Below are 101,306 nucleotides of genomic sequence, written 5' to 3'. Positions count from 1 at the left end.
GAGGAGCAAAGCAAACCTGCCACATGCTCAGTCTGCTCCGTTTCGTGCGAAGGCCAGGAATGGCTGGGTTATTAAGAGCAAATCAATATTTAGCAGACACCGCGATTAAGCGCTCTAGGCTCGCTTAAGCCGATAAAGGCAATGCTCCTCCAGCCAGCTCCCCTTCTCTACCGCCGGATGACTGAAGTTCTCATGCGGATTACTCACCATGCCCATCTTCTTCATCACCGCCTGTGAACGCAGATTTGGCAGTGCAGTGAATGCCACAATTTCGCTTAGCCCCAGCTGAGTAAACCCGGCATCCAGCGCGGCGCGGGCGGCTTCGCTGCAATAACCCTGACCCCACGAATCCGCCCGTAAGCGCCAGCCAATTTCGACGCAGGGGGTAAAAGGCAAATCGTAGCCCGGCGTATGCAACCCGACGAAACCGATGAACTCGCCGGTTTCACGCAGCTCAACCGCCCAAATGCCCCATCCGCGCTCTGCTATCAAATCCCGGCAGCGGGTCGCCATTTCATCGCTCTTCTCGCGGGTCAGCACGGATGGGAAAAATTCCATCACTTGTGGATCTGCATTCATTGCCGCAAAGGGGGCGAAATCATTGTCCTTCCATTGCCGGAGGATCAGTCGTGGCGTCTCAATATTGAGTGCCGGGGAAGCGACAGGAACGGTAAATGCATCCATCAATGACTCCTTTACAGGGCTATATTCCAAACAGATAAGTATTCGTTTTAGCACATCAAACATTGAAATATAAATGGATTCCGATTAAAGCTATTCATATCAATGATAAATTAGCCGGAAGCCATCACTATGATTTTTCACCGCTATCACGGGCTGGGTAACGATTACCTGGTCTGCCATCACAGCGTCGCGAGTCAGCTGACCAACAAACAAATCCGACGTATTTGCGATCGCCACTATGGCATCGGTTCCGACGGTTTGCTGATCGATTTCGATGACGCCGACATACCGACATTACGCATCATTAATCCAGACGGTTCTGAAGCCGAGAAAAGCGGCAACGGCTTGCGCATCTACGCCCGTTATCTGTTTGATATTGGCCGCGTCGAACATCAGCCATTTCTGGTCAATACGTCAGGCGGTCAGGTCAGATGCGAAGTGACCGAAGGCGCGCATCAGGTGATCGTCGATATGGGGCAGGCAAAATTTTCGCCGTCGGCGTTACCGGCAAGCGTAGAGGGTGATGAAGCGCTCGCGCTGCCGCTGGTGGTGGGTGGCCACACGCTTAGCGCTACGCTGGTCTCGATGGGTAATCCCCATTGCGTGATAAAGGTGGAAAAGCTGGATTTACATCTCGTGAAGCAACTCGGGGCAGAAATAGAAACGCTCTCGATTTTTCCCAAACGCACCAACGTACAATTCGTCCAGGTGCTGGATCGCCGCAATATCAGTATCGGCATCTGGGAGCGCGGTGCGGGATATACACTGGCATCCGGCAGCAGCAGTTGTGCGGCGGCCAGCGCGATGCACAAACTCGGGCACGTCGATGACAACGTCACGGTGCATATGCCGGGCGGACAGCTGGCGATCCGCTTCAGCGGTGATTTTCAGGTGAATATGCGCGGGCCGGTGCAAAAAATCGCGACCCTCACACTCGATGACGACTGCTTCTGGGATATGCCCGGCTGACTGATTGCTGTAATTTACGCCCTCTGTAATTTTCCTTCTCTCCTAATATTTTCTCCGACGGCAGCTGGTCTGCCGTTCTTTCAGAAAAACCAATATAAACAAAACTCATACCTGCATAATGATTTTATGGCAGACATCGCCGTTTGCAGCCCCTAAGTTGGTAATCTGGAAGTGCAGCAGTGACAAGTCAACTCATTGTTTAATAAATAAAATAATTTTAATAAAACCCCTCGACGGGTCTGCGGTGTGCCCCGCCTGCCGGTGGAATTATTCTCAAAGTTTTAATCCGATCACATATTAATAAAAAAACAGAGAGCGTACCCTATGAGCAACAACACCATCGTGGATGTTAAAACGTGGATAGACGAACGCCCGATATCGAAATATCAATGGGTGGTTCTGTCGCTATGTTTCATCATCATTATGTTCGACGGCTATGATGCCGCGGTGATGGGATTTATCGCCCCGGCGCTGATTGAAGACTGGGGCATCAGCCGTGCGGAAATGGGACCGATCCTCGGTGCCGCCATGTTTGGGGTAGCGATTGGTGCGCTGATCGCCGGGCCGAACGCGGACCGTTTCGGGCGCAAACGCGTGCTGATGTGGTCGATTTTGTGTTTCGCCCTCTTCAGCCTGCTGAGCACCTTTGCCCGTACTCCGGTAGAAATGGCCGTGTTGCGTTTTCTTACCGGCCTGGGATTAGGCGCGGTGATGCCCAATACCGTGACGCTGGTTTCCGAATATATGCCTGAGCGCCGCCGCAGCCTGATGATCACCGTCATGTACAGCGGCTTTAACGTCGGCTCCGGCGCAGGCGGATTTATTGCCGCCGGGCTGTTGCCGGACTACGGCTGGAAAGCGGTAATTTTCGCTGGCGGAATTTTGCCGTTGCTGATGCTGCCTTTGCTGATGTGGATCCTGCCCGAATCGGCCATGTACATGGTGGTACGCAACGTCGCCAAAGAAAAGATTGCCAAAGTTCTGACCCGCGCCGGTGGAATGTTCAGTGCCGACACCAAATTCGTCCTCAAAGCACCGGTTATTCAGAAAAAAGCCAAAGTCTTCCAGCTGTTCACCAATGGCTATGCGAAAGGAACCCTCGTGCTGTGGGTGACCTATTTCATGGGGCTGTTCGTGATTTACCTGCTCAACGGCTGGCTGCCGACCATTATGCGTAACGGCGGATTTTCTCTGGAGCGCGCAGCGATTGTCGCCGGTTTATTCCAGCTCGGTGGTACCTTCGGCGGCCTGATGGTCGGCGGGCTGATGGATAAATTTACTGCAAAACGCGTCATCGCCGGTTTCTACATGATGGGCATGGTGAGTCTGCTGTCGCAGGGCATAGGTAACTTCGGCCCGGACGTTCTCGCCCTGCTGGTCTTCATCAGCGGCGTGTGCATTAACGGCGCACAGACCGGCCTGCAGGCCTTTTCCCCGGCTTTCTATCCGACCGAGATGCGCGCCACCGGCGTCTGCTGGATGCACGGCATTGGCCGCAGCGGCGCGATCATCAGCTCATCGATGGGTGGCATTCTGCTGGGCGTCTTCTCCGGCGAAAACATGATCTTCATTATTTTGGCGCTGCCTGCGTTGCTGGCTGGCCTGAGCATCCTTTTACACCGTGCGGCGCACCCGGCCGAGATGATCAAAGGCGTTGATATTACTGACATCCCGGAGTTGTCGCGCACCATGAATGTCCGCTAATCTCTGGGTTAGCCTACTAATAATTAGACCGAAACATAACTCACGCGGCTTATGCGCCGCGCTTACCCTACATCAGTATTAAGGATTGAAGATGGCTAAGATCATAGGCGGTTTAGCAGTTTCACATACCCCGACCATCGGTTTCGCCGTGGATCATAACAAGCAAGAAGAGAGTGCCTGGGCACCGATTTTTGAGGGTTTTGCCCCGATGCAGGAATGGCTGGAGGAGAAGAAACCCGACGTATTGGTCTACATTTTTAACGACCACGTCACCTCTTTCTTTTTCGATCACTATTCGGCGTTCACGTTAGGCATCGACGATCATTATGAGGTTGCCGATGAAGGCGGCGGTCCGCGTGATTTGCCGCCGGTAAAAGGCCACGCGGCGCTGTCGCAGCACATCGGTGCCAGTCTGATGGCAGACGAATTCGACATGTCGTTCTTCCAGGATAAACCGCTGGATCACGGCTTGTTCTCGCCGCTTTCCGCCCTGTTGCCTCACGATGGCGGCTGGCCGACGCAAATCGTCCCGCTGCAAATCGGCGTGTTGCAGTTCCCAATCCCGACCGCCCGCCGCTGCTATAAACTCGGTCAGGCACTGCGACGTGCCATTGAAAGTTTCCCGGAAGATCTGAACGTGGCGATTGTCGCCACCGGCGGCGTTTCTCATCAGGTTCACGGCGAGCGTTGCGGGTTTAACAACCCGGACTGGGACGAGCAGTTTGTCGATATGATTGTCAACGATCCGCAGCGTCTGACCGAAATGACGCTGGCGGAATTCGCCACGCTCGGCGGGATGGAAGGCGCGGAAGTGATCATGTGGCTGGTGATGCGCGGTGCGTTGTCGGCCAACGTGAAGAAAACCCATCAGGCCTATTACCTGCCGTCAATGACCGGCATCGCGACGCTTATCCTCGAAAATCAGTCCCGTGAAGCGCCGTTTGACGTGCAGCAGCGCCAGCGGGACAAAATCGCGCAGCAGCTGGCGGGCGTCGAAAAACTGCCCGGCACCTACCCGTTCACGCAGGCGCGCAGCCTGAAAGCCCTGCGCATCAACCGGTTCCTGCACCGGCTGATCCAGCCTGCGTGGCGCGAACGTTTCCTTACCGATCAGAACGCCATGTTTGCCGAAAGCAAACTCACCGACGCCGAGCAAAAACTCCTGCGCGAGCTGGACTGGCGCGGCATGATCCATTACGGCGTCAGTTTCTTCCTGCTGGAAAAACTTGGCGCGGTGGTCGGCGTTTCCAACTTACATATCTACTCCGCAATGCGCGGCGAAACGCTGGAAGAATTCCAGAAGACCCGCAATCAGCAAGTTCTCTATTCCGTGGCAGGTAAAGCAAAAGCATGACGATATTCGAGCAACCCAAGATAGACACTCACCATCATGTGTTTGACCCGGCGCGCTTCCCGTACCTTCCGGACACGCCGTACCGTCCGGAAGGGCACGAGATTGGCACCGTCGATTATTATCGCGCGGTGATGCAGGCGTATAACATCCGTCATTCACTGATTGTCGGTCCGACGTCCGGTTATAACACTGACAGCGCCTGCCTGCTGGATGCGCTGGAAGAAGGTAACGGGCGTTTTAAAGGCGTCGCGGTGGTGCCTTTTGATATCACGCAGGACAGGCTCGCGCACCTGAAACAGGCCGGTGTGGTGGGGATTGCGATGAACGTCGCGATGCTCGGCACGGAGCCGTTTTTACACCTCGACCGGCTGATGGGCGACCTCGCTGAACTCGATCTTTTCGCCGCGATTCAGGTGCAGGACGACCAGCTGCTGGCGCTGTTACCGCTGATTAACCGCACGCGAACGCGGTTGTTGATTGACCACTCAGGCCGTCCGGAGGTGTCGAAAGGTCTGCAACAGCCCGCGTTTCAGGCGCTGCTCGGACTCGCCGGACAGCAACGCACCTGGGTAAAACTCTCGGGCTTGTCGAAGTTCAGCCACCAGTCGTTTCCTTATCAGGACGGCCACGCGTATCAGCACGCGCTGCTCGACGCCTTTGGGGCTGAGCATTGCATGTGGGGATCCGACTGGCCGTTTCTGCGCGCCGGACACCGGATGGATCTCGGGACATTACTGATGCTGGTGGAACAGCTGTTCCCCGATGAAAAGACCCGACACCAGATCCTGTGGCAAACGCCGAAAGACCTGTTTGACTTTAAAGATTACGCATAACCAAAAGGGATGATGATGAGCTATAAAATTGCCGTCTTTAACGGCCCGAACCTGAACCTGCTCGGCACCCGCGAGCCAGAAACGTACGGTCACGACACGCTGGCGACTATCGAAAAACGTTGCCACCAGACCGGTGAAAGCTGCGGCGCAACTATCGAATTTTTCCAGACCAATCATGAAGGGGAGCTCATCGACCGTATTCAGGCCTGCCGTGGCAAAGCGGATGCGATTGTCCTCAACGCCGCCGCATGGACACACACCTCCGTCGCCATCCGCGATGCGGTGACCGCCGTCAACCTGCCGTTGTATGAAGTACACATCACCAACGTGCATAAGCGCGATGCGTTCCGCCACCACTCGTTTCTTTCCGACGTTTCCGTCGGCGTGATTTGCGGGTTCGGCATTCAGGGGTATGAATACGCCATCAGGCAGGCGGTGGTGAATTTGAAGAAGTGATGTAGCCGCACACCTTGCGGATCTCCGCCACCAGCGCCCCGGCGGCGGGTGAAAGCAAACTCCCTGCACGGAATGTCAGGCCGATGGCGCGGTGCGTATCGGCCAGATCCAGCGGCAGTTTTACCAGTTCACCGGACTCCAGTTCGTGCTCAAGCTGGCGGGCAGAGACTGCCGCCAGCATGTCGGATCCGAGCAGTAATCCGCGCACAATCCCCAGATCCCCGCTTTCCACCACCGGATCCGGCGGCGGAATATCCATCGCGACAAAACTGTTATCCAGCAACCGTCTTGCCGGAGTTTCCGCTCGTGGCAGCACCCAGCGCGCCTCGCGTAAATCCTCGTGTGCCACCTCTCCTGCCAGCAACGGATGCCCTTTTCTGGCTAAAATCACCATGCTTTCGGTGAACAACGTTTCAGTCACCATATCCGCCGCATAATCGCTTGAGCGCAACGCGCCGAAGATAAAATCCACTTCGCCGGAGCGCAGTTCGGAGGCCAGCGTGCTGAACGCGCTTTCGTTAGTCACCACTTTCACGCCGCCGTAGCGCTGCGTCAGGCCGATAATCGCCTGCGGCAATAATCGCGTGCGCCCGAGCGGCAGCGCGCCCACCTGCACGGTGCCTTCCAGCACCCCACGACGGGCAGCAATGTCCGCCGGAATATGGCGTAACTCGTTCAGCGCACGGCGCAGATTGGGCACAATATCCTGCCCCGCCAGTGACGGCATCATACCGTGCGGCGTGCGTTCGAGCAGTGCCACGCCCGCCCCGTTCTCCAGCACTTTCAGCGCGGCGCTGACCGCAGGCTGGCTGAGCCCAAGCAGCGTCGCGACGGTCTGCATATGGCGTGTTTTGCACAGGGAAATAAAAATTTGCAGGCGGCGGACGTTGAACAGATATAACGGCTCGGTTTCGCTGCGCGTCTGCCCCGTTTTGCCGTGGAGTTTCGCCAGCTGCGCAGGGATCAGATGCAGCTCAGCGATCGCCCGCCGCGCGCGGGGTAATACGCATTTGCCGAAATCGGTCAGCAGCATGCCGTTGGCGTGGCGTTCAAACAGCGGCACATCCAGCGCCTGCTCCAGGTCGCGGATCGCCCTGGTCACCGCCGACTGTGTGCGGTACAGCTCATCGGCCGCACGCGATACGCTACCCTGATCGACCACCTGACAAAAAGCCCGTATTTGCATCAGGTTACTCAACATCTCAGCTTGCGCCATCCCCTTCTCCCGTCAGGTTTTTTTTCGTGACATACCTCTGCAATATAAATAAAACGCATACCCCCTGCAATTAAATGAATTACCCGCCAGATACGCAGACTGACAGCATGGACGAATGCAGAACCTCTTCCGGGATCAGAACAAAAACGAAGGAAACGCCTCATGACTCAGTTCAAGCAAGATGATGTAAAAAACGCCAAAAGTGCTTTAGTGGTCAGCGCCCACTCCGCCGATTTCGTCTGGCGTGCAGGCGGTGCCATCGCCAAACATACGCAGGCCGGTTACGCCGTTCACATCGTTTGTCTGTCTTTTGGTGAACGCGGTGAATCCGCCAAGCTGTGGCGTAAAGGCAATATGAGCGAAGAGATTGTGAAGGCGTCGCGGCGTGAAGAAGCGATGGCGGCGGCGGACATCCTCGGCGCGACCGTCGAATTTTTTGATATGGGCGATTATCCCTTGCGCGGTGACAAAGAATCGCTGTTCCGCCTGGCCGACGTTTACCGCCGCGTGCAGCCACATTTCGTGCTGACGCACTCGCTGAAAGACCCGTACAACTACGATCACCCGATGGCCACCCATCTGGCGCAGGAAGCGCGGATTATCGCGCAGGCTGAGGGTTATAAGCCGGGCGAAACCATCGTCGGCGCGCCGCCGGTCTACTGTTTCGAGCCACATCAGCCGGAACAGTGTGAATGGAAGCCTGACGTTCTGCTCGATATCACCGACGTCTGGGACAAAAAATATCAGGCCATTCAGTGCATGGCCGGACAGGAACATTTGTGGGAATACTACACCCGCGTCGCTCAGCAGCGCGGCGTACAGGCCAAACGTAACGTCGGCATCACCAGCACCAAAAACATCGTGTACGGCGAAGGCTATCAAAGCATCTTCCCGCGCGTGACGGAGGATTTGGCATGAGTCTGATCGGTAAAAAAGGCGTGGTGGTGCGCAATATTCCACGGGCGAACAAAGCGGACGTGAACGCGCTGGCCGCGTTCGGCGTGGCCACGGTTCACGAAGCGCAGGGTCGCAAGGGCCTGCTCGACCCGGCCATCCGCCCGATTCAGCAAGACTGCGCGATTTCCGGCAGCGCCGTCACGGTTCTGACCGCGCCGGGTGATAACTGGATGTTTCATGTGGCGGTAGAACAGTGTCAGCCGGGCGATATTCTGGTGGTCGCCCCAACGTCTCCCTGTTCCGACGGTTTCTTCGGCGATCTGCTGGCAACGTCGCTGAAAGCGCGCGGCGTGGTCGGGCTGGTCGCCGATCTGGGCGTGCGTGACACCAAAACCTTGCGTGAGATGGGCTTTCGCGTCTGGTCACGCGCGGTTTACGCGCAGGGGACGGTGAAGGAAACCCTCGGTTCGGTGAATGTGCCGGTGGTTTGTGCCGGTCAGCTGGTGTATCCGGGGGATGCAATTGTGGCTGACGACGACGGTGTGGCGGTCATTCGTCGTGAAGAGGTCGCGCAGGTTCTCCACGCCAGCCGCGAACGCGAAGCGCTGGAAGAGAGCAAACGTGCGCGCATGGCGGGCGGCGAACTGGGGCTGGATATCTACAGCATGCGTCCGCGTCTGGCCGAAAAAGGGCTGACCTATTTCGATTCCATCGAAGACCTGGAACAGGCCGAAAAACGCTGAGGAGCCGTCATGCCACAGACCCGAATTCCCTGCATGCTGATGCGCGGTGGCACCTCTAAAGGCGCATTCTTTCTGGCTGAGCATTTGCCACGGAGCGAAAAATTGCGCGACCGCGTGCTGCTGGCGGTGATGGGTTCGCCCGATCCGCGCCAGATAGATGGCCTCGGCGGCGCGGATCCCCTGACCAGCAAAGTGGCGATAGTGCGCCCGTCGGCGAGGCCAGATGCCGATGTTGATTACCTGTTTGCACAGGTGAATGTCGACAAAGCGGTGGTGGATTATGGCCAAAACTGCGGCAATATTCTGGCCGCGGTAGGCCCTTTCGCCATCGAACGTCAGCTGATATCCGCCCGCGAAGGCATTACGCCGGTGCGGATTTATATGGAAAACACCGGCCAGATTGCCACCGCCAGTGTGCCGGTGGAAGACGGACAGGTACGCTATCAGGGTGATTTGCGTATTGACGGCGTGCCCGGCACAGCGGCAAAAATCAGCATTGAGTTCGCGGATATTGCCGGTTCCAGCTGCGGCGCACTGTTACCGACTGGTCATGCGCGCGATACCTTTGACGGCATTGAGGTCACCTGCATTGACAACGGCATGCCGGTGGTTCTGCTGCGCGCCGCCGATCTCGGCCGCAGCGGCTATGAAACCCGCGAACAGCTCGATGCCGATGATGAACTCAAACAACGGCTGGAATCCATCCGCTTGCAGGCCGGTGTGAAAATGAATCTCGGCGACGTCGCTCAGCGCACCGTGCCGAAAATGACGCTGATCGCCGAACCGCGCGACGGCGGCACGCTCGCCAGCCGGACGTTTATTCCCCATCGCTGTCACGCGTCGATCGGCGTACTCGGCGCGGTCAGCGTCGCCAGCGCCTGCCTGATCCAAGGCTCCGTCACTGAAGGGCTGGCGCGCACGCCTTCCGGCGACTCGCCACTTGTCAGCGTGGAACACCCGACCGGCGAATTCAGCGTCGAATTACAACTCGATCCGACCGGCACCGGCGCTGAACGCCTGACCGGCTGCGCGTTGTTACGCACCGCCCGGCTGATCTTTGAAGGCCGCATCGCCATTGCGGCCAGCGTCTGGGACGGTCGTCAGGAGAATGAGGATGAATAATGTCACCCGTATCGCCTTAATCGGCTTCGGCGAAGTCGGCACTATTTTGGCCACCGATTTAAAAAAGCAGGATCCGTCACTGGATATCGTGGCGTTCGATAAACAAACCGGTGCCGGGTTTCTCTGTGAACGCGCTCATCTGGCGGGGATCCGTCTGGAAGCAAGCCTGCAAGATGCTGTTAAAGGCAGCCAGATTATTTTCTCTGCCGTCACCGCCGCCGAATCCCTCAACGTCGCCCGCGACGTCGCACGGCATATTACTGCGTATCAAACCTTCCTTGATTTAAATTCGGTTTCGCCAAACACCAAACGCAGCGCGATGGACGCCATCGAACAGGCGAGCGGCGCCTACATTGACGTCGCCGTGATGGCGCCCTACCCGCCGGCACGCCTGAAAACCCCGCTGCTGCTTGGCGGTACACACGCCCACGCGGTCAGCCAATGGCTCAACGGACAAGGTTTTAGCAGTCAGGTACACAGCAACGTGGTCGGCGAAGCCTCGGCAATCAAGATGTGTCGCAGCGTGATGATCAAAGGACTGGAAGCCCTGACCGCCGAATGCCTTACCGCCGCCCGACAATACGGTATCGAACAGGAAGTCGTCGCTTCGCTGCACGCCAGTTTTCCGTCACTGGGCTGGGACGGTGCATTCCCGCATTATCTCATCAGCCGGATAGCGGAACACGGCAAACGCCGCGCGGAGGAGATGCGGGAAGTGGTGAAAACATTGGAAGATGTCGGCGTCGCCGGAGACATGAGCCGCGGGACAGTGCTGTGCCAGCAAGGGCTGGTGGATGCGCTGGCCGTGAAAGGGATCCGATATGGAGATCTTCAGCCGTTTGACTGGACGCAGATGGTAGATTTATTGCATCGTCGGTGAGTGCTCGGGGTGGGGTATTGAACTCAAATGAAAAAGTTGAAGTGTGTTTCAACAAATTTATTGCCCGTTATACCCCCTCCCGGCCTCCCCCTTCGCAGGGGGAGGAGCACAGCAAATCTGCACAAACTAACCATTTATGCCCGCTAAACGACATGTACGCGATGACACCTCGCGACGCCCCCTCCCGCCGCGCGGGCCAGATCCTGCGGCATCTGACATCCGTCTCCCGCCAGCGGGCATCGCTCCCGAAAATAACAGCCTTTCGGCAGGTTCCGGTTACTGGGTAACTCACCTTTTTTATCGACAATGCCGTCATCCAGCGCACGCCCGGCGCGGGGGACGGAATCGAGCAGCAGGCGGGTGTACGGATGTTGGGGATCGGTCAGTACTTTTTCAGCCGCGCCGAGTTCAACGATTTGACCAAGATACATCACCGCCACGCGATCGCTCATGTGACGGACCACCGAGACGTTGTGCGAAATCAGCACAAACGTCAGATTGCGCTGGCGTTGCAGTTCGACCAGCAGATTGAGGATTTGCGCCTGTACGGAAATATCCAGGGCGGAGGTCGGTTCATCGAGCACGATGATATCCGGTTCGGAAGAAAGCGCGCGGGCGATGGAAATGCGCTGACGCTGGCCGCCGGAAAATTCGTGCGGCAGGCGGTCGAGATACTCTGCGCGGATGCCGACCTGCCCGGCCAGCGTGGCAGCTAACTCGCGGCGCTCACGGCTGCTGTTGTGTTTTTGCACGAACACCGGCTCAGTGATAATCCGCCAGATCGGCAGACGCGGATCGAGCGAGGACTGCGGATCCTGAAACACCATCTGCATGCCGGAACCAAACCAGGAGTTATCGTGACGGGCGCGGTGAATCTCACCGCTGCTCGGCTTTTGCAGGCCCATCAGCAACTGCGCCAGCGTACTTTTTCCACAGCCGGATTCGCCGACGATCCCCAGGGTTTCGCCGCGAATGATGTTGAGATCTAAACCGTTCAGCGCATGGACGTAGCCGGTGGGTTTGCCTCGCCAGTTGACGGTCGCGGGGAAACGCACGCGTACATCCTGAAGTTCCACTAAGTGTTCAGCAATCATCAGGATAGCTCCTCAATAGGGGGTAAAGGTGACGGGCTGGCAATACGTTGCGGATGCCAGCAGGCGACAGATTGCTGCGGAAATGCCTTTTGCGCAGCGAGTTCTGGCGTGACGAAACAACGGTCATCGGCGTGCTGACAGCGCCCGCGAAAGGCGCAGCCCTGCGGCAGTTTAGCCAGATTCGGCACCGTGCCGGGAATCGCTTTAAGCAGACTGCGCGGCGTACCGTTTTCCGGCGCGGCCTGCAATAATCCGATGGAATACGGGTGCGACGGCGAGTCGATCACCTCCGCCGTATTGCCGCTTTCAATTACATGCCCGGCGTACATCACGTAAACCCGGTCGCACAGTTGTGAAACCACCGCCATATCGTGCGTGATAAACAACACCGCAGTGCCGCTGGCCCTGGCTTTACGCTGCAACAGCCGTAAGACCTGACGCTGCACCGTGACGTCCAGTGCAGTGGTCGGTTCGTCGGCGATGATCAGTTCCGGTTCGCAGGAAAATGCCATTGCGATCAACACGCGCTGACGCATTCCGCCGGAAAGCTCGAACGGATAGCGCGACATCACCTGTTCCGCGTCGGCAATCTGCATGTCGTCGAGCAGTCCGATAGCCTTTTTCCACGCCTGGGCCCGGCTGACTTTCTGATGCAGGCAGATGACTTCGCACATCTGTCGGCCAATTTTACGCGTCGGGTTCAGCGCGTTCATCGGCTCCTGAAAAATCATCGCCACCCGCGCGCCGCGCAGTGTACGCATTTCCTCTTCGCTGGCGTGTACCACGTCGGTGCCAAGCATGCGAAGTGTGCCGCCGGTGACGGTAAAACCGTCCGGTGGCAGCAGGCGCATCGCCATCATTGCGGTGACCGATTTACCGGAGCCGGATTCCCCTACCACGCCGACGATTTCTCCGGCGTGGACCGCCAGCGAGACCTGATTCAACGCTTTCACTTCGCCGCCGTATACGGGAAACACCAGTTGCAGTTTGTCGATTTCCAGCACCGGTGCGGTGGGTTGTTCTGTCATCTCAGCGCCCTCTGCTTTTGGGATCCAGCAGGTCGCGCAGACCGTCGCCGAACAGGTTGAAACCGGTGGCCGTTATCAGAATGGCCACGCCGGGAAACGCCGAATACCACCACTGATCGAGAATATAGTTGCGGCCATTGGAGACCATCGCGCCCCACTCGGCGGTCGGTTGCTGCGCGCCGAGGCCGATAAAGCCCAGCGTGGCAGCCATCAGAATCGACGTACCGATATCAAGCGACGCTTGCACCACCAGCGGCGGCATCACGTTACGCAAGACGTGCCAGGTGATGAGATGCCAGCGCGACGCGCCAAAGGTGCGCGTCGCCTGCATGTACGCCTGATGGCGCAACATCAGCGTTTGCCCGCGGGCCAGCCGGACGTAAAACGGAATGCGCACCACGGCAATGGCCAGCATCGCGTTGAACAGACTCGGGCCGAGCGCGGCGGCCAGCGCCATGGTCAGCACCAGCGACGGCACCGACAGCATGATGTCCATACAGCGCATGATCAGCGCATCGACAAGGCCGCCCACCACGCCGGAGAAGCAGCCGAGCAGTGAACCGATGCTGCCCGCGATGATGACCACCGCCAGCCCGGCGGCGACCGATTGCTGGCTGCCTGTCAGCACCCGGCTAAATAAATCACGCCCGACTTCATCGGTGCCAAACCAGTGCCCGGCAGAAGGTGCCTGCAGGCGATCGGTCAGGCTGATGGCATTGGGATCGTACGGCACCAGCCACGGCGAGAAAATCATGATAAACAGCACAATGAGCATGATTGCCAGACCCAACATGGTCAGCGGGCTGCGGCTCAGCAGATGAAATGTTCGCCGCCAGCTGGCGAAGCGCGGCCTGACGTCCGGTGCCACGATATCGGCACGGTGATTGTTCACACCCGGTTCAATAACAGACATCGGTCACCCCTCCCGGCCAATGCGTGGATCGATCCACACATACAGTAAATCCACACACAAATTGACGATGACGTAAGCAAACGACACCACCACCGCAAACCCCATCACCGCCGGGAAATCCAGCGCCTGAATCGAGTTGACCACATACGCCCCCATCCCTGGCCAGGCGAACACGGTTTCGGTCAGCACCGCGCCGTACAGTAAATCCCCCATCGCCAGACCGAGCACGGTCACCGACGGGATCAGCGCATTGGGCAACGCATGGCTGAGGATCACCCGCCAGCGCGATAAACCGTTGGCACGCGCGGTGCGGATATAATCTTCGTTAAGCTGTTCGAGCATCGCCGAACGGATCTGCCGCGCCACAATCCCCATATGCACGAACGCCAGCGTCAGCGCAGGCATCGCCAGATGTTGCAGGCTGTTCCAGAAAGTCTCCCAGTTGCCGGTCAGTAAGGAATCAAGAACGTAAAAACCGGTGATATTGGCAGGCGGGTCCAGCCAGTCATCCAGCCTTCCGCCGCCCGGCAGCAGATTCAGATGGCCGTAAAACAGGATAATGACGCCCAACCCCAGCCAGAATGCCGGAGTGGAAATCCCCAGCACGGAAAGTAAACGCACCAGATGATCGGGGAATTTATTCTGATAAACCGCTGACAGCACGCCGAGCGGAATACCCAGCACAATTGCCAGAAACAGCGCGGTAAACGCCAGTTCTAAGGTGGCCGGGAAGAAGGCTTTCAGGTCTTCCAGCACCGGACGACCGGTGCGAATTGACGTGCCAAGATCACCATGCAGCAAATCGCTAACGTAACGGAAAAACTGCACATACAACGGCTGATCCAAACCCAGTTGCTGACGGATATGCGCGACCATTTCATTGCTGGCACGATCGCCTGCCAGCAGACGCGCCGGGTCGCCGGGGATCATATGCGAGATGATAAAAGTAATAACGCATACCCCTATCATCACCAAAACCAGCCCCCAGCATCGCTGGCGGATTAGTGTCCAAGAAGTCATTTCGCCTCCCAAACCCTCCATACTTCGCGTTGCAGATGCGGTGGCGACGCGACGTATGTTGGGTTTATGCGGAATCAATACGGGGATTTACTTTTTGCTCATCTGGCCGACGTTGAACACCTGCTCCAGCATCGGATTGAACACAAAACCTTTGACGTCTTTGTTCATCGCGACCTGATAGTTTTTCTGGAACAGATACACGTAAGCCGCTTCGTCAATGACAATTTTCTGCGCCTGCTGGTAATAATCCGTACGCTGTTTCTGGTCGGTGACCGACACCGCTTTTTTCAGCAACGCATCGACGTCAGGATTGGAATAGAAGGAACGGTTGCCCGGAAGCCCTTTTTTGTCAGACTCGAACCAGTAGTTCATAAACATGTACGGGTCGGCGAAATCCGGGCTCCAGTTGCCGATAGAAATGTCGTAATCACCCTGCCCGATACGGTCGCGCATGGTGGCGTTGGCCAGTTTTTCCAGCTTAACGCTGATCCCGGCCTGACCGAGGCTCGCCTGCACCGCCAGCGCGATAGATTCCCAGTTCGGATCGTTATCCGAATAGAGGAAATCCAGCGTCTGCGGTTTGTCTTTCACTTTGGTGAAATCGGCTTTGGCTTGCGTCATGTCGAAGGTGTACTGCTTCGCCGTCGGGTCGAAACCCCACATGCCCTCCGGGATCGGCCCACGCATCTGTTTAGCGTTCCCGCCCATGATGCCTTTTACCATGCCCTGATAATCCACGGCTGAGGAAATCGCACGGCGTAAATCCACCTGATTAAGCGGCGTTTTGGCGTTATTGAGATACAGATAGGTCACACGTAATGACGGGAATTCTTCGACGGCGACTTTGTCTTCTTTCTTCAGCGCCGCCAGCTGATCCATCGGCAGGGAATCGGCAATATCCAGATCGCCGCGCGACAGTTGCAGGCGGCGGGTGGCACTCTCGCCGATAATTTTTACCGTCACGCGTTTAAAGGCCGGTTTAGCGCCGCTGTAATGCGGGTTTGGCACCAGCATCAGTTGCTGCCCTTTCTGCCAGCGGTCCAGCTTGTAAGGACCGGAACCGGCTGTATGACCGGCCAGCCAGGCTTTTCCTTCATCAGCAGGATTGGCTTTGGCGATGGCCGGATTGACGATGCCCGCGCCGTCATTCGCCAGCGTGTAGAGGAAGGGGGCAAACGGTGATTTCAGCGTAAAGGTGACGGTCATCGGATCAACTACCGTGACGGTCATATCTTTCGGAAAGGCTTCCGACGGGCCCTGACCGATTTTCATCAGGCGCTCGAACGACCATTTCACCGCATCGGCATTCACGTCGGTGCCGTCATCAAATTTTGCGCCGGGCTTGAGTTTGAACGTCCAGATCAGCTGATCGGGTGAAGCAGTCCAGCTGGCGGCCAGATCCCCTTCCACCTGTGTCGATCCTTTGCCCCCCTGCGTTTTATACTGGACGAGCCGCTGATAGGCCGGGTAAGTGATCGTCCAGTCGTTATTGTCGATAGTCACCGCCGGATCCAGCGTTTGCGGGTCCGCGGCCTTACCGATCACCAGCATGTCTTTCGGCACCGCCGCCTGCGCTGAGAGACTTAATCCTGATACCGCGAGTAAAATGGCACCGGCGATCCGCGTTTTTGTGGACATGCGCAATGAACTGATTGCTGTGTTATTCATCGTTGAACTCCTGGCTTGAGGAAAAAGAGAGACGAGGATCAGGCGGCGTCAATTGGCGGATAGCAGCCAAACCGCTCTTCCAACAACGGATACGTTTTGGCATCCGGTAATTCAAAGTGCCACCACTCGCTGGTGATACCCTTGTAGCCACCCGCAGCCATCACGGCATTGAGCAACAGTCGGTTGCGCTGAATGTGCGGCGGTAAATCCGGATAAAACGGGTGCGAGACTTCAGTCATTTCGTCAAAGCCCGCGCCCATATCCAGCACCTCACCACGCTCATCGAGCAGGGTAAGATCCACCGCCACACCGCGGCTGTGGTGGGATCCGAGCTTGATATCCACTACATAATCCGGGTTGGGAAACGCAGCCCACAAACAGGCCTGCGCCGCCTGCGGGCGATAAGCGTCGTAGATTTTCAGCCGCAATCCCGCCAGCTTTGCCACGGCGTCGCAGCGAACCAGCGCGGCAGCGGCGTCCGGATGCAACAGGCAGCGCGACTCACGATAAATCGGCTGACCGGTCAGGTTATCTGCGGTGGCATATTTCAGGTCGATCACCGCATCGGGCAGCGCCTGCGCCAGATCGATCAGGGGTACGTCAGGTGTTTTGGTATTCATCAATAAACTCTGTCCGCTGTTTTTAGAAAATTACGATTCAAACTGGCCGAGCTGTTTCTGCAAAATCCGGTTATTTGCCAGCCGCTCTTCGACGTCGTTTCCGCGCAGTTCCAGCACCGAGGAACACAACAGGTTGAAAAGGCAGCTGAGTGGCGCCATCGAATCCCAGAACTGACCGGTGTCCGTTTTAACCTGCAATAAATCCACCGGATAATCGCGCGCCCAGGGGCAATAAATGTCGGTGATCAGCGCCACGTTCAGCCCGCGCTCGCAGGCCGCTTCACAATAGGTTTGCGCCAGTTTCGAATACGCACGGGTGTCGGTGACCACCAGATACGGACGGGCGAATTCGGAATTCAGGGATTCGACATAGGTGCCGGAAAGGCCGTCGGCGAAATACACTTTCGGGCGCAGATATTCGAGATAGCTCGAGAAATTATTGGCGATCCCACGCACCGACTGAATGCCGAGAATAAACACCGCCTCGGCCTCGGCCAGACGACGGCTTACCTGCGCAAAACTCCCGGTCTGCGCCAGCTGATAGACGTGATGGATGGCGTCGAGTTCGAGCGTCAGTGACTCTTCAAGCTTTTCCTGTCGCGGTTGTTTGCTGCGTTCGCGGTACGCCCCCAGGCGGTCAGTGACCACCCACGGCTGGTAGGAGGTACCACTTTGTTGACGCAGTGTTTGCTTAAAGTCGTCCAGATTGCGATACCCGAGGCTGCGCAAATAACGTCCCACCGAAATCCCGCTGGTCGCCGCGCTTCGCGCGATGCTGTCGGCAGTCTCAAACGGAATTTGTGCAAGATTCGCCAGCAAATAACTGGCAATGCGTTTCCCCGTTGGCGTCTGCCCGGCAAACGAGGCTTCGATTTGTTCAATCACATCCTGCGCTGGCTGCATCGGTTAATCTCATGTTGCTTTATTGTCATAAAGCTAGTGGTTGTTAGTGAGATAACAATGCACGGGGTGTGCCAATTGCGAAAAATGATTGAAATTTGTGCAGCAGCTCTGAATTCGCTGCTCTCTCAGGGCTTAAAGGTGGCAAAAAACGTGCTCAGGATTGGGGATCAGCAACAATGCTCGCAACTGATGCACAACAAACAGGCAGCTTATGAGTGCTTTTAGTGCAACATTGGCTGTCAGCGTGGGAGCGGAAGAACAAAATGGCGGAGGATTTAATCACTTTGTCTTAATAGTCAACAAGTTGGATATTAAGAAAGCAGTCAGACAACTTTTTTCGTTAACCCTTTGACATGCACAGGGGCAGTCGCTATTATTCGCCCCGTTCCAACGATTCCTCTGTAGTTCAGTCGGTAGAACGGCGGACTGTTAATCCGTATGTCACTGGTTCGAGTCCAGTCAGAGGAGCCAAATTAGAAAAGCCCGCTTAAGGAAACTTAAGCGGGCTTTTTGCTGTCTGGAAAACAGTGATATACGGTAAAGCATGAACGTAAACGACGAAGCAGGAATGGGTGCCTGAGGTCCTATACTTCGACAACAACCAAAAAGGTGGGGCGAACCCCACCCTACGGTTAGCGCTTAATTTCGTAGCTTAAGACTGCCGCAATTTCCGTCAAACCCTGTTTAATATGCAGCTCACACAGTGAGTCACGTACCATCCAGGTCCAGGCCAACAGCGTGAAACAAATCACGATGAGTCCATGTAAAACAAGCTTTCGCGACATCTTACCCTCCGTTGCATTTCTGCTTTTAAGAGGCTATTCTCATGCTGTCTAGGTATGGAAAGCCTCGGGTTGATTGAAAAATTAACTCGGGGCTTTTGCCTTATATGTTCTGAACAACAATGCTCAAGCCACATAAGCCTCAAGCACCCGCGCGCATTTTACCCATATTCCCCAGCCTGCTTTTTATTCATTTTGTCCTAATTTTCACCACTTACTCACTGTCGTTACTCCAACCGTTATATCTTTATCCTTATTGCGCATTAGACATCTATACGGCCATGAATTAGGATCGAACTCTCCGGGATAACGGCATGATGCGACAATGAAAATTAGAAATTTACCTCTTGATCAAAATATCAACGGCTGGGCAGCACTTCGGGGGAATACCCCGCGTCATTCCGCTTTGCACGGCAACGTGACGGCAGACTGGCTGGTGATCGGTGCCGGGTTTGCAGGGCTGGCATTTGCAAGGCGGATTGCCGAACTTCGTCCGCATGAGCACGTTGTGGTGCTCGAAGCTTTGGACGTGGCAGATAACGCCTCGGCGCGTAATTCCGGGTTTGTGATAGACCTGCCGCACACGGTGGGCAGTACGTCGGCAGAGCTGGAGCAGGCTCATACCTATCGCCGGCTGTTGCAGTTTGGGCTACAGAGTTTGAAAGAAACTGTTGATCAGCACGCTATTGAATGTGACTGGCAGAATTCGGGTAAATACCATTGCGCGGTCAGCGAGCAGTTTGACGGCGAGATTGCGCACTATCAGCAGGAGCTCAAGACGCTCGGCGAAAGCTTTGAACTGCTGGATAACACAGCACTGAAACAGCGTCTGGGCACCGGTTTTTATCGCAGCGCCGTGTATACGCCGAACTGCATTTTGGTGAATCCGGCAGCGCTTATCAGCGGGCTGGTCGCATCGCTGCCGTCGAATGTGACGGTCTACGCCAACTCCCCTGCCTTGCAGATCGATACCCAGGGCGCTATCCGGGCTGAAACGCCGCATGGTGAAGTGCGGGCGCGTAAACTGATGCTGGCGATCAACGGCGCGGCGCGGGGATTGCCGCTGTTTAAAGGGAACGTGTTTGCGATGTCGACCTTCGCGACGCTGACCGAGCCGCTGACGCCGGAACAGCGCCAGCGCATTGGCGATATTTTACCCTGGGGCTCAACCCCGGTGAATGCACTGGCCGGGGCGACCCTGCGCTACACCGCCGATCACCGTTTTCTGATCCGCGAGCACGTCAACTTTACGCCGGGTCTGGTGACCGGCGCGGTGGAGACTGGCCGCCACGCCCGCCGCCATCAGCAGCTGTTCGCGCGAATTTACCCGCAGCTACAGGACGTCAATATGGCTTACACCTGGTCAGGTCTCATCAGCATTACCCGCAACGGTGCACCGGTCTGGGGAAATCTGTCGGAGAATGTGTACTCATCGGCGGGATGTAACGGCTCAGGAAGTTCCAAGCAAAGCGCATTTGGCCGGTTGCTGGCAGAACATGCGCTGGGGGAAGACAATCCGCTGCTGGCGGATATGCAAACCGTCGGACGCGCCAATTATCTGCCGCCGCGCCCGTTCCTGGATGTCGGTGTGAAGAGTTTTATGGCCCGTGAGCGCTGGCGTTCGCGCAGTGAGCTGTAACGCGAAAGCCGGTCAACTTGAAAAAGATGACCGGCTTGTTTAATCAGCGAGGGCTAATGACGTTTATCGACGCGGGCGACGATGCGGTCGCCCAGCCACTGAATACCGCACACCATGACAATCAGCACGACAATCACTTCAATCATGACTACCGTTTCAAACCTCTGGTAGCCGTAGCGGATTGCCAGATCACCTAACCCGCCCGCGCCAATCGCACCGGCCATCGCCGATGCACCAATGAGCGCCACCAGCGTCACAACGAATCCGGACAAAATGCCTGGCAAGGCTTCCGGGATAAGTACGTCCCAGACAATGCGCAGTTTGCTCGCACCCATCGCCCGCACAGCGTCGATCAGCCCGCGATCAACATCTCGCAGGGAGACTTCAGCCACGCGCGCAAAGTAAGGCGTCGCAGTAATGGAAAGCGGAACGATCGCCGCCCACGTCCCGAGTGATGTGCCCACCAAAAAGCGTGTGACCGGAATTAACGCCACCAGCAAAATGATGAACGGCAACGAGCGAAAACCGTTGATGACAAGCCCGAGCGACCGGTTCACCCAGCGGTTTTCAGCGATGCCGCCGGGGCTGCTCATCACCAAAATCAGCCCTAAAGGCAGACCGGCAATCAGGGAAAACAGCCCGGAGATGGCGGTCATCAGCAACGTTTCTTCGACGGCATTAATCAATAAATCAAGCATTACTGGAGACATAGCCTGTCAGCTCCACGGTTGCCTGGTGCTGTTCCAACCAGTGTAAAACGGCCTGCTCTGAGGCGGCATTATCGACCGGCACAGAGAAGAAAAAGCGCACGATGGCGTAATGCTGAATATGATCGACCCCGCCCTGGATCAGGCGAAATTGTCCCGGCAGTTCGGCAGCCATCAGCGTAAGGATTTCGCCCTGTCTGCCCTGCCCGGCGTAATGGACGCTGTAAATCGCCTCGCCCTGACGTACCGGCGTCAGCCGTTCGGCCAGCGCCTCCGGCAGTTGCGGCAGCAAGCCCTGTAAAAGGGTGCGTGTCAGCTGCGACTGAGGATGGGCAAACACCTGCCAAACGGGGCCTTCTTCGATAATTTCCCCGCCGTTAATGACCGCCACCCGATGAGCGATCTTTTTGATCACTTCCATCTCATGAGTGATGAGCAAAATAGTGATGCCGAGTGTCTGATTCAGCGACTGCAACAGCGCCAGAATAGAGCGGGTGGTTTCAGGGTCAAGCGCCGAAGTGGCTTCATCGCACAGTAACAATGCCGGACTGGCAGCCAGCGCGCGCGCAATGCCGACGCGCTGCTTTTGCCCGCCAGACAACGCTGCCGGATAGTTTTTGGCTTTGTCTTCCAGCCCGACCAGCGCCAGCAATTCGGCCACACGCGCCTGACGGCGAGCCTTGTCATATCCGGCGATTTTCAGCGGCAGCGCGACGTTCTGTTCGACGGTTTTGGCCGACAGCAAATTAAAATGCTGAAATACCATGCCGACGCGGCTGCGCACCGATTGCAACGCTTTCTCACTCAGGCCGGTTATCGCGTGGCCTTCGATTTCGATCACACCGTCGTCGGGTTGCTCCAGTCCGTTAAGACAGCGGATCAGGGTGGATTTCCCTGCCCCGCTGCGGCCGATAAGGCCGAGGATTTCTCCCCGCCTTACCGTTAACGACACATCCTTGAGTGCCTGCGTGGTGCCGAACCGGCGGCTAACGCGGTGCAATCGCACCACGTCTTCGGCATCATCTGCCGCGCTTGTTCGCTCAGCTCTTACGAACGCGTTTACTCCCGCTGCGGCGGCTTTTTTGTCATCCGCAGAGGTAGCGGTAAAATGCGCGTCGATCTCAGAGATTATCGTCATGCTTTACATCCTTACCAGGCCGTGACGCCGGTGCCTTTATAAACCTTATCAAACACTTTTTTCACGTCGTCGTTCTGGTAGGAGGAAACGAGTGTTTTCACCCACGGCGCATTGGCGTTTTCTGTTTTCACTGCAATGAAGTTATTGTACGGGTTGCCTTTGACCGGCTCCTGCGCAATGCGATCGGCTGGCGTCAGGCCACTTTTCAGCGCCCAGTCAGTGTTGACGATTGCTGCATCCAGATCAGGCACGGAACGGCCAATAATGCCGGAGTCCAGCTCTTTGATGACGACGTGGCGCGGGTTTTCTGTGATGTCTGCGGTGGTCGCGAAAATGCCTGCGCCCGGTTTAAGTTTAATCACACCGGATTGTTCGAGCAGGATCAGGCCGCGCGCTTCGTTGGCCGGATCGTTAGGCACGCCAATGACCGCACCGTCTTTCAGCTCGTCAGCTTTTTTCACTTTTTTAGAATACAAACCGATTGGCCACACGGCGGTATAACCGACGCGCACGATGTCGTAATGATTCACTTTGATCTGATTATCGAGGAACGGCTGATGCTGGAAGGCGTTGGCATCGACTTCGCCATTTTGCAACGCTTCGTTAGGCTGGTTGTAATCATTAAACACCACCGGCTTAACGGTCAGCCCTTTCGCCGCTGCCTGCTTCACCACTTCGCGCCAGACATCTTCGTCTTCGCCGCTGATGATACCGACTTTGATGGTTGTTTTATCTGCTGCATGAGCAGCCGTCAGCGGAGCCAAAATGCCGCTGGAAATCATGACAGCGGACGTCGCTGCCAGTAAAAAAGCACGGTTAACACGGGTCTTAGTTTTGTTAAATTTTGTACGCATCGAGTATCCCCAAAAGTGTGTATGAGCTGCCTGCACAGGGCTGTGATTCTGTGCAGGAATTTGGCGAGTATACCCATCGGCTTATTTCTTTATAATATTGTTTCAGAGATACATATTCCTGAAATGAATATGTGAAATGGTAAAGTAAAGCGATAAAAAAGATAAGGGCTATCCGCGCAGGGATTTGGGTGAAACACCAAACTTTTTGCGAAAAACAACGGAGAAATGAGCGGGCGTATAGCCCACGTGATATGCGGCAGTCGAAACGCTCACACGCGACGCCGACCAGATTCTGGTGTTTGAAGAAGGCAGACTGGCACTCGGTGGCTGGCTGACGGGCGGATCCGCTAAACCTGCGCGGGGTGGAACTTCAGCTAATAAAAAACCCGCCGCAGCGGGTTTTTTTCTCATTCTTACACGTCGGTCTCAGGACTGGGGTTCCACCGGCTGCACCTCCAGTGAAACCATGCCGATGCCGAGCTTACGCGGCTGGAAACCGCCGCTGGTGCCTTCGGTTGGTTCGGTCGGTGACGGCGGCGTGATGACAATGCTTTGCGCCGCACCAGGATTGGTGAACTGAACTTTCACCGTGCCGTCTTTATCACCAAAGGAGACGAATTGCTCCTGATCGCCAACGCGGACTGACACCGGTTTATCGATGTTACTGCCGTAGGCTCTGGCGCGGATCACCACGTCGAAAGTGGTTGGCAACGGTTTGACGTAATCGATTTTCACCGACGGCGCGAGATTCGCATCAGACCAGCGTCCCCAGTTCTCCACGGCGGAAACCCCGGCAATCGCTTTCACCTGCTCAGGCAGCCCCGGTACCATGAAGGCAATCGCGGCGGATTTATACGTCGTCTCCGCATCATCAATATTGAGCGTTTTCACCGTCTGCTGATAAATCGCATTGCTGCCAGACATGTCCTTCACAAAATCGACTTTACCTTTGAAGCTATCGCCGTTCGCCTGCACGATAGTCGGGCGCGCCCCGAGATTACCGGACGCCACGCAGAGACCGGTATTGAGCGACAGCTCAGGTGCCCAGACGCGGCCCATTTCATAGCATTTATCCACCCAGACGAAGTTATCGCTGGTTGACAGCGTAGCGAGCTGTTTTTTCAGCGGCGTGGATAAATAGACGTCAAACATCGGCTCGATTTTGTCTTTGGTGACTTTCAAAATGAACGGCGTTTTGATGGTCATGCCAGAGAAAGTGAAGCTGTTTTCCTTGTTGCTGACGGTGTAATTTTTGATGCTGTTTGGGAAGCCCCACTGTTTGATAACCGCCGGTTTCCAGGCATTCACTTTGTCATCGATATTGAGGAACTGCTCGGTCATGGACGTCGCGGAAATCCCACTGCGTCCGAGGCCAATGTAGTTATCGCCGCCCATCATATCCAGCACAGTGGCGCCGTTATCGAGCGTGCTGCGCTTGGCGGCATTCAGATCGCCCACCGGATGACGGCCATCGAGCACGAAGAACAGGTCTTTGCGATTCTGTTTGGTCAGCGTGCTGTAAGCGGTGTTGTTCATCGCCAGATGATCGGAAGACACCACGATGAGGGTGTTATCGAAATAGCCCGAGGCTTTGATCTTGTCGATAAACGCCGCAATCAGCTCCTGACTGCACGAGACGGCGCTCAAAGACTGATTCGGTTTGCCGGTCAGCGGATAGGCTTTACGTGTGCAGCCACGGGAGATAAAACCGTCCGGGTGATGCGTATCGACAGTCAGCGTGAACAGGGAGAACGGTTTGCCAGCTTTGCTCAGCTCGACAAACTTCTTGTACACCTCGTCCAGCAGCGTGTCGTCATACCAGCCCCAGTCATTTTTGTACGCCGGATCCGCAACGGTCGGACGCAGTTCGTTATAGCCGTACAGATGATCAAAACCGTGGGACTTCAGGAAGGTGCCTTTACCGGCAAACGCCAGTTCCGCCCCCTGATAGAAATAATTGGTGTAGCCGGCGCCTTTGAGGACATCACCCAGACAAACGTTTTCCGGATAGAACGTCGCTAAGGCGCTGGAGGCATTGCCGTCAAACGGCGCAAACAGCGGGATGCCGCACTGAGAAGCCACCATACCGGCGATGGTGTAACCGGTGCCCGGCACCTGCTTAGTGTTAGTAAAATCGGTGCTCTGCGCTTTGTGGCGACTCAGTTCAGTGGTCAGCCCCGGAAAGACGTTGTCATCGAAATAAGTGCGTTCCAGACTTTCGCCGTAGATGTAGACCAGATTCGGCTTTTTCTCGCCCTTCACGGCTTTGACCGGGACTTTGTAGTAGGTATCAAAATCTGCACCGCTGCCGGAGATTTGGGTTTTCACCAGGCGGGAAATGTTCTGGAATGCCTGCGTGGAGCCGACCGAGAACACCGCCAGCACCACGGCCAGCACGCTGTACACCGCGCTGCTGTTTTTGGCGCGACGTTGTTTGAGCCCCCAGGCAAGCAGCCAGAAGACGATGATCAAACCGGCCAGTAAACCAAGGAACGGCAGGATGTATTTGTTCAGACCGGCGCCTTTCAGGCTGCTGGTGACGGTATAGAGCACGGCATCGGTGATGCCCTCACCGGTGAAATAGTTACTGCCGATAAGGATCACGTTCAGAATGACGTAAAGCCCTAAAAAGAACAGCACCAGCGAAAACCAGATGCGCCCGGCCGACGCCCGTGTGACGTAGAAATAGATAGAGGAGAGAAACAAAACAAATGAAAGCCACTCAGAAGCCATTTTTAGCGCCCTGTCTGATTAAAAAAAATAAACACAACGACCCAGTCTGCTGATTGGTCAGCAGCGCCGACGGTTCAATTCATCGAGTAAATGACCCGTTTGTCATTCACTTCATCCCTGAGACAGGAAAATTTTGTGCCAAAAACGGGTGACGCTATATAGCCTGCTGAACAACAGGGGGTCAACGCCCTGATGCTGTTTTAGGTCACTGATTTGTCCGAATAAACCTCTTTCTCACAAATTCGTGATGGTTATCTCTGTATGATACCTCAAAGATTTAACCTTCCGGTCACTAAATTGTAGGAATTGGATGTTATCGGAAGAGTATGAGCAAATTGTGGAGGAGGGTTTTGGGAATCAGATAAAACTGAGAGGGACATCTAAAAAAACCCGCGATACGGGCATCACGGGTCTGAATGTTCAGTGCAGTCGAGTTTCCTACGCGCCGCCTAAGTACGCCTTCCTGACCTGCGGATCGACCAGCAACGCCTCCCCGCTGCCGCTCATGCGGATCTGACCGTTAACCATCACGTAAGCGCGATCGGAGAGTTTCAGGGCATGGTGCGCATTCTGTTCAACCAGAAAAATCGTCATACCGTTACGTGCCAGTTCCCGCAGCGTCTGGAAGATCTGTTTGACGACAATCGGTGCGAGGCCAAGGCTCGGTTCATCCAGCAACAACAGTTTCGGACGGCTCATCAGTGCCCGCGCAATCGCCAGCATTTGCTGCTCTCCACCGGACATGGTCATCGCCCGCTGCCTGCGTCGCTCTTTCAGGCGCGGGAACAGTTCGAACATTGTTTGCAGATCCTCCGCCGCGTATTTATTGCCGATGGGAATGGTGCCCATCAGCAGGTTTTCTTCGACGGTCATATCCGGGAAAACGCGCCGCCCTTCCGGCGACTGCGCAATGCCCTTTGATGCCACAAAATGCGTGGATTTACGGCTGATATCTTCGCCACAAAATAAAATCTGACCGCTGCGAATGCGCGGCTGGCCAAAAATCGACATCAGCAGCGTTGATTTTCCCGCCCCGTTCGCGCCGATCAGCGCCACAGTTTCGCCCTGATCCACCTGCAAAGAGACCTGTTGCAACGCCTGGATCGCGCCGTAATAGACGTCCACCTCCCTAAACTCCAGCATCGCCTGGCTCATAGGCTGACCTCGTCTTCGTCAGCACCCAGATAGGCTGCGATGACTTTCTCATTGTTTACAATCTCCTGCGGCGGCCCTCCGGCAATCACGTCGCCGTGGTCGAGCACAATAATGTGATCGGAAATCTCCATCACCATGCCCATATCGTGTTCGATCAGCAGCACCGTAATGTCGTGATGGTCACGCAGGAAGCGGATAATTTTGCTCAGTGTGCGGGTTTCCACCGGATTCAGCCCGGCGGCCGGTTCATCAAGGCAAATCATTTCCGGCGCGGTGCACATGGCGCGGGCGATCTCCAGCCGCCGCTGCTGGCCGTAAGACATCTCCCCCGCCAGCCGGTTGGCGCAGTCCACCAGTTCCACCACTTCCAGCCAGTAAAACGCCCGATCCAGCGCCTGATTCTCGGCACGACGATAGCCCGGCGTATTGAGCACTCCGGCAATCAGATTGCGGTTGGTTTGCATGTGCTGCGCCACCAGCAGGTTTTCCACCACCGACATTTCGCGGAACAGACGGATATTCTGAAAGGTGCGCGCCAGCCCGGCACGGTTCACCAGATGGGTGCCGCCAAACATTTTGTAGAAAATCCGCCTGCCGAGCTGCGCCGGTTTCAGCCAGTCATCCGGCTGAAATTTCTGCCCAAGCACCTGAACGACGTTGGTCGAGCCTGTACGCGTGTTGAGTGAAATCGTGCCGCCGGAGGCTTTATAAAAACCGGTCAGGCAGTTAAAGACCGTGGTTTTCCCTGCGCCGTTCGGGCCAATCAGGGCGGTGATTGAACCACGCTTCACGTCGAGACTCACATCGTTGAGCGCCTTAATACCGCCAAAGTGCATCATCAGATGTTTAACGCTGAGGATGCTTTCATTCATGACCGCGGCATTCATGGTGCGACTCCTTTACGTACGGCAAATCCGCTGCGGCTGATGCGGATCAACCCGCGCGGCCGCCAGATCATCATCACCACCATCAGCACGCCAAATAACAGCACGCGATATTCCGCAAAACTGCGCAGCAGCTCCGGCGCGACGGTCAGCACAAACGCCGCCAGCACCACGCCGATGGTCGAGCCCATGCCGCCAAGCACTACGATGGCGAGGATCAGCGCGGATTCGAAAAAGGTAAACGAGGTAGGATTCACGAAGCCCTGATAGGTGGCGAAAAACACGCCTGCGATCCCGGCGGTGGAGGCCCCGAGCGTAAATGCGGAGAGTTTTACCAGTACGTGATTCAGCCCCATCGCGCGGCAGGCGATTTCATCTTCCCGCAGCGCTTCCCACGCACGGCCAATCGGCATGCGCGTCAGCCGGTGTTTGATGAACAGCACCAGCAATACGACCAGAACCAGCACGGCGTAGATAAAAATAAACTTCATGTTGGGGTTATACGTCAGATGGAAAAACTCATGAAAAGGCACGCCGCCCTCTTTCGCCCGCCGCCCGAACTCCAGCCCGAAAAAGGTTGGCGCAGGCGCAGAGACGCCGTTCGGTCCGCCGGTAAACGACAGCCAGTTGGTCAGCACCAGCCGGATGATTTCACCAAAGCCGAGCGTGACGATTGCCAGATAATCGCCGTGCATCCTCAGCACCGGGAACCCGAGCAGCGCACCGGCCAGAGCGGCCATCAATGCCGCCAGCGGCAGCATCGACCAGAACCCGAGACCAAGATACTGATAGCCAAGCGCCAGCCCGTAAGCCCCTATGGCGTAAAACGCCACGTACCCGAGATCCAGCAGCCCCGCCAGCCCGACCACAATATTCAGCCCGAGACCGAGCAGCACGTAAATCAGCCCTAAAATCGCGACGGTCAGAATGTATTTGGTGGCGACAAACGGAAAGAATATCGCCAGCACGATTAACAGCGGCAGCACCCAGCGCAGGCTGCTTTTATGATCCACAGGCCGGACATACACTCCCGCGCTTTCGCTTTCAAAGCGTGCCCGCATTTTCTGCCCGGCGGCGGTTTCCAGAAAGGCGCTAAGCAAGAACCGCCCTGCCATGACCGCGGCGATAATCCACACCAGCCGTTGTGAATGGAAGTTGAAGCTGTAGCCATCGAGCACCACGCCGACCACCGGCCCGAAGATAATCAGCGCGACCAGCCCGGCGAAAATGGCATCCAGCAGACAGCGTTTCAGCGAGAAGCCGCCATCAATAACAGCAGTTTGTGACGTCATTTTTTCTCCCTCACACTTTAGATACTACCGGGCGACCCAGCAGGCCCTGAGGGCGGAAAATGAGGATCACCACCAGCAATCCGAAGGAGAACACATCTTTGTAATCCGAGTTCACCATGCCCGAAAACTGCGCTTCGGCGATGCCTAAAATCAGGCCGCCCAGCATTGCGCCCGGCAGCGAACCGATCCCGCCCAGCACAGCTGCGGTAAAAGCTTTGATGCCGATGATAAATCCGGCGTAAAAATCAAAAGTGCCATAGTTCATGGTCACCAGCACGCCCGCCAGCCCGGCCATCGCCGCGCCAATCATAAATACCAGCGAGATGATGCGGTCGGTATTGATGCCCAAAATCGACGCCATCTTGCGGTCCTGCTGCACCGCGCGGCACATACGCCCGAGTTTAGTGCTGCTGATAATCCACGACAGCACCAGCATTCCGACAAACGCCGCCACCAGAATGAACAATTTGGTATAGGTCATCTGCACGAAGCTGTCGCCGATGTGAAAACGCAGCGCGCCATCAAACATTGTCGGGATCCCCTGCTGTCGCGGACCCTGACTGATTTGTGCGTAGTTTTGCAAGATGAGCGACATGCCTATCGCGGAAATCAGCGGCGCGAGGCGGGTGGAGTTTCGCAGCGGTTTGTAGGCAATGCGCTCAATCGCCCAGCCATACACGCCGGTCACCACGATGGTGAACACCAGCGTGCCGAGGATGAGCAACGGAAAAGAGTGCACCCCGAAGAAAGACAGCAGCGCCAGCGCGATGGCGCAGAGGTAAGCGGAGATCATATACACCTCGCCATGGGCAAAGTTGATCATCCCGATAATGCCGTAAACCATGGTGTAACCGATGGCGATCAGCCCGTACACCGCGCCCAGCGTGATGCCATTAAACAGCTGTTGCAGGAAGAATGAATCCATAAATACGCAGTCTCTTTTTGCGACCGCGTTCAACGGGAACGCGGTCTTTGGCTGATATGGTTATTCTTTCACTTCCTGGTATTTGCCTTTGTCATCCCATTTATAAACCACGTAATCGGAGACTTTCAGATCACCTTTGCTGTCCCAGGATTTTTTACCCATCACGGTATCGACGCTGTTCGCTTTCAGCCAGGCGCTGGCCTTGGCAGAATCGGTGCCGCCGGTGGCTTTGAACGCGGCAGCAATCGCCTGCACGGAGGCGTAGGAATAGAGCGTGTACCCTTCCGGCTCGAACTTATTGGCGCGGAACTTATCGATAACGGTTTTCCCTTCGGCGATCAGACGCGGGTCTTTGCCGAAGGTCATCAGGATCCCGTTGGTGTATTGCGGACCGCCCGCTGCCGTTACCATTTCTTCATTGACGATGCAGTCGCCGGAGAAGAACGTCGCCTGCACGCCCTGTTCACGCATCTGGCGCACTAACGGACCGGCTTCCGGATGGCAACCGCCGAAGAACACCACGTCAGGTTTCTGCGCACTGATTTTGGTTACCAGCGCATTAAAATCTTTTTCGCCACGCGACAACCCTTCGTACATTACTTCCTTCACGCCGCGTTTGTTGAGCGCCGCTTTGGTGGCATCCGCCAGCCCCTGACCGTAGGTGTCTTTGTCGTGAATGATCACGACTTTTTTGGCTTTCAGTTTGTCGATAATGTAATCACTGGCGACCAGCCCCTGCTGATCGTCACGCCCGCACATGCGGAACATATCGCTCATGCCGCGTTCGGTGATTTGCGGGTTGGTGGATCCGGGGGTGATGGCAATGATTCCGGCGTCGTTATACACCTCGGAAGCAGGCATGGTCGATGAGGAACAAAAATGGCCGACCACCGCCTGCACTTTGTCCTGATCGACTAAACGGTTAGCAACGGCGACCGCCTGTTTTGGCTCACAGGCGTCATCGCCTTGGACCAGTTTGATTTTTTCGCCATTAATCCCGCCGGCGGCGTTAATGTCTTCGGCGGCCTGTGTAGCGCCATGCCAGTACTGATCGCCATAGGTGGCGTTCGGACCGGTGAACGGGCCTGCCACGCCAATCACAATATCTGCATGCGCGGAAAACGCCGTCGCCAGACACCCTGCCAGTAAAAGAGAAAGCGGATTTCTTATAAATTTCATCGACATCATCGTGTTCCTTAGTAGCCTGTTTGAGCAAAATGGTTTTAGTAAGAACGCCGGAGCGTGGTCTTAAATCCTGACGCTAAACACGAACAAAAAGCACTGAATGGAGTGGTTGAAATCTTCCCGGGGACGACTGCGGAGTTTCCTTACGGTTTCGCTAAAGGTGTAAACCTCAAGCAAAATTGCTGCCAGTGTTGCAATCTGAAACACAATTGCAGGTCATTTTGAGTATAGAGCGCGTGCGGCAACCCCCCGGAGCAAGTTGCAGAAACAACGGCGGGATCACACCGCACTGCGCTGGTGCTGAAAAGATGAGGGAAATGAGGATGTCGCCGCGCTGTGCACCAAAATAACCCGCCAGAATTCCTGCGAACTGCCACGCACAATTACGCTTCGTGACATTTTTATCCTTTGCATGTTCTGGCGGGTTGTTTTGTAATGCGGGCAGAAAATTGCAAAGGGAACGACTTAACAATGAAGAAATTATCTTGCCTCGCCGCCCTCGCGCTGGCCCTGACGCTCACCGGCTGCGCCAGTGATTATGTGATAAACACCAAGGCCGGTGATCAGTTCTTCGCCCATGGCGAACCCGACCGCGACCGCGATACCGGCATGACCAGCTACACCGACATGAACGGCGATTATCATCTGATGAATACCAATGATATTGCGGGGATTGTGAAAAAGTAGGTGGTTTGGTTTTAAATTATCCCCGCAGAAAGGCTGAACGGGCTGGACACCCTTTTCCTGAGCATTTAGCCTCAATTAAAATTATTATAATTGTCAGGCTACTTCATAATGAAAAATGATATCAGAGCCCTGGACCTTAACCTTCTTAAGGCCCTGGATGCGTTACTGGACGAAGGCAGCGTGACGCGGGCTGCACAGCGCCTTTCCCTGACTCAGCCTGCCGTCAGTGGCATGCTTACCCGCTTGCGTGATTATTTTGGCGATCCCCTCTTTGTTCGCACCAGTCACGGCATGGTTCCCACACTGCGGGCCAGCGAGCTTTCTGTGCCGGTAAAGCAAATCCTCACCGATATCGCCATTTTGCTAAAACCAATGCAATTTGACCCCATGACGGCGGAACTGACTTATACCCTTGTCGCAACGGACTATGCACTTAAGGCCGTTGTCGTTCCGTTGATAGCCGCGCTAAAGCAACATGCGCCGCGCATCAGAATCGCCGTAAGGTCCGTGGACAGTGAGCGCATGTATCAGCAACTATCACGGGGTGAAGTTGACCTCGCTCTGGTTACCCCACAAACCACACCCGATGACCTGCACGGACGAGCCCTTTATCAGGAAGAATATGTTTGCGTAGCACGTTGCCATCATCCTCTGGCGGCAGCTTCAGAAATGACGCTCGAACAATTCTGCGAACAGGAACATATTCTGGTGTCCACAGAAGGTCGCTTTATGGGTGTAACGGATGAGGCACTGGCTGAGCTCAGTCTTACGCGGCGGGTAGGTGTATCGGTTAACAGTTTTCTGGTGATACCGGATATTTTGCGATCAACCGATATGATTGCCGTTGTGCCCAGTCGTATGGTCCCGGTTGACAGCGATCTCGCCATTATCCCCTTGCCGCTAAACGTCCCGAGATTTACCAAGAGCATGGCCTGGCACGAACGAACCCATCGAGACCCCGCTCATCAGTGGATCCGCGCTTTGTGCGTAGAGATCAGTCAGCATTCTGCTGCCGTGATATAACTTTTCTTATTCTAAGAATAAGAAATGGTAATTCGCCTTATAACTCCATTGCGCCAATAATCACGGTCATCACGTTGAGTGTTGCTGCCGTAACGGCACACACAGTGCAATCAATTAACGCAACTGGAGAAATTTATGAACGCGATTAACTGGCCAGAAGGTTTTGTTCCGGGTTTTACCGATAACTTTGTCTCTAATGAAATGATTATCCCGGCTCTGAATGTCAATGATGTCTGGCCGTTGCTGAGCCAGCCATTCCTGTGGCCGGACTACTACAAAAACTCCGCCGATGTGCGCTTTTATGACAATAAAGGACCGGAACTGGAAGATCGGGTGCGCTTTTACTTCAGCACCTTTGGTTTCCCTGTTGAGGCTCAGGTCGTGGAGTTCGTTGCGCCAGCAGAAGGCCAGCCTGCTCGTCTGGCATGGCACGGTTGGTCCGGTGAAGAAAACACTGCTGAACGCCTTGATGTACATCATGCATGGCTTTTGGAAGATCTCCCCGGAAATCGTCTGCGTATCCTGACTCAAGAAACTCAAAACGGGAACCCGGCCAAAGAACTGGCAAATACGCGCCCCAATCCCATGCTAAATGGTCATCAGGAATGGCTTGATGGCCTGATTGAGGCGGCGGCGAAATAATTAAGTTTCGTCCGTCATAAGCCTTCTCGGGCCTGTTGAGATGCTTCTGCAAGTAACGCAGCCTGTACGGCAGGACGTGCACTGATATTTGCCATATATGCCGATAACACAGGCCAGCGCTTCAGGTCGATGGAAAAGAATTTACACCACCCCAGCACGGTGAAAAGGTAAGCATCAGCAACGCTGAATGTCGGGCCGGTCAGATAGACTTTCTCATTAAGCGTATCCTGCAAAAAATCGAACCGCCGGAATAGCTTTTCGCGGAAAATCGATCTGACGTCTTCTGGCAGCGCGGGATTGAACAGCAGTGCGGATCCCGCGTGTACTTCACTGGTGATAAAGTTCAGCCATTCCTGCAGACGCACACGCGCCCAACTGTCCGCTCGTGGTGCCAGCCCGCTTTCCGGCTTCAGGTCAGCGAGATACTGCACAATGGCCGGACCTTCGGTGAGGATCTGGCCATTGTCCAGCTCAAGTGCAGCGACATAGCCTTTAGGATTAATGGTACGAAAGTCGCGTCCGTCCGCAGTGAGCTTGCTCCTGTTGTCCACTTTGACCAGTTCATATTCAAGCCCGAGTTCGCACAGAACGATGTGTGGTGAAAGCGAACAGGTGTCAGGGGCGTAATAAAGTTTCATTGTCTCTCCGATAAAATTGAAAAGCTGTTTAGCCATATTCTGGCCGTTCCTCAATACACTGTGCTAATGTGTCTCGTGCTGTAAAATTAATGATCCATAAATTAGCTATTAGCTGAGCTACTGATAATCATGATGAATCTTTTACACTGGCGTTTACTGGTGGCCGTTGCGGATGCCAGCAATATCACCCGCGCTGCTGAGGATGTAGGAATGACTCAGTCCGGTGCCAGTCAGGCTATCGCTCAGTTAGAGGCTTCACTTGGGTTCCCGGTGTTCACGCGTGAACGTCGACACATCGGCGTCACCGCGCTGGGTGAGCAGGTGATCGAACAGGCAAGGAAAATGCTTGCGCAGCTCAACGCCATCCGCGCGCTGGCTGATGAGAGCCGCGGTTTAAGTGGCGGACGCATTCGCCTCGCCAGTTTTCCCTCTGTGACTTCCACATTGTTGCCTGGACTGCTGCGCGACTTTAAGCGTCTGCATCCGGGGATAGAAGTGGTGGTATTGGAAGGGACGGACGAGGAAGTTGAGGAGTGGCTTGCAGCAGATACTGTTGAACTGGGGGTAGTAATGAACCCCGCACCGGGAAGAACAAACGTGGTATTAGGGCAGGATGCATGGGTTGCGGTAATGCCATCCGGTCAACAGCAGGAACGTAATTCAAAGGCGCGCGGCATAACGCTGGAGGAACTGGCAGGCCAACCCTTTATTCTCGCGACAGGTGGATGTGTCGTTAATGGAAAAAGTCTGATTGAACAGGCAGGCTTGCAACTCTGCGACGTGCGCGTGAAAGTACGAGACTGGGTCAGCGCCTGCATGCTGGTGCGTGAAGGCCTGGGCGTTACGCTCGTACCTGAATCCGCCTTGCCAGCTGAATTGCGAGGCCTGTGTGTGATGCCGGTGGCACCCCCTATACATCGTGAATTTGGTCTGGTTTGTTCGCCATCCGGAAAAACTTCTGGTGCCACGCAGGCATTACTAAAGGGGCTGCATAAAGGCTGATGATCAACGTAGAGATAATCACTGCGTTTCTGCCACCAACCCGTCACCGGTGCGCCTGCTGACGGTGATGAGCGGCCTGCGGACAACAAATATCGGAAGTGGTCAGGTCAGCGCGACCCTCACCTTTAGTCCAATAACGAGCGTGGCAAAAAACATTATGCAACCAGCGGTAATGAAGACACCTGTTACGCCGCTGAAACCAAAGAGTAATCCTCCCAACGCAGCACCAGCAGCAATTGAGGACTGAACTGCTGCGACTACCATGCCGCCTGCAGTTTCAGCCTGATCGGGAACGGCACGCGCTACCCAGTTTGACCACGCAACGGGTACGCCACCAAATGCCATCCCCCACAACGCGACGAACAACATCAATCCTTTTTCATCCAGTGGCAACAAAACCATGCTTAATGCTGCTAAACCGACAAGCGCTGGCATGAGTATCAGGGTAAGACGCAGGCTTCTCTCCATCAGCCACCCGGTTAGCAGCGTACCGATAAAATTAGCGATGCCAAATCCAAGCAGTATCAAAGACAAACGATCCACATCAATTTGGGCAATATTTTCCAGAGCCGGACGAATATAGGTAAACAGCGCATACTGACCAGTATGGGCAATCACACACCCCGTCATTCCCATCGCAATGCCTGGACGGCGGAGTAAATCCATGACAGATGCCGTTACCATCATTCTGCGCGGAGCCATTCCAGGAAGGGTAAAGAGCTGAAAGAGCAGTGTCAGCACGCCTACTGCGGTGGCAGCGATAAAAGCACTACGCCAGCCATAAAGCCCGCCTAAATAGCTCCCCAGCGGGATCGAAACTACGGTACCGACAGCAATACCGCTAAAAATAATGGAGAGAGCACGCGGGACGCTTTTAGCAGGGACAAGCCGCATAGCTACGGCAGCAGCCATACTCCAGAAGCCTCCCAGCGCGATGCCCAGCAAAATGCGCATGACTAACAGAACAGCCAGGCTGGATGAAAGTGCGACAAGCAGGTTGGAGGCAATCATCAGGACGGTAAAACTAAGCAAAACATTTCGGCGATCATAATTACGCGTCAGGCGGGGAACCATCAGACCAGCAAACAGGGCCACCACAGCGGTTACCGTCACAGCCTGACCAGCAAGAGCTTCGGTCACCCCGAGATCGGCAGCCATGGGTGTCAACAGACTGGCAGGAAGATATTCTGCAGTCAGCAAACCAAACACGCCCATCGTCAGTGAAATAACGGCCATCCATGCGGACTCTTTGGGTTCCGAACTATTCAAACCAGCGGATACAGCTTCAGTTGCTTCATTTCTCATAACACACTCTTCTTGGAGTAAAAATTACAACACCAAGTCTAGAGTTGAGCTGCCGGACGATCTATGATGCCTCATCCTGATTTTTTACCCGAAACGCCGATTATGCCTGTGAATAAACATTTTGCCCTCTCATCCGAGCTCATCAGTGAATTGCTGCTGGAAATGCGGCTGCGTGGTGTGCAGTATCGCCGTTTACAGACTGGCTCTGAGTTTGGCGTCGGTTTTAGCAACAGGCCGGGACATGCCTATTTTCATTACATCGCTGTGGGTACAGCTCTGCTTCGCACACACGACGGTACGTTGCACGAACTGAAAGCCGGAAGCATGGTATTTATGCCGCAGGGTGAGGATCATCAGCTTATATCGGATGTCAGCTGTTCATTTCAACATATCGACACATTAGGCTCTGCTCCTTTAGGCGAGGCCGTCAGCGGAATCAATACTTGCCCAAGTTCGCATCCGACACCCAGCACTGTTCTATTTTATGGCTGTATGGAGTTCGATCTCGGTGGAATGCAGGGTCTTGGTAAACTGATGCCGCAGGCCATAGTGGTTGAGGCAAATGAACAGATCTATCCGGGGCTGGTTCCCATTCTGGGCGCGATGAAATTTGAAATCTGTTCCGGACGCGCTGGCTTCGCGGGCATTCTGGCCCGCCTCGCAGAAGTGGCGGCAGCCATGATTGTGCGAGGATGGATCGAAAACGGCAGCGAGAACGCCGCTGGCCTGATCGCTGCGTTACGTGATCCACGACTTGCCCGTGCTATTCTGGCCATTCATCGCGATACGGGTCGGGAGTGGTCCGTTGCTGAGCTTGCTGCCCAGTCGCATGTGTCACGTTCTGTTTTTGCTGAACGCTTCAAATCAATCATCGGCATACCACCTCAGCGCTATGTAAGGGAGGTACGAATGCGCATCGCAGGTCACTGGATTATTCACGAAAAGATCTCAATTGAGACCGTTGCTCTTCGCCTCGGCTATGCCTCACAGGCAGCGTTTAGCAGAGCTTTTAAGCGCATTAATGGATATCCGCCGGGCGCTATGCGTCAGCGACCAGCGCGAGGCGTTAATACAGTAAATGAGTGAATGTTGTCTTAATCATTTGCTGGAAACGTTATGAGGCCGCTCTCAATATTAAAAACTGAGCGGAAACGGCTTTTCACCACTCAAAGTATCGCAATTTCTTTATTTCCGCTTCTGGCTGTGAGTTCAACGGGTCGAGGCAACGCTATCCTTAAAGAAGGGGGACGTTGATGGCATTAGAAGTATGAGAGTGCCAATGCCATACTGGACACACCCGTAATTCTGTCCAGAATATGCAGATTGAAATCAGTGGGAGAATCATGGATATCCAACTCACAAACGTCACCCCGGACAGCCCAGGATTTGCTGAGTTAAAATCGCAGAGCATGGCTGAAGGATTTAACATGTTACGCCGACTGGAAGATAACTGGCTTAGCGGACTGAACCGCTTTGACAGACCCGGAGAAAAACTAATTGGGGCTTTTGTAGATGGATTGATCGTTGGCGTTTGTGGACTCAACGTTGATCCATTTACGCTAAAAACTGGCATCGGACGTCTGCGACATCTCTATGTAGACTCAGGATGGAGAAAAAGGCAGGTTGGCAGCGCCCTGCTCAGTGAAATACTTAAGGATTCTGGCCACTGGTTTGATTTTATCAACACAAACGCTCCTCCATCGGCATTCACCTTCTATGAACGAGCTGGCTTTACTGCTTTAACTGGCATAGAAAAAGTCACGCACCATCTATGCCTCATTGACCCAGCGCGTTAATACAGTCACGTCCTAGACAGACCGCATATTCTGTCCAGTGAACCATTTTTCAGGAGCGCCTGCCCAGATACAGCCCTGACGCAACCAAACCGTACCACTTTCAGGCAAATCAGAGCCATTACAGTTAAATCCGCGCCGTCTTGGACACACTGGATTTTCTAACCAAGCATGCAGAACGGCGACTGAAACATCTTTAGGAAATCAAAGGAACTGACTGGCAGCTTTGAGCGAGGAGCGGGCATGATAGCCTCGGGATAGTTTGGAAACAGTGTTGTCCCATCCCCCGTTTTGGTTGATGCTTTCCTTAACAGGATGCTTTATGTTGGTTACACTCATCCTGCAGGGTATAACCATGATAACAGTAGAGAAATCAGATCCATTTTCTTCAGAATCCCATCGCTTAATCGAAATGCTGTCAGTAGAACTTGCCGCTATTACTGGTGATAATGGCAAAAGCAATTTCACCGTTGAAGCAATGAGTGATGACAAAGCTTTATGGGCATTAGCAAAGAATTCTCATGGCAAAGCTATAGGATGCGGTGCTATACGGCCATTAACGCAAAATATCGCCGAGCTTAAAAGAATGTTTTCAGACCGAAGTGTGTCAGGGATTGGCGGTGCCTTACTTACTTTTCTTGAAAAATCTGCAAAAGAGATGGGATATAGAGAACTTAGGCTGGGGACCCGACACATGAACTATCGGGCTGTAAATTTCTACGAGAAAAATGGTTATATCCGTATTGAGAATTACGGCCCATACATAGGCAGGACAGAAGCTGTCTGTTTCTCAAAACCATTGCGCTGATTGTATCTAGCGGATCTGACGTCCGCTTTTGGCACTAAGCGGACTAGCTGATCAGCTCGAAGGTCCGTTGTGAGCGAGGAGCGGAAGTTCGCCATTGTTCTCACAACTGGTTAAGGCATTACTAACATCACGATGTATCAATTAACGGGTTAAGGTCATTCCGCCATCGCCCGCCATCGCCGTTGCTGCCTGATCCAGCATTGCCCCCGTTTCCACCATCGGAAATCAGTAAAGAGGAATGGGAGAAAAGGATCGGATGGCCAGAAGACGCATAACTGAAGTGTGTGAATGCGGCCAAGACAAAAGGAGACCATTTAAGTAAGACAAAGCATCGTTTATAAAGGTTTTGGCTGATCATTGTTGCCTCCGTCACCACCAGCGCCTCCAGGGGCATTATCTGATGATCCACCCTCCTCACCGTGACCACCGTGACCACCGTTGGCACTATCGCCCGAATTTTTATGATGTTTGGGGTGCTGTAGCATGCAACTTATTTACATATTTACAAAGTAATACGTATTACACTTTTTTAAGAAAAAAATACCCAGCGTTAACTGGGAATGTATTTAATGGTCGATCAAATTAACGTCATAAAATTGTATTATCTCGAACAACCTTATCCTGACAGAAGCCCCACACACTTCAGCGCCCTTAACCCCGACCTTATAACGCTTTGTGCCTCACTAATAAATCATCCCGGAGTTGATATCATTCTGACGCCAGTCCAGGGCTAAGAGATCGGTTTAGCTTACGACTAAGCCTTTCGTAAGCATTTCAAAACCGCCCTTTACCGAACATAATCCCCAACCACAATTACCTTTCAGTCTATCCTCCTCAACCCATCGGTGGCAGCACTCGTAAGCATCAGCACCGATTTTACACTGGTTTGAATCCGGTCAATGATGGCAGCCCGGGGTCCCGTTCGCCATGCATCACTACTGTAGAATTCTTCCTGTGAAGATTTTAAATGCTCAGGATCACTGTAGGCGCGGATCAGGTAATAGGAATCCTCATCGTGCAGGGAATTTCCAAAAGAAACGACATCCATTCCCGCATCACGATGGAGAGGCACACTCTGTTCTGACATGATTCTATGAAAATCATGTCCTGTTCCCGGCTTCAGGGTGTACTGCAAAAGCTCAACTGTTTTCATCATCCCTATCCTTTTATCTAAGACCCACGCCCACTACCCCAACAGCGCCTGCGCACAAACCTCATCCGTGACCAGCCCGTTGATCCAGCGGCCATTGAGCGCGGCACGGATGGCAACGTGTTTGCCGGATCCCCCTGCCAGCGCGATCACCGGCTGGTCATCGTGCGGCTTCGGCCCGACGCTGGTGAGGCGGGCATTGAGATCGCTGCTGATGCGGTTTCCATCCGGATCCATGAAATGCCCGAGCACTTCGGCCACGGCGCCTTTCTCCATCAGCAGCGCCACGTCGTCGCCGCTGATAAAGCCGTCCTTATGCAGCGGACAGCCCGGTTCAATGGTGCCAACGCCAATAAATGTCACGTCTGCCTGGCTGGCTTTTTCGCTGACCGTACGGTAAATGCGGTGGCTGCACCACATCGCGCGGTCTTCCTCGCCGTCGGCGAACAGCGGCGCGGGAAGAATGAAGTAGCGACCCTGCGTTTTTTGCGCCATCAGCAGCGGCACGTCGTATCGGGTACAGGAACCGTCGGAGGCAATCGCACCGATCAACGAGACGCTGCTGTGCTGCGGCCGTTCGATATCCGCCAGCTCGTCGATGGCCGCTTTCAGGCTGCGCCCGGATCCCACGCCGATAATCATCGGTTTATCGCTGCGGATAAACTGCGTCATCACTTCCGCGCCAGCCACAGCGATGGCGTGGTGGATCCCGGCACTTTCCATCCCCTGCCCCGGCACTACCTGACAGACGCCTAGCCCGTAACGCTTTTGCAGCTGTGACGCCAGCTCCATGCAGCGCCCGACGGAGTGAGAAATATGCACGCTGACCAGCCCGTTATCCAGCGCGCTGGCGACCAAACGTTGCGCAACCTGACGCGAAACGCCGAGCGCATCGGCGATTTGATTCTGCGTTTGTCCTGCCACGTAATACATCCACGCCGCCCGCGCCGCCAGATCCAGTTTTTTATCATTCTTACTCATGCGCACCGCCCGACCCGAAGATTTCAATGGCCGGATTTTATCGTCTTTCGCCCTGCGCCGTGATCGCTAAATCCCCTGAAAAACAAAATTTGTGAGCTAAAGCCCAACTAAAGAGCAAATGTTCTATTAGGCTTAGCGCAAATGAGCAAAAGCCCACACACAGAGCTTAAGCCCAAATCAAAGCTAAAAACCCTTAACGGAGAATCTGATGAACAAGACTCATAACTCTGCGTCATCCATCTGGCTGCATATTGGCAGCGGCTCGTTCCACCGTGCCCATCAGGCATGGTATCTGCACCGTTTGTTGATTCAGGGCGACGATCGCTGGTCGATTGCGCTGGGCAATATTCGTGAAGACGGCGTACCGGTGCTGAATGCGCTGGCTGCGCAGGAGGGCAAATACGTGCTCGAAACCGTGACGCCACAGGGTGAGCGGGCATATGAAATGATCACGTCGATTCAAAAAATCATTCCGTGGGATAACGAACTGGCAGCGCTGGTTGCACAGGGCGCGGATCCGCAAACCAAAGTGATTTCATTTACCGTGACTGAAGGCGGTTATTACCTCGATAACCAGTTCAATCTGGATCAGCAAAATGCCGACGTTCAGGCCGATATCCACGGCGGATGCCGCACGATTTATGGTGCTATCGCCCACATTCTGGCACGTCGCATTGAACAAAAAGGGGGTGACGTCACGCTGCTTAACTGCGACAACCTGCGTCACAACGGCGAACGATTCCGCAACGGGCTGTTGCAGTTTTTGGCACTGCGCCAGCAGAAAGACGTCATCGCCTGGGTGAAAAACCACACCCGCAGCCCGAATACTATGGTTGACCGCATCACGCCGCGTCCCTCACCGGAAGTGGCGATGCGCGTTGAAGCGGCCACCGGCTTTAAAGACCGTGCACCGGTAATGGGTGAAGCTTTTATTCAGTGGGTGGTGGAAGACGATTTCATCGCTGGCCGCCCGGCGCTGGAGGATGTCGGCGTGGAAATGGTGGGATCCGTACTGCCGTATGAGGAAGCGAAGATCCGCATCCTCAACGCCAGCCACAGCTGCATTGCCTGGGCGGGCACCTTGCTCGGGCAGAGCTTTATCGACGTGAGTACCCGCACGGAGAACATCTGCCGAATGGCCTGGGACTACGTCACCGAAGACGTGATCCCGTCCCTTTCGCCGAGCCCGCTTGATCTGGCGAGTTACCGTGATGTGGTGCTCGAGCGCTTCAGTAATCCGCACATTCAGGATACCAACCAGCGCGTCGCCGCCGACGGTTTCTCGAAAATTCCGGGGTTCATCACGCCGACTTTGCAGGAATGTTATCAGCGCGGTCAGACACCGCGCGCGACCGCCATGCTCCCTGCGCTGTTCTTCGTCTACATGCAGCAATGGCACCTTAGCCGTCTGCCGTATGAGTATCAGGACGGCATTCTGGATGCCGCTGCGGTTCACGCCCTGTTTGACAGCGCCGACCCGCTCGGCCGCTTTGCCACCGACGAAAAACTGTTTGCTTCACTGGCAGCAAAAAGCGAATTCACCGACCTGATGCGCCAGTCCGTTGCACGGGTTAATCAGTGGCTGAGCGACGCGAAACGCGCCTGAGGAAAACGCTATGTATCTCGGACTGGATTTAGGCACATCAGAAATTAAAGCCGTAGTGATTAACGAAGAAGGCACGCTGCTGGCAAGCGTCGGTGAACCGCTGGATGTCTCCCGCCCGCATCCGCACTGGGTAGAACAGAACCCGGAAGACTGGTGGCAGGCGACGCAGCGGGTGATCGCCCGTCTGCGCACCCGGCTGCCCCAGCAGTGGCGGGAGATCCGCGCCATCGGCCTTTCCGGCCAGATGCACGGCGCGGTGTTGCTCAGTCGCGAAGGGCGCATCCTGCGTCCGGCCATTCTGTGGAATGACACCCGCAGCGCGGCGGAATGTACGCAGCTGACGCAAAGCGCGCCGGAGCTGCATCAGGTGGCAGGGAATCTGGCGATGCCCGGATTCACTGCGCCCAAGCTGTTGTGGGTGGCCCGTCACGAGCCGGATATCTTTGAGCAAACGGCGACTGTGCTGCTGCCAAAAGACTATCTGCGCTGGATGATGAGCGGCGAAAAAGTCTCTGATATGTCTGACGCGGCGGGCACGTTGTGGCTGGACGTGGCCAAGCGCGACTGGTCAGATTCCCTGCTCGCTGCCTGCGGACTGACGCGGGACCATATGCCGCGCTTAGCCGAAGGCAGTGAGGTCAGCGCCACTTTGAAAAATGATATCGCCCGCGCCTGGGGTTTGCGCGATGACGTGATGATCGCCGGTGGCGGCGGTGATAACGCAGCCAGCGCGGTAGGCATTGGCGCGGTCGATCCCGGCGATGCGTTCATTTCGCTCGGCACTTCCGGCGTGCTGTTTGCGGTGAACGATCGCTTTCGCCCGAATCCGCAGTCCGCCGTGCATGCGTTTTGCCACGCGCTGCCCGACCGCTGGCATCAGATGAGCGTCATGCTCACCGCCGCCAGTGCGCTGCGCTGGTATTGCAATCTGGTGGGCAGCAACGAAACCACGCTGCTGGCCGAAATCGCGCAGCTAAACCCGGCGCAACAGCGTCAGGCACCGTTGTTTTTGCCCTATCTTTCCGGCGAGCGCACGCCGCATAACGATCCTTACGCCACCGGCGCGTTTCACGCCATGACGCACAGCACCGACCGCGCCGCGCTGGGTTATGCGGTACTTGAAGGTGTGGCCTTCGGCATGGTCGATGGCCGCGACGTGATGCGACAGGCGGGCACGCAGTTGCAACAATGTTCGCTGGTCGGCGGCGGCGCGCGCAGTGACCGCTGGGCGCAACTGATGAGTGATGCACTGGATCTGCCGGTGATCACCCACAGCGGCGGTGAAGCCGGAGGCGCACTCGGCGCAGCCCGCCTGGGCTGGCTGGCCGCAGGCGGGAATTTTTGCGAAGTGTGCAGCAAGCCGCCGGTCGCGCGACAGTTTATGCCCGACGCCGGTGCCCGCGACATGCTGAGCGCGCGCCTGAAAACCTGGCGTGAGCTGTACCAGCAGCAGGTCGCGCTGCGTACTGTCTGAACGTCTGAATTACCCCGTTGATCACCGTTTTTATAACAACACTGAGGGCGCTCAAGCGCCCCTTTTCTGACCCTACCCCACCAGCTGCGAGAACGTTCGCAGAGGAGTCTGACATGCAAAAAACACGTACGCATTGGTTCGGTTTACCGATGAATCTGTTCTGGGGCTATATCGCCATTGCGCTGTTCATGAGCGGCGATGGCTTCGAAATGGCCTTCCTTTCCAAACACATTATCGATATGGGCTTCACCGCCTCCGAATCCGCCGTGGTCTTTACGGTGTACGGATTAGCGGCCGCGCTGGCGGCCTGGAGTTCCGGCGTCGTCGCCGAAATCATCACGCCACAGAAAGCCATGCGCATCGGCTTCATTCTTTGGGTGGTGATGCATGTGCTGTTTATGCTGTTCGGTTTAGGGATGAAAAACTATCCGCTGATGCTGCTGTTTTATGGCATTCGCGGGCTGGCTTATCCGCTGTTTATCTATTCGTTCGTGATGCTGGTGGTGCAAACCGTTCCGAAACAAAACCTCTCCTCAGCGATGGGCTGGTTCTGGGCGATGTACTCCATCGGCATTGGTTGTATCGGCAGCTATCTGCCCAGTTTCACCATTCCTTTTATGGGCGAAACCGGCACGCTGTGGTTTGCGATTGCGTGGGTGCTGGCAGGCGGGCTGATGGCTATCGTCATGCTGCGCAAAGTCGGGAAACCGGGTAGCAAAGCCGGGCTGAGCAAAAAAGAAAAACTGGCCGAACTGAGCCGCGCGGTGACCATTCTGTTTACCAACCGCAATATTTTGCTTTCCTGCCTGATCCGCATTATTAACACGATTTCACTGTTCGGTTTTGCGGTGATCATGCCGATGCTGTTCGTCGGACGCCTCGGTTTCACCATGTCAGAATGGCTGCAAATCTGGGCAGTGTTCTTCTTCGTGACAATTTTCACCAACATCATGTGGGGGATTTTAGGCGAAAAAATTGGCTGGCTGCGTCAGGTTCGCTGGTTCGGCTGCATCGGTTGCGCCATCTCCAGCCTGACGTTCTATTATCTGCCGGTCTACGCCGGGCATAATTTCTGGGTGGCGCTGATCCCGGCCATCATGCTGGGCATTACGGTCGCCGCTTTCGTGCCGATGACTGCCGTGTTTCCGGTGCTGGAGCCGAATCACAAAGGCGCGGCGATTTCGATTTACAACCTGTCTGCCGGCCTGAGTAACTTTGTCGCTCCGGCGATTGCGTCCGTCGTGCTGCCGTTCTTTGATATCGTTGGCGTGGTGTGGGTCTACACCGCACTGTATCTGGTCGCCGCCGTGCTGACGGTCATGGTAAAAGTCGAACAGCCGGGGCATCCGTCTAAGATACGCAGCGAACCGCTGGCGGGCAGCTCCGCCGCACAGGCATAAAAAAACCGGGCAAAAGCCCGGTTTTTCATTTCCAGCATGGGCAGAAATCAGACGCCCTGCTCTGCAATATCCATCGCGAAGTAGGTCAGGATGATGTCTGCACCCGCACGTTTGATAGCGCCAAGGCTTTCACGCACCACGGCGCGTTCATCGATAGCACCGGCCTGTGCGCCGAATTTTATCATCGCGTATTCACCGCTGACCTGATACGCCGCCAGTGGCAGACGTGAGGCTTCGCGGATATCGCGGATAATATCGAGATAAGCGCCCGCCGGTTTGACCATCAGCGCATCAGCCCCTTCCTGCTCATCGAGCAAAGATTCGCGCACCGCTTCGCGGCGGTTCATCGGGTTCATCTGATACTGCTTGCGGTTGCCTTTCAGCACACTGCCGCCCGCTTCACGGAAGGGTCCGTAGAGGGAGGATGCGAATTTAGTCGAGTACGCCATGATCGAGGTGTCGATGAAACCGGCTTCGTCCAGCGCGCTGCGGATGGCCTGTACCTGACCGTCCTGTGCGGCGGACGGGGCGATGAAATCAGCACCAGCGGCAGCGGCAACGACAGCCTGCCTGCCGAGGTTTTTCAGCGTGGCGTCATTGTCTACGCCGTGATCGTGCAATACGCCGCAGTGACCGTGCGAGGTATATTCACAGAAGCAGGTGTCGGACATCACGATCATTTCCGGCACGGTGTCTTTACAAATGCGCGCCATGCGGGCGACCAGACCGTTTTCGTTCCAGGTGTCGCTGCCGGTGGCATCCATGTGATGCGAAATACCAAAGGTCATGACCGAGCGGATACCGGCGCGGGCATAGCGTTCGATTTCAAACGCCAGACGGGATTCGGGAATCCGAAGCACACCGGGCATGGCTTCGATAGGCACGTATTCAGAGGTTTCTTCTTCTACGAAAATCGGCAGTACCAGATCATTCACGCTGAATTCAGTTTCCTGAAAAAGGCTGCGCATGGATTCGGACTGTCTCAGGCGGCGAAGGCGTGAGCTCGGGAACTGATTCGACATGAAAACTCCTAGAAATTAATCTGTTGCGCTGAAATTTTTTAGAAACAGAAGCGCAGACAGTTCAGACGGCAGGAGGCAAAGCAGCGCCGTCAGACGATGAAGCCCGTATTTTATAATAACTTTTAAACAAATGATGAACTTTCCGTGAGGAGATGTAACGAAGACCACATTTTAAAAGGCGATCCCGAATTGGGATCGCCTGAGGAAAGGTTTATCCAAGTTTGATCTCGCGATCCGCCGAAGCAATGGTCGATGGCCGGTGGGCGATAAAAATGCGCGTGATGTCCAGTTCGCTGATGGCCTGATTAATCCGCGCTTCATTGTCCAGATCCAGATGGCTGGTGGCTTCGTCGAGGAACAGGATCGCCGGGCGTCGGTAGAGTGCGCGGGCGATCAGCACCCGCTGTTTCTGGCCGCCGGAGAGGCTGCCGCCCAGTTCGCTTATCAGCGTTTCATAGCCCATCGGCATCCGTTCAATATCCTCATGAATGTTGCAGCGACGGGCGCAGTCAACGATGCGCTCTTCATCCTTTTGCTCGTCAAAGCTGGCGATGTTTTCGGCAATTGACCCGGCGAACAACGTATCATCCTGTAACACACAGGCAATACAGCTGCGATAGTTGTTCAGCCCGGCGGTGGTGATATCCATGCCGTTAATCAGGATCCGGCCTTCGGTGGGTGAGAGCAAACCCGTCATAATTTTCATCAACGTGGTTTTGCCCTGCCCCGACGGCCCGGTGATCGCCACACTTTCTCCCGCGGCCACCGACAGGTTCAGGCCGTTAATCAGCGGTGCCGTCAGGCTGTCGTACTGAAACACCAAATCGCGCACGTCCAGCGACGCCGCTTCGCCCGCCCGCAGCAGTTCGCGTTCCGGTAATGATTTCTCGGTAGCGGTCAGTGCGATATCGGCGATACGGTCGCGGTGCAATGACAGCATTTTCAGCTGCAACATCATATTTAGCAGGTTGGCCGCACGTTCCGAGAACTGCCCGCGATAGGTGTTGAACGCCACGAACATCCCGAGCGTCATATGCCCGTCGATCACCTGCGTGGCCCCCAGCCACAGCAACGCGACCTGATCGAGCGTGGCGATCAGCGTATTCCCGCCGGTAAACATCATTTCAAATTTGGTTTTACGCACCGTCGCATTGGCGTTATCAATGTTCAGATTGAGCCAAAAGTTGGCGCGCGCTTTGGATAATCCGAGTGCTTTCAGCGTACTGATGCCGTACAGCGTTTCCATAAAGTGCGAACCGGCCCGCGCACCTTTGACGATTTGCTCTTCCGAAACCTGGCGATAGGCGTTATAGGTCGTCAGACGGAAAATCACGTACACCGCCGTGAAGCCTAAAATGACCCAAATCAGCCAGCCACCGTAGAGCACCATCATCACGATCAGTCCCACCGACATAATGCCGTCGATAATGCTGTTGACCACGTTGGTCGTCAGCGTGGTGCGCAGCGTATCGAGCGACGTGAAACGAGACTGGATATCGCCGAGTTTACGTTTTTCGAAGTAATCGAGCGGCAGTTTAAGCAGATGGTCGAACAGCCGCGCTTTCCACTGCACGTCGATAAGCGTGCTCATCACCAGCGACGTCCAGGCGCGCAGCATACTGACGCCGGTGCGGAAAATGATGAAGAACAGCAGTCCGAGACAAATGAGCGTCAGTAAATCCGGGTCTTTCGCCGGGATCACGTGGTCCATCACCAGCTGCATCCCGACCGGCAGCAACAGATTGACGGACTCAATCATCAGCGACAGGCAGAAAATTTTGGCCAGCGCCGGAATCAGGCCGCTGACGTTGCCCATCATTTTGCGCAGATCAAGCCTGACGCGCGGCTTCTCAGAAGTGAAACCGCTGTCCGGCCACAGCTCTAACGCTACGCCGGTAAAATGCTCGGACACTTCGCGCAGGCCAAGGGAACGGCGGCCAAACGCCGGATCGTGAATTATCACTTTGCCCTGCTTCACACCAACCAGTACCACGAAATGGTTGAGATCCCAGTGCAAAATACAGGGCGTTTTCAGCGCATTCAGTTCATCGATATCCAGCTTCAGCGCGCGGGATTTCAGCTCATTGGCGGCGGCGATGTCCATCAACGTACGCAGCGTCGCGCCGCGCGAGGAAATGCCATAGCGCTGACGCAACGTTTGTAAATCCACATATTTGCCATGGTAGCCACACACCATGGCCAGACAGGCCAGCCCGCACTCGGCGGCTTCGGTCTGGATGATTTGCGGCACGCGGTGCCGCCAGCTGAAATGCAGGCGGTCAGCCAGTTCGCGAACGTTATCGAGATTCATTGATTGGCCCCACCACGCTTTTCTTCATGCTGTAATACGGAGAAAGCATCCACTGATACAGCGGTCTTTTCTCCAGAAAGAGGGTCGATTGTGCTTTCATCCCGCTGGATAAATTCAGTGTTTCGCCGTGCCAGTTCATGGCTTTTTTATCCAGCGACACAATCACTTTGTAATAGGGTCCGCTGACCGTGCCATTGGCCGTTCTCGGCGCGCTGGCGTAGGAATTCAGCTCCTGTTCGGAGACCGGCGCAGAAGAGATCGATTCCACCTTGCCGGGGAACTGGCCATACTTTTCAAACGGATAGGCTTCGTAACGAATGTTGATATGTTCACCGGCTTTAACATAAGGCACGCTTTCGTTGGGCAGCCACGCCACGAGGAAAAACGGGGAATTTTTTGCCGGCACCAGCTGGGCGAGGCTGTCACCGGCATTGACCATCTGCCCCGGCGTGACGCTCAGCGAGGAAATTTTGCCGGAGGTCGGCGCTGTTATCAGCAGCGATCCTTTGGCATCGGCCTGCGCCAGCTGCCGTTCGAGATCGTTGCGCTGATAGCCGTACTGCGAGATTTGATTGTCAAATTCGGCGGCGCGGGTCACCAGTTCGCTGCGCAGATTGGTTATCTGTAACGCTTCCTGAATCGCCTGCGTATTCAGGCTCTGGAACGAGGTTTGTTGCTGATAAAACAGGTAACGCTGGTTGTTCAGCTGATCGGTATTGATCAGGCCTTTCTTCTGATACGCGCCATAGTTCTGCATGCTTTTCTTCATCGCGTTCAGGCCTTCCTGCGCGGAATCCACCATGCTTTGCGAGACTTCGTGCGCTTTCTGATACTGATCCAACTGCTGTTGCAGATTCTCCAGCGTTTCCTGCTTGTTGTGCTGAAGCTGCACGATGATGGCATCAATCTGCTCACGTTGCTTTTTGATTGCCGCAAGCGTGGTGGTGCTGACATTCCCCGCCTGCGTCACCCGGCTGACATCAATCTCATACAATGGCTGGCCTTTTTTTACCGGTTTGCCGGTATCGACGTAAAGCTCTGTCACCACACCCTGTTCCGGGCTGAAAAGGTTAATGCTGTGCGGCTGCGTGATGATTTCACCGCTGACGTTAATGCGCCGCGTGTAGTTGGCGAAGATGAGGAAAATCAGGAGTGCGAAGATAAAAATGGCGGTCAGCGTGGTGACGATCCATAAAGGCCAACCGGCGAGTAAAAGTGCTTTCCCCGCCCAATGGCTTTGCTGATGTTCATTCACCTCTTTACGAAAGAGCATATTTTAGCCCCCGGATGAACACCGTTTTTATGAACATAATGCAGATCTCTGAAAATAGGATCTGTGAAAGATAGCAGTCAATATTTTGGCTGCCACCGCGAATACTCTGAAACAAGCAAAGAAGATATTTGCGGCTGAAGATAATCGCGCAGAGAAATTAAAAACCCGTTATTCCAGATCACGCTGAGATATATTTTGGCGCTGAATTTTTACTCGTATTTTTATTAAAACCTTAACACCACAAGATTAAATTCACATAAAAACAAATGATTATAATTAAAATCCCACATAGGAGATTATTCCTAGTCAAATTCTTCTCATGGTGCTCTAGGCTTAATCCCTGTGAAGACATTGCGTAAAAATTATCTCCATAGCATTACTCAATGTTTTCATCTCCCCGCAATTTTGGGGACTGGCTTTAACAGATAAGAGGATGACCTAAGATGAAACAATTAACAGAACGTGATATCGAAATGGTTAATGGTGCGGGTTGGTCGGAAGATGTGAATAAAGTGGCTGACCGCCTGTCAAACTTTGGTCAGGACGCGGTAAGTGACACCGGTAATGCGGTGAACAAGGCGTATTCACAAATTTCCGACGGTCTTGCTAAAGCACAGAACTATCTGACCACCTAGTTTTTGCTTCACAGGTGAATCAGAGTAATACAGGCCCCCGCTTCGGCGGGGGCTTTTTTATGGTGATTTATCAGCGATGGCATATCAGACGCCTGATTTCGTCTTATCGTTCCTGACCATGCTGTTTTTCAGTTTGCCCACCAGCTCTTTGCGGAAATCCCCGAGCTTCGGTTTATCTCCTTCCAGCCACGGCAACGGACGGCAGAGTTCCATGGTTTTAATGCCCAGACGGGCGGTAAGCAAACCGGCACCGATGCCCTGGGCAGCGCGGGCGGAAAGACGCGCAGCGAGATCCTGTGACATCCAGTCCATCCCCACTTCACGCACCAGTTCGGACGCTCCGGCGAACGCCATATTCAGCAGCACTAAACGAAATAGCCGGATACGGCTGAAGTAGCCAAGTTCGATGCCGTAAAGCACCGCGATACGATTGACCAGACGCAGGTTACGCCAGGCGATAAACGCCATATCCACCAGCGCCAGCGGGCTGACGGCGATCATCAGCGCGGATTCTGCTGCGGAATGGCTGATTTCACGTCGCGCCTGCGCATCCAGCACTGGCTGTACTAAACGGGCATAAAGCTCAACCACTTCACGGTCGTTCTGCGTTTCATGTAAGGACGCCTGCCAGCGTTGCAACGCCGGATGGCTGTTATCCAGTCCGGCCTGTATCGCCAGTTTTTCGCAAAATGCGCGCCCCTGCCCTAATCCGTGGCTGTGCATCAGATCCCTGGCCATATCACGCTCGTCGGCGCGCTGGCGCAGACGGTACAGACGCCGCCATTCGGTGGCAATGGAACCGACACCGGCGAATACGATAAGACCGCCCGCCGTGCAGGCACCGAGCGCCACCCAGTCCTGCTGGACCCACGCCTGATGCACCCATTGCACGCCCTGCGCCACGACGCTGATACCCAGCACCGCCACGCCCAGACGCACCATTTTGCTCCACAGGCTGCGGCGCGGTTTCAGCGCGCGGCTGAGCACCGCTTCTGCTTCGCCCTCTTCCTGCTGTTCGTCAGTCTCAGCGGAAACGGGAATAAAGCGCCCGGACATCATTTCGTCAAACGCCTGCGCAGGGCGAAGAACCGGTTCAACCGGCGCTTTTAATTCCGTTTCAAAATCGATACGCGGTTTTAAAGGTTCGCTCATCGCATTTTATCTCCCAGTAAAAACTCCATCACCGCGTCCAGACGGATGTGCGGCAACGGCTGATCCACGCTCATCTCGCGCGGACGAAACTCATCAAAATGGAACCCCTGTTGCTGCCAGAACGCATGGCCCGGCAGGCGCGCCGGGACTTCGCCGGGAAAGACCGTCAGCGGCGCGCCATCGGCCAGGCGGTGGCCTTTCAGCGCGGGCAGACTTTGCCCCTGATATTCCACCAGCCCGGTTTCGGTCGCCTGCACCGAGGCCAGCCCGGCGCAGTCCATGCTGATGCCTTCGAACGCGGCGTTCTGCCACGCTTCCTGCACCAGTTGCTGTAACAGCGACACCAGATTGGCGTGCTGATCGCCGGTAATGTGGTCAGCTTTGGTGGCGGCAAACATCAGTTTATCGATGCACGGATTGAACAGGCGGCGGAACAGCGTGCGCTTGCCGTAGTGAAAACTCTGCATCAGCTGGGTCAGCGCCAGACGCATATCGTTAAACGCCTGCGGCCCGCTGTTGAGCGGCTGAAGACAGTCCACCAGTACAATCTGCCGGTCAAAACGAACGAAATGCTCTTTGTAGAAACCTTTCACAATGGTCTGGCAGTAATAGTCAAAACGGGCGCGCAGCATACCGAGATTACTGTTTTTATCCGCCTGCGCCAGCTGGGCATCGGTGTACTGGTGCATCTCGGGCCACGGGAAGAATTGCAACGCCGGGGCACCGGCCAGATCGCCCGGCAGAACAAAACGACCGGGCTGGATAAAGTGCAGCCCTTCGGTCTTACAGCGCACCAGATAGTCGGTGTACGCCTGAGAAATTGCGCCCAGCAGATTTTCATCGGCCGGTGCCAGCGGATCGCATTGCTGGCACAGCGACAGCCACGGCTTCGCCCATTCGGCCCGGTCGCCTTGTAACAGCCCCGCCATCTGGCGTGACCAGTCGAGATAGTTTTGCTCCAGCATGGGTAAATCCAGCAGCCATTCGCCGGGATAATCGACAATTTCCAGATATAACGTGGAAGTATCTTTGAAGTGGCGAAGCAGAGAATCGTTGGAGCGATAGCGCAGTGCGAGACGGATCTCGCTGACGCCGCGAGTGGGCGTCGGCCACGCAGGTGGCGTGCCGAACAGCGACGCCAGACCTTCATCATAGGTAAATCGCGAAACGCCCAGATCGCGCTGTGGCACGCGCTTTACGCCGAGCAGACGCTCCTCGCGGGCAGCAGAAAACAGCGGCAGACGTGCGCCGCTGTGCATATGTAAAAGCTGGTTAACGAAGGCGGTGATAAAAGCGGTCTTTCCGCTGCGGCTTAAACCGGTGACGGCCAGCCGCAGGTGCCTGTCCATGCCACGATTGATCAGTGAATTAAACTCGTTTTGTAGTCTTTTCATTGCTCTCCCTGGCGTAGCGCCCAAACAGCGCGATCAAAATTCGTTTGAATAACGGTTCTAATAATAGTGCTAAAACGTAACGAACGGGTCCTTTTGCTACCACGCCCAGCACGCGGGCTGCCAGCCCGGCAGGGCCAAACGTCAACGCCAGTGTCACAATCACGCTGAAGATTTTCGACAGCAGGCTGCTTTTACCCGGCAGCGAGGAATTCAGATAACGGGTCATAAAGATTCCTTAAGCGGGGACGTGAAAAGGAAATTGGCAACCGGCGCGACGTCCGGCGGCCAGAAGCATTTTTAGAGCTGACGGAAACGGCTGCGTACGCCAAAGGTTTCCGAGGTGACATAACGTTCTACTTGTCGTAACCGCTGTTCACTGGCTTTCAGCTCGCGGTCGGCTTCTTCCAGCAGGTTACGTGGCGAAGGCGCGGTTTCGCCTTCATATTCGCTGGCGGGCACCGGATCCAGCACGTAGCTGAGAATGATGTACGCCACCACGGTGAACATAAACAGGCCGAAGAAAATCGACAGCACCGCCATGATCCGCAACAGTTTTACCGGAACACCCAGATAGTGCGCCAGCCCGGCCAGTACGCCTTTGACCACGCCCTCTTCCGGCACGCGGTAGAGTTTTCGTTCAGACATTCGGCTCGCCATTATGATTGCCTCCAGCCCGGATGTTCGGAATCCAGAATTTCTTCCAGCGCCTGAATACGTTCACGCATACGCTGCGCATCTTGCGTCAGGCTGGAGAGATTTTGCATCTCATGCTGACTAAGCTGAGTGCCATTTTGCTGGCGATTGCTGTAGTGAAGCCACAACCAGACAGGCGCCACGAATAAAACGAAAATGGTCAGCGGAATGGCTAAAAACAGGAAGCTCATTGTCTCTCCTTATGAGTCTTTTTAGTGCCGGTGAAGGCGTTGTCCTGCAATGTGAACCTGCCCGCAGGCAGGTTCATCGACGATCATCGTGGGGGATTACGCGTCTTTGCTCACGTTCATTTTCGCTTTCAGGGCTGCAATTTGCGCGCTGATTTCATCATCGGCCTTAAGATCGGCGAACTGCTGATCCAGCGATTTCTTTTTGCCGATACCCACGGTTTCCGCTTCCGCTTCCATGTGATCGATACGACGTTCAAATTGCTCGAAACGCGCCATCGCTTCATCAATCTTCCCGCTGTCGAGCTGGCGGCGAACGTCACGTGAAGAAGACGCGGCCTGATGACGCAAGGTCAGCGCCTGCTGACGGGCACGGGTTTCGGTCAGTTTGCTTTCCAACTCGCCGATTTCCGATTTCATACGATCCAGCGTTTCTTCCACCACGGTCACTTCATTTTTCAATACAGCAACCAGATCGGACAGTTTTTGTTTTTCGATAAGCGCCGCACGCGCCAGATCGTCTTTATCTTTACGCAGCGCCAGTTCGGCTTTGTCCTGCCATTCGTTCTGCTGAGACTCGCCCTGATCGATGCGGCGGATCAACTGTTTCTTTTCTGCCAGCGCACGGGCAGAAGTTGAACGCAGTTCCACCAGCGTGTCTTCCATTTCCTGAATCATCAGACGAACCAGTTTTTGTGGATCTTCTGCTTTATCCAACAGCGTGTTGATGTTGGCGTTAATGATGTCAGCGAAGCGAGAAAAAATACCCATAATCGAAATTCCTCTTTGATTCTGTTGGCATCCGGCCTCAGCCGGTTTTAAGGGATCCGGCCAATCTGTTACCGGTTAAAGCAGCCGTCACTGATGACTTGCCGCAGTAAACCTATATCAGGATCCGTGCCAACTTTTTTAAATCGTTATCTTTATGAATAAATTGAATTTTTTATTTTCGACTCTGCTATGCTTATTTTTCGAGATGACTATTTTCACCAAGTGTTAGTGTAATTCACCACACAAGGAAAGCCTGATGACTGATAATACAGACAATTTACTCGGCGAAGCCAACGCCTTTATTGAGGTGCTGGAACAGGTTTCGCAGCTGGCGAAACTGAATAAGCCGGTGCTGGTGACCGGCGAGCGCGGCAGCGGCAAAGAGCTGATTGCGCATCGTCTGCATTATCTGTCACCGCGCTGGCAGGGGCCGTTCATCTCACTTAACTGTGCGGCACTGAATGAAAATCTGCTGGATTCCGAACTCTTCGGCCACGAAGCCGGTGCGTTTACCGGTGCGCAGAAACGCCATCTCGGGCGTTTTGAGCGCGCCGACGGCGGCACGCTGTTCCTTGATGAGCTGGCGACGGCGCCAATGCTGGTGCAGGAAAAGCTGCTGCGGGTGATTGAGTACGGACATCTGGAGCGCGTCGGTGGCAGCCAGCCGTTGCAGGTCGACGTGCGGTTGGTCTGCGCGACCAATGATGATTTACCGGCGCTGGCGGAGGCGGGAAAATTCCGCGCTGATCTGCTCGACCGTCTGGCCTTTGATGTAGTGCAGTTGCCGCCGCTGAGGGAACGCCAGCAGGACATCATGTTGCTGGCCGAACACTTCGCTATTCAGATGTGCCGTGAGCTCTCGTTGCCTTTATTTCCTGGCTTTACCGATGGCGCTCGTGACACGCTGATGACCTACCGCTGGCCAGGAAATATCCGCGAGCTGAAAAACGTCGTTGAACGCTCGATGTACCGTCACGGCACCAGCGAATTTCCGCTCGACAATATTATCCTCAACCCGTTTGCGCGCCGGACTGAACCTGAGCAACAGGCAGAGACAGAAGATAATCCGTCGCTGCCCACGCTGCCGCTGGATTTAAAACAATGGGTGACCGGTCAGGAAAAAAATCTGATCGAACAGGCGCTGCGGCAGGCGCGTTTCAATCAGCGCAAGGCGGCCGGATTGCTGAACGTGACTTACCATCAGTTACGCGGAATGTTGAAGAAACATGGGATACAGGTTAACGCACAGGAAGATGACTAAATTTTAGGCAAAAAAAAGCCAGCACCCGAGCTGGCTAAGTAATTCTGGAAGCAATGTGAGCAATGTCGTACCTCGCGATTAACGCCCCTGGCGGGACACCTCTCGTTCGGTGAAAAGGATGATAATGGTTCTCAGTATCGTCTGTAAAGTACTTTGTTGAGAATATTTCTCATTACCACATCAACAATAAGACTACTCTTTGAACAACCCTGAGATCGTTAAGGGCTCCTCTTTTTCCCCTTTCGCCAAACTACAGGGCAATTTTTGCGCAATGTGCCGCAGGAATACGCGGTGTTTCGCGCAATGGATTGGGGTACCTCGCAGAGTACGGTACACTTATGGCATTGCACCTTAACTTTGAAGCCTTTATGCGTCGTTTAACTTTGTGGATGCTTTTACTGAGCGGCTTGTCCACAGCAGTGTTTGCAGAGACTGCCCCAACACACGCCAGCCCGCCGGTCGTCAGTGCACCGAATAAAGATATTCGCCAGAGTGGCTTTGTCTATTGCGTCAACGGAATGATCAATACCTTTAATCCGCAGAAAGCCAGCAGCGGACTGATCATTGATACCCTCGCGGCGCAGTTGTACGACCGCCTGCTGGACGTTGATCCCTATACCTATCGTCTGATCCCGGAACTGGCCCAAAGCTGGGAAGTCCTTGACGACGGCGCCACCTACCGTTTCCATTTGCGCAAAGACGTACCTTTCCAGAAAACTGGCGGGTTCTCGCCGACGCGTAAAATGAATGCTGACGACGTGGTGTTCAGCTTCCAGCGCATTATCGATCCGAATAATCACTACCACGCCGTCAACGGCGAAGAGTATCCGTATTTCGACAGTTTGCAGTTTGCAAAAGCCATTAAGAGCATTAAGAAGCTGGATGATTCGACGGTGGAGTTTCGCCTCAATAACCCTGACGCCTCTTTCCTCTGGCATTTAGCGACGCACTACGCACCCGTGCTTTCAGCCGAATATGCGGCCAATCTGCAAAAAGCCGGTAATGAAGAAGAAATTGACCGTCAGCCCGTTGGCACTGGCCCGTTCCAGCTCGGCGAGTATCGCACCGGCCAATACGTGCGACTGACGCGCAACGGCAGTTACTGGAAAGGCACACCGCGCATGGCGCAGGTGGTGATCGACATGGGCGTCGGCGGTACAGGGCGGTTATCCAAACTTCTGACCGGCGAATGTGACGTGCTGGCCTATCCCGCCGCCAGTCAGTTGTCGATTTTGCGTGAAGACCCTCGTTTACGCCTCTCGCTGCGCCCTGGCATGAACGTGGCGTATCTGGCGTTTAATACCAACAAAGCGCCGCTAAACGATCCGCGAGTTCGTCAGGCGGTGGCGCTTTCTATTAATAACCAGCGCCTGATGCAGTCGATTTATTACGGCACCGCAGAAACTGCCGCTTCTATTTTGCCTCGCGCCTCCTGGGCGTACGACAGCAATGCGCAGGTCACAGAATACAATCCGAAGAAAGCACAGCAAATCCTGAAAGATTTAGGTCAGGAAAAGCTGACGCTGCATTTGTGGGTGCCCACGGCTTCTCAGTCGTTTAACCCAAGCCCGCTGAAAACCGCAGAACTGTTGCAGGCTGACCTCGCGCAGGTCGGCATAAAAGTGGTGATCGTGCCTGTCGAAGGCCGTTTTCAGGAGGCCAGGCTGATGGAGATGAACCACGACCTGACGCTGACCGGGTGGTCAACGGACAGTAACGACCCTGACAGTTTCTTCCGTCCGATGCTCAGTTGTGCGGCGATCCATTCACAGACCAACTATGCTCACTGGTGTGACCCGAAATTTGATGAACTGCTGCGCCAGGGCTTACTTTCCCAGCAGCTTTCTCAGCGCATTGAGTTTTATCAGCAGGCGCAAAAAATTCTTGAGCAGCAGTTACCGGTTCTGCCTCTGGCCTCCTCCCTGCGCCTTCAGGCTTATCGTTACGATATAAAAGGTCTGGTGTTGAGCCCGTTTGGCAATTCCTCGTTTGCCGGTGTGTTTCGCGATGATGAAGGAAGGAAGGCACCATGATCATCTTCACGTTACGTCGAATCCTTTTACTGCTGGTGACGCTGTTTTTCCTCAGTCTGGTGGCATTTAGCCTGAGCTATTTCACGCCAAACGCTCCACTGCGCGGTGCGTCTCTTTGGGATGCCTACCATTTCTACTTCACCAGCTTATTCCAGCTGGATTTTGGCGTTTCCAGTATTAACGGCGAAAGCATTACCTACCAGCTCCAATCCGTATTCCCGGCGACCATGGAACTTTGCATTCTGGCGTTTGCGCTGGCGTTAATCGTCGGTATTCCGCTCGGTATTCTGGCGGGTGTAATGCGCGGAAAGTGGCCGGACGTGGCAATCAGTAGTCTCGCGCTGCTCGGGTTTTCCATTCCGGTATTCTGGCTGGCGGTGTTGCTGATGCTTTTCTTCTCACTCCAGCTCGGCTGGCTGCCGGTGTCCGGGCGGCTGGACTTGCTCTATCAGCTGAAAACCGTCACCGGCCTGACACTGATTGATGCCTGGCTGTCAGATTCGCCCTATCGCCATGAGATGATTGTCAGCGCCGTCCGCCATATGATTTTACCGATTGCCGCGCTGGCGGTTGCACCGACCACCGAGGTGATCCGCCTGATGCGAATTTCAACCGACGAAATTCTGGCGAAGAACTATGTAAAAGCTGCTGCGACGCGTGGTTTATCCCGCTTCACTATTATCCGCCGCCACGTGCTGCACAACGCGCTACCGCCGATCATTCCGAAACTCGGCCTGCAATTTTCCACCATGCTGACACTGGCGATGATTACCGAAGTCGTCTTCAACTGGCCGGGTATCGGGCGCTGGCTGATTAACGCCATCCGCCAGCAGGATTACGCCGCGATTTCCGCAGGCGTGATGGTGGTTGGTTCGCTGGTGATTGTGGTTAACGTGTTCTCAGACATTTTGGGCGCACTGATGAATCCATTGAAACATAAGGAATGGTATGCCCTTCGATAACGTATACCGCGAAAAACAGGTACCGAGCCCGCTGCGCCATACGTGGGGGATTTTCTATCGCGACACGCTGTCGATGATCGGTTTCTACGGCGTCATCGGATTGCTGTTCCTGTGTGTTTTCGGCCATTTGCTGGCGCCCTATGCTCTGGATCAGCAATTTTTAGGGTATCAGCTGTTACCGCCTTCGTGGTCGCGCTACGGGAATGTCGGCTTCTTTCTGGGCACTGACGATCTGGGCCGTGACCTGCTGAGCCGGATCCTGACCGGCGCGGCGCCGACCATTGGCGGTGCGCTGGTGATTACGCTTGCGGCGTCGCTGTGCGGTGTAATTATCGGCGTGCTTGCCGGGATTTCGCGCGGGCTAAAATCGGCCATTCTCAATCATGTGCTCGACACGCTGTTATCGATCCCTTCCCTGCTGCTGGCCATTGTGGTGGTGGCTTTTCTTGGCCCGAAACTGGAGCACGCGATGCTGGCCGTCTGGCTGGCGCTGTTGCCACGCATTTCACGCACCATTTACAGCGCAGTGCACGACGAGCTGGAAAAAGAATATGTGGTCGCCGTGCGTCTGGACGGTGCCTCCACCTGGCAAATCCTGCGTTACGCGGTTTTACCCAATATTGTCGCGGTGCTGGCAACGGAGTTTACCCGCGCGCTGTCGATGGCCATTCTGGATATTGCTGCCCTCGGTTTTCTCGATTTGGGTGCGCAACTGCCGTCGCCGGAATGGGGCGCGATGCTCGGAGACTCGCTGGAGCTGGTGTATGTCGCGCCGTGGACGGTGATGCTGCCGGGTGCTGCGATCCTTATCAGCGTATTGCTGATCAACCTGCTGGGTGACGGTGTGCGTCGGGCGATCAATGCGGGGGTGGAATAATGCCGTTACTTGATATCCGCAATCTGACCATCGAATTTATGACCTCCGAAGGCCCGGTTAAAGCGGTCGATCGCGTCAGCATGACACTCAACGCCGGTGAAATTCGCGGGCTGGTGGGGGAATCCGGTTCGGGAAAAAGCCTGATCGCCAAGGCCATCTGCGGCGTGACCAAAGATAACTGGCGCGTCACCGCTGACCGGATGCGTTTTGACGATATCGATTTGTTGCAACTGACCCCGCGCGAACGCCGCAAGCTGGTCGGCCAGAATGTATCGATGATTTTTCAGGAACCTCAGTCCTGTCTGGATCCTTCCGAAAACATCGGGCGGCAGCTGAGTCAGGCGATCCCCGGCTGGACCTATAAAGGCCGCTGGTATCAGCGTTTCCGCTGGCGCAAATACCGTGCCATCGAGCTGCTGCACCGCGTTGGCATTAAAGATCACAAAGACATCATGGCCAGTTATCCCTATGAACTCACCGAAGGCGAATGCCAGAAAGTGATGATCGCTATCGCGCTGGCCAATCAGCCGCGCCTGCTCATTGCCGATGAGCCAACCAACGCGATGGAACCGACCACGCAGGCGCAGATTTTCCGCCTGCTCGCGCGTCTGAATCAGAACAATAACACCACGATTTTATTGATCAGCCACGACCTGCAAATGATGAGCAAATGGGCCAACCGTATTAACGTGCTGTACTGCGGACAAACGGTGGAAAGCGCGACCTGCGAAGATCTGCTGGCGGCGCCACACCACCCTTACACGCAGGCATTAATCCGCGCGATGCCTGATTTTGGCCGTTCACTGCCGCACAAAAGCCGGCTGAATACGCTGCCAGGCGCGATCCCTTCGCTGGAACATTTGCCGATTGGCTGCCGTCTGGGGCCACGCTGCCCTTACGCTCAGAAAAAATGTATTGAGACACCGCGCCTGCGTCTGGCGAAAACCCATGCTTATGCCTGTCACTTCCCGCTGAATATGGAGGAGCAATAATGGCCGAGACCTTGCTCGAAGTTCGTAACCTGAGCAAAACGTTCCGTTATCGCACCGGGCTGTTTCGCAAAATGAATCTTGAAGCGGTTAAACCCGTCAGCTTCACGCTGCGGGAAAAACAGACGCTGGCGATCATCGGTGAAAATGGTTCAGGGAAATCCACGCTGGCGAAAATGCTGTCAGGCATGGTAGAGCCCAGCGGCGGTGAAATCCTGATTGACGATCATCCGCTGGCGTTTCGCGACTATCGCTTTCGCAGCCAGCAAATCCGCATGATTTTTCAGGATCCAAGCACCTCGCTCAATCCGCGTCAGCGAATCGGCCAGTTGCTGGAAGCCCCGCTGCGTCTGAACAGTGAAATGGATGCACAGCAGCGTGAGCAGCGCATTAACCAGACGTTACGGCTGGTGGGCATGTTGCCCGACCACGCCAACTACTATCCCCATATGCTCGCCTCCGGTCAAAAGCAGAGCGTCGCCCTCGCCCGCGCGCTGATCCTGCAACCGAAAGTGATCGTTGCCGATGAAGCGCTGGCGTCGCTGGATATGTCGATGCGTTCACAGGTCATAAACATGATGCTCGAGTTGCAGGAAAAGCAGGGAATTTCGTACATCTATGTGACGCAACACCTTGGCATGATGAAACACATCAGCGATCAAGTGCTGGTAATGCATGAAGGTGAAGTGGTTGAACGCGGTAATACTGCTGAAGTGCTGGCTGCGCCGCTGCATGACCTCACCAAACGACTGATCTCCAGTCACTTTGGTGAAGCCCTTACCGCCGATGCCTGGCGTCGCGATGGTAACGGTCGCTGAGAACAGGCGATTAACAGGTTTCTGAATAAAGCGGTATCAGGCAACTGAGGCCGCTTTTTTTGACAATCACAGTACAAATTGTCGCCATTAATAGATTCGACTGTTATTTCTGCGGCTTTCTATTCCATTTCGCTATGATTTATCGCTTAACATTATTTTATCTCGACACGAGGATAAGCAACGATAGGGTCTGTAAATTTGCCTGAGGTATCAGGCCTGAAGCAAAGGACCCGTTCATGGAACAACAACGCAAGGCCGCGCACAGCGGCTGGTATCACGAAACTCAATCCAGCCAGCAGGGTCATCTGCCGCTTGATCCGCACGCTGCGTTGGCACAGGATCGCTTTCTGCTCGGGCAAGATGCACAACTCGACCCGACGCTGCGCTCGCTGATTCATGAGCGTCAGGGATTACTGAATGCCTCCCGCGCCTGTTACGACGTGCTTTTTCCCGACAGCCTGAAGGTTTCCCGCACCGAGACGCTATCTTTATATGACCGGCTGAGCAGCGCGCTGACCGTCGCGCAGGTGAGCGGCGTACAGCCACTTTGTAGCCATTACGCCGCACGCCTCGCCCCGCTCTCCAGCCCTGACGCCTCCCGTGAAAGTAACATCCGCCAGACCCATATCACTCAGTTCGCCAGATTACTCGCCACCCAGCCGACCTTAATTACCCCGCCTATGCTGAGCCAGCTCAATGACGTGGGCCTGAGCACACAGGACATTGTGACCTTTACCCAGCTGATCGGTTTTGTGAGTTATCAGGCGCGCGTACTGGCCATTTTGAACGGACTCCGTGGCCGGGCGGCAGCGGTATTGCCGGGCTTCCCTTCTCCGGAAGGTTGCGAGCAGAAAGGGTATTCTCTGGCGATGTTGCAATGGTCCTCGCGGCTGCCGGAAGTCGCTCCCGAAAGTGCCAGTCAGCATCAGCAGGATGTGCTGGATTTGATTGCACCGGACGCCCGCTCCTCTTCTTTCTACACCTTACTGGTACACAACGCCGATGCACTGAGCGAATTTTCCGCCGTGTTTAACAACATTATGCAGGCGGGCGAGCGCCCTAAAGCCGCGTGGCGCGAACTCGCGGCGGTGGCCACTTCAGAGCTTAATGGTTGTTTGTACTGCGCGGGGATCCACGGCCGGTTGTATCTGGAAGCTGAAGGCCGTACGGAATTAATCGAACAGCTGTTTGAAGCGACTTATCGTGACGAGGTGGTGGATGCGGTTTCGCAGAAACAGGCTGGCAGCGCAGAAGCGGCCTTACTGGAAAGCGTGATTGCCCTGACCCGGACTCCCGAGCGTTTTGATGCGCGACTGCTGCACGGGCTTTCTGACGCGGGCTACACTGCCACGCAATCTCTGGATATTTTGCTGACGGCCGCATTGTTCAGCTGGTCAAATCGTCTGATCCAAACGCTGGGCGATACAGTGAGTCAATGATCGGCTAATTTCCAGACTTTCCCACTGATGCTTTATTCTTCAACTCAGGCAGGATTTCCCCCTGCCTGAGACTCCAATTGTAAATGACCCCGCCGTTTAACCGCTCTAAGTCGTACTAATCTTATTTTCAATCGAAAATTTAGTGTTAAAACGAGAAGCAGATCACATTACCCTGTTTATCGTTTTCCACTTCCCTTTTATGCCCCGTCTCTCATGGATAAAGTAACGCATATGCACGCTAAAGCAGATTTATTCACTGCATATTCAATTTTAACGAGTGAATGAAGCCACCTTTAAACGCTCTGAAAAAACAAAAGATATATGCATTTAGAGATGATTATTCATACAACATATTCGCATTGTCTATTTCAAAAACATAAACGTTAATTCTGCATAACATTTCGAACACAGTTTAATCAGTACGGAAAAGTTATATGTAACCGAATATGTCAAACTCCTTGCCTCATTTACGAAGATAGTGAACATTACCTGCCGTCATCCCATCTTATAACAATGCAAAGGGTGCTTAATTCGCGCCACTTATGCGTTTCCGCCATACGGCCGGAAGGAATAAACAGAGGTACGAGTGTCAACTGCAAACAAAACACCTAACAACGAAAGCGTGAGTCTGAACGCCTTCAAACAGCCAAAAGCGTTTTACCTGATTTTCTCCATCGAACTTTGGGAACGTTTTGGTTATTACGGCCTGCAAGGGATCATGGCGGTTTACCTGGTCAAGCAACTTGGCCTGAGTGAAGCGGAATCGATCACCCTGTTCTCATCCTTCAGTGCGCTGGTCTACGGCTTCGTGGCTATCGGTGGCTGGTTGGGTGATAAAGTGCTGGGTTCCAAACGCGTCATCGTGCTGGGCGCGATTGTGCTGGCATTAGGTTATTCCTTCGTTGCGTATTCCAACCACGAAGTCTTCTGGGTTTATCTGGGTATGGCGACCATCGCCGTCGGCAGCGGCCTGTTTAAAGCAAATCCATCCTCATTGCTTTCTACCTGCTATGAAAAAGATGACCCGCGTCTTGATGGCGCATTCACCATGTATTATATGTCGGTCAATATCGGCTCATTCTTCTCCATGCTTGCCACCCCGTGGTTAGCAGCGAAGTACGGCTGGAGCGTCGCGTTCTCCCTGAGCGTCGTCGGTATGCTGATCACTATCGTGAACTTCATGTTCTGCCGCAAATGGGTAAAACGTCAGGGTTCAAAACCGGACTTCGAACCGTTGCAATTCCAAAAGCTGCTGATGGTACTGGTCGGCGTTGTGGCACTGGTGTTCATTTCCAGCTGGTTGCTGCATAACCAAACCATCGCACGTATGGTTCTGGCGGTCGTTTCTATCGGGATCATCATTGTTTTTGCGAAAGAAACTTTCGCGATGAAAGGCATTGCACGTCGTAAGATGATTGTGGCCTTCCTGCTGATGATGGAAGCCGTTGTATTCTTCGTGCTGTACAGCCAAATGCCAACTTCCCTGAACTTCTTCGCGATCCATAATGTGGGTCACGATCTGCTGGGTATCAGCTTCCAGCCAGAGCAGTTCCAGGCACTGAACCCGTTCTGGATCATGGTTGCCAGCCCGTTGCTGGCCGCGGTTTACACCAAAGTCGGTGACCGTATGCCAATGCCGCACAAATTTGCGATCGGTATGGTGTTGTGTTCCGGTGCGTTCCTGGTGCTGCCGTGGGGTGCAAGCCTTGCTAACGAACACGGTATCGTCTCCGTTAACTGGCTGGTACTGAGCTATGCGTTACAAAGTATCGGTGAGCTGATGATTTCGGGTCTGGGTCTGGCGATGGTGGCACAACTGGTTCCGCAACGTCTGATGGGCTTCATCATGGGCGCATGGTTCCTGACGACTGCTGCGGCAGCGATTATCGCAGGCTACGTGGCGAACCTGACCGCTGTTCCTGCGGACATTGAAGATGCCCACGCATCTCTGTCGATTTACAGCCATGTGTTCCTGCAGATTGGTATGGCGACCGCTGTGATTGCCGTGCTGATGCTGGTGACCGCGTCTAAACTGCACCGCATGACGTTGGATCGCGACACTGACGAAAAACAACCTGAGCTGGCTTCCGCGAAATAATCGCAGAGCGCTTTTGATGATGGTTGACGAACGCCTCCTCCGGGAGGCGTTTTTTTGGGAGGAATTTAGCAAACGTCTTCATTGTGTTAGGATTGTGTAAGTTAAAACTTACCAAACCGGACCTTTTCTGATGAGCCAGAATTACAGCAAATACGAACAACTCACCCGCTATCTGGCTGCTGATATACTGAAAAACAAAAAGTCATTTTCCTGGCGACGCATCTTTGTCAGGTGTATTAAACAGCCTCATCACCGGTATATCTTTTGGTGGAGAATTGCGAGTTACCTCTATTCCACTGACAGCCATTTTTGTAAAAGCCGTGCGCGGAAGATCAATTTCTCACTCATCAAAAAGTACAGCATCGAAATTATGCTGGGCGCGCAAATTGGCGAAGGGATCAGGCTGCCTCACCTGACGGGCATTGTGATTAACCCCTATTGCGTTATAGGGAAAAATGTCCGGATCAGGCAAAACACCACGATCGGTATCAAAGAGGATATCGGCGGCACAAGCGTGTTGATTGGCGATAATGTGGATATCGGCGCGAATTGCTGCATCATAGGTAACGACATTACTATCGGCAAAAATGTCGTGGTCGGGGCGATGTCTTACATCAATAAAAGCATCCCGGAAAACGCCGTTTGCTATACCGAGAAGACCACTAAAATCATCATCAAAACCTGATATTTCAGTATCGCACTCACCCCAGATAATAACGTCCCTTCCCTCCCTGTTTAGCCCGGTACATTGCAGCATCTGCGCGGGCCATCAGGGTTTCAGGCATGAGCGGCTGACGCGCACGCCCGACGGCGACGCCGATACTCGCAGACAGCGCCACCGGTATACCGGCGACTTTTTCTATCGAACCGAGCGCGCCTATCAGATCAATACAGATACGGCTGACGTCAGTTTCAGTGTTGCCCAGATGACTCAATAAAACGGTGAATTCATCGCCCGCCAGACGTGCGACGATATCCTGCGAACGCAAATTGTCGCGCAGGGTATGCCCGAAGAATTTAAGAACCAAATCGCCAAATTCGTGCCCGTAGGTGTCGTTGTACGCTTTAAAATTATCAATATCCAAAAACAGCAATGCGATATCTTTGTCTGCCTTTTCTTGTTGTCTGGCAGCGTAAATCAGAGATTGTTGGAACGCCCGGCGGTTAGGCAGGCCGGTCAGGGAATCATGGTTTGCTTCGAACTCCAGCTGCGCCTGAAGTTTCTTTATCTCGGTGATATCCGTTGAGAGTCCGTAATAGCCGTTACGTACATCGTCGCAGGGAATAAGCGTTGTGTGTAAAACGCCGCCCGTGCCGTGCCCTGAGTCTTCCGGCAATTCAATTTCGTAGCTGACAGTCTGCCCCTGCAAAACCTGACGGATAAAGGGCTGAATGACCTGATAAGTCGCGTAGCCCATCACATCGCGCACCTGCTGCCCGCGGACTTTTTCCTCTTCAACGCCGTACCAGTTTGCATGGAAGTGATTCACAAAGGTGTACTGCTCACTGGCATCTACATGGCAGATCAGAGCCGGAATATTATCGGTGATTGCGCGCAGGCGATTTTTACTTTCGGTGAGTTCCCGCTCGCGCGTCAGACGCTGGGCAATCTCCTGATGCAGCTGATCCATCGCCACCTGCAATTCGATGGTCCGCGCAGCGACCCGCCGCTCAAGGTCACCCTGCAGCGAATACAGCGCCTGTTCGATGTGCTTGCGCTCGGTGATATCGCTGATGACCACAATGTAGTGGTGCGCTTCGCCTGCGGCGTTACGCACCAGCGAGGCGGTGAGTGTGACCCAGAGCGTGCTGCCATTGGCGCGTTGCAGAAGTTTTTCGACACTGAAGCTGTTGATTTCGCCAGAGAGCAAGCGGGGGATGAGAATGTTTTCAGCGTACACATCGTCGGCATGGGTGACGTCATGCAACAGGCAGGCGCGCAACTGATATTCGGCATAGCCCAGCATATTGCAGACTTGCGGATTGATGCGCAGCCAGCGCCAGTCGAGCGCCACCAGCGAGAATCCCACCGCCGCATGTGCAAAAGTTTGCTCAAACAGGGCTTCACTTTTGGCCAGATTGTCTTCGACGGTGGCGGTGTACTGACGGTTCTCAAGATGCAGGATGTAACTTTGCACCAGCGCCGTCATATCCAGCAATGTCTGCTGGTCTTCATCGCTCCATCCACGCAGCTGGTCGTCGAGCAGACAAAAGGATCCGAGTGCCACACCTTCCTTGGAATACAGCGCGCAGCCGGCATAAAACACAATATGCGGATCTCCCGCTACCAGCGGATTATCGTGAAAGCGCAGGTCCAGTCTGGCATCTCTGACAATGAGCGGTTCGGAGCCCAAAATGGTGTGGCCGCAAAAAGACGTATCGCGGGGCGACTGATTAATATTCAGGCCGGTCTGGGATAAAAACCACTGACGCTCCGCGTCAATCAGTGAGACCACTACCGCTTTAGCCTGAAACTGCCGGGCAGCCATGCGGGTGATGCGGTCTATCTCCTCGATTCTGGGCGAATCCAGTATGCCCAGAGACGCCAGAATGGTCAGACGCGCCTGTTCATCTACTGCCTGCTGAGGGACTAACATGATGGACTCTCAATGATTACCGTTGGACAACTCAGCAAGTCTACTGCGTTTACCCGTAAAAACGGCGCTCATTCCACCCATTGCGGGCAAAAATCAGAATAGTGACAGATCATAAAAAAACTAATTAATTAACAATCTTTAAACAATGAGTGGAAAATCAATTCATTAAAGGGAACTGACCCAGTTGACATGTGTAGCGCCAGGATGCCCCGATTGCTCGGCGTCGCGACGGAATCGGTCGCGCATCTCCGACGGCGTGGCTCCGTAAAACTCATGGAAATACCGGCGCAGCACGCTCAGTTCTAAGCCGCAGTGACGGGCAATCGCGGCCAGGCTTTGATCAGACATTGACGATGTGCGCAACAGACGCTTCGCCAGCAGCACGCGGCGGCTGCGGATAAACTGCGCAATACCGCCAAGCGGTTCGAACAAACGATATAAACCTGAGCGGGAAATCGCAAAATGTTTACACAGTGCATCAATGCCGATCGGCTTGCTCAGATGCTTTTCAATGTGCAGACAGATGCGTTCAAGCCGTGCGCTTTGCTCGAAAGGATGCTCCACTTTTTTACCGGCGACCAGATGCAACGTTTGCAGAAAGACCGATGCGGCGCCTTCGCCGGTGCTAAGTACTTCCTGCTCAGTCATCTGATCAAAAACCTGGACCATGGTCGCGAAGTGATTGCGTAAAATAATATTCACCGGCGATGACGCAGGAAGACGCTTGCCGTGCAGCGAGGCGATATCCACATTAAAATTCAGGCTGTGCTTGGGCATAATGATGTACTGATAGGTACCAAGACGCGGTTTTACATCCCCCGGATAAACGTGGATTTGTATCGGCTGCGACATATCCTGGATCAGGATGTCGCCCTGTGACAGTTGAAAACGCTCGCCAAAACACAGGCAGTCCATTCCGCCGATAATGACGATAAAAATCACGATATGATCGGGCATCGAGAACAGGTTGCCGTACTGGCGGTTAATGTCGTGTTCACTGACCGTCAACACCCCACCAATCACGCGGCCAAAGTTATAACCGGTGACGCCCCAGTCAAACTCTTCACGGTTTTTGTCTGGCAGCTCCAGTTTAAAACCGGCGCTCGACATCCCGTCTTCCCATTCATAAAAACGGGTTTCAAAATCCTGATAAATGTTGGCACCATCAACAATCTTTCGTGAAGACGAGTCGCTCATTTTCTCACCGAGAATTAAGATAATTCCTAAAAGATACTCTACGCGCCGCTGGGAAATCAATCACCAGACGAAAATAACGATAAGGAAATGAGACAGCCAATTTGCTATTCTTAACAAGCACGTTTTCAGCCCTCACCCCGATGACTCGCCCAACTCACCAGGAAAAGCCGATGGAAAAACGAAAAGTCCTGGATGAAGGACGTCAGTTAAAACGCATCAATGCCGAAACCCGTCGTCAGTCTCATATGCACAAATGGTTCGCCATCGTGGCTGCGCTCGACTGCGTCCTGGTGATTTTCTACGATCAGGATATGCGTAACATCGTCTTCTCCGCAGGGGTTTGCATTGTTTGTACCGTTCTGTGGCTGAAAGGCCGTAAGCAATCACGCGGATACCGACGTGAGTGGGATAAAAAGTTCGGCACTAAGAAAGATCTTTAGTCTGAACAGACGTAGTCATGCACTTTCACACCTTTACCAAATACCTTCCTGACGTCATAAAGAAATTCCGAAATGTTATATTCACCGGTCAGTTTTTCGACGACGGGCAGGGAAAATAACGTTATCGTCCTGAAAAAAACGCACAGGGGTTAATTGATCGTTATTCACCCGAATAAAATGTTGAATACTTTACTTAGCACATGATAACCAATTGAATTTTAGAATTTAAAAACAACCTTAATATTCTCATCCATTTGTGAGTAATAATTGCAAAAACCTGATGAAGTTATTGCCCGAACAGCCGGGCCACATCACCTTCATTTTCTGCTCGGGGTATTTCTCTCATGCTTACTGATATTGCGATATGCCAGGCAGTTCTCGATGCCCTTCCCGAAGCGACAGTATTAAAAGACGATCTGCGTAAACTGGTATTTCTTAATCAGAAAGCCAGCGAATTTTATGGTCGTTCGCGTGAAGAACTGATTGGTGAAGACGTCTCCTTCTTCACCGACCCTGAACAGGCCGCACGTCAGCGCGAGCGCGATATTGAGATACTGGCAACCGGTGAAAAAACGGTTCATGAAGAAACGATGATTGACCCTGCCGGAAAACGACGCAATGTGCTGGTGAGGAAATCCCGCGTCACGCTTGAGCAGCGGCATTATATTCTCACCTCAATCATGGATATTTCGCTGCTGCGAAATTCCGAGGCGCAGATCCGCTATCTGGCGCGCCATGATGTATTAACTGGCCTGCCAAACCGTACCGCATTAAATGAAGAACTCAGCCAGATTGCCGCACAACGGATGTATCGTCCGGAAACCTACGCCCTATTCCTGCTTAATCTCAATGACTTTAATTACATCAACGATACCTACGGTTATCAGGCTGGCGACGCTATTTTATGTGAATTTGGCCAGCGTCTGCGCAATGAAGTCGGGATATCCGGTATCGTTTCGCGCATAGGCGGCGATGAATTTTCAATTATTCTGCGCGACAGTCCGACCAGTGAAATGACGCATAATCTTGCACTGGAAATACTGGTCATGATGCGTCAGCCTTTTACGCTGACGCGCGCTAATCCGCTGATCACACTCTCCTTCGGGATTGTCATGTTTGGCGCTGAAAATATTACCGCCGGTGAAATTATGCGTCGCGGGAATACCGCCCTTCTCGAAGCCAAGCAGCGCGGTAAAAATGTTTTCTCGTTTTATTCAGAATTACTCGATGCCAGCACCGTCAGCAAACGCATCATGGTCAAAGCGCTGGCCGAATCGTTATCCAGAGAAGGCGATCTGACCTGCGTCTATCAGCCGATCCTGCGCAGTCGTGATGAGAAAGTGGTGTGCGTGGAAGCGCTGGCGCGCTGGAATCACGGCGTGCTGGGCGCGGTGTCTCCGGTACAGTTTATTGCGCTCGCCGAAGAGACCGGTCTGGTCATTCAGCTGGGTGAAATTGTTCTGCGGCAGGCCTGCCGGGATATAAAACCCTTCAATCAGCTCAATCTGGCGATCAACGTTTCGGCGGTGCAACTGGGTGAGCCCGATTTCGGCGCGCGGATCCAGGCGTTGCTGGCCGAAGAGGGTTTCCCGACTTCTCGCCTTGAACTCGAACTGACCGAAACCTCGGTGATGAATGCGAACTCCACCAGCCTCAGTCACCTCATGGAACTGCGTAAGCTGGGGGTGAAAATATCACTGGATGATTTCGGTACCGGGTATTCCAGCCTCAGTTTGCTCAAGGATATCTCGGTCGACAGCGTGAAAATCGACCGGTCGTTTGTGCAGTACGTCACAGAAGTGAATGATACTGCCGCCATCGTCACCGCAGTCTCTCAGCTCGGCAATAAAATGCATCTCAACGTCATTGCAGAAGGCGTTGAAAATCAGCTGCAAAAATCCTTTTTAGTATCAGCGGGTTGCTCGCATCTTCAGGGGTATCTTTTTTCACGCCCGGTGCCGGTAGAGGTTTTGAAAACGCTGTTGGGCGCCGAAATGGATATCTTAGCCAGCAGTTAAGTCAGGCTCTCATAAGCGTCATAGATAACTCAAAACACCTTATTAATTCATTCAATTGGCGCTCGTCCCTGTTTTACTGACATGATCTGAGGCTGATCAATTACGCCGTTTAAGGAAATACAACATGTCATCGTTTTCAGGTATCTGGGTTCCACTGGTCACACCCTTTCGTCAGGGCGAGATCGACTTTTCTGCACTGAAATCCTTGTGCACCCGGATGCTCAAACGGGGCGTCGACGGCGTTGTCGTCTGCGGTACCACCGGTGAAGCACCGATGCTAACCAAAGAAGAACAATTGCAGGTACTGGATGCTGTACTGGAAATCGTACCGGGAAATCAGGTGATCATGGGGCTGTCCGGCACCCATATGCCGGTGATCCGCGAGATGCAGGACGCGATTTCCCGCCGTCCGGTCGCCGGTTTTCTGGTGCCGGCACCGTATTACATTCGCCCTTCCCAGCCAGCGCTGGTAGCCTGGTTCACTGAAATTGCCGATAACGCCTCCGTTCCGGTGATGCTCTACAATATTCCCTACCGCACCGGCGTACAGATGGAACTCGATACTCTGCGCCAGCTGGCGAAGCACCCGCGCATTACGGCCATCAAAGATTGCGGCGGCAGCATTGATCTGACGCTGTCGCTGATTGCTGACGGTGAGCTGGATGTCCTGTGCGGCGAAGATGTACAGATTTTCTCCACCCTCAGTCTGGGCGGCGCGGGCGCGATTGCTGCCTCGTCACATATCTTCCCGGAAGAGTTTGTCGCACTGATCAAACAGTTTAAAGAAGGCGATCTGATCGCTGCCCGCCAAACTTTCTTCGGCCTGTTGCCCATGATCCGCCTGATGTTTTCCGCCCCCAATCCGGCAGCGATTAAGTTCGCCCTGTCGCTGGACGGGTTGATGGCAAACGAACTTCGTTCGCCGATGTTGCCTGCGCCGGAAAATGTCGAAACGGCGATCCGCAACTATCTTAATCAGCACTCCCGCTAAATCTGATGGTGTGGCGAACGGCGCAACGTTCACCACGCCGTAACTTTGTGTTATCAGACGCAATTAAAACACTGACTTTTGCTCCCGCCGGTTCTAGGATAGAAGCAGTTTGTCTATACCCTGTCGCTGCCCCGTGAACCGGAGCGTTCCCGGGGTTGCCTGATTACTTATCAGATGGAGTGATTATGAAACTGTACTATAAGCCCGGTGCCTGTTCCCTTTCCCCACATATTATTCTTCGCGAAGCCGATCTGGATTTCAGCATCGAGAAAGTGGATTTAGCGACCAAAAAAACCGAGACCGGTGACGATTTTCTGACAGTCAATCCAAAGGGTCAGATCCCGACGCTGTTGCTCAACGACGGCAGCATCCTGACTGAAGGCGTGGCGATTGTGCAATACATTGCCGATCAGAAACCTGACCGCCAGCTGATGCCGGAACCAGGCACACCTGCCCGTTATCACGCGCTGGAATGGCTGAACTATATTGCCACCGAACTGCACAAGGGTTTCTCGCCGCTGTTTAATCCGAAAACGCCGGAAGAGTTCAAAACCCTCACCCGTGAAGCGCTGAGCAAAAAATTTGCCTACGTGAATGAATCACTGAAAGGAAATCAATTCCTGCTGGGCGCACGTTTTTGCGTGGCTGATGCGTACCTGTTTACCGTGATGGGTTGGGCTAAAGCGCTGAAATTCGATCTGAGCGCGCTGACCGATTTGAATACATATCTGGATCGCGTGGCCGCACGTTCGGCAGTTGATGCTGCCCTGACGGCTGAAGGTCTGAAATAAGTTTTCGTAGAAGCATAAAAAAACGCCCCGGCTGACTCAGCGCGGGGCGTTTTTATTAATCAGGCTTTAAGATTTTTATTACAGCTTAACGGCCGGGAAATGATGTTCCGGGTTTACCATTTTGTCCTGTGCGGCGACGATTTGCAGTTCGTACTCGCCCATCGCGTGTGTTGCCAGCATCACTTCGTACACCGCAGCTGTCACATGTTCCAGGGCTTTATCCAGTGCTTCGCCTTTCAGCAAGTTCACCAGCAGTAAACCGCTGGTCAGATCACCCACGCCGACCGGCTGACGCACGCCAAAATCCACCAGCGGACGATCGATATGCCAGGCTTCTTCTGCCGTCACCAGCAACATTTCAAAGCGGTCACTGTGATAGCCAGCGCGGCTCAGATGTTTCACCAGCACGATTTTCGGGCCTTTGGCGATAAGCTCACGCGCGGTGGCGACGGCCTCTTCGACGCTTGCCACTGCGTGGCCGCTGAGTAATTCCAGCTCCAGCAGATTTGGCGCGATTATGTCGCAGTTGATTAAGGCCTGATTGCAATGAAACTCCGCCACGCCCGGCGCGACGATACAGCCTTTTTCAGGATGGCCCATTACCGGATCGCAAAAATACCAGGCATCCGGATTCGCCGCTTTCACCCTTCGTACTATCTCCAGAATACTCTGGCCCTGCTCAGGCGAGCCGATGTAACCGCTCAGCACAGCGTCGCAATCTTTCAGGCGATCAATTTCACCGATACCCTGCGCGATTTCAGTCAAATGGCTGGCTGGCATTACGCAACCCGTCCAGTGGCCGTATTGTGTATGGTTAGAAAATTGAACCGTATTCAGAGGCCAAACGTTTGCGCCCATGCGACGCATAGGAAATTCCGCCGCGCTGTTACCGGCGTGACCAAAAACGGTGTGTGACTGGATCGAAAGAATGCTTTTCATGAGGAATTACCGATAGCAACGTCATCGGAAGATGGCGGAATGACTGAGATGTCTTGGCAATAATGAGGGGCCGTTGAGCCCCTCATGATGCCGGTCGTAAAGCTTATGCCCAGAGCAGCAGGGTGTAGTTCTTTTTACCGCGACGCAGCAGAGTGTAACGGCCAAACAGGCGATCACTGTCAGCAAAGCTGTATTCAGTGTCTGTCTGTTTTTCGCCATTAACGGATACGGCGTTTGAGGAAATCATGGTGCGCGCCTGTCCTTTGGACGGTGCCATACCGGCAATCACCAGCGCCTGTTGCAGATCGGTATCACGCGGCACTTCAAACAACTCAAGGCCGTCCTGCGCCAGCTGGCCGAAATCGACTTCGGTCATTTCGCTCAGGGAGCCGGAGAACAGGCTCTGGGTGATGCGTTTCGCCGCGGCCAGACCTTCTTCGCCGTGTACCATGCCGGTGACTTCTTCCGCCAGTACGTACTGCGCGCGCGGGGCTTTGCCGCTGTTTTTGTCTTCTTCTTCCAGTGCATTGATCTCTTCAATGCTCATAAAGGTGAAGAACTTCAGGAAACGGTAAACGTCGGCGTCAGCGGTGTTGATCCAGAACTGGTAGAATTTGTACGGGCTGGTTTTCTTCGGATCCAGCCAGACTGCGCCGCCCTCGGTCTTACCGAATTTGGTGCCGTCTGCTTTAGTGATAAGCGGAACGGTGAGGCCAAAGACCTGCTTCTGGTGCATACGACGGGTTAAATCTATACCCGATGTGATGTTACCCCACTGATCGGAACCCCCGATTTGCAGCACCACTTCATGGCGGCTGTACAGCTCGGAGAAGTCGTAACCCTGCAACAGGTTGTAAGAAAACTCGGTGAAGGAAATACCGCTGTCATCGCGATTCAGGCGCTGTTTCACCGCTTCTTTGTTGATCATCTGGTTAACAGAGAAATGTTTACCGATATCACGCAAGAAAGTCAGCACGTTCATGCCGCCGAACCAGTCGTAGTTATTTGCGGTAATCGCGCTGTTTTCACCACAATTGAAATCAAGGAAAGGCGAAACCTGATGACGGATTTTCTCAACCCATTCGTTTACGGTTTCATTGGTATTGAGCTTACGTTCGGTAGCTTTGAAACTTGGATCGCCGATGAGGCCAGTCGCGCCGCCCACCAGTGCCACAGGTTTGTGGCCGCTGAGCTGGAAACGCTTCAGGCAAAGCAATGGCACCAGATGACCCAAATGCAAGCTGTCTGCGGTAGGATCGAAACCGCAATAGAGTGCAATTGGCCCTTGCGCCAGTCGCTCTGCTAACGCTTCTTCATCCGTCACCTGGGCAACGAGGCCCCGCTCTTGCAGTTGTTTAATCAGGTTGCTGCTCGCCATCAAAGACTCCGTTTGTATGTACTAAGAATTATGTACTGAATGTGTGCAGATACGTGTCCGGCATCATGCCGCGCATGTGCCTTTTCTCTCACCATTACGGGGGACGCCATAGAATAAAGCGCTCATCGCCCGAGCGCTAGGAATTCGCATCATTTTGTTCGTTCAGGGGGCGAGACGGTCTATTTTCCAGCCAGTTTCGCTTTCTTCGGCATCGCGCTGATAAATGAAGCGATCGTGCAGACGGTGTTCGCCACCCTGCCAGAACTCCATAGAATCCACTTTCACACGGAAACCACCCCAGAAGCTCGGTAACGGCACTTCGCCTTTGCTGAACTTTTGTTTCAGTTCGAGGAACTTGCTTTCCAGCACGCCACGCGCCGAAATCCGGCTGGACTGCTGGGACACCCACGCGCCGATCTGGCTGTCTTTCGGGCGGCTGGTGAAGTATTTCATCACTTCCAGCGTGGAAAGACGTTCGGCCTGACCGAGTACGATGACCTGGCGATCCAGCATGTGCCACGGGAACAGCAGGCTGATGTGCGAATTCAGTGCCAGCTGTTGTGCTTTGCGGCTGCCCAGATTGGTGTAGAACACCAGCCCTTTTTCATCGTAGTGCTTGAGTAACACGATCCGTTGGAACGGCTGCCCGTTCTCATCAACCGTAGCCACCACCATCGCCGTGGGATCGGCCAGTTTGGCCTCACAGGCTTGTTTCAGCCAGTGCTCAAATAATGGCAGCGGTTTGGGCGTCAGATCGGCACGACGCAGCCCGCCACGCGTGTATTCACGACGCGAGTCGGCAACATCAAATTCATTATTATCAGCCATATGGATTCAATTGCGTATCAACAGGAAGGTAACTGCATTGTGCACCCGCCGCGTCAGGATCTCAACGTTCCTGACGCGGGGTTTTAGAAAGTAAATGGGGCTGAATTAAGACTTTTGAACACAGTCATCGATGATCACGTTATCACCGCGCTGAACGAAGGCCTGATTGCCTTTGGACCAGAAGGTGTAATGGCTGTCGCTGTATTTCGTTCCGGACGCCGATTCCACTTGTTTCAGTTTCAGCTGTTCACCATCAAGCACCATGCTCACCTGCCGTGCAGGTTTATCCAGTGTGACCGTCAGCGGCAAGGTGCCGCACTGATAATGTAATTCCTGCGTCGGGCTTTCAGCCTGATGTTGAAACTGGCTACATCCGGCCAGCGTTAATCCTGCTAAAGCAGCGAAAATCGCCTTTTTCATCTGTGACTCCCTGAATGTTTTTGGTCTATCTCCGATATGTACCACGCCCGCTGGCGCAGCACATTGAGATAAAACCGAGAACGCATCAGGTGCGGGAAGAAACCACCGGATAGATGGCTCCGAGCACGGTTTCCCGACTGGCACCGGTCACTGACGGCAGATTGCCCGACTGGCCGGATAACGTGCGGAACGCCAGCCAGGCGAAGGCCAGAGCTTCCATGTCGTCGCCACTGATGCCAAAAGCATCGGTGGTGCAAACTTCGGTGCCCGGCAACATCGCGGATAAGCGCGCCATCAGTAGCGGGTTGCGTGCGCCGCCGCCGCAGACCATCAGACGATCGCAGCCGCCGGTCAGTTGAACCTGTTCGGCGATGCTCACCGACGTCAGTTCTGTCAGCGTCGCCTGAACATCCACCGCAGACACTTCAGGGCCGCGCGCCAGCTGCTTCTCCAGCCACGACATGTTGAAGTATTCGCGCCCGGTGCTTTTCGGCGCAGGTTCGGCAAAATAAGAGTCGGAAAGCATTTGCTGTAACAGCCGTAAATTCACCCGCCCCTGACTCGCCCATTGGGCGCCTTTGTCGTAAGGCTGATTCTGATGGCGTGAAATCCAGGCGTCCATCAACATATTACCGGGGCCGGTGTCATAGCCGCGTACCGGCTGTCCCGGCAGCAGCATGGAAAGATTGGCAATGCCGCCGATATTGAGGATCATCCGCCTCTCGGCCGGATCGGCCAGCAAGGCCTGATGAAATGCGGGCACCAGCGGCGCGCCCTGCCCGCCCCATGCCATATCACGGCGGCGGAAATCGCCGACGGTCGTAATCCCGGTCATAGCCGCAATGCGGTTGTTATCACCGAGCTGCATCGAAAATGTGGTGTCGCCTTTTGGCTGATGCCAGACCGTCTGACCGTGGCAGCCGATCGCCGTCACTTCCTCCGGTGAAATACCCGCGCTTTTCAGCAACCCCTGCACCGCTTCACCAAAGAGAATGCCCAGCTGGGTATCCAGCGCGCCGACCTGCTCCAGCGTCACCTGTTGCCCCTGACACATCCCGAGCACAGCGTTTTTAAGTGCGAGGGGAATGGGATGCGAATAGCTTGCCTGCTGTGCGACCATACGTTCGTCGATAGCAGCCAGCACGACATCAACGCCATCGAGGCTGGTGCCAGACATCACCCCGATGTAGCGACCCGACTTCATAGATAACATTCTTCATTCCTCAGTAAAAAGGCCCTGACTGGCTATCTCACAGAGTAGGCCGAATTCAGATCACAACACCATGAATTACTGAATTTTTATCATACCCTGTGATGACCCCGTGTTTTTCATCTCACGATACCGTCTTTTTCAATTTATCCGTGATGTAAAAACAAGCACTCAGTATGTTAAACAGCGGTGTTTTTGATTTCACACAAAGCTGTCTTAAACTTAAACCTGCGTTTATTATTAGTTGAAGAGAACTTCGTTATACTTGAAGACAGTTAAGTGAATATGGTAAATGACAGCCTCGACAGTGATGTTGAACTGTGTGTCAGTTTTTCTCTGTTGTTGTCGCTACCCTGTCAGAAGTGCAGCAGCATCTTAAAGGAGCTATTTATGATTAAGCGTTTACTTGTCGTCGCACTTGCCGGCGTTTCCCTTGCTGGCTGCGTCAGCGATAACTCTCTGTCTGGCGATGTATATTCTTCTTCGCAGGCAAAACAAATCCAGCAGGTCACTTACGGCACCATCGTTTCTACCCGTGCGGTGCAGATCCAGGGTGGCGATGATTCCAACATCATCGGTGCGCTGGGCGGTGCCGTATTAGGTGGTTTCCTCGGCAACACCGTGGGTGGTGGTACCGGTCGTAGTCTGGCGACCGCGGCAGGCGCAGTCGCCGGTGGCGTTGCTGGTCAGGGTGTACAAAGTAACCTTAACCGTTCTAACGGTGTAGAACTGCAAATCCGTCGTGATGACGGCACCACTATTCAGGTTGTTCAGAAAGCCGGCCCGACTAAATTCAGCGTCGGCCAGCGTGTCAGCATGGCGAGCAGTGGCAGCACCATTACAGTGTCTCCAGGCGCCTGAGTCTTCTCAGCTGCAATGCAGCCTGAAACCAAAAAACCGAAGCCAATGGCTTCGGTTTTTTTATGGATAACCCTTTTTGAAATCAGGGCTGAAACAAGGCTGTGTGACGTAAAAAGAAATCTGTTTCTTATGATTTGCTTTGCAGTGAAGCAATATTTTTTTCCAGCCGGGACAACATTCCGCCCAGTTGTTCAATTTCTGCCGCTGACATACCGGACAAAATTTCTTTGCGGGTAGAGTCAATTACCGTCTCCATTTTGTGGATAATCGGCGCGGATTCTTCCGTGAGTTTGATGCGTTTGGCACGGCGATCGCTGGCGCAGGTCTGCCGGGTAATCAACTTTTTTTCTTCGAGCTGATCCAGCGTACGAACCAGAGAAGGCTGCTCAATCCCAATGGCTTTCGCCAGCTGAATTTGTGACTGTTCTGGAGGTAACATATTGATATTATGCAGTGTTACCCAATGAGTTTGCGTGAGTTCTAACGGCTTAAGCCGGTCATCGATTAACGCACGCCAGGCACGAACTAATCGTGCTAGATCTGACCCAAGATTCGATTCCAATTATCCCCTCCTTATAATTAGCATGCTAAGATAACTCCCCAGAGTTTAGCTTAGTTTTAGGAACTTTAATCGAGAAATTACAATTCAATATATAATGACAGGTACTATTACACCCGGAAACCGCAGGTCTGTTTCCAATGGTAACGTCGTTTATAACACAATCACTGGCAGAGATTAATATTGTGAATGCGCAAATGTTTCACGCAGGCTTCCCACTCCCCGATTTAGTGCTGGGTGCCTCACTTTATTTCCCCCCTATGTTCAAAGCATTTTTACTGGGACTGGTATTTTGGCTTTTGATACATCGGGTGCTGCGTGATTGGATCTATTCCGGTGAAGTCTGGCATCCGACGTTGATGGATTTATCCCTTTTTGTGATCTCTATTTGTGCTGCACTGTTGCTCATGGTGAACCTCTGAAAATGAAATTCAAAACCCTCAAATACTTCTCAACAGTGCTGGTTTTTGCCGTCGCAATATGTGCCGGATGGTGGATGTGGAATTACTACATGCAATCGCCATGGACGCGTGATGGTAAAGTACGGGCCGAAATTGTTGATATCACGCCGGAAGTGTCCGGTCGCATTATTGATATCAATATTCATGACAACCAGTTCGTGAAAAGTGGCGATCCGCTGTTCAGTCTCGATCCGGTGCCATTCAAAATTGCGGTAAATAATGCCGAGGCCGAACTGGCGAAAGCTGCCGCAGATTTAGCCAAAGCCAACCATGAAGCCGCACGCCGCCGTGGTCTGGGCACAAATGTTATTTCAGCAGAGTCGCTCGATGAATCTAATATTAGCGCCAGAGCGATGCAGGCGGCTTATCAGGCTGCGCAGTCATCATTAGAGCAGGCGCAATGGAATTTGAGCAAAACCAATATTGTTGCGCCAACCGACGGTTATATCACCAATCTGCAAACGCGTAAGGGCAATTACGCCACCACCGGTACGCCGCTGGTCGGTCTGGTGGATATTCACTCTTTCTATGTGCTGGGCTATTTCGAAGAAACTAAGCTGAAGAATATCCGTGAAGGTGCGCTGGCTGATATCACCTTATTCAACGGCAATATCCCGTTGAAAGGTCAGGTGGAAAGTATTGGACGGGCGATTTACGACCAGAGTCAGGATGTCTCTGATGACCTATTGATGAATGTTAAACCGAACGTTCCGTGGGTACGTCTGGCACAGCGTGTACCGGTGCGCATTAAGCTTCAGGATGTGCCGGAGCATACCGTGCTGGTCGCAGGAACCACCTGCACAATTTCGATCCTTAATTAAGGCCACACCATGAACTTCTCCTGGCTGGAATGGAAAAATACCCCGTGGGGAAAAGCCACGGGCGGCCAATGGCGCTATGCCCTGCGTAATTCCCTGGCGATGGTGCTTTCACTGCTGGTCGCCTTTGAATTTCAGATGGATGAACCCTATTGGGCGCTCACTTCCGCTGCTGTAGTCAGTTTTCCCACGGTTGGCGGCGTCATCAGTAAAAGTATTGGCCGTATTATCGGCAGCCTGCTTGGCGCAGTCGGTGCGGTATTTATCGCCGGTCATTGTCTCAATGAGCCGTGGCTGTTCACTTTCGCCATCGCAGGCTGGCTGGGTCTGTGTACTTACATTTCCAACCACTATCAAAACAATGTCTCCTACGCTTTCGCCCTCGCCGGTTATACGGCGGCGATCATCGCGTTCTCCACGGTTAACGTCACCGATACGACGCAAATTTTTGATATTGCTCAGGCGCGCGTCGGTGAAGTGATCACCGGCATTCTGTGCGGCGGTTTTATGATGATGGTGCTTCCCAGTACCTCAGACGGAGATGCCCTGCTCACGTCGCTGCGAAAAATGCACACACAGCTTCTGGAACATGCCCAACTGTTGTGGAGCGCGGAAATTAATGATCAGATCCGTAGTTCCCATGAAGGACTGATCGGCCAGATCCTGACGCTGAACCTTTTGCGCATTCAGGCCGTCTGGAGCCATTACCGGCTGCGCCGCCAGAACAATGTGCTCAATTATTTGCTTCATCAGCAACTGCGTATGACCAGCTATATTTCCAGCCTGCGTCGTATGCTGCTGAACTGGCCCCAGCTGCCGGAAAATCTCACCCCCGTCCTCAGCGTATTGCTCGACGAACTGCGTAATCCGCACACTGATAAGTACCGGCTCTCACAAATCCTTTTACTGATTAAACCAAATGATACTGCCGATTTCCGGCATCAGGCATTCTGGATGCGCTTACGCGATTTTTGCTGGCTGTATTTACGCAGCGAGCGTTGGTTGCGCCGCGTGGAAAATGCCAACGTCGCAGAAGCGGAGATGCTCCAGCCGCCAAAAATTAGCCATCTGGCGCAGCATACCGATACGGTTGAAGCGGCCTATAACGGTCTGCGCACCTTCCTGTGCATCGTGATCGGCTGCGCATTTTGGATGACGACGCAGTGGGATTCTGGCTCCGGTGCCGTTGCGCTGACGGCGGTCAGCTGCGTACTTTACTCCTCCACCAGTTCCCCTATCAGCAGCGTGACACTACTGATCAAATCGCTTGGTTTGCTGTTCATCGGCTGTTTTATTCTCAAATTCGGGCTGATGATTCAGATCGATAATTTTTGGGTCTTTTGCGCGTTTTTCCTGCCATTGCTGGTCACCATGCAGATGATGAAATTGCAGTACAAACGCTATGCCGGATTGTGGGGGCAAATGATCGTCTTCATGGGCTCATTTCTTGCGGTGACTAACCCGCCGGACTATGACTACGGGGCATTTATGAACGATGGCGTCGCGAAAATCGCGGGCGTAATGCTGGCAGGGATTGCGTTCCAGGTACTGCGACCAAGTTCGGATAAGCGTAAAAGTCGCCGCATTATTCGTGCGCTGCGTCGCGACTTTATGGATCAGCTCAGCCGTAAACCGTCGCTGAGCCATTTCCAGTTTGAATCGCTGATTTACCACCGCATGAACCAGCTCAATCAGAGTAAAGACCAGCTTTCCCGTACCTGGTTGCTGCGTTGGGGCGTGGTGCTGCTTAACTGCAGCCACATCGTCTGGCAGCTGCGCGAATGGGAAACCCGTTCAGATCCGCTGTCAGCAGTGCGTGACGTCTGTATTCACTGTCTGAAAGGCGTGATGACGGAGCGCGGCGTTAGCCACGAGAATCTGGATGCGACGCTGGCGGAGTTGTTGCGCATGAGTAATTCACTGGCGCATCACCCTGAACCGGCGGCGCGCGAACTGGCTGGAGTTATCTGGCGGTTATACTGCTCGCTGTCGCAGCTGCAACAGGCGATTTCGGCGGATAACGGTCCGGCGGGCCCTGCGATAACCTCCGCAAAACCCGCCTGACCTTAAGACAGCGATGGGTTACGGAACGTCGTAGCCCAGCGCAGCTTTACGAATGCGGAACCACTGCTGGCGGGTCATTTCCAGGGACAATGCTTTGTACGCAGATTTCACCCGCTCGATTTTACCGGAACCGATGATCGGTAATGGCTCAGACGGCAAACGCATGATCCACGCGTACACAACCTGCTCGATATTATCGGCACCTAATTCATTCGCCACATTCTGAAGTTCATCGCGCAGCGGCTGGAATTCAACATCGCTGAACAGACGACCACCGCCCAGGCAGGACCACGCCATCGGTTTGATGCGCAGCTGCTGGCAGAGATCTAGCGTACCGTCGAGGATAGCAGGCTGATGGATCGGGGAAATTTCCACCTGATTAGTCACCAGCGTGAACGGCAGGCGTGATTGCAGCAGGCTAAACTGCGCCGGCGTGAAGTTAGAAACGCCGAAGTGTTTCACTTTGCCACTTTTGTGCAACTGAGTGAAAGCCTCAGCGACTTCGTCGGCATCCATCAGCGGATCCGGGCGATGTATCAACAATAAATCCAGATAATCGGTATGCAGATTGCTCAGGGATTTTTCTGCACGCTGAATGATGTATTGCGTATCAGTAATGTAGTGGCCGATTTTGTTTTCAGGATCGGCGGTGGTCGCAATACCGCATTTGCTGACCAGTTGCAGTTGTTCACGCAGCGCGGGCTTGAGACGCAATGCTTCGCCGAATGCCGCTTCGCACTGATAGCCACCGTAAATATCGGCGTGATCGGCGGTCGTGATGCCCAGCTCGATATGTTGCTCCATAAATGTCAGAAGCTGCTGCGGCGTCATGTCCCATTCCATCAGACGCCAGTAGCCACAGATAAGCTTGGAGAAAACTGGGCCTTGCGGCGATATAGGAGTACGTGGATCCATGATGATTTCCTTATTTTGATATTTTCGACCCACAGAATACACAACGACCGGCGCGCTGTATTGATGCTGGCAGGCAGAATGAACAGGAAGTGAAACGGGAATGCCCGCTTTGATGGTTAAAAAAGCTCAGGCTGTTCAGGCAGAGGCTCATCCGGTAATTTTCCGGCACGCTGCTGACGCAATAAGCGTTGCTGGCACAAACGCAGCACATGGCGTTTCTCGGTATCGGTCATTTTAATCCAGCCAAAACGCTCATCGCGGCTGCGCTGGCAACCACGACAATAGCCCCGCTCATCGGCCTGACAAATGCCACGACACGGACTGGGGATTTCAAAGAACTCGAGCTGTTGAGCCACATACCCTCCGCAAATAACGGTGAGCTTTCATTCAAGACGTTTTCTCGCCATCCCGCAAGGTGATTTATAAAAAGGCACCTTGCGCGTAGTCAGAGACGGGGCAGATACGTTAAAAAGTACCCATATAACTAAGGTCGTATGATGCAGAGCCCTTTTCTTCACCTCATACCGATCGATCCATTAACCTCGGAGTTACTGAAATGACTAAGCTTTTCTCCCCGATTGTTGTCGGTAAAAATACCTTACCGAACCGTGTCTTTATGGCTCCCCTGACCCGTCTGCGCAGCATTGAACCGGGTGATATCCCGACGCCGCTGATGGGTGAGTATTACGCACAGCGCCACAGTTCCGGCCTTATCATCACAGAAGCAACGCAAGTTTCCTTCCAGGCCAAAGGTTACGCCGGTGCACCGGGCCTGCACACGCCGGAACAGGTTGCTGCGTGGAAGAAAATTGTTGCGGGTGTTCATGATAAAAACGGGCACATCGCCGTTCAGCTGTGGCACACCGGCCGCATCTCTCATAACAGCGTTCAGCCAGACAACCAGACGCCTGTTTCAGCATCGGCTGTAAACCCCAATACCCGCACCAGCCTGCGTGATGAGCAAGGCAACGCGATCCGCGTCGATTGCCCGACGCCACGTGCGCTGGAACTGAGTGAGATCCCAGGCATCATCAATGATTTCCGCCAGTCAGCCGCTTATTCCGCAGAAGCCGGTTTCGATTACATCGAGCTGCATGCGGCACACGGCTATCTGCTGCACCAGTTCATGTCTCCCGCTTCTAACTTGCGTGAAGACCAGTACGGCGGCAGCATCGAGAACCGTACCCGCCTGACGCTGGAAGTGGTTGATGCGGCGATTGAAGCCATCGGCGCAGAGCGCGTGGGTATCCGTATTTCCCCACTGGGTCCGTTCAACGGTCTGGATAACGGTGAAGATCAGGTGCAGGCGGCCATCTATCTGCTGGACGAACTGAACAAACGTAAACTGGCATATCTGCATATTTCCGAACCAGACTGGGCCGGCGGCAAACCTTACACCACAGAATTGCGCGAAGTGATCCGCGCGCATTACCAGGGCGTAATTGTAGGTGCCGGTGCTTATACCGCGGAAAAAGGCGAAGAGCTGATCGAAAAAGGGTATATCGATGCGGTGGCCTTTGGCCGCAGCTATATCGCAAACCCGGATCTGGTGGAGCGTCTGAAATCTCACGCCCCGCTTAATGAACCAAAGCCAGAAACTTTCTACGGCGGCGACGCTCAGGGTTACACCGATTACCCAACGCTGTAATCGTTTAAACCAGTAGTCTCCACCTGCAGGCGACCGATACCCTCCGGTCGCCTTTTTTTGTTCACAGATTCAGCACCTGTTCTGTGTTGTACAGACAAAACCGCCTCTATCGGTTAGGCTGAACCTGATTGTTCTCATCCTGCAAATAAAGAGGAACCTATGCGTTTACTCCATACCATGCTTCGCGTCGGCGATCTGCAACGTGCTATCAACTTCTACACTGACGTTTTAGGTATGCGTCTGCTGCGTACCAGCGAAAATACCGAATACAAATATTCTCTGGCGTTTGTCGGATATACCGATGAAAGCGAAGGCGCAGTCATCGAGCTGACCTACAACTGGGGCGTCGACAGCTATGACCTCGGCACTGCCTACGGTCACATCGCATTAGGCGTCGATAACGTGGCGCAAACCTGCGACGACATCCGCAACGCCGGTGGCAAAGTCACCCGTGAAGCGGGCCCGGTCAAAGGCGGCTCCACCATTATCGCGTTTGTGGAAGATCCGGACGGTTATAAAATCGAGCTGATCGAATCCAAACACGCAGGTCAGGGTCTGGGCAACTGATACGTTGCTACCCGGCTTCAGGGCGCGAAAGCGCCCTTTTTATTGCCCGCTTTATTGCCGAATGTTTACCTCACGCCTGCAAGTGGCGGCAAAATTTGTCATAATGTGCGCTGAATTCGATGAAGATAAGAAACTAATGGCCGAGAATAGTGACATTAACGCGCTGAAAGGCCGTTTCCGTGGTTTTTATCCCGTAGTGATCGACGTAGAAACTGCCGGGTTTAACGCCAAAACTGATGCGCTGCTGGAAATCGCGGCGATCACCCTGAAGATGGACGAAGACGGCTGGCTGGAAAGCGACGAGACCGTGCATTTCCACGTTGAGCCGTTTGAAGGCTCCATTCTGGTGCCCGAGGCGCTGGCTTTTAACGGGATCGACCCAACCAATCCGCTGCGAGGCGCGGTCAGTGAATACGATGCACTGCACGAGATTTTCAAAGTCATCCGTAAAGGGATGAAAGAGCAGAATTGCAACCGCGCAATCATCGTGGCGCATAACGCCAATTTCGATCACAGCTTCCTGATGGCCGCTGCCGAACGCGCCGGTCTGAAACGTAACCCGTTCCATCCGTTTGCCACGTTCGATACCGCTGCATTAAGTGGTCTGGTTCTCGGGCAGACTGTACTGGCGAAAGCCTGTATCAGCGCGGGCATGGTCTTCGACAGCAGTCAGGCGCATTCCGCCCTGTATGACACCGAGCGCACCGCAGAACTGTTCTGCGAGCTGGTGAACCGCTGGAAACGTCTCGGTGGCTGGCCGCTGGCAATGAGTGCCGATGAGCAGGAAGATGAAACTGCATCGGAAGAAAATCAGCGATAGAAATGCTGATGATCGCAACGCGTATAAAAACAAAAAGAGCGACATCATGTCGCTCTTTTCTATTTCATTTACCGCCGTTCAGGCAGGCAATGACTTCTGGTGATTATTCTTCAGATTCAGAAGATTTGTATTTCTCAGCCGTTTCTTTGATCAGCTGTTGCAGTTCGCCGCGCTGATACATCTCAATGACGATGTCGCAGCCGCCGACCAGTTCACCATCTACCCACAGCTGCGGGAACGTTGGCCAGTTGGCAAACTTAGGCATTTCTGCGCGGATGTCCGGGTTCTGCAAGATATCAACGTACGCGAAGCGTTCGCCACAGGCAGACAGCGCCTGTACAGCTTGTGCAGAAAAACCGCAGCTTGGCAGTTTTGGAGAACCTTTCATGTACAGCAGAATCGGGTTTTCAGAAACTTGCTTCTGAATTTTTTCAATAGTTGGAGTGGTCATTTCTTGCTTCCTCAAGCCGGTACAGGCTGTCACGGTCATTACTCTTCACGCGCAGCACTCAAAAACGGTGCTGAATCACACTACCCTCTATTGTAACGATGGCAGCTGTCAGATAAAAACGCCATTTTTTGCAGGGTCTTTCGCAATACTGGCATTTTATTTCACTATTTTCGGTGCTTGCGTCAGGGTTCACAAAATAAAAGATTCATCGAGAATAACATTTTTAGCGGTCGGGTTAACACCGGATTTGCAATTCGCCATGGTTTAGCTCAAATATTAACACACTGAAATATGGTCATTTTTTTAACTAAAAATGGCGTTTATTTCAGCATAAAAAAAGCTATTAACTTTTTCTCACAATATGATCTAGAATCGAGGCAATTCGTGCTGTTTTGTCTGGTTCTTTTAGGCAATACTCTGACATCTCTGATGTTTAACCTAACCACTCATGGTAACGAAGCTATGCGCTTACTGTTCACGCTTTTTGTGCTGCTCTTTACCCAGCTATTTTTGAATATAGCCCAGGCCTCACCGCAGACCCGTGTTGCGGCCGATCAGAAAAAGAATCACGTTAACCAGGTTACCCCTGAAGAACGCCGAAAGCGTAAGACGGTTGCTGCCAAAACCACAAAAAAAACCAAAGTGGCACCGGTCAAAGAACAACAGAGCCACGAAAAGAATGCGAAGAAGAGAGTTAAAAGCACCGAACTGGTTAAGCGAAAAAACGCTTCAGAGAAAACAGTAAAAACAACGCGGGCTGAGAGCAAAAAAGAAAAAACACTCAAGACCACCCGGGCCGAGAGCAAATCCACCAAGAAATCTAAAACCCAGGCTCTGGCAAAAAACGCCACGACGAAGGCCAGCAAGAAAGAAGCCTATGGCCGACACCGTAAAGGTAAAAAGTTAGTTGAAGAAGACAGCAAGCCGATTACATTAAGTGCGACGCATAAAAAACGTTATCAACATGCGCAGCAAACGGCGATGACCAAGCTGATGCATCAGGTCGGCAAGCCTTATCGCTGGGGTGGCACCTCACCTAATACCGGATTCGATTGCAGTGGTTTAGTTTATTACGCGTACAAAGATTTGATTCGCATTAAAATGCCGCGCACGGCCAACGAAATGTACCACCTGCGCGACGCAGCGCCGGTGAAACGCGGCGAGCTGGAATCAGGCGATCTGGTGTTCTTTAGAATCAATAACCGCGGAGCCGCGGACCACGTCGGGGTTTACGTCGGTAACGGCAAATTTATTCAGTCTCCGCGTACCGGTGAAGACATCAAAATCACTTCCCTGGGCGATGATTACTGGCAAGACCATTACGTGGGCGCACGTCGGGTAATGACCCCGAAAACGATCCGATAATAAACAGTTCGTTAAGTCTGAAGTTTCGCTAATCAGCCATTGAATAGCATTTAACGAAGCGTTTCTGCAGGGAAGAGTATCGGCGCAAAGGTCACTGCGTAAAATAGAAAGGGCGATTCCTGTAACAGGTAATCGCCCTTTTTATTGCCTGACTTGCGCGTCTTTTAGTTCATTACTGCGGTGAAGCTGAAAGCGACAATCACGAGCAAAGCGCAAACCGTGGTGATTAATGACAATTTTAGATTGCGGTCCATAAAACCCCCTTACAGATCAATTGTGGCGCTTCATTTAGCCACACTAAATGTGTGCCAACGCATTTTCTCATACTTCCCGGCTAAAATCCCGCGTTGATTCATGCGCGATAACCCACAATAACACTTCCACTTTCCTGCAATATAAGAGAAAATTGTCGGTTACCACGCCTGTGTGCCGGTCGATTTCTCCCGAGGGCGCTTTACGCCTCACTCTGACGAACTCACCCAACGATTTCACTGCCTTTTTATAAGCCCGCAGTGAAATCCACGCAAGCAAACGATTAACATAATGCTAACGTGCTGAAACACGTGAGTTCAGGAGTCATTCCTTACATGGCAACGATTAAAGATGTCGCAAAGCGCGCTGGCGTTTCCACCACAACCGTGTCGCACGTCATCAATAAAACACGTTTCGTCGCCGAAGACACCAAAGCCGCGGTTCTGCTGGCCATCAAAGACTTGCACTACTCACCAAGCGCCGTCGCACGCAGCCTGAAGGTCAATAACACTAAAACGATCGGCCTGCTGGCGACGTCAAGCGAAGCGCCCTATTTTGCCGAAGTGATTGAAGCCGTGGAGAACAGTTGCTTCTCCAAAGGCTACACATTGATTTTGTGTAACTCACACAACAATCTGGATAAGCAGCAGGCCTACCTGGCGATGCTGGCACAAAAACGTGTCGATGGTTTGCTGGTGATGTGTGCGGAATACCCTGATGAACTGCTGAACATGCTGGAAGAATACCGGTCAATCCCGATGGTCGTAATGGACTGGGGCGAAGCGCGTAAAAACTTCACCGACAGCATCATCGATAATGCGTTCGAAGGCGGATACATGGCCGGACGCTATCTGATTGAACGCGGCCATCGCGATATCGGCGTGATCCCGGGGCAGCTGGCGCGTAACACCGGCGGTGGCCGCTTCCAGGGTTTTGTGAAAGCGCTGACCGAAGCCAATATTCCTTTGCGTGAAGAATGGGTCGTCCAGGGTGATTTCGAACCCGAGTCAGGTTATCAGGCTATGCAAAAAATCCTGATGCAAAAGCAACGCCCGACCGCCGTGTTCTGTGGCGGTGACGTCATGGCGATGGGCGCGATTTGTGCAGCCGATGAATTCGGTTTGCGCGTTCCACAAGACATTTCCGTTATCGGATATGATAACGTGCGTAACGCCCGTTACTTCTCACCTGCGCTGACCACGGTGCATCAGCCGAAAGAGCGTCTGGGTGAAATGGCCTTCACGATGTTGCTCGATCGCATCGTCAGCAAACGAGAAGAATCTCAGACCATTGAGGTACATCCGAAGCTGGTAGAACGCCGCTCAGTGGCCGATGGCCCTTTCCGCGACTATCGCCGTTAATGTTTGCCTTTACTCTCTGCTAATAATGCTTTTAACGCCTGCTTTTGCAGGCGTTTTTATGCAACACGCGCATTAATTTTTAGTGAAAATTTGTCACGATAAATCATATCTGACCCTTATTATTTATTAAGTAAATTCATTTATTACATGAATTAATCCACTACAAATAATGACCTTCATAATATTATTCGCGTAAGTTATCTATAAAAAAAACAATACAAAATACATATTAAAAAAAATTTCCCTATATATTACAGGCAAATGAAGATTACATATGATTTCAGAAAGCAGACTAGCACAATTAAAATTTCACTTTCCAAAAAGGTTCAACTAATATCCTTCACCTTTTGAAATGGAAGTAAGGAAAATCTAATGGAATGGAAACCGAGTGTACTCGCAACACTCATCTCTTGTGCTATTTTCAATACCCACGCAGGAGTAATGCGTGAAGATGTATCGGTACAAGACTACCGGGACTTCGGTGAAAACCTGGGTAAATATACCCCCGGAGCCGAAAATGTAGAGGTTTTTAAAACTGATGGTACGTCTGCGGGCTTCTTAAATTTCCCGATCCCCGATTTTAGCTCCACTGATGACTCCGCCGTTGCAACGTTAATTTCACCCTCTCACATCGTGAGCGTTGCTCACAACGGTGGCTATAAATCAGTAAAATATGGAAATAATGCGAAGTATTCTTACACTTATCAACTCATCAGCAGAAATGTCGATCCCTCAGGCAGAGATTTTCATGTTCCACGCCTAAATAAAGTTGTAACAGATGCGGCACCAGCCCCCATGATGCTCGCTAATGATGCCCGTAACGATCATGAAAGATATAAATATTACACTCGGGTTGGTTCAGGCACTCAAGTCCAGGTCATTCCGGGAACAAATAAAACCAAACAGCTAAGCAGCGCTTATAAATGGAAATCGGGCGGGACAATGATTAATCCCACCTTTGAAAACTGGAGATTACGGTGGACAAACTACGCGCCAGACGATGCGCGTACGACGCCTTTTAGTTCTGCTGCGGAAGGTGGCGATAGCGGAAGTCCGCTATTTGTCTATGACAGCGTAGATAAACAATGGGAATTGTACGGTGTAACGACGTCGGGTAATGGTTCACCCCCTTACGCGTTGACCACGTATAACTTAGATCTGCAGACAGCCTTTATAAAATCGATCATTGATTCAACGACGGATCCCGATGTCGTGGATGTGCAGGCTGATGGCGATATTCATTGGGGGACCGCCGCTATAACCCAGGGCGATTCTCAGTGGATATGGCATGGTCTAAGCTACGCGCTCCCTACTCAGGCAACCAATGATGAACTGAACGCAACACACGACCTGCGTTTCAATGGCGAAGGTGGTCAACTTGTGCTGGATTCTTCCGTGAATCTGGGCGCGGGTAAACTTCAATTTTCCAATGATTATCGCGTCACCTCCGCGACAGGTGCGAATGCCACGTGGGTGGGTGGCGGCGTAGAAGTGGATGGTGGTAAAACGGTTGACTGGGAAGTTAACGGCCTCAAAGGCGATAACCTGCATAAAATCGGTGAAGGGACACTGTATGTAAATGCTACCGGCGTTAATGAGGGTGGACTGCGAGTCGGTGACGGTACCGTGGTGTTGGCCCAACAAGCTGACCAGAACAATAATCGCCAGGCATTTTCTACCGTCACGTTGGTCAGTGGCCGTCCGGTTGTGCAACTTGGTGACGAGAGCCAAATTGCCGGCGATCAGATTCAATTTGGTGCGCGCGGGGGCACTCTTGACCTGAATGGTTACGATATGTCTTTCGCGACGATAAATCACAATGACGATGGTGCGATTATAGCTAACACCAACGATGCTGAACAATCTACGTTGACGCTAAACAACACTTCTTCCCAGAGTTTTATCGGTCATTTAGGCTCGTCGGAACATCCTGATGCGCTTAATATTGACTATGTCCCGGCAGGAGATAATAGCTGGAACTTTGCTGGCGGAGTGGATGCTAATGATATGACAGTGCGTGCGGGCACTGCGATCTTCAGTGGACGAGTGACTCCTCATGCGGCCGGTACGGTCTTCAGCGATGACTGGATCAACGAAAGTTATCATGTGAATCATCTGCTGGTTGAAAGTGACGCCGATTTTATTCTGAATGAACATGCTTCAATGGTCGGCAAGGTGACGCTTGCAGAGCGCGCCAGCATGCAAATGACAGGTAAAACACACTTCACCGGTGATATTGAAGTGGGTAAGCAGGCAAAACTGGTGGTCGTCAATGATACAAGCACATTGGCAAGCACCGATGGCACGGTGGATAGCTGGCTTAATGGTCAAATTTCAGGCGAAGGGTCGCTTGAAAAATACGGCAGCGATACCCTGTACTGGACCGGCGAAAATACCTTGACCGGCGGCGTAGAAATTTATGGTGGGACACTTAAACTTCAGGGTTCTGTGGCTTCGGATATGATTTTGCACGATGCTACTGAGTTAGCGGGTGCGGCCACCATGAATAATCTCACGCTGGGTGATAATGTCATACTGCGTCCTTATGCTGAGCCAAACTTACTAACAGCGGGGAGTTTTACTGCCGCCTCTCAGGGAGTTAATGGTAATTTCATAGCCGGCAATAACACTCACCTCTATCTGCGTACCGGGATGGACGAGCAGCAATCAGTCAGTGATACGTTATTGATTTCAGGAAACGCTGATGCAGCTCAGGCTGTCACGTTACATGTTGATTTATCCGGCAATGGTTATATGACCGACGTGAATAATAGCGGTATCGCCGGTTCTGCCGAAGGGATATCACTTGTTCAGGTCGGGGGAACGTCGACGAAAGACACTTTCCAGCTTGAGCATGGGTACGTCGCAAGCGGACCATGGCAGTATTCCCTCTATACGTTTGCCCCTGGAAAAAGTGATGCATCACAGCGTCTGGTTGACGGCATAGGAAATCAATATTGGGATTATCGTCTGGAAACACGTTATTTGACCGAGGGTGATGAACCTTTACCCATTCCAGACCCGACTCCGGATGTGCCAGATGTTGTTCCGGATCCTACTGTGGATGTGCCTGACGTTGTTCCGGATCCCACCGTGGATGTGCCTGACAACGTTCCGGACCCCACTCCTGTTGCCCCGGCACAACCGGGCCGCCTGGCTGTGATTCCGCAGGTTCCTTCATACTTGTCGTTGCCATCAGCATTGCTCAGCTATAACAGCCGGGTGACACAGACTTTCCAAAATCTGACAAACACCTCCACCATGGAAGGGCCCGAAAGCGAGCACTACCCTCTCTGGCTCCAGTACATCAATGGTGAAGATAACTATCACTCATCGCTGGGTTTTACTGATTACGGATACGATTACACCCAGAAAGAACAAGGCTGGTTACTTGGCGGCAAAGTGATGCACCTGGGTACCGACGAGCAATATCTGGCATGGAATTTAGCCATTTCCAATGCGGATTTGAAAGTTACGCCGGATGCAAAAGACGGTAACAGTGAAGGCAATTACAAAACCTACGGGCTGACTTCTTTACTGACATTCCACCATCAAAGTGGCTGGACATTCGACCTTGGTGCGGACATGACCAAATACGATGGCGATGTTTCGACCGAGGCGCGTGGAAAAGTAGCAGACATTGATGCTTATTCCTGGAGTGGCACACTGGAAAGCAGCTATCCCTTTGTCTTTGGCGAGCATGAATTTGCTCCAGTATTGGGTGCAGGCATCCAGGTGCTGAGTGTGGATGATTTCACCGACATCGACGATGTTGACGTGCATTACGACAATATTGTCCGTCCGACAGGAAAAGCAGGTATGCGTTATCGTTACAAACTGCGTAACAGCGCTGTGGGCAACATGATGCTCTATTCCAGCACTTATCTCACTAAAGACTTCAGCGATACGCCAGATGTATGGGTTAGCAGCACCCGTAATCACGATGTTTCTTCAACATTTGATATGGGAACACCGGGAAGTTCGGCGACGGTTGACGTTGGGGTTATTAATGAACTAACACCGTTCATCTCTCTAAATACCGGTTTCCAGTATCAGCAGCGTCTGAGCAGCGATGATGAAGGCATTAACTCGTGGCAGGGCAATGCAGGGGTAAAAGTGACGTTCTAAAAGAACATTCACAATGCAGGTAAAAATCCATCTCGTGAAGGGATGGGTTTTTATTTTCTAATCGCGCAGCCATTCCTGATTCATCGTATCCGTATCGCCCATGTATTCCAGCAGCCACGCCAGTGATGGCGACGCATTACTTTGATCCCACGTCAGGCAGCACGGGCTGTCCGGGAATCGGTTCTCCAGCGTAAGAATCTGGAGTTTTTTTTGCTCAATCCATGGCATGACGCGATGAACTGGCATCATGCCCACGCATAATCCCTCGGTCAGACACTCCAGCGCACAGGTCCAGTCGGGCACCACCAGACGCCGTTGGTTATCCAGCGTCCAGGTATCGCGCTTAGGTAAGGTCCGCGAGGTATCCTCCAGACACAGCGCCGGATAAGGGCGCAGCTGCTCGTCGTTGAGCGATCCGGTGTGTTGCGCCAGCGGGTGCTGCGGGCTGACCACGCAGTGCCAGTCCATAAAGCCCATGTCGCGAAAACTGAAACGGCCGCCGACCGGTACGGCGCGCGTTGCACCGATAGCCACATCCGCACGGCCATCCACCAGCGCATCCCAGACACCGTTAAACACCTCCGAGTGAATAATCAGTTCGGTATCCGGGAAATGCCGGTAAAAATCCAGCACCAGACGACGTGTTCTGGCCGGTTTAACAATCCTGTCCACCGCCACACGCAGTTCGCCGCGCCAGCCGTTGGCCACCTGCTGACACTGGCGCCGAGTGGCTATCATTTTTTTTGTCAGAATTCGGGCTTCATCAACAAAAACCTGCCCGGCCGGAGTCAGTACTACATCCCGATGCCGCCTTTCAAACAGCGGAACGGCCAGCCATTGCTCAAGCTGACGGACGGTGTAGCTGATAGCAGAAGGCACACGGTGCAGATCTTGCGCTGCTGCGCTGAAACTGCCGGTTCGTGCTACTGCATCGACCACTTCAAGTGCATATTCGGACCACATCAGTTAGCCTTCAATTTTTTTGATAGCAGACTGCAAATATTAGCGTTTCACAAGACTGTTATCAAAGCGTTAAACTCCGCATCCGAACCTATTTCTGCGTCAGATCATCTGCAATAAACACATTAATGAGACCAAAATGAAACCCTCCTTTGGATTTATGCTCTATCTCGCCGGATTGAGCATGCTCGGCTTTTTAGCTACCGATATGTATTTGCCTGCGTTTAGCGCAATGCAAACCAGCCTGATGACCAGTCCGGGTATGATCAGCGCCAGCCTGAGTATTTTCCTCGGCGGCTTTGCTGTCGGGCAACTGCTGTGGGGGCCGCTCTCCGATCGTATAGGCCGGAAACCGGTGCTGCTGATCGGCCTGACGCTGTTTGCCATCGGCTGTCTTGGGGTTCTGTGGGTGGAAAATGTCCGTGCTCTTCTGGCGCTGCGTTTCCTGCAGGCGATGGGCGTTTGTGCTGCTGCTGTCACCTGGCAGGCGATCGTCGTTGATCGTTTCTCTGCGGACGTGGCGAAGAAAACGTTCGCCAGTATCATGCCGCTGGTTGCCCTTTCCCCAGCGCTCGCTCCGCTGCTTGGCGCATGGGTACTGAATCATTTTGACTGGGAAGCCATTTTCGCCCTGCTGACGGTCGTTGCGGTGCTACTTGTTATCACCACGCTCACTTTGCGAGAAAACAAACCTGCTGAGCATCCGCCTGAAAGTAAAGCCGGATTCGGCACCTTACTGAAATCCCGCGTTTACACCGGCAACGTGATGATTTATGCCACCTGCTCTGCCGGTTTCTTCGCCTGGCTGACTGGATCTCCGTTTATTTTAAGCGATATGGGTTACTCACCGGCGGTCATCGGCCTGAGTTACGTACCTCAAACGATCGCTTTCCTGCTGGGCGGTTTTGGTTGCCGAATGCTGATCAGTAAACTGGATGGCAATAAAATTCTGCCGTGGTTGCTGGCGGGATATTGCCTGAGCGTGGTCTGGCTTTTCGTTATCGCGATGTTCACCGATGCCGGGTTGGTGAGCTTGTTGATACCGTTCTGTCTCATGGCTTTGGTGAATGGCGCAATCTATCCAATTGTTGTCGCAAATGCATTAATGCCATTTCCTGCTAATACAGGCAAAGCCGCCGCGTTGCAAAATACACTTCAGTTAGGTTTGTGTTTTATCGCCAGTCTGATGGTTTCCGCATTTATTGCGCATCCTCTGATGGCGACAGTGACCACCATGCTGTCTACAATAGTGTTGGTCGTGTTGGGTCGCTGGCTGTCACAACGGCAAGTAAACCAACAAGTTTGCGTGGAAGAAACCCCGCAGGAAGCTGAAGCACAACATACTCACTGATCGCGATAATGACCTTTAGTTACAATCACTTAAAGGTCATTAGCATCCAAAGCGATTAACTATTGAGAATGTATGCAGTCGAGCCTATACTCAATAAAACCTCTAAAAATAACACTTTTACAAAACTTTTATTACAAGCTTTTGTGTGCCCCGCGGAGTGCGTCACACTATTTTTCATGGATGATTGTCCTGCAAACCTTGTAGTTTGTGGGGGTTTTTCTAAATTTCCTCTGTTGGTGTCGAATATCGGACGAGGCGCTCAGTCGTCTGTTCTCATAAAGACCTGCAAAATAGCCTTTGCTTTTCCCGGCAGGTTAATAAGTCAGAAGAGAAAGTGATGGAGAAGCTATGAGTTCATCGTGTATAGAAGATCAAAGCATTCAGGATAATCAGTGGTATCGGATCGTCAGCGAAATGTTATCCTCCGCGGATATCCGGATTAATGGCAACCGCCCTTTTGACCTTAAAGTAAAAAACACTGACTTCTACAAGCGTGTTTTGCAGGAAGGTTCTCTGGGTTTGGGTGAAAGTTATATGGACGGCTGGTGGGAATGTGAACGCCTGGATATCTTTTTTCAGCGCGTATTGCGAGCCGGTTTAGAAGATAAACTTCCCCGCCATTTTAAAGACACACTTCGTATCGCAGCTGCACGTATTCTGAATCTGCAATCCCGTAAGCGCGCGTGGATTGTTGGTAAAGAGCATTACGATTTGGGCAATGATTTATTTACACTTATGCTCGACCCTTATATGCAATATTCCTGCGGCTACTGGAAAGAAGCGACCACCCTTGAGGAGGCGCAGGAAGCCAAACTCAAAATGATCTGTGACAAGCTGCAATTAAAACCGGGCCTGCGCTTGCTGGATATCGGTTGTGGCTGGGGCGGATTATCTGAGTACGCGGCGCGCCATTATGGCGTCAGCGTGGTGGGTGTGACGATTTCTGCTGAACAGCAAAAACTCGCGCAGGATCGCTGCGAAGGGTTGGATGTCACCATTCTTTTGCAGGATTATCGTGATTTAAACGATCAGTTTGACCGCATCGTCTCCGTCGGAATGTTTGAACACGTTGGGCCGAAGAATTATCAGACCTATTTCAATGTTGCTAAACGCAATATTAAACCCGACGGTATTTTCCTGCTGCACACCATAGGTTCGAATAAAACAGACCTGAGCGTGGATCCCTGGATTGATAAATATATCTTCCCGAACGGCTGCCTGCCTTCGATTCAACAGATTGCACACACCAGCGAATCCCTGTTCGTGATGGAAGACTGGCACAATATTGGCGCAGATTACGACCGCACGCTGATGGCCTGGCACGAACGCTTCCAGCAGCACTGGCCGCAACTGGCTGAACGTTATGGCGACCGCTTCCACCGGATGTTCACCTATTACCTCAACGCCTGCGCCGGAGCTTTTCGCGCACGCGATATTCAGCTGTGGCAGGTGGTATTCAGCCCGCAGGGTGTAGACGGCGGTATCCGCGTTCCGCGTTAATCTCGCGGGCCCTGGTCAAAAAAAAACCGGACAGCCTTTTGTGTCCGGTTTTTCTTTATCTTAACGAGGATAAAAAGGTTTATTCCGCCTTTTCGATCATCGCCTTCGCCGTGGCAATAGCCGCTTCACGACTTTCTAACACGCGTTCTACCGTATCGACAATCGCCTGAGTTTGCGGATCGATCTCGATATTAATTTTGTCACCGAGACGCTTAGCGCCTAATGTCGTTCGCTGTAGCGTTTCAGGAATTAAATGCACGCAGAAACGGGTACGGGTCACTTCACCGATGGTCAGACTAATACCGTCGATGCCGATATAACCTTTATGTAATACATATTTCATCAAATCTTCATGTGGCATTCTGAACCAGATTTGACGGTTATTTTCGGAAGTCAGAATTTTGGCGACTTCCGCGGTGCAAATAATATGGCCCGACATTAAATGGCCGCCGATCTCATCATTAAACCGCGCAGCGCGTTCCAGATTGACCTGATCGCCGACGTTTAAATCGCCGAGATTAGTCAGACGGAGCGTTTCTTTCATCAGGTCAAAGCTGACCAGATCGCCCTGCACTTCCGTTACCGTCAGGCAACAGCCATTGTGCGATACAGAAGCGCCGAGCTGGAGGTTATCCAGCATATCTTCTGGCATGCGAACAATATGGGTACGGAAATTCGGTTTTTCGTCAATCGACACTACCGTTCCGGTTCCCTGAACAATTCCGGTAAACATAGCCCTTTCCTCAATGCTGAATTCTGTTGTATTAAGACAACGCTGACGCCAGTTTGCCGCAGATTTAATTGAAAGCCAAATCTGCACGGCACAAATAGCACTGCCTGATTGGATATCATTATTTAACCGACCATTAACAGCATCGTTTGCTTAAAAAAAAGGAAGCGGTACAATCTTCGGGCTATTCTCTTGTCTTTAATGCCACCTGACGTGGCGTTTTTTCATCCAATATAATCAAAAATAAAGGTGTATGTGTGCAGAAGTACCTTGCAGAAGCGCGGGTCTTATTAGCGCTTGCCATCCCGGTTATCCTTGCGCAAATAGCCCAGACCTCCATGGGCGTGGTGGACACAATCATGGCAGGTTCCGTCAGTGCAACGGACATGGCCGCCGTCGCCGTCGGGACCTCCATCTGGTTACCGGCTATTTTATTCGGACATGGTTTATTACTGTCGCTGACGCCGACGATTGCCCATCTCAATGGCGCAGGCCGACGGGATAAAATCGGTCATCAGGTACAACAAGGGTTCTGGCTGGCCTCGGGTGTTTCCGTGCTGATCATCGCCGTGCTGTATCACTGCGATCAGATTATCGGCCTGATGCATAACATCGATCCGGAACTGAAAGAAAAAGCCGTCGGCTATTTACGCGCCATTATGTGGGGCGCACCGGGCTATTTATTTTTCCAGGTCCTGCGCGATCAGTGTGAAGGGTTGTCGAAAACAAAGCCGGGCATGGTCTTTGGTTTCATCGGCCTGCTGGTGAACATTCCGGTTAACTACATTTTCATCTACGGTAAGTTCGGTGCCCCCGCCCTTGGCGGCGTCGGGTGTGGTGTTGCAACGGGTACGGTGTATTGGGTTATGTTCTTTATGATGCGCTTTTACGTGCGCCGTAATTACACGATGCGCGATATCGTCCCCGCAACACGCTTCGCCAAACCCGACTGGCCAACGTTACGCCGCCTGACTCAGCTCGGCATGCCGATTGCGCTGGCGCTGTTCTTTGAAGTGACACTGTTTGCCATCGTCGCTCTGCTGGTTTCTCCACTGGGGATTGTGGCAGTGGCCAGCCACCAGATCGCGCTGAACGTGGGCTCGCTGATGTTTGTCGTCCCACTGTCGCTCGGCGTGGCCGCGACGATCCGCGTCGGTTCGCAATTGGGGAAATCCTCGGTCGACGGCGCCAAAGTGGCTGCGTATACCAGTATCTTCACCGGAATTATCATGGCCTGCTGTACGGCCTCGACGGCGATTCTCTTTCGTGAACATATTGCCGCACTCTATAACGACAGCCCTGAAGTCGTGATGCTGGCTTCCCATCTGCTGATATTCGCGGCCTTGTTCCAGATTTCAGATGCCATTCAGGTCATCGGCAGCGGCATTCTGCGCGGCTATAAAGATACGCGTTCTATCTTCTATATTACGTTTGTCGCCTACTGGGTGCTGGGATTGCCGGTCGGATACATGCTCGGGCTGACGGATTTCCTTGTTCCGAGGATGGGGCCGAGCGGGTTCTGGTGCGGCTTTATTCTCGGGCTGACGTTTGCCGCCGTGATGATGACGTTCCGTATGCGCTGGTTACAGAAGCAACCTTCATTCACGATTATGCAAAAAGCTGGCCGATAGGTTTACCGGTCACGCACGATGAATTATTCACCGGTGCGTGGCCTTTTCTCCCTCCCTGATGGCCGTTATGCCTAAAAAAACAACGCAATGCGCATAAGCTCGTCAGTCGCGCACAATATGTAAGAAAAATGTCTTTTTTCCCTTGCCAGCCTTCAGAGACGTCGTTAATATTCGTCCCCGTCGCCAACACTGGCTGACAAGAAAGAAAACGATGCGTCCGTAGCTCAGTTGG

General features: G+C 53.5%; 94 protein-coding genes and 1 tRNA gene. 48 read left to right on the top strand and 47 right to left on the bottom strand.

The genetic code is table 11. From position 1 onward, the window contains the following. Positions 1 to 114: 114 nt before the first annotated feature. Positions 115 to 684 (bottom strand): GNAT family N-acetyltransferase, encoded by a 570-nt coding sequence (locus TU92_RS18030; RefSeq protein WP_112168559.1) that lies wholly within the window; start codon positions 682 to 684, stop codon positions 115 to 117. 129 nt (positions 685 to 813) lie between these two features. Between TU92_RS18030 and dapF the strand changes: the two genes are divergently transcribed. From dapF to aroQ, 5 genes are all read left to right on the top strand, one after another. Beyond that, the gene (dapF, locus tag TU92_RS18025; RefSeq protein ID WP_112168558.1) at positions 814 to 1,653 is read left to right on the top strand and encodes a diaminopimelate epimerase; all 840 of its coding nucleotides are present in this window, start codon (positions 814 to 816) and stop codon (positions 1,651 to 1,653) included. A 324-nt stretch (positions 1,654 to 1,977) separates the two neighbouring features. Continuing rightward, positions 1,978 to 3,357, top strand: a complete 1,380-nt coding sequence (locus TU92_RS18020; RefSeq protein WP_112168557.1) for an MFS transporter — start codon at positions 1,978 to 1,980, stop codon at positions 3,355 to 3,357. A 91-nt stretch (positions 3,358 to 3,448) separates the two neighbouring features. Then, on the top strand, positions 3,449 to 4,711 hold the full coding sequence (locus TU92_RS18015; RefSeq protein WP_112168556.1) for a gallate dioxygenase: 1,263 nt from the start codon (positions 3,449 to 3,451) through the stop codon (positions 4,709 to 4,711). Then, complete coding sequence (locus TU92_RS18010) at positions 4,708 to 5,544, top strand: amidohydrolase family protein (protein WP_112168555.1); 837 nt, start codon at positions 4,708 to 4,710, stop codon at positions 5,542 to 5,544. Before TU92_RS18015 ends, TU92_RS18010 begins: the two co-directional genes overlap by 4 nt. A 15-nt stretch (positions 5,545 to 5,559) precedes the next feature. After that, positions 5,560 to 6,000 (top strand): type II 3-dehydroquinate dehydratase, encoded by a 441-nt coding sequence (gene aroQ, locus TU92_RS18005; RefSeq protein WP_112168554.1) that lies wholly within the window; start codon positions 5,560 to 5,562, stop codon positions 5,998 to 6,000. Here the strand turns inward: aroQ and TU92_RS18000 are convergent. After that, positions 5,969 to 7,216, bottom strand: a complete 1,248-nt coding sequence (locus TU92_RS18000) for a LysR family transcriptional regulator (protein ID WP_112168553.1) — start codon at positions 7,214 to 7,216, stop codon at positions 5,969 to 5,971. The two genes, aroQ and TU92_RS18000, sit on opposite strands and share 32 nt — an antisense overlap. 162 nt (positions 7,217 to 7,378) lie before the next feature. Between TU92_RS18000 and galB the strand changes: the two genes are divergently transcribed. From galB to TU92_RS17980, 4 genes are read left to right on the top strand one after another with little or no spacing between them, the layout of a single operon-like run. Next, a complete protein-coding gene (galB, locus tag TU92_RS17995; RefSeq protein ID WP_112168552.1) occupies positions 7,379 to 8,134 on the top strand; it encodes a 4-oxalmesaconate hydratase in 756 nt (251 codons plus the stop codon). Continuing rightward, the gene (locus TU92_RS17990; protein WP_112168551.1) at positions 8,131 to 8,856 is read left to right on the top strand and encodes a 4-carboxy-4-hydroxy-2-oxoadipate aldolase/oxaloacetate decarboxylase; all 726 of its coding nucleotides are present in this window, start codon (positions 8,131 to 8,133) and stop codon (positions 8,854 to 8,856) included. The genes galB and TU92_RS17990 overlap by 4 nt, the downstream gene beginning before the upstream one ends. A 9-nt stretch (positions 8,857 to 8,865) precedes the next feature. Further along, the gene (locus tag TU92_RS17985) at positions 8,866 to 9,978 is read left to right on the top strand and encodes a 4-oxalomesaconate tautomerase (protein WP_112168550.1); all 1,113 of its coding nucleotides are present in this window, start codon (positions 8,866 to 8,868) and stop codon (positions 9,976 to 9,978) included. After that, positions 9,971 to 10,858, top strand: coding sequence for a DUF1932 domain-containing protein (locus TU92_RS17980; RefSeq protein WP_112168549.1), 888 nt, complete (start codon positions 9,971 to 9,973; stop codon positions 10,856 to 10,858). The genes TU92_RS17985 and TU92_RS17980 overlap by 8 nt, the downstream gene beginning before the upstream one ends. 143 nt (positions 10,859 to 11,001) lie before the next feature. On the opposite strand, the gene TU92_RS17975 is transcribed toward TU92_RS17980, so the two are convergent. The 7 genes from TU92_RS17975 to TU92_RS17945 all read right to left on the bottom strand — a co-directional run bounded on the left by TU92_RS17975 (position 11,002) and on the right by TU92_RS17945 (position 18,104). After that, positions 11,002 to 11,952, bottom strand: a complete 951-nt coding sequence (locus tag TU92_RS17975; protein WP_112168548.1) for an oligopeptide/dipeptide ABC transporter ATP-binding protein — start codon at positions 11,950 to 11,952, stop codon at positions 11,002 to 11,004. After that, positions 11,952 to 12,980 (bottom strand): ABC transporter ATP-binding protein, encoded by a 1,029-nt coding sequence (locus TU92_RS17970; protein WP_112168547.1) that lies wholly within the window; start codon positions 12,978 to 12,980, stop codon positions 11,952 to 11,954. The genes TU92_RS17975 and TU92_RS17970 overlap by 1 nt, the downstream gene beginning before the upstream one ends. A gap of 1 nt (position 12,981) precedes the next feature. Next, a complete protein-coding gene (gene ddpC / locus TU92_RS17965) occupies positions 12,982 to 13,893 on the bottom strand; it encodes a D,D-dipeptide ABC transporter permease (protein ID WP_112168546.1) in 912 nt (303 codons plus the stop codon). 3 nt (positions 13,894 to 13,896) lie between these two features. After that, complete coding sequence (locus tag TU92_RS17960; RefSeq protein WP_112168567.1) at positions 13,897 to 14,913, bottom strand: ABC transporter permease; 1,017 nt, start codon at positions 14,911 to 14,913, stop codon at positions 13,897 to 13,899. An 87-nt stretch (positions 14,914 to 15,000) separates the two neighbouring features. Next, positions 15,001 to 16,551: an ABC transporter substrate-binding protein gene (locus TU92_RS17955; RefSeq protein ID WP_244207731.1), complete on the bottom strand. Its 1,551-nt coding sequence runs from the start codon at positions 16,549 to 16,551 to the stop codon at positions 15,001 to 15,003. A gap of 68 nt (positions 16,552 to 16,619) precedes the next feature. Then, complete coding sequence (gene ddpX / locus TU92_RS17950; RefSeq protein ID WP_112168544.1) at positions 16,620 to 17,201, bottom strand: D-alanyl-D-alanine dipeptidase; 582 nt, start codon at positions 17,199 to 17,201, stop codon at positions 16,620 to 16,622. 30 nt (positions 17,202 to 17,231) lie between these two features. Beyond that, the gene (locus TU92_RS17945) at positions 17,232 to 18,104 is read right to left on the bottom strand and encodes a MurR/RpiR family transcriptional regulator (RefSeq protein ID WP_112168543.1); all 873 of its coding nucleotides are present in this window, start codon (positions 18,102 to 18,104) and stop codon (positions 17,232 to 17,234) included. Between the two features lie 395 nt (positions 18,105 to 18,499). On the opposite strand from TU92_RS17945, the gene TU92_RS17940 reads away from it, so the two are divergent. Beyond that, positions 18,500 to 18,575 (top strand) — tRNA-Asn (locus TU92_RS17940). Positions 18,576 to 18,736: 161 nt separating this feature from the next. Here TU92_RS17940 and TU92_RS17935 read toward each other — a convergent pair. Next, entirely contained in the window at positions 18,737 to 18,889 is a 153-nt protein-coding gene (locus tag TU92_RS17935) for a Hok/Gef family protein (RefSeq protein ID WP_112168542.1), read from the bottom strand. A gap of 322 nt (positions 18,890 to 19,211) precedes the next feature. Between TU92_RS17935 and TU92_RS17930 the strand changes: the two genes are divergently transcribed. Continuing rightward, positions 19,212 to 20,525 (top strand): NAD(P)/FAD-dependent oxidoreductase, encoded by a 1,314-nt coding sequence (locus tag TU92_RS17930; RefSeq protein WP_112168541.1) that lies wholly within the window; start codon positions 19,212 to 19,214, stop codon positions 20,523 to 20,525. A 53-nt stretch (positions 20,526 to 20,578) separates the two neighbouring features. On the opposite strand, the gene TU92_RS17925 is transcribed toward TU92_RS17930, so the two are convergent. The 10 genes from TU92_RS17925 to TU92_RS17880 all read right to left on the bottom strand — a co-directional run bounded on the left by TU92_RS17925 (position 20,579) and on the right by TU92_RS17880 (position 31,398). After that, positions 20,579 to 21,235 (bottom strand): methionine ABC transporter permease, encoded by a 657-nt coding sequence (locus TU92_RS17925; RefSeq protein WP_056780917.1) that lies wholly within the window; start codon positions 21,233 to 21,235, stop codon positions 20,579 to 20,581. Continuing rightward, entirely contained in the window at positions 21,216 to 22,370 is a 1,155-nt protein-coding gene (locus TU92_RS17920; RefSeq protein ID WP_112168540.1) for a methionine ABC transporter ATP-binding protein, read from the bottom strand. Before TU92_RS17920 ends, TU92_RS17925 begins: the two co-directional genes overlap by 20 nt. A gap of 11 nt (positions 22,371 to 22,381) precedes the next feature. Continuing rightward, positions 22,382 to 23,224: a MetQ/NlpA family ABC transporter substrate-binding protein gene (locus TU92_RS17915; protein WP_112168539.1), complete on the bottom strand. Its 843-nt coding sequence runs from the start codon at positions 23,222 to 23,224 to the stop codon at positions 22,382 to 22,384. A gap of 168 nt (positions 23,225 to 23,392) precedes the next feature. Beyond that, complete coding sequence (locus tag TU92_RS22560) at positions 23,393 to 23,635, bottom strand: helix-turn-helix domain-containing protein (protein ID WP_112168538.1); 243 nt, start codon at positions 23,633 to 23,635, stop codon at positions 23,393 to 23,395. 15 nt (positions 23,636 to 23,650) lie between these two features. Continuing rightward, entirely contained in the window at positions 23,651 to 25,957 is a 2,307-nt protein-coding gene (opgB, locus tag TU92_RS17905) for a phosphatidylglycerol--membrane-oligosaccharide glycerophosphotransferase (protein WP_112168537.1), read from the bottom strand. Positions 25,958 to 26,395: 438 nt separating this feature from the next. Continuing rightward, a complete protein-coding gene (locus TU92_RS17900; RefSeq protein WP_112168536.1) occupies positions 26,396 to 27,112 on the bottom strand; it encodes an ABC transporter ATP-binding protein in 717 nt (238 codons plus the stop codon). Then, positions 27,109 to 27,984, bottom strand: coding sequence for an ABC transporter ATP-binding protein (locus TU92_RS17895; RefSeq protein ID WP_112168566.1), 876 nt, complete (start codon positions 27,982 to 27,984; stop codon positions 27,109 to 27,111). Before TU92_RS17895 ends, TU92_RS17900 begins: the two co-directional genes overlap by 4 nt. An 11-nt stretch (positions 27,985 to 27,995) precedes the next feature. Beyond that, positions 27,996 to 29,288: a high-affinity branched-chain amino acid ABC transporter permease LivM gene (livM, locus tag TU92_RS17890; RefSeq protein WP_112168535.1), complete on the bottom strand. Its 1,293-nt coding sequence runs from the start codon at positions 29,286 to 29,288 to the stop codon at positions 27,996 to 27,998. A gap of 10 nt (positions 29,289 to 29,298) precedes the next feature. After that, positions 29,299 to 30,213, bottom strand: coding sequence for an ABC transporter permease subunit (locus TU92_RS17885; protein WP_112168534.1), 915 nt, complete (start codon positions 30,211 to 30,213; stop codon positions 29,299 to 29,301). Positions 30,214 to 30,273: 60 nt separating this feature from the next. Further along, entirely contained in the window at positions 30,274 to 31,398 is a 1,125-nt protein-coding gene (locus TU92_RS17880) for a branched-chain amino acid ABC transporter substrate-binding protein (protein WP_112168533.1), read from the bottom strand. A 471-nt stretch (positions 31,399 to 31,869) separates the two neighbouring features. Here TU92_RS17880 and TU92_RS17875 point away from each other — a divergent pair, with 471 nt between their 5' ends. From TU92_RS17875 to TU92_RS17865, 3 genes are all read left to right on the top strand, one after another. Then, positions 31,870 to 32,085, top strand: coding sequence for a YgdI/YgdR family lipoprotein (locus TU92_RS17875; RefSeq protein ID WP_112168532.1), 216 nt, complete (start codon positions 31,870 to 31,872; stop codon positions 32,083 to 32,085). A 108-nt stretch (positions 32,086 to 32,193) separates the two neighbouring features. Further along, the gene (locus TU92_RS17870) at positions 32,194 to 33,108 is read left to right on the top strand and encodes a LysR family transcriptional regulator (protein ID WP_112168531.1); all 915 of its coding nucleotides are present in this window, start codon (positions 32,194 to 32,196) and stop codon (positions 33,106 to 33,108) included. A gap of 135 nt (positions 33,109 to 33,243) precedes the next feature. After that, positions 33,244 to 33,750, top strand: coding sequence for an SRPBCC family protein (locus TU92_RS17865; protein ID WP_112168530.1), 507 nt, complete (start codon positions 33,244 to 33,246; stop codon positions 33,748 to 33,750). Between the two features lie 14 nt (positions 33,751 to 33,764). Here TU92_RS17865 and gstA (TU92_RS17860) read toward each other — a convergent pair whose 3' ends face one another. Continuing rightward, positions 33,765 to 34,388 (bottom strand): glutathione transferase GstA, encoded by a 624-nt coding sequence (gene gstA, locus TU92_RS17860; RefSeq protein ID WP_112168565.1) that lies wholly within the window; start codon positions 34,386 to 34,388, stop codon positions 33,765 to 33,767. 129 nt (positions 34,389 to 34,517) lie between these two features. Here gstA (TU92_RS17860) and TU92_RS17855 point away from each other — a divergent pair, with 129 nt between their 5' ends. Next, positions 34,518 to 35,390 (top strand): LysR family transcriptional regulator, encoded by an 873-nt coding sequence (locus TU92_RS17855; RefSeq protein ID WP_167457461.1) that lies wholly within the window; start codon positions 34,518 to 34,520, stop codon positions 35,388 to 35,390. A gap of 102 nt (positions 35,391 to 35,492) precedes the next feature. Here TU92_RS17855 and TU92_RS17850 read toward each other — a convergent pair whose 3' ends face one another. Then, entirely contained in the window at positions 35,493 to 36,695 is a 1,203-nt protein-coding gene (locus TU92_RS17850) for an MFS transporter (protein ID WP_112168528.1), read from the bottom strand. Between the two features lie 63 nt (positions 36,696 to 36,758). Here TU92_RS17850 and TU92_RS17845 point away from each other — a divergent pair, with 63 nt between their 5' ends. The 3 genes from TU92_RS17845 (at position 36,759) to TU92_RS17835 (ending at position 39,296) form a co-directional block, all read left to right on the top strand. After that, complete coding sequence (locus TU92_RS17845; protein ID WP_112168527.1) at positions 36,759 to 37,781, top strand: AraC family transcriptional regulator; 1,023 nt, start codon at positions 36,759 to 36,761, stop codon at positions 37,779 to 37,781. Positions 37,782 to 38,038: 257 nt separating this feature from the next. Next, complete coding sequence (locus TU92_RS17840; protein ID WP_112168564.1) at positions 38,039 to 38,491, top strand: GNAT family N-acetyltransferase; 453 nt, start codon at positions 38,039 to 38,041, stop codon at positions 38,489 to 38,491. A 319-nt stretch (positions 38,492 to 38,810) separates the two neighbouring features. Beyond that, positions 38,811 to 39,296: a GNAT family N-acetyltransferase gene (locus TU92_RS17835; protein WP_112168526.1), complete on the top strand. Its 486-nt coding sequence runs from the start codon at positions 38,811 to 38,813 to the stop codon at positions 39,294 to 39,296. Positions 39,297 to 40,116: 820 nt separating this feature from the next. On the opposite strand, the gene TU92_RS17830 is transcribed toward TU92_RS17835, so the two are convergent. Together TU92_RS17830 and TU92_RS17825 are read right to left on the bottom strand one after the other, a co-directional pair. Continuing rightward, positions 40,117 to 40,449, bottom strand: a complete 333-nt coding sequence (locus tag TU92_RS17830; RefSeq protein WP_112168525.1) for an NIPSNAP family protein — start codon at positions 40,447 to 40,449, stop codon at positions 40,117 to 40,119. A 33-nt stretch (positions 40,450 to 40,482) separates the two neighbouring features. After that, complete coding sequence (locus TU92_RS17825; protein WP_112168524.1) at positions 40,483 to 41,427, bottom strand: sugar-binding transcriptional regulator; 945 nt, start codon at positions 41,425 to 41,427, stop codon at positions 40,483 to 40,485. A 208-nt stretch (positions 41,428 to 41,635) separates the two neighbouring features. Here TU92_RS17825 and dalD point away from each other — a divergent pair, with 208 nt between their 5' ends. From dalD to TU92_RS17810, 3 genes are all read left to right on the top strand, one after another. Next, complete coding sequence (gene dalD, locus TU92_RS17820) at positions 41,636 to 43,033, top strand: D-arabinitol 4-dehydrogenase (RefSeq protein ID WP_112168523.1); 1,398 nt, start codon at positions 41,636 to 41,638, stop codon at positions 43,031 to 43,033. Positions 43,034 to 43,043: 10 nt separating this feature from the next. Beyond that, positions 43,044 to 44,507, top strand: coding sequence for a xylulokinase (gene xylB, locus TU92_RS17815; protein WP_112168522.1), 1,464 nt, complete (start codon positions 43,044 to 43,046; stop codon positions 44,505 to 44,507). A 113-nt stretch (positions 44,508 to 44,620) separates the two neighbouring features. Next, complete coding sequence (locus tag TU92_RS17810) at positions 44,621 to 45,907, top strand: MFS transporter (protein WP_112168521.1); 1,287 nt, start codon at positions 44,621 to 44,623, stop codon at positions 45,905 to 45,907. A 47-nt stretch (positions 45,908 to 45,954) separates the two neighbouring features. Here TU92_RS17810 and hemB read toward each other — a convergent pair whose 3' ends face one another. The 3 genes from hemB to TU92_RS17795 all read right to left on the bottom strand — a co-directional run bounded on the left by hemB (position 45,955) and on the right by TU92_RS17795 (position 50,513). After that, positions 45,955 to 46,929: a porphobilinogen synthase gene (hemB, locus tag TU92_RS17805; protein WP_112168520.1), complete on the bottom strand. Its 975-nt coding sequence runs from the start codon at positions 46,927 to 46,929 to the stop codon at positions 45,955 to 45,957. Between the two features lie 211 nt (positions 46,930 to 47,140). Beyond that, a complete protein-coding gene (locus tag TU92_RS17800) occupies positions 47,141 to 49,240 on the bottom strand; it encodes a peptidase domain-containing ABC transporter (RefSeq protein ID WP_112168519.1) in 2,100 nt (699 codons plus the stop codon). Next, a complete protein-coding gene (locus tag TU92_RS17795) occupies positions 49,227 to 50,513 on the bottom strand; it encodes an HlyD family secretion protein (RefSeq protein ID WP_112168518.1) in 1,287 nt (428 codons plus the stop codon). The genes TU92_RS17800 and TU92_RS17795 overlap by 14 nt, the downstream gene beginning before the upstream one ends. A 443-nt stretch (positions 50,514 to 50,956) precedes the next feature. On the opposite strand from TU92_RS17795, the gene TU92_RS17790 reads away from it, so the two are divergent. Then, a complete protein-coding gene (locus TU92_RS17790; RefSeq protein WP_056781007.1) occupies positions 50,957 to 51,148 on the top strand; it encodes a hypothetical protein in 192 nt (63 codons plus the stop codon). 84 nt (positions 51,149 to 51,232) lie between these two features. Here the strand turns inward: TU92_RS17790 and TU92_RS17785 are convergent, their stop codons facing one another. The 6 genes from TU92_RS17785 to pspA all read right to left on the bottom strand — a co-directional run bounded on the left by TU92_RS17785 (position 51,233) and on the right by pspA (position 55,346). Beyond that, positions 51,233 to 52,300: a YcjF family protein gene (locus TU92_RS17785; RefSeq protein ID WP_112168517.1), complete on the bottom strand. Its 1,068-nt coding sequence runs from the start codon at positions 52,298 to 52,300 to the stop codon at positions 51,233 to 51,235. Continuing rightward, the gene (locus TU92_RS17780) at positions 52,297 to 53,694 is read right to left on the bottom strand and encodes a YcjX family GTP-binding protein (RefSeq protein ID WP_112168516.1); all 1,398 of its coding nucleotides are present in this window, start codon (positions 53,692 to 53,694) and stop codon (positions 52,297 to 52,299) included. The genes TU92_RS17785 and TU92_RS17780 overlap by 4 nt, the downstream gene beginning before the upstream one ends. After that, positions 53,669 to 53,920 carry a phage shock protein PspD gene (locus TU92_RS17775; RefSeq protein ID WP_112168515.1) on the bottom strand — a complete coding sequence of 84 codons (252 nt, stop codon included), beginning with the start codon at positions 53,918 to 53,920 and terminating at the stop codon, positions 53,669 to 53,671. The genes TU92_RS17780 and TU92_RS17775 overlap by 26 nt, the downstream gene beginning before the upstream one ends. 71 nt (positions 53,921 to 53,991) lie before the next feature. Then, complete coding sequence (pspC, locus tag TU92_RS17770; RefSeq protein ID WP_112168514.1) at positions 53,992 to 54,351, bottom strand: envelope stress response membrane protein PspC; 360 nt, start codon at positions 54,349 to 54,351, stop codon at positions 53,992 to 53,994. Continuing rightward, the gene (gene pspB, locus TU92_RS17765; RefSeq protein WP_056773709.1) at positions 54,351 to 54,578 is read right to left on the bottom strand and encodes an envelope stress response membrane protein PspB; all 228 of its coding nucleotides are present in this window, start codon (positions 54,576 to 54,578) and stop codon (positions 54,351 to 54,353) included. Before pspB ends, pspC begins: the two co-directional genes overlap by 1 nt. A gap of 96 nt (positions 54,579 to 54,674) precedes the next feature. Next, positions 54,675 to 55,346, bottom strand: coding sequence for a phage shock protein PspA (gene pspA, locus TU92_RS17760; protein ID WP_112168513.1), 672 nt, complete (start codon positions 55,344 to 55,346; stop codon positions 54,675 to 54,677). 256 nt (positions 55,347 to 55,602) lie between these two features. Between pspA and pspF the strand changes: the two genes are divergently transcribed. From pspF to TU92_RS17715, 9 genes are all read left to right on the top strand, one after another. After that, positions 55,603 to 56,607: a phage shock protein operon transcriptional activator gene (gene pspF, locus TU92_RS17755; protein WP_112168512.1), complete on the top strand. Its 1,005-nt coding sequence runs from the start codon at positions 55,603 to 55,605 to the stop codon at positions 56,605 to 56,607. 368 nt (positions 56,608 to 56,975) lie between these two features. Next, positions 56,976 to 58,640, top strand: a complete 1,665-nt coding sequence (gene sapA / locus TU92_RS17750; protein WP_112168563.1) for an ABC transporter substrate-binding protein SapA — start codon at positions 56,976 to 56,978, stop codon at positions 58,638 to 58,640. Continuing rightward, complete coding sequence (gene sapB / locus TU92_RS17745) at positions 58,637 to 59,602, top strand: putrescine export ABC transporter permease SapB (protein WP_112168511.1); 966 nt, start codon at positions 58,637 to 58,639, stop codon at positions 59,600 to 59,602. The genes sapA and sapB overlap by 4 nt, the downstream gene beginning before the upstream one ends. Continuing rightward, the gene (gene sapC / locus TU92_RS17740) at positions 59,589 to 60,479 is read left to right on the top strand and encodes a putrescine export ABC transporter permease SapC (protein ID WP_112168510.1); all 891 of its coding nucleotides are present in this window, start codon (positions 59,589 to 59,591) and stop codon (positions 60,477 to 60,479) included. The genes sapB and sapC overlap by 14 nt, the downstream gene beginning before the upstream one ends. Then, entirely contained in the window at positions 60,479 to 61,471 is a 993-nt protein-coding gene (gene sapD, locus TU92_RS17735; protein WP_112168509.1) for a putrescine export ABC transporter ATP-binding protein SapD, read from the top strand. Before sapC ends, sapD begins: the two co-directional genes overlap by 1 nt. Continuing rightward, entirely contained in the window at positions 61,471 to 62,286 is an 816-nt protein-coding gene (sapF, locus tag TU92_RS17730; protein ID WP_112168508.1) for a putrescine export ABC transporter ATP-binding protein SapF, read from the top strand. The genes sapD and sapF overlap by 1 nt, the downstream gene beginning before the upstream one ends. A 236-nt stretch (positions 62,287 to 62,522) precedes the next feature. Continuing rightward, positions 62,523 to 63,725 (top strand): CMD domain-containing protein, encoded by a 1,203-nt coding sequence (locus tag TU92_RS17725; protein WP_112168507.1) that lies wholly within the window; start codon positions 62,523 to 62,525, stop codon positions 63,723 to 63,725. 586 nt (positions 63,726 to 64,311) lie between these two features. Continuing rightward, on the top strand, positions 64,312 to 65,823 hold the full coding sequence (gene dtpA / locus TU92_RS17720; protein ID WP_112168506.1) for a dipeptide/tripeptide permease DtpA: 1,512 nt from the start codon (positions 64,312 to 64,314) through the stop codon (positions 65,821 to 65,823). Positions 65,824 to 65,953: 130 nt separating this feature from the next. After that, on the top strand, positions 65,954 to 66,508 hold the full coding sequence (locus tag TU92_RS17715; protein ID WP_112168505.1) for a serine acetyltransferase: 555 nt from the start codon (positions 65,954 to 65,956) through the stop codon (positions 66,506 to 66,508). A 16-nt stretch (positions 66,509 to 66,524) separates the two neighbouring features. Here the strand turns inward: TU92_RS17715 and TU92_RS17710 are convergent, their stop codons facing one another. Both TU92_RS17710 and TU92_RS17705 read right to left on the bottom strand, forming a co-directional pair. Further along, positions 66,525 to 68,420 carry a diguanylate cyclase domain-containing protein gene (locus tag TU92_RS17710; protein WP_112168504.1) on the bottom strand — a complete coding sequence of 632 codons (1,896 nt, stop codon included), beginning with the start codon at positions 68,418 to 68,420 and terminating at the stop codon, positions 66,525 to 66,527. Between the two features lie 165 nt (positions 68,421 to 68,585). Further along, entirely contained in the window at positions 68,586 to 69,617 is a 1,032-nt protein-coding gene (locus TU92_RS17705) for an AraC family transcriptional regulator (protein WP_112168503.1), read from the bottom strand. Positions 69,618 to 69,787: 170 nt separating this feature from the next. Here TU92_RS17705 and TU92_RS17700 point away from each other — a divergent pair, with 170 nt between their 5' ends. From TU92_RS17700 to gstA (TU92_RS17685), 4 genes are all read left to right on the top strand, one after another. Continuing rightward, positions 69,788 to 70,057: a hypothetical protein gene (locus TU92_RS17700; RefSeq protein ID WP_112168502.1), complete on the top strand. Its 270-nt coding sequence runs from the start codon at positions 69,788 to 69,790 to the stop codon at positions 70,055 to 70,057. 344 nt (positions 70,058 to 70,401) lie between these two features. Further along, positions 70,402 to 72,075, top strand: coding sequence for a putative bifunctional diguanylate cyclase/phosphodiesterase (locus tag TU92_RS17695; protein WP_112168501.1), 1,674 nt, complete (start codon positions 70,402 to 70,404; stop codon positions 72,073 to 72,075). A gap of 124 nt (positions 72,076 to 72,199) precedes the next feature. Further along, positions 72,200 to 73,066 (top strand): 4-hydroxy-tetrahydrodipicolinate synthase, encoded by an 867-nt coding sequence (gene dapA / locus TU92_RS17690; RefSeq protein WP_112168500.1) that lies wholly within the window; start codon positions 72,200 to 72,202, stop codon positions 73,064 to 73,066. 185 nt (positions 73,067 to 73,251) lie between these two features. Further along, positions 73,252 to 73,857: a glutathione transferase GstA gene (gene gstA / locus TU92_RS17685; protein ID WP_112168499.1), complete on the top strand. Its 606-nt coding sequence runs from the start codon at positions 73,252 to 73,254 to the stop codon at positions 73,855 to 73,857. A gap of 78 nt (positions 73,858 to 73,935) precedes the next feature. Here the strand turns inward: gstA (TU92_RS17685) and pdxY are convergent, their stop codons facing one another. The 5 genes from pdxY to anmK form a co-directional block, all read right to left on the bottom strand. Further along, entirely contained in the window at positions 73,936 to 74,796 is an 861-nt protein-coding gene (gene pdxY, locus TU92_RS17680) for a pyridoxal kinase PdxY (RefSeq protein ID WP_112168498.1), read from the bottom strand. A gap of 103 nt (positions 74,797 to 74,899) precedes the next feature. Beyond that, positions 74,900 to 76,174: a tyrosine--tRNA ligase gene (tyrS, locus tag TU92_RS17675; RefSeq protein WP_112168497.1), complete on the bottom strand. Its 1,275-nt coding sequence runs from the start codon at positions 76,172 to 76,174 to the stop codon at positions 74,900 to 74,902. Positions 76,175 to 76,336: 162 nt separating this feature from the next. Next, positions 76,337 to 77,002 (bottom strand): pyridoxamine 5'-phosphate oxidase, encoded by a 666-nt coding sequence (gene pdxH, locus TU92_RS17670; RefSeq protein WP_112168496.1) that lies wholly within the window; start codon positions 77,000 to 77,002, stop codon positions 76,337 to 76,339. A 105-nt stretch (positions 77,003 to 77,107) separates the two neighbouring features. Then, positions 77,108 to 77,422 (bottom strand): MliC family protein, encoded by a 315-nt coding sequence (locus TU92_RS17665; RefSeq protein ID WP_112168495.1) that lies wholly within the window; start codon positions 77,420 to 77,422, stop codon positions 77,108 to 77,110. Positions 77,423 to 77,507: 85 nt separating this feature from the next. After that, a complete protein-coding gene (anmK, locus tag TU92_RS17660; protein ID WP_112168562.1) occupies positions 77,508 to 78,626 on the bottom strand; it encodes an anhydro-N-acetylmuramic acid kinase in 1,119 nt (372 codons plus the stop codon). Positions 78,627 to 79,022: 396 nt separating this feature from the next. On the opposite strand from anmK, the gene TU92_RS17655 reads away from it, so the two are divergent. After that, entirely contained in the window at positions 79,023 to 79,493 is a 471-nt protein-coding gene (locus TU92_RS17655; RefSeq protein WP_112168494.1) for an outer membrane lipoprotein, read from the top strand. A 127-nt stretch (positions 79,494 to 79,620) separates the two neighbouring features. Here TU92_RS17655 and slyA read toward each other — a convergent pair whose 3' ends face one another. Further along, positions 79,621 to 80,055 carry a transcriptional regulator SlyA gene (gene slyA / locus TU92_RS17650; protein ID WP_112168493.1) on the bottom strand — a complete coding sequence of 145 codons (435 nt, stop codon included), beginning with the start codon at positions 80,053 to 80,055 and terminating at the stop codon, positions 79,621 to 79,623. 194 nt (positions 80,056 to 80,249) lie between these two features. Between slyA and TU92_RS17645 the strand changes: the two genes are divergently transcribed. The 3 genes from TU92_RS17645 to TU92_RS17635 are packed head-to-tail and all read left to right on the top strand — an operon-like array spanning position 80,250 to position 83,395. Continuing rightward, positions 80,250 to 80,474, top strand: coding sequence for a DUF1656 domain-containing protein (locus TU92_RS17645; protein WP_112168561.1), 225 nt, complete (start codon positions 80,250 to 80,252; stop codon positions 80,472 to 80,474). A 2-nt stretch (positions 80,475 to 80,476) separates the two neighbouring features. Then, positions 80,477 to 81,334: an efflux RND transporter periplasmic adaptor subunit gene (locus TU92_RS17640; RefSeq protein ID WP_112168492.1), complete on the top strand. Its 858-nt coding sequence runs from the start codon at positions 80,477 to 80,479 to the stop codon at positions 81,332 to 81,334. Positions 81,335 to 81,343: 9 nt separating this feature from the next. Then, positions 81,344 to 83,395, top strand: coding sequence for an FUSC family protein (locus tag TU92_RS17635; RefSeq protein WP_112168491.1), 2,052 nt, complete (start codon positions 81,344 to 81,346; stop codon positions 83,393 to 83,395). 18 nt (positions 83,396 to 83,413) lie between these two features. On the opposite strand, the gene TU92_RS17630 is transcribed toward TU92_RS17635, so the two are convergent. Together TU92_RS17630 and TU92_RS17625 are read right to left on the bottom strand one after the other, a co-directional pair. Further along, entirely contained in the window at positions 83,414 to 84,310 is an 897-nt protein-coding gene (locus TU92_RS17630; RefSeq protein WP_112168490.1) for an aldo/keto reductase, read from the bottom strand. 116 nt (positions 84,311 to 84,426) lie between these two features. Continuing rightward, a complete protein-coding gene (locus TU92_RS17625) occupies positions 84,427 to 84,666 on the bottom strand; it encodes a DUF1289 domain-containing protein (protein ID WP_112168489.1) in 240 nt (79 codons plus the stop codon). Positions 84,667 to 84,866: 200 nt separating this feature from the next. On the opposite strand from TU92_RS17625, the gene nemA reads away from it, so the two are divergent. The 3 genes from nemA to rnt all read left to right on the top strand — a co-directional run bounded on the left by nemA (position 84,867) and on the right by rnt (position 87,345). Beyond that, on the top strand, positions 84,867 to 85,958 hold the full coding sequence (nemA, locus tag TU92_RS17620; RefSeq protein WP_112168488.1) for an alkene reductase: 1,092 nt from the start codon (positions 84,867 to 84,869) through the stop codon (positions 85,956 to 85,958). A gap of 159 nt (positions 85,959 to 86,117) precedes the next feature. After that, a complete protein-coding gene (gloA, locus tag TU92_RS17615) occupies positions 86,118 to 86,525 on the top strand; it encodes a lactoylglutathione lyase (protein ID WP_112168487.1) in 408 nt (135 codons plus the stop codon). 103 nt (positions 86,526 to 86,628) lie between these two features. Then, complete coding sequence (gene rnt / locus TU92_RS17610; RefSeq protein WP_112168560.1) at positions 86,629 to 87,345, top strand: ribonuclease T; 717 nt, start codon at positions 86,629 to 86,631, stop codon at positions 87,343 to 87,345. A gap of 103 nt (positions 87,346 to 87,448) precedes the next feature. Here rnt and TU92_RS17605 read toward each other — a convergent pair whose 3' ends face one another. Further along, positions 87,449 to 87,796 carry a Grx4 family monothiol glutaredoxin gene (locus TU92_RS17605; RefSeq protein WP_056773605.1) on the bottom strand — a complete coding sequence of 116 codons (348 nt, stop codon included), beginning with the start codon at positions 87,794 to 87,796 and terminating at the stop codon, positions 87,449 to 87,451. 462 nt (positions 87,797 to 88,258) lie between these two features. On the opposite strand from TU92_RS17605, the gene TU92_RS17600 reads away from it, so the two are divergent. After that, positions 88,259 to 89,161, top strand: coding sequence for a C40 family peptidase (locus TU92_RS17600; RefSeq protein ID WP_112168486.1), 903 nt, complete (start codon positions 88,259 to 88,261; stop codon positions 89,159 to 89,161). 164 nt (positions 89,162 to 89,325) lie between these two features. Here TU92_RS17600 and cydH read toward each other — a convergent pair whose 3' ends face one another. Next, positions 89,326 to 89,415: a cytochrome bd-I oxidase subunit CydH gene (gene cydH, locus TU92_RS22635; RefSeq protein ID WP_112168485.1), complete on the bottom strand. Its 90-nt coding sequence runs from the start codon at positions 89,413 to 89,415 to the stop codon at positions 89,326 to 89,328. Positions 89,416 to 89,748: 333 nt separating this feature from the next. Here cydH and purR point away from each other — a divergent pair, with 333 nt between their 5' ends. Both purR and TU92_RS17585 read left to right on the top strand, forming a co-directional pair. Next, the gene (gene purR, locus TU92_RS17590; protein WP_112168484.1) at positions 89,749 to 90,774 is read left to right on the top strand and encodes an HTH-type transcriptional repressor PurR; all 1,026 of its coding nucleotides are present in this window, start codon (positions 89,749 to 89,751) and stop codon (positions 90,772 to 90,774) included. A 372-nt stretch (positions 90,775 to 91,146) separates the two neighbouring features. After that, positions 91,147 to 94,902 (top strand): S6 family peptidase, encoded by a 3,756-nt coding sequence (locus tag TU92_RS17585; RefSeq protein ID WP_112168483.1) that lies wholly within the window; start codon positions 91,147 to 91,149, stop codon positions 94,900 to 94,902. 57 nt (positions 94,903 to 94,959) lie between these two features. On the opposite strand, the gene punR is transcribed toward TU92_RS17585, so the two are convergent. Continuing rightward, positions 94,960 to 95,865, bottom strand: a complete 906-nt coding sequence (gene punR / locus TU92_RS17580) for a DNA-binding transcriptional activator PunR (RefSeq protein WP_112168482.1) — start codon at positions 95,863 to 95,865, stop codon at positions 94,960 to 94,962. Positions 95,866 to 96,001: 136 nt separating this feature from the next. Here punR and punC point away from each other — a divergent pair, with 136 nt between their 5' ends. Beyond that, a complete protein-coding gene (gene punC / locus TU92_RS17575) occupies positions 96,002 to 97,213 on the top strand; it encodes a purine nucleoside transporter PunC (protein ID WP_208640416.1) in 1,212 nt (403 codons plus the stop codon). A 348-nt stretch (positions 97,214 to 97,561) separates the two neighbouring features. After that, a complete protein-coding gene (cfa, locus tag TU92_RS17570; protein ID WP_112168481.1) occupies positions 97,562 to 98,713 on the top strand; it encodes a cyclopropane fatty acyl phospholipid synthase in 1,152 nt (383 codons plus the stop codon). Positions 98,714 to 98,792: 79 nt separating this feature from the next. On the opposite strand, the gene TU92_RS17565 is transcribed toward cfa, so the two are convergent. After that, on the bottom strand, positions 98,793 to 99,446 hold the full coding sequence (locus TU92_RS17565; protein WP_112168480.1) for a riboflavin synthase subunit alpha: 654 nt from the start codon (positions 99,444 to 99,446) through the stop codon (positions 98,793 to 98,795). Between the two features lie 254 nt (positions 99,447 to 99,700). Here TU92_RS17565 and TU92_RS17560 point away from each other — a divergent pair, with 254 nt between their 5' ends. Then, positions 99,701 to 101,074, top strand: coding sequence for an MATE family efflux transporter (locus TU92_RS17560; RefSeq protein WP_112168479.1), 1,374 nt, complete (start codon positions 99,701 to 99,703; stop codon positions 101,072 to 101,074). The last annotated feature ends 232 nt before the right edge of the window (positions 101,075 to 101,306 follow it).

This window comes from Rahnella inusitata (assembly GCF_003263515.1).
Classification (GTDB): domain Bacteria; phylum Pseudomonadota; class Gammaproteobacteria; order Enterobacterales; family Enterobacteriaceae; genus Rahnella; species Rahnella inusitata.
The sequence above is the reverse complement of the archived record's forward strand: the minus strand, read 5'-3'. Positions and strand labels throughout refer to the sequence as shown.

What these genes read in the sequence shown, in the direction of transcription:
- TU92_RS18030 (WP_112168559.1), bottom strand. Translation starts at nt 684, where the DNA reads ATGGATGCATTTACCGTTCCTGTCGCTTCCCCGGCACTCAATATTGAG.
- dapF (WP_112168558.1), top strand. Translation starts at nt 814, where the DNA reads ATGATTTTTCACCGCTATCACGGGCTGGGTAACGATTACCTGGTCTGC.
- TU92_RS18020 (WP_112168557.1), top strand. Translation starts at nt 1,978, where the DNA reads ATGAGCAACAACACCATCGTGGATGTTAAAACGTGGATAGACGAACGC.
- TU92_RS18015 (WP_112168556.1), top strand. Translation starts at nt 3,449, where the DNA reads ATGGCTAAGATCATAGGCGGTTTAGCAGTTTCACATACCCCGACCATC.
- TU92_RS18010 (WP_112168555.1), top strand. Translation starts at nt 4,708, where the DNA reads ATGACGATATTCGAGCAACCCAAGATAGACACTCACCATCATGTGTTT.
- aroQ (WP_112168554.1), top strand. Translation starts at nt 5,560, where the DNA reads ATGAGCTATAAAATTGCCGTCTTTAACGGCCCGAACCTGAACCTGCTC.
- TU92_RS18000 (WP_112168553.1), bottom strand. Translation starts at nt 7,216, where the DNA reads ATGGCGCAAGCTGAGATGTTGAGTAACCTGATGCAAATACGGGCTTTT.
- galB (WP_112168552.1), top strand. Translation starts at nt 7,379, where the DNA reads ATGACTCAGTTCAAGCAAGATGATGTAAAAAACGCCAAAAGTGCTTTA.
- TU92_RS17990 (WP_112168551.1), top strand. Translation starts at nt 8,131, where the DNA reads ATGAGTCTGATCGGTAAAAAAGGCGTGGTGGTGCGCAATATTCCACGG.
- TU92_RS17985 (WP_112168550.1), top strand. Translation starts at nt 8,866, where the DNA reads ATGCCACAGACCCGAATTCCCTGCATGCTGATGCGCGGTGGCACCTCT.
- TU92_RS17980 (WP_112168549.1), top strand. Translation starts at nt 9,971, where the DNA reads ATGAATAATGTCACCCGTATCGCCTTAATCGGCTTCGGCGAAGTCGGC.
- TU92_RS17975 (WP_112168548.1), bottom strand. Translation starts at nt 11,952, where the DNA reads ATGATTGCTGAACACTTAGTGGAACTTCAGGATGTACGCGTGCGTTTC.
- TU92_RS17970 (WP_112168547.1), bottom strand. Translation starts at nt 12,980, where the DNA reads ATGACAGAACAACCCACCGCACCGGTGCTGGAAATCGACAAACTGCAA.
- ddpC (WP_112168546.1), bottom strand. Translation starts at nt 13,893, where the DNA reads ATGTCTGTTATTGAACCGGGTGTGAACAATCACCGTGCCGATATCGTG.
- TU92_RS17960 (WP_112168567.1), bottom strand. Translation starts at nt 14,913, where the DNA reads ATGACTTCTTGGACACTAATCCGCCAGCGATGCTGGGGGCTGGTTTTG.
- TU92_RS17955 (WP_244207731.1), bottom strand. Translation starts at nt 16,551, where the DNA reads ATGTCCACAAAAACGCGGATCGCCGGTGCCATTTTACTCGCGGTATCA.
- ddpX (WP_112168544.1), bottom strand. Translation starts at nt 17,201, where the DNA reads ATGAATACCAAAACACCTGACGTACCCCTGATCGATCTGGCGCAGGCG.
- TU92_RS17945 (WP_112168543.1), bottom strand. Translation starts at nt 18,104, where the DNA reads ATGCAGCCAGCGCAGGATGTGATTGAACAAATCGAAGCCTCGTTTGCC.
- TU92_RS17935 (WP_112168542.1), bottom strand. Translation starts at nt 18,889, where the DNA reads ATGTCGCGAAAGCTTGTTTTACATGGACTCATCGTGATTTGTTTCACG.
- TU92_RS17930 (WP_112168541.1), top strand. Translation starts at nt 19,212, where the DNA reads ATGAAAATTAGAAATTTACCTCTTGATCAAAATATCAACGGCTGGGCA.
- TU92_RS17925 (WP_056780917.1), bottom strand. Translation starts at nt 21,235, where the DNA reads ATGTCTCCAGTAATGCTTGATTTATTGATTAATGCCGTCGAAGAAACG.
- TU92_RS17920 (WP_112168540.1), bottom strand. Translation starts at nt 22,370, where the DNA reads ATGACGATAATCTCTGAGATCGACGCGCATTTTACCGCTACCTCTGCG.
- TU92_RS17915 (WP_112168539.1), bottom strand. Translation starts at nt 23,224, where the DNA reads ATGCGTACAAAATTTAACAAAACTAAGACCCGTGTTAACCGTGCTTTT.
- TU92_RS22560 (WP_112168538.1), bottom strand. Translation starts at nt 23,635, where the DNA reads ATGAGAAAAAAACCCGCTGCGGCGGGTTTTTTATTAGCTGAAGTTCCA.
- opgB (WP_112168537.1), bottom strand. Translation starts at nt 25,957, where the DNA reads ATGGCTTCTGAGTGGCTTTCATTTGTTTTGTTTCTCTCCTCTATCTAT.
- TU92_RS17900 (WP_112168536.1), bottom strand. Translation starts at nt 27,112, where the DNA reads ATGAGCCAGGCGATGCTGGAGTTTAGGGAGGTGGACGTCTATTACGGC.
- TU92_RS17895 (WP_112168566.1), bottom strand. Translation starts at nt 27,984, where the DNA reads ATGAATGAAAGCATCCTCAGCGTTAAACATCTGATGATGCACTTTGGC.
- livM (WP_112168535.1), bottom strand. Translation starts at nt 29,288, where the DNA reads ATGACGTCACAAACTGCTGTTATTGATGGCGGCTTCTCGCTGAAACGC.
- TU92_RS17885 (WP_112168534.1), bottom strand. Translation starts at nt 30,213, where the DNA reads ATGGATTCATTCTTCCTGCAACAGCTGTTTAATGGCATCACGCTGGGC.
- TU92_RS17880 (WP_112168533.1), bottom strand. Translation starts at nt 31,398, where the DNA reads ATGTCGATGAAATTTATAAGAAATCCGCTTTCTCTTTTACTGGCAGGG.
- TU92_RS17875 (WP_112168532.1), top strand. Translation starts at nt 31,870, where the DNA reads ATGAAGAAATTATCTTGCCTCGCCGCCCTCGCGCTGGCCCTGACGCTC.
- TU92_RS17870 (WP_112168531.1), top strand. Translation starts at nt 32,194, where the DNA reads ATGAAAAATGATATCAGAGCCCTGGACCTTAACCTTCTTAAGGCCCTG.
- TU92_RS17865 (WP_112168530.1), top strand. Translation starts at nt 33,244, where the DNA reads ATGAACGCGATTAACTGGCCAGAAGGTTTTGTTCCGGGTTTTACCGAT.
- gstA (WP_112168565.1), bottom strand. Translation starts at nt 34,388, where the DNA reads ATGAAACTTTATTACGCCCCTGACACCTGTTCGCTTTCACCACACATC.
- TU92_RS17855 (WP_167457461.1), top strand. Translation starts at nt 34,518, where the DNA reads ATGATGAATCTTTTACACTGGCGTTTACTGGTGGCCGTTGCGGATGCC.
- TU92_RS17850 (WP_112168528.1), bottom strand. Translation starts at nt 36,695, where the DNA reads ATGAGAAATGAAGCAACTGAAGCTGTATCCGCTGGTTTGAATAGTTCG.
- TU92_RS17845 (WP_112168527.1), top strand. Translation starts at nt 36,759, where the DNA reads ATGATGCCTCATCCTGATTTTTTACCCGAAACGCCGATTATGCCTGTG.
- TU92_RS17840 (WP_112168564.1), top strand. Translation starts at nt 38,039, where the DNA reads ATGGATATCCAACTCACAAACGTCACCCCGGACAGCCCAGGATTTGCT.
- TU92_RS17835 (WP_112168526.1), top strand. Translation starts at nt 38,811, where the DNA reads ATGTTGGTTACACTCATCCTGCAGGGTATAACCATGATAACAGTAGAG.
- TU92_RS17830 (WP_112168525.1), bottom strand. Translation starts at nt 40,449, where the DNA reads ATGAAAACAGTTGAGCTTTTGCAGTACACCCTGAAGCCGGGAACAGGA.
- TU92_RS17825 (WP_112168524.1), bottom strand. Translation starts at nt 41,427, where the DNA reads ATGAGTAAGAATGATAAAAAACTGGATCTGGCGGCGCGGGCGGCGTGG.
- dalD (WP_112168523.1), top strand. Translation starts at nt 41,636, where the DNA reads ATGAACAAGACTCATAACTCTGCGTCATCCATCTGGCTGCATATTGGC.
- xylB (WP_112168522.1), top strand. Translation starts at nt 43,044, where the DNA reads ATGTATCTCGGACTGGATTTAGGCACATCAGAAATTAAAGCCGTAGTG.
- TU92_RS17810 (WP_112168521.1), top strand. Translation starts at nt 44,621, where the DNA reads ATGCAAAAAACACGTACGCATTGGTTCGGTTTACCGATGAATCTGTTC.
- hemB (WP_112168520.1), bottom strand. Translation starts at nt 46,929, where the DNA reads ATGTCGAATCAGTTCCCGAGCTCACGCCTTCGCCGCCTGAGACAGTCC.
- TU92_RS17800 (WP_112168519.1), bottom strand. Translation starts at nt 49,240, where the DNA reads ATGAATCTCGATAACGTTCGCGAACTGGCTGACCGCCTGCATTTCAGC.
- TU92_RS17795 (WP_112168518.1), bottom strand. Translation starts at nt 50,513, where the DNA reads ATGCTCTTTCGTAAAGAGGTGAATGAACATCAGCAAAGCCATTGGGCG.
- TU92_RS17790 (WP_056781007.1), top strand. Translation starts at nt 50,957, where the DNA reads ATGAAACAATTAACAGAACGTGATATCGAAATGGTTAATGGTGCGGGT.
- TU92_RS17785 (WP_112168517.1), bottom strand. Translation starts at nt 52,300, where the DNA reads ATGAGCGAACCTTTAAAACCGCGTATCGATTTTGAAACGGAATTAAAA.
- TU92_RS17780 (WP_112168516.1), bottom strand. Translation starts at nt 53,694, where the DNA reads ATGAAAAGACTACAAAACGAGTTTAATTCACTGATCAATCGTGGCATG.
- TU92_RS17775 (WP_112168515.1), bottom strand. Translation starts at nt 53,920, where the DNA reads ATGACCCGTTATCTGAATTCCTCGCTGCCGGGTAAAAGCAGCCTGCTG.
- pspC (WP_112168514.1), bottom strand. Translation starts at nt 54,351, where the DNA reads ATGGCGAGCCGAATGTCTGAACGAAAACTCTACCGCGTGCCGGAAGAG.
- pspB (WP_056773709.1), bottom strand. Translation starts at nt 54,578, where the DNA reads ATGAGCTTCCTGTTTTTAGCCATTCCGCTGACCATTTTCGTTTTATTC.
- pspA (WP_112168513.1), bottom strand. Translation starts at nt 55,346, where the DNA reads ATGGGTATTTTTTCTCGCTTCGCTGACATCATTAACGCCAACATCAAC.
- pspF (WP_112168512.1), top strand. Translation starts at nt 55,603, where the DNA reads ATGACTGATAATACAGACAATTTACTCGGCGAAGCCAACGCCTTTATT.
- sapA (WP_112168563.1), top strand. Translation starts at nt 56,976, where the DNA reads ATGCGTCGTTTAACTTTGTGGATGCTTTTACTGAGCGGCTTGTCCACA.
- sapB (WP_112168511.1), top strand. Translation starts at nt 58,637, where the DNA reads ATGATCATCTTCACGTTACGTCGAATCCTTTTACTGCTGGTGACGCTG.
- sapC (WP_112168510.1), top strand. Translation starts at nt 59,589, where the DNA reads ATGCCCTTCGATAACGTATACCGCGAAAAACAGGTACCGAGCCCGCTG.
- sapD (WP_112168509.1), top strand. Translation starts at nt 60,479, where the DNA reads ATGCCGTTACTTGATATCCGCAATCTGACCATCGAATTTATGACCTCC.
- sapF (WP_112168508.1), top strand. Translation starts at nt 61,471, where the DNA reads ATGGCCGAGACCTTGCTCGAAGTTCGTAACCTGAGCAAAACGTTCCGT.
- TU92_RS17725 (WP_112168507.1), top strand. Translation starts at nt 62,523, where the DNA reads ATGGAACAACAACGCAAGGCCGCGCACAGCGGCTGGTATCACGAAACT.
- TU92_RS17715 (WP_112168505.1), top strand. Translation starts at nt 65,954, where the DNA reads ATGAGCCAGAATTACAGCAAATACGAACAACTCACCCGCTATCTGGCT.
- TU92_RS17710 (WP_112168504.1), bottom strand. Translation starts at nt 68,420, where the DNA reads ATGTTAGTCCCTCAGCAGGCAGTAGATGAACAGGCGCGTCTGACCATT.
- TU92_RS17705 (WP_112168503.1), bottom strand. Translation starts at nt 69,617, where the DNA reads ATGAGCGACTCGTCTTCACGAAAGATTGTTGATGGTGCCAACATTTAT.
- TU92_RS17700 (WP_112168502.1), top strand. Translation starts at nt 69,788, where the DNA reads ATGGAAAAACGAAAAGTCCTGGATGAAGGACGTCAGTTAAAACGCATC.
- TU92_RS17695 (WP_112168501.1), top strand. Translation starts at nt 70,402, where the DNA reads ATGCTTACTGATATTGCGATATGCCAGGCAGTTCTCGATGCCCTTCCC.
- dapA (WP_112168500.1), top strand. Translation starts at nt 72,200, where the DNA reads ATGTCATCGTTTTCAGGTATCTGGGTTCCACTGGTCACACCCTTTCGT.
- gstA (WP_112168499.1), top strand. Translation starts at nt 73,252, where the DNA reads ATGAAACTGTACTATAAGCCCGGTGCCTGTTCCCTTTCCCCACATATT.
- pdxY (WP_112168498.1), bottom strand. Translation starts at nt 74,796, where the DNA reads ATGAAAAGCATTCTTTCGATCCAGTCACACACCGTTTTTGGTCACGCC.
- tyrS (WP_112168497.1), bottom strand. Translation starts at nt 76,174, where the DNA reads ATGGCGAGCAGCAACCTGATTAAACAACTGCAAGAGCGGGGCCTCGTT.
- pdxH (WP_112168496.1), bottom strand. Translation starts at nt 77,002, where the DNA reads ATGGCTGATAATAATGAATTTGATGTTGCCGACTCGCGTCGTGAATAC.
- TU92_RS17665 (WP_112168495.1), bottom strand. Translation starts at nt 77,422, where the DNA reads ATGAAAAAGGCGATTTTCGCTGCTTTAGCAGGATTAACGCTGGCCGGA.
- anmK (WP_112168562.1), bottom strand. Translation starts at nt 78,626, where the DNA reads ATGAAGTCGGGTCGCTACATCGGGGTGATGTCTGGCACCAGCCTCGAT.
- TU92_RS17655 (WP_112168494.1), top strand. Translation starts at nt 79,023, where the DNA reads ATGATTAAGCGTTTACTTGTCGTCGCACTTGCCGGCGTTTCCCTTGCT.
- TU92_RS17645 (WP_112168561.1), top strand. Translation starts at nt 80,250, where the DNA reads ATGTTTCACGCAGGCTTCCCACTCCCCGATTTAGTGCTGGGTGCCTCA.
- TU92_RS17640 (WP_112168492.1), top strand. Translation starts at nt 80,477, where the DNA reads ATGAAATTCAAAACCCTCAAATACTTCTCAACAGTGCTGGTTTTTGCC.
- TU92_RS17635 (WP_112168491.1), top strand. Translation starts at nt 81,344, where the DNA reads ATGAACTTCTCCTGGCTGGAATGGAAAAATACCCCGTGGGGAAAAGCC.
- TU92_RS17630 (WP_112168490.1), bottom strand. Translation starts at nt 84,310, where the DNA reads ATGGATCCACGTACTCCTATATCGCCGCAAGGCCCAGTTTTCTCCAAG.
- nemA (WP_112168488.1), top strand. Translation starts at nt 84,867, where the DNA reads ATGACTAAGCTTTTCTCCCCGATTGTTGTCGGTAAAAATACCTTACCG.
- gloA (WP_112168487.1), top strand. Translation starts at nt 86,118, where the DNA reads ATGCGTTTACTCCATACCATGCTTCGCGTCGGCGATCTGCAACGTGCT.
- rnt (WP_112168560.1), top strand. Translation starts at nt 86,629, where the DNA reads ATGTGCGCTGAATTCGATGAAGATAAGAAACTAATGGCCGAGAATAGT.
- TU92_RS17605 (WP_056773605.1), bottom strand. Translation starts at nt 87,796, where the DNA reads ATGACCACTCCAACTATTGAAAAAATTCAGAAGCAAGTTTCTGAAAAC.
- TU92_RS17600 (WP_112168486.1), top strand. Translation starts at nt 88,259, where the DNA reads ATGCGCTTACTGTTCACGCTTTTTGTGCTGCTCTTTACCCAGCTATTT.
- cydH (WP_112168485.1), bottom strand. Translation starts at nt 89,415, where the DNA reads ATGGACCGCAATCTAAAATTGTCATTAATCACCACGGTTTGCGCTTTG.
- purR (WP_112168484.1), top strand. Translation starts at nt 89,749, where the DNA reads ATGGCAACGATTAAAGATGTCGCAAAGCGCGCTGGCGTTTCCACCACA.
- TU92_RS17585 (WP_112168483.1), top strand. Translation starts at nt 91,147, where the DNA reads ATGGAATGGAAACCGAGTGTACTCGCAACACTCATCTCTTGTGCTATT.
- punR (WP_112168482.1), bottom strand. Translation starts at nt 95,865, where the DNA reads ATGTGGTCCGAATATGCACTTGAAGTGGTCGATGCAGTAGCACGAACC.
- punC (WP_208640416.1), top strand. Translation starts at nt 96,002, where the DNA reads ATGAAACCCTCCTTTGGATTTATGCTCTATCTCGCCGGATTGAGCATG.
- cfa (WP_112168481.1), top strand. Translation starts at nt 97,562, where the DNA reads ATGAGTTCATCGTGTATAGAAGATCAAAGCATTCAGGATAATCAGTGG.
- TU92_RS17565 (WP_112168480.1), bottom strand. Translation starts at nt 99,446, where the DNA reads ATGTTTACCGGAATTGTTCAGGGAACCGGAACGGTAGTGTCGATTGAC.